General features: G+C 39.1%; 99 protein-coding genes, 2 pseudogenes and 1 riboswitch (1 of these 102 running past the window's edge). Of the genes and pseudogenes, 85 read left to right on the forward strand and 16 right to left on the reverse strand.

The genetic code is table 11. From position 1 onward, the window contains the following. Positions 1-92 precede the first annotated feature (92 nt). The 4 genes from AB7942_RS13760 (at position 93) to AB7942_RS13775 (ending at position 3,652) form a co-directional block, all read left to right on the forward strand. Positions 93-1,025 carry an ABC transporter permease gene (locus AB7942_RS13760; RefSeq protein WP_369447280.1) on the forward strand — a complete coding sequence of 311 codons (933 nt, stop codon included), beginning with the start codon at positions 93-95 and terminating at the stop codon, positions 1,023-1,025. A gap of 5 nt (positions 1,026-1,030) precedes the next feature. Beyond that, positions 1,031-1,825 (forward strand): ABC transporter permease, encoded by a 795-nt coding sequence (locus tag AB7942_RS13765; protein WP_369447281.1) that lies wholly within the window; start codon positions 1,031-1,033, stop codon positions 1,823-1,825. After that, complete coding sequence (locus tag AB7942_RS13770; RefSeq protein ID WP_369447282.1) at positions 1,822-2,871, forward strand: ABC transporter ATP-binding protein; 1,050 nt, start codon at positions 1,822-1,824, stop codon at positions 2,869-2,871. Before AB7942_RS13765 ends, AB7942_RS13770 begins: the two co-directional genes overlap by 4 nt. A 544-nt stretch (positions 2,872-3,415) precedes the next feature. Beyond that, entirely contained in the window at positions 3,416-3,652 is a 237-nt protein-coding gene (locus tag AB7942_RS13775; RefSeq protein WP_335438759.1) for a hypothetical protein, read from the forward strand. 101 nt (positions 3,653-3,753) lie between these two features. Here the strand turns inward: AB7942_RS13775 and AB7942_RS13780 are convergent, their stop codons facing one another. Further along, entirely contained in the window at positions 3,754-4,044 is a 291-nt protein-coding gene (locus AB7942_RS13780) for a c-type cytochrome (protein WP_369447283.1), read from the reverse strand. 216 nt (positions 4,045-4,260) lie between these two features. On the opposite strand from AB7942_RS13780, the gene AB7942_RS13785 reads away from it, so the two are divergent. The 4 genes and pseudogenes from AB7942_RS13785 to AB7942_RS13800 form a co-directional block, all read left to right on the forward strand. Beyond that, on the forward strand, positions 4,261-5,049 hold the full coding sequence (locus tag AB7942_RS13785; RefSeq protein WP_369447284.1) for a GNAT family N-acetyltransferase: 789 nt from the start codon (positions 4,261-4,263) through the stop codon (positions 5,047-5,049). 140 nt (positions 5,050-5,189) lie between these two features. Beyond that, positions 5,190-5,927: a GNAT family N-acetyltransferase gene (locus tag AB7942_RS13790; RefSeq protein ID WP_369447285.1), complete on the forward strand. Its 738-nt coding sequence runs from the start codon at positions 5,190-5,192 to the stop codon at positions 5,925-5,927. 44 nt (positions 5,928-5,971) lie between these two features. Then, complete coding sequence (gene corA, locus AB7942_RS13795) at positions 5,972-6,919, forward strand: magnesium/cobalt transporter CorA (RefSeq protein WP_369447286.1); 948 nt, start codon at positions 5,972-5,974, stop codon at positions 6,917-6,919. A 197-nt stretch (positions 6,920-7,116) separates the two neighbouring features. After that, positions 7,117-7,220, forward strand: a riboswitch (purine riboswitch). A 301-nt stretch (positions 7,221-7,521) separates the two neighbouring features. Further along, positions 7,522-8,280 (forward strand): annotated as a pseudogene (locus tag AB7942_RS13800) (5'-methylthioadenosine/S-adenosylhomocysteine nucleosidase); the annotation flags it as partial. Positions 8,281-8,621: 341 nt separating this feature from the next. Here AB7942_RS13800 and AB7942_RS13805 read toward each other — a convergent pair. Further along, positions 8,622-8,879 (reverse strand): aspartyl-phosphate phosphatase Spo0E family protein, encoded by a 258-nt coding sequence (locus tag AB7942_RS13805; protein WP_098934748.1) that lies wholly within the window; start codon positions 8,877-8,879, stop codon positions 8,622-8,624. Between the two features lie 343 nt (positions 8,880-9,222). Here AB7942_RS13805 and solA point away from each other — a divergent pair, with 343 nt between their 5' ends. From solA to AB7942_RS13825, 4 genes are all read left to right on the forward strand, one after another. After that, a complete protein-coding gene (gene solA, locus AB7942_RS13810) occupies positions 9,223-10,371 on the forward strand; it encodes an N-methyl-L-tryptophan oxidase (protein WP_369447288.1) in 1,149 nt (382 codons plus the stop codon). Positions 10,372-10,879: 508 nt separating this feature from the next. Beyond that, positions 10,880-12,259, forward strand: coding sequence for an MFS transporter (locus AB7942_RS13815; protein WP_369447289.1), 1,380 nt, complete (start codon positions 10,880-10,882; stop codon positions 12,257-12,259). 29 nt (positions 12,260-12,288) lie between these two features. Beyond that, positions 12,289-13,845: a histidine ammonia-lyase gene (hutH, locus tag AB7942_RS13820; protein WP_369447290.1), complete on the forward strand. Its 1,557-nt coding sequence runs from the start codon at positions 12,289-12,291 to the stop codon at positions 13,843-13,845. An 80-nt stretch (positions 13,846-13,925) separates the two neighbouring features. After that, complete coding sequence (locus AB7942_RS13825) at positions 13,926-15,116, forward strand: helix-turn-helix domain-containing protein (RefSeq protein WP_369447291.1); 1,191 nt, start codon at positions 13,926-13,928, stop codon at positions 15,114-15,116. Positions 15,117-15,257: 141 nt separating this feature from the next. On the opposite strand, the gene AB7942_RS13830 is transcribed toward AB7942_RS13825, so the two are convergent. After that, positions 15,258-16,580 carry a (Fe-S)-binding protein gene (locus AB7942_RS13830; protein WP_369447292.1) on the reverse strand — a complete coding sequence of 441 codons (1,323 nt, stop codon included), beginning with the start codon at positions 16,578-16,580 and terminating at the stop codon, positions 15,258-15,260. Continuing rightward, positions 16,577-17,989 (reverse strand): glycolate oxidase subunit GlcD, encoded by a 1,413-nt coding sequence (glcD, locus tag AB7942_RS13835; protein ID WP_369447293.1) that lies wholly within the window; start codon positions 17,987-17,989, stop codon positions 16,577-16,579. Before glcD ends, AB7942_RS13830 begins: the two co-directional genes overlap by 4 nt. Positions 17,990-18,179: 190 nt before the next feature. On the opposite strand from glcD, the gene AB7942_RS13840 reads away from it, so the two are divergent. The 6 genes from AB7942_RS13840 (at position 18,180) to AB7942_RS13865 (ending at position 24,325) form a co-directional block, all read left to right on the forward strand. Beyond that, positions 18,180-19,043 (forward strand): Cof-type HAD-IIB family hydrolase, encoded by an 864-nt coding sequence (locus AB7942_RS13840; protein WP_369447294.1) that lies wholly within the window; start codon positions 18,180-18,182, stop codon positions 19,041-19,043. 151 nt (positions 19,044-19,194) lie between these two features. Then, the gene (gene murQ / locus AB7942_RS13845; RefSeq protein WP_369447295.1) at positions 19,195-20,103 is read left to right on the forward strand and encodes an N-acetylmuramic acid 6-phosphate etherase; all 909 of its coding nucleotides are present in this window, start codon (positions 19,195-19,197) and stop codon (positions 20,101-20,103) included. Positions 20,104-20,127: 24 nt separating this feature from the next. After that, a complete protein-coding gene (locus tag AB7942_RS13850; RefSeq protein WP_369447296.1) occupies positions 20,128-20,982 on the forward strand; it encodes a MurR/RpiR family transcriptional regulator in 855 nt (284 codons plus the stop codon). Between the two features lie 109 nt (positions 20,983-21,091). Continuing rightward, positions 21,092-22,453: a PTS transporter subunit EIIC gene (locus AB7942_RS13855; protein WP_214730586.1), complete on the forward strand. Its 1,362-nt coding sequence runs from the start codon at positions 21,092-21,094 to the stop codon at positions 22,451-22,453. Then, positions 22,450-23,457, forward strand: a complete 1,008-nt coding sequence (locus AB7942_RS13860) for a MupG family TIM beta-alpha barrel fold protein (protein ID WP_369447297.1) — start codon at positions 22,450-22,452, stop codon at positions 23,455-23,457. The genes AB7942_RS13855 and AB7942_RS13860 overlap by 4 nt, the downstream gene beginning before the upstream one ends. Before the next feature lie 112 nt (positions 23,458-23,569). Then, positions 23,570-24,325 carry an IclR family transcriptional regulator gene (locus tag AB7942_RS13865; RefSeq protein ID WP_369447298.1) on the forward strand — a complete coding sequence of 252 codons (756 nt, stop codon included), beginning with the start codon at positions 23,570-23,572 and terminating at the stop codon, positions 24,323-24,325. 100 nt (positions 24,326-24,425) lie between these two features. Here the strand turns inward: AB7942_RS13865 and AB7942_RS13870 are convergent, their stop codons facing one another. Beyond that, the gene (locus AB7942_RS13870; RefSeq protein WP_369447299.1) at positions 24,426-25,415 is read right to left on the reverse strand and encodes a 5-oxoprolinase subunit C family protein; all 990 of its coding nucleotides are present in this window, start codon (positions 25,413-25,415) and stop codon (positions 24,426-24,428) included. Next, a complete protein-coding gene (gene pxpB, locus AB7942_RS13875; RefSeq protein ID WP_369447300.1) occupies positions 25,412-26,146 on the reverse strand; it encodes a 5-oxoprolinase subunit PxpB in 735 nt (244 codons plus the stop codon). Before pxpB ends, AB7942_RS13870 begins: the two co-directional genes overlap by 4 nt. Positions 26,147-26,414: 268 nt before the next feature. Here pxpB and AB7942_RS13880 point away from each other — a divergent pair, with 268 nt between their 5' ends. The 4 genes from AB7942_RS13880 (at position 26,415) to AB7942_RS13895 (ending at position 30,306) form a co-directional block, all read left to right on the forward strand. Next, complete coding sequence (locus tag AB7942_RS13880) at positions 26,415-27,185, forward strand: LamB/YcsF family protein (RefSeq protein ID WP_088089806.1); 771 nt, start codon at positions 26,415-26,417, stop codon at positions 27,183-27,185. A 1-nt stretch (position 27,186) separates the two neighbouring features. Beyond that, positions 27,187-28,425 carry an NRAMP family divalent metal transporter gene (locus AB7942_RS13885; RefSeq protein ID WP_088089805.1) on the forward strand — a complete coding sequence of 413 codons (1,239 nt, stop codon included), beginning with the start codon at positions 27,187-27,189 and terminating at the stop codon, positions 28,423-28,425. Positions 28,426-28,458: 33 nt separating this feature from the next. Beyond that, complete coding sequence (locus tag AB7942_RS13890) at positions 28,459-29,250, forward strand: putative hydro-lyase (protein WP_369447301.1); 792 nt, start codon at positions 28,459-28,461, stop codon at positions 29,248-29,250. Positions 29,251-29,409: 159 nt separating this feature from the next. Beyond that, positions 29,410-30,306, forward strand: coding sequence for a DMT family transporter (locus AB7942_RS13895; protein ID WP_369447436.1), 897 nt, complete (start codon positions 29,410-29,412; stop codon positions 30,304-30,306). A gap of 66 nt (positions 30,307-30,372) precedes the next feature. Here the strand turns inward: AB7942_RS13895 and AB7942_RS13900 are convergent, their stop codons facing one another. Further along, a complete protein-coding gene (locus AB7942_RS13900) occupies positions 30,373-31,266 on the reverse strand; it encodes a helix-turn-helix domain-containing protein (protein ID WP_369447302.1) in 894 nt (297 codons plus the stop codon). Between the two features lie 119 nt (positions 31,267-31,385). Here AB7942_RS13900 and AB7942_RS13905 point away from each other — a divergent pair, with 119 nt between their 5' ends. From AB7942_RS13905 to AB7942_RS13940, 8 genes are all read left to right on the forward strand, one after another. Beyond that, the gene (locus tag AB7942_RS13905; RefSeq protein ID WP_369447303.1) at positions 31,386-32,159 is read left to right on the forward strand and encodes a phytanoyl-CoA dioxygenase family protein; all 774 of its coding nucleotides are present in this window, start codon (positions 31,386-31,388) and stop codon (positions 32,157-32,159) included. Between the two features lie 650 nt (positions 32,160-32,809). Then, complete coding sequence (locus AB7942_RS13910) at positions 32,810-33,280, forward strand: PTS sugar transporter subunit IIA (RefSeq protein WP_369447304.1); 471 nt, start codon at positions 32,810-32,812, stop codon at positions 33,278-33,280. An 18-nt stretch (positions 33,281-33,298) separates the two neighbouring features. Then, positions 33,299-33,607, forward strand: coding sequence for a PTS fructose transporter subunit IIB (locus AB7942_RS13915; RefSeq protein ID WP_335437795.1), 309 nt, complete (start codon positions 33,299-33,301; stop codon positions 33,605-33,607). A gap of 19 nt (positions 33,608-33,626) precedes the next feature. Further along, the gene (locus tag AB7942_RS13920) at positions 33,627-34,649 is read left to right on the forward strand and encodes a PTS fructose transporter subunit IIC (RefSeq protein ID WP_369447305.1); all 1,023 of its coding nucleotides are present in this window, start codon (positions 33,627-33,629) and stop codon (positions 34,647-34,649) included. A gap of 88 nt (positions 34,650-34,737) precedes the next feature. Then, on the forward strand, positions 34,738-37,374 hold the full coding sequence (locus AB7942_RS13925; RefSeq protein ID WP_369447306.1) for a glycoside hydrolase family 38 N-terminal domain-containing protein: 2,637 nt from the start codon (positions 34,738-34,740) through the stop codon (positions 37,372-37,374). An 89-nt stretch (positions 37,375-37,463) separates the two neighbouring features. After that, on the forward strand, positions 37,464-38,855 hold the full coding sequence (locus AB7942_RS13930) for a C69 family dipeptidase (RefSeq protein WP_369447307.1): 1,392 nt from the start codon (positions 37,464-37,466) through the stop codon (positions 38,853-38,855). A gap of 33 nt (positions 38,856-38,888) precedes the next feature. After that, complete coding sequence (locus AB7942_RS13935; protein ID WP_369447308.1) at positions 38,889-40,853, forward strand: BglG family transcription antiterminator; 1,965 nt, start codon at positions 38,889-38,891, stop codon at positions 40,851-40,853. Positions 40,854-40,873: 20 nt separating this feature from the next. Continuing rightward, a complete protein-coding gene (locus AB7942_RS13940; protein WP_369447309.1) occupies positions 40,874-41,995 on the forward strand; it encodes a glycerate kinase in 1,122 nt (373 codons plus the stop codon). Positions 41,996-42,199: 204 nt separating this feature from the next. On the opposite strand, the gene AB7942_RS13945 is transcribed toward AB7942_RS13940, so the two are convergent. Next, positions 42,200-42,589 (reverse strand): VOC family protein, encoded by a 390-nt coding sequence (locus AB7942_RS13945; protein WP_369447310.1) that lies wholly within the window; start codon positions 42,587-42,589, stop codon positions 42,200-42,202. On the opposite strand from AB7942_RS13945, the gene AB7942_RS13950 reads away from it, so the two are divergent. Next, positions 42,588-43,286 (forward strand): N-acetylglucosamine-6-phosphate deacetylase, encoded by a 699-nt coding sequence (locus AB7942_RS13950; protein ID WP_369447437.1) that lies wholly within the window; start codon positions 42,588-42,590, stop codon positions 43,284-43,286. The two genes, AB7942_RS13945 and AB7942_RS13950, sit on opposite strands and share 2 nt — an antisense overlap. Before the next feature lie 113 nt (positions 43,287-43,399). On the opposite strand, the gene AB7942_RS13955 is transcribed toward AB7942_RS13950, so the two are convergent. Beyond that, the gene (locus tag AB7942_RS13955; RefSeq protein ID WP_369447311.1) at positions 43,400-45,181 is read right to left on the reverse strand and encodes a glycoside hydrolase family protein; all 1,782 of its coding nucleotides are present in this window, start codon (positions 45,179-45,181) and stop codon (positions 43,400-43,402) included. A 242-nt stretch (positions 45,182-45,423) separates the two neighbouring features. On the opposite strand from AB7942_RS13955, the gene AB7942_RS13960 reads away from it, so the two are divergent. Together AB7942_RS13960 and AB7942_RS13965 are read left to right on the forward strand one after the other, a co-directional pair. Next, positions 45,424-46,425, forward strand: coding sequence for a LacI family DNA-binding transcriptional regulator (locus AB7942_RS13960; RefSeq protein ID WP_369447312.1), 1,002 nt, complete (start codon positions 45,424-45,426; stop codon positions 46,423-46,425). Positions 46,426-46,466: 41 nt separating this feature from the next. Beyond that, positions 46,467-46,928 carry a P-loop nucleotide/nucleoside kinase family protein gene (locus AB7942_RS13965; RefSeq protein WP_369447313.1) on the forward strand — a complete coding sequence of 154 codons (462 nt, stop codon included), beginning with the start codon at positions 46,467-46,469 and terminating at the stop codon, positions 46,926-46,928. Between the two features lie 136 nt (positions 46,929-47,064). On the opposite strand, the gene AB7942_RS13970 is transcribed toward AB7942_RS13965, so the two are convergent. The 4 genes from AB7942_RS13970 to AB7942_RS13985 all read right to left on the reverse strand — a co-directional run bounded on the left by AB7942_RS13970 (position 47,065) and on the right by AB7942_RS13985 (position 51,366). Then, positions 47,065-47,970, reverse strand: coding sequence for an aminoglycoside phosphotransferase family protein (locus AB7942_RS13970; protein ID WP_369447314.1), 906 nt, complete (start codon positions 47,968-47,970; stop codon positions 47,065-47,067). A gap of 44 nt (positions 47,971-48,014) precedes the next feature. Further along, entirely contained in the window at positions 48,015-49,748 is a 1,734-nt protein-coding gene (locus tag AB7942_RS13975; protein WP_369447315.1) for a phospho-sugar mutase, read from the reverse strand. 68 nt (positions 49,749-49,816) lie between these two features. Further along, positions 49,817-50,338, reverse strand: a complete 522-nt coding sequence (locus tag AB7942_RS13980; RefSeq protein ID WP_483310874.1) for an AAA family ATPase — start codon at positions 50,336-50,338, stop codon at positions 49,817-49,819. Further along, a complete protein-coding gene (locus tag AB7942_RS13985; RefSeq protein WP_369447317.1) occupies positions 50,335-51,366 on the reverse strand; it encodes a LacI family DNA-binding transcriptional regulator in 1,032 nt (343 codons plus the stop codon). Before AB7942_RS13985 ends, AB7942_RS13980 begins: the two co-directional genes overlap by 4 nt. Before the next feature lie 466 nt (positions 51,367-51,832). On the opposite strand from AB7942_RS13985, the gene AB7942_RS13990 reads away from it, so the two are divergent. From AB7942_RS13990 to AB7942_RS14145, 32 genes are all read left to right on the forward strand, one after another. Further along, positions 51,833-53,149 (forward strand): extracellular solute-binding protein, encoded by a 1,317-nt coding sequence (locus AB7942_RS13990; RefSeq protein WP_335439239.1) that lies wholly within the window; start codon positions 51,833-51,835, stop codon positions 53,147-53,149. Then, positions 53,149-54,027 (forward strand): carbohydrate ABC transporter permease, encoded by an 879-nt coding sequence (locus AB7942_RS13995; protein ID WP_369447318.1) that lies wholly within the window; start codon positions 53,149-53,151, stop codon positions 54,025-54,027. The genes AB7942_RS13990 and AB7942_RS13995 overlap by 1 nt, the downstream gene beginning before the upstream one ends. Continuing rightward, entirely contained in the window at positions 54,014-54,844 is an 831-nt protein-coding gene (locus AB7942_RS14000; RefSeq protein ID WP_088089797.1) for a carbohydrate ABC transporter permease, read from the forward strand. Before AB7942_RS13995 ends, AB7942_RS14000 begins: the two co-directional genes overlap by 14 nt. Before the next feature lie 24 nt (positions 54,845-54,868). Beyond that, positions 54,869-56,473, forward strand: coding sequence for a glycoside hydrolase family 13 protein (locus tag AB7942_RS14005; RefSeq protein ID WP_369447438.1), 1,605 nt, complete (start codon positions 54,869-54,871; stop codon positions 56,471-56,473). Continuing rightward, on the forward strand, positions 56,451-57,395 hold the full coding sequence (locus AB7942_RS14010; RefSeq protein ID WP_369447319.1) for an MTP-1 family protein: 945 nt from the start codon (positions 56,451-56,453) through the stop codon (positions 57,393-57,395). Before AB7942_RS14005 ends, AB7942_RS14010 begins: the two co-directional genes overlap by 23 nt. Positions 57,396-57,426: 31 nt before the next feature. Continuing rightward, complete coding sequence (locus AB7942_RS14015) at positions 57,427-58,491, forward strand: BtaManbiosPhlase (RefSeq protein WP_369447320.1); 1,065 nt, start codon at positions 57,427-57,429, stop codon at positions 58,489-58,491. Positions 58,492-58,615: 124 nt separating this feature from the next. After that, positions 58,616-61,138, forward strand: coding sequence for a beta-mannosidase (locus AB7942_RS14020; protein WP_369447321.1), 2,523 nt, complete (start codon positions 58,616-58,618; stop codon positions 61,136-61,138). Continuing rightward, the gene (locus AB7942_RS14025; RefSeq protein WP_369447322.1) at positions 61,135-62,127 is read left to right on the forward strand and encodes a zinc-dependent alcohol dehydrogenase family protein; all 993 of its coding nucleotides are present in this window, start codon (positions 61,135-61,137) and stop codon (positions 62,125-62,127) included. Before AB7942_RS14020 ends, AB7942_RS14025 begins: the two co-directional genes overlap by 4 nt. A gap of 55 nt (positions 62,128-62,182) precedes the next feature. Then, positions 62,183-63,412, forward strand: coding sequence for an MFS transporter (locus tag AB7942_RS14030; protein WP_369447323.1), 1,230 nt, complete (start codon positions 62,183-62,185; stop codon positions 63,410-63,412). A 26-nt stretch (positions 63,413-63,438) separates the two neighbouring features. Beyond that, positions 63,439-64,305, forward strand: a complete 867-nt coding sequence (locus AB7942_RS14035; RefSeq protein ID WP_369447324.1) for an ROK family protein — start codon at positions 63,439-63,441, stop codon at positions 64,303-64,305. Between the two features lie 20 nt (positions 64,306-64,325). After that, positions 64,326-65,273, forward strand: coding sequence for a mannose-6-phosphate isomerase, class I (gene manA, locus AB7942_RS14040; RefSeq protein WP_369447439.1), 948 nt, complete (start codon positions 64,326-64,328; stop codon positions 65,271-65,273). A 236-nt stretch (positions 65,274-65,509) separates the two neighbouring features. Beyond that, on the forward strand, positions 65,510-66,667 hold the full coding sequence (locus AB7942_RS14045) for a GntR family transcriptional regulator (protein WP_369447325.1): 1,158 nt from the start codon (positions 65,510-65,512) through the stop codon (positions 66,665-66,667). A 453-nt stretch (positions 66,668-67,120) separates the two neighbouring features. Next, a complete protein-coding gene (locus tag AB7942_RS14050; protein WP_369447326.1) occupies positions 67,121-68,206 on the forward strand; it encodes a Gfo/Idh/MocA family protein in 1,086 nt (361 codons plus the stop codon). A 19-nt stretch (positions 68,207-68,225) separates the two neighbouring features. Next, positions 68,226-69,242 carry a Gfo/Idh/MocA family protein gene (locus AB7942_RS14055; protein WP_369447327.1) on the forward strand — a complete coding sequence of 339 codons (1,017 nt, stop codon included), beginning with the start codon at positions 68,226-68,228 and terminating at the stop codon, positions 69,240-69,242. Between the two features lie 80 nt (positions 69,243-69,322). Next, the gene (locus tag AB7942_RS14060; protein ID WP_369447328.1) at positions 69,323-70,090 is read left to right on the forward strand and encodes a sugar phosphate isomerase/epimerase family protein; all 768 of its coding nucleotides are present in this window, start codon (positions 69,323-69,325) and stop codon (positions 70,088-70,090) included. Between the two features lie 218 nt (positions 70,091-70,308). Beyond that, positions 70,309-71,460 carry a GntR family transcriptional regulator gene (locus AB7942_RS14065; RefSeq protein WP_369447329.1) on the forward strand — a complete coding sequence of 384 codons (1,152 nt, stop codon included), beginning with the start codon at positions 70,309-70,311 and terminating at the stop codon, positions 71,458-71,460. Positions 71,461-71,747: 287 nt separating this feature from the next. Further along, positions 71,748-73,046 (forward strand): ABC transporter substrate-binding protein, encoded by a 1,299-nt coding sequence (locus AB7942_RS14070; RefSeq protein WP_369447330.1) that lies wholly within the window; start codon positions 71,748-71,750, stop codon positions 73,044-73,046. 87 nt (positions 73,047-73,133) lie between these two features. Next, positions 73,134-74,099: a carbohydrate ABC transporter permease gene (locus AB7942_RS14075; RefSeq protein WP_335438394.1), complete on the forward strand. Its 966-nt coding sequence runs from the start codon at positions 73,134-73,136 to the stop codon at positions 74,097-74,099. A 16-nt stretch (positions 74,100-74,115) separates the two neighbouring features. Continuing rightward, entirely contained in the window at positions 74,116-74,949 is an 834-nt protein-coding gene (locus tag AB7942_RS14080; protein WP_088089784.1) for a carbohydrate ABC transporter permease, read from the forward strand. Between the two features lie 39 nt (positions 74,950-74,988). Beyond that, entirely contained in the window at positions 74,989-75,867 is an 879-nt protein-coding gene (locus AB7942_RS14085; RefSeq protein WP_088089783.1) for a sugar phosphate isomerase/epimerase family protein, read from the forward strand. A 24-nt stretch (positions 75,868-75,891) separates the two neighbouring features. Beyond that, a complete protein-coding gene (locus AB7942_RS14090) occupies positions 75,892-77,001 on the forward strand; it encodes a Gfo/Idh/MocA family protein (RefSeq protein WP_369447331.1) in 1,110 nt (369 codons plus the stop codon). 79 nt (positions 77,002-77,080) lie between these two features. Then, positions 77,081-78,055: a Gfo/Idh/MocA family protein gene (locus AB7942_RS14095; protein ID WP_369447332.1), complete on the forward strand. Its 975-nt coding sequence runs from the start codon at positions 77,081-77,083 to the stop codon at positions 78,053-78,055. 121 nt (positions 78,056-78,176) lie between these two features. Further along, positions 78,177-79,049, forward strand: a complete 873-nt coding sequence (locus AB7942_RS14100) for an aminoglycoside 6-adenylyltransferase (protein WP_369447333.1) — start codon at positions 78,177-78,179, stop codon at positions 79,047-79,049. A 246-nt stretch (positions 79,050-79,295) separates the two neighbouring features. Continuing rightward, positions 79,296-79,748 carry a GNAT family N-acetyltransferase gene (locus AB7942_RS14105; RefSeq protein ID WP_369447334.1) on the forward strand — a complete coding sequence of 151 codons (453 nt, stop codon included), beginning with the start codon at positions 79,296-79,298 and terminating at the stop codon, positions 79,746-79,748. Between the two features lie 641 nt (positions 79,749-80,389). After that, the gene (locus AB7942_RS14110) at positions 80,390-81,418 is read left to right on the forward strand and encodes a LacI family DNA-binding transcriptional regulator (RefSeq protein WP_369447335.1); all 1,029 of its coding nucleotides are present in this window, start codon (positions 80,390-80,392) and stop codon (positions 81,416-81,418) included. Positions 81,419-81,528: 110 nt separating this feature from the next. Next, complete coding sequence (locus tag AB7942_RS14115; RefSeq protein WP_369447336.1) at positions 81,529-82,854, forward strand: sugar ABC transporter substrate-binding protein; 1,326 nt, start codon at positions 81,529-81,531, stop codon at positions 82,852-82,854. A gap of 65 nt (positions 82,855-82,919) precedes the next feature. Next, positions 82,920-83,843: a carbohydrate ABC transporter permease gene (locus AB7942_RS14120; protein ID WP_335437731.1), complete on the forward strand. Its 924-nt coding sequence runs from the start codon at positions 82,920-82,922 to the stop codon at positions 83,841-83,843. Positions 83,844-83,848: 5 nt separating this feature from the next. Further along, positions 83,849-84,700: a carbohydrate ABC transporter permease gene (locus tag AB7942_RS14125; RefSeq protein WP_088089775.1), complete on the forward strand. Its 852-nt coding sequence runs from the start codon at positions 83,849-83,851 to the stop codon at positions 84,698-84,700. A 50-nt stretch (positions 84,701-84,750) separates the two neighbouring features. Beyond that, positions 84,751-86,034, forward strand: a complete 1,284-nt coding sequence (locus AB7942_RS14130) for a CehA/McbA family metallohydrolase (protein ID WP_369447337.1) — start codon at positions 84,751-84,753, stop codon at positions 86,032-86,034. Positions 86,035-86,082: 48 nt separating this feature from the next. After that, a complete protein-coding gene (locus AB7942_RS14135) occupies positions 86,083-87,054 on the forward strand; it encodes an aldo/keto reductase (protein ID WP_369447338.1) in 972 nt (323 codons plus the stop codon). Position 87,055: 1 nt separating this feature from the next. Next, positions 87,056-87,820, forward strand: coding sequence for a sugar phosphate isomerase/epimerase family protein (locus AB7942_RS14140; RefSeq protein WP_369447339.1), 765 nt, complete (start codon positions 87,056-87,058; stop codon positions 87,818-87,820). 28 nt (positions 87,821-87,848) lie between these two features. After that, complete coding sequence (locus AB7942_RS14145; RefSeq protein WP_369447340.1) at positions 87,849-89,957, forward strand: DUF5054 domain-containing protein; 2,109 nt, start codon at positions 87,849-87,851, stop codon at positions 89,955-89,957. A gap of 99 nt (positions 89,958-90,056) precedes the next feature. Here AB7942_RS14145 and AB7942_RS14150 read toward each other — a convergent pair whose 3' ends face one another. Both AB7942_RS14150 and AB7942_RS14155 read right to left on the reverse strand, forming a co-directional pair. Continuing rightward, on the reverse strand, positions 90,057-90,644 hold the full coding sequence (locus tag AB7942_RS14150; RefSeq protein WP_369447341.1) for a YesL family protein: 588 nt from the start codon (positions 90,642-90,644) through the stop codon (positions 90,057-90,059). A 27-nt stretch (positions 90,645-90,671) separates the two neighbouring features. After that, entirely contained in the window at positions 90,672-91,403 is a 732-nt protein-coding gene (locus AB7942_RS14155; RefSeq protein WP_369447342.1) for a GntR family transcriptional regulator, read from the reverse strand. Between the two features lie 408 nt (positions 91,404-91,811). Here AB7942_RS14155 and AB7942_RS14160 point away from each other — a divergent pair, with 408 nt between their 5' ends. The 20 genes and pseudogenes from AB7942_RS14160 (at position 91,812) to arsC (ending at position 114,595) form a co-directional block, all read left to right on the forward strand. Next, a complete protein-coding gene (locus AB7942_RS14160) occupies positions 91,812-92,756 on the forward strand; it encodes a carbohydrate kinase family protein (RefSeq protein WP_369447343.1) in 945 nt (314 codons plus the stop codon). Further along, positions 92,753-94,153, forward strand: coding sequence for a family 4 glycosyl hydrolase (locus AB7942_RS14165; protein ID WP_369447344.1), 1,401 nt, complete (start codon positions 92,753-92,755; stop codon positions 94,151-94,153). The genes AB7942_RS14160 and AB7942_RS14165 overlap by 4 nt, the downstream gene beginning before the upstream one ends. A gap of 101 nt (positions 94,154-94,254) precedes the next feature. Then, complete coding sequence (locus AB7942_RS14170) at positions 94,255-95,553, forward strand: ABC transporter substrate-binding protein (RefSeq protein WP_369447345.1); 1,299 nt, start codon at positions 94,255-94,257, stop codon at positions 95,551-95,553. 78 nt (positions 95,554-95,631) lie between these two features. Further along, positions 95,632-96,501, forward strand: coding sequence for a carbohydrate ABC transporter permease (locus AB7942_RS14175; protein ID WP_369447346.1), 870 nt, complete (start codon positions 95,632-95,634; stop codon positions 96,499-96,501). Between the two features lie 20 nt (positions 96,502-96,521). Beyond that, complete coding sequence (locus AB7942_RS14180) at positions 96,522-97,358, forward strand: carbohydrate ABC transporter permease (protein ID WP_369447347.1); 837 nt, start codon at positions 96,522-96,524, stop codon at positions 97,356-97,358. 105 nt (positions 97,359-97,463) lie between these two features. Then, the gene (locus tag AB7942_RS14185; protein WP_369447348.1) at positions 97,464-98,204 is read left to right on the forward strand and encodes a 6-phosphogluconolactonase; all 741 of its coding nucleotides are present in this window, start codon (positions 97,464-97,466) and stop codon (positions 98,202-98,204) included. Between the two features lie 216 nt (positions 98,205-98,420). After that, a complete protein-coding gene (locus tag AB7942_RS14190; RefSeq protein ID WP_369447349.1) occupies positions 98,421-101,138 on the forward strand; it encodes a sugar-binding protein in 2,718 nt (905 codons plus the stop codon). A 531-nt stretch (positions 101,139-101,669) separates the two neighbouring features. Then, positions 101,670-102,551, forward strand: a complete 882-nt coding sequence (locus tag AB7942_RS14195) for a helix-turn-helix domain-containing protein (protein ID WP_369447350.1) — start codon at positions 101,670-101,672, stop codon at positions 102,549-102,551. 242 nt (positions 102,552-102,793) lie between these two features. Beyond that, entirely contained in the window at positions 102,794-103,807 is a 1,014-nt protein-coding gene (locus AB7942_RS14200) for a LacI family DNA-binding transcriptional regulator (RefSeq protein ID WP_369447351.1), read from the forward strand. Positions 103,808-103,984: 177 nt separating this feature from the next. Then, positions 103,985-105,007: an inositol 2-dehydrogenase gene (gene iolG / locus AB7942_RS14205; protein WP_335437740.1), complete on the forward strand. Its 1,023-nt coding sequence runs from the start codon at positions 103,985-103,987 to the stop codon at positions 105,005-105,007. Between the two features lie 33 nt (positions 105,008-105,040). Beyond that, complete coding sequence (gene iolC / locus AB7942_RS14210) at positions 105,041-106,042, forward strand: 5-dehydro-2-deoxygluconokinase (protein ID WP_369447352.1); 1,002 nt, start codon at positions 105,041-105,043, stop codon at positions 106,040-106,042. A gap of 43 nt (positions 106,043-106,085) precedes the next feature. Then, positions 106,086-107,549: a CoA-acylating methylmalonate-semialdehyde dehydrogenase gene (locus tag AB7942_RS14215; RefSeq protein WP_369447353.1), complete on the forward strand. Its 1,464-nt coding sequence runs from the start codon at positions 106,086-106,088 to the stop codon at positions 107,547-107,549. Positions 107,550-107,790: 241 nt separating this feature from the next. Beyond that, positions 107,791-109,710 (forward strand): 3D-(3,5/4)-trihydroxycyclohexane-1,2-dione acylhydrolase (decyclizing), encoded by a 1,920-nt coding sequence (iolD, locus tag AB7942_RS14220; RefSeq protein ID WP_369447354.1) that lies wholly within the window; start codon positions 107,791-107,793, stop codon positions 109,708-109,710. Between the two features lie 14 nt (positions 109,711-109,724). Beyond that, positions 109,725-110,621, forward strand: a complete 897-nt coding sequence (gene iolE / locus AB7942_RS14225) for a myo-inosose-2 dehydratase (RefSeq protein WP_369447355.1) — start codon at positions 109,725-109,727, stop codon at positions 110,619-110,621. A 12-nt stretch (positions 110,622-110,633) separates the two neighbouring features. Then, positions 110,634-111,491, forward strand: a complete 858-nt coding sequence (locus tag AB7942_RS14230; RefSeq protein WP_369447356.1) for a class II fructose-bisphosphate aldolase — start codon at positions 110,634-110,636, stop codon at positions 111,489-111,491. Continuing rightward, positions 111,484-112,272: a 5-deoxy-glucuronate isomerase gene (locus AB7942_RS14235; protein ID WP_369447357.1), complete on the forward strand. Its 789-nt coding sequence runs from the start codon at positions 111,484-111,486 to the stop codon at positions 112,270-112,272. Before AB7942_RS14230 ends, AB7942_RS14235 begins: the two co-directional genes overlap by 8 nt. A gap of 464 nt (positions 112,273-112,736) precedes the next feature. Further along, a pseudogene (locus tag AB7942_RS14240) lies at positions 112,737-112,871 on the forward strand (EAL domain-containing protein); the annotation flags it as partial. A gap of 270 nt (positions 112,872-113,141) precedes the next feature. Further along, the gene (locus AB7942_RS14245; RefSeq protein WP_214717927.1) at positions 113,142-113,489 is read left to right on the forward strand and encodes an ArsR/SmtB family transcription factor; all 348 of its coding nucleotides are present in this window, start codon (positions 113,142-113,144) and stop codon (positions 113,487-113,489) included. 31 nt (positions 113,490-113,520) lie between these two features. Further along, positions 113,521-114,162 carry an aquaporin gene (locus AB7942_RS14250; RefSeq protein ID WP_335713463.1) on the forward strand — a complete coding sequence of 214 codons (642 nt, stop codon included), beginning with the start codon at positions 113,521-113,523 and terminating at the stop codon, positions 114,160-114,162. A 13-nt stretch (positions 114,163-114,175) separates the two neighbouring features. After that, positions 114,176-114,595: an arsenate reductase (thioredoxin) gene (gene arsC / locus AB7942_RS14255; RefSeq protein WP_369447358.1), complete on the forward strand. Its 420-nt coding sequence runs from the start codon at positions 114,176-114,178 to the stop codon at positions 114,593-114,595. A gap of 200 nt (positions 114,596-114,795) precedes the next feature. On the opposite strand, the gene AB7942_RS14260 is transcribed toward arsC, so the two are convergent. Continuing rightward, positions 114,796-115,343, reverse strand: partial view of a cation diffusion facilitator family transporter gene (locus tag AB7942_RS14260; RefSeq protein WP_335712333.1) — the 3' portion only. 322 nt of this gene lie beyond the right edge of the window; only the last 548 of its 870 coding nucleotides appear in the window; its start codon lies off the right edge, out of view; it ends in the stop codon at positions 114,796-114,798.

Consider the following 115,343-nt stretch of genomic DNA (forward strand, 5'->3'; position numbering starts at 1 on the left):
TTCGAACCGCCGTATACCGAACGGTACGTACGGTGGTGTGAGAGGTCGGGGGTTAATCACCCCCTCCTACTCGATTAAACAGGAGGGAAATAATGAAAGTTACATATAGTAAAGTAACAGTAGTAACGAAAGAGAAAAAAAGATTCTCACTCTCAAAGATCCTATTATTCTCCGTCTTTATTCCAACAATTACTTGGCTGATTTTATTTTTAGTACTGCCGTATATAAATTTATTTATCTACAGCTTTTGGCAGGCAGGTCCAATTAATGTGGTTAAGGAATTCTCATCAGCTAATTATACGAAGTTTTTCACAGCGGTTTCTGGGGCAAATGCTCCTTCATCGATATTAATTGATACCATTATATTAGCAGGAACTGTTACAGTTTTTACCCTTTTATTAAGCTATCCTCTAGCGTACTATATCAATTTCCACGTAACAAAGTACAAACAATTTATCTATATGTTAGTCATCATCCCGCTATGGATCAGCTACATCGTTAGGGCTTATTCATGGAAAATCATTTTAGGCACGAACGGAATTTTAAATTCATCTTTAATGTATTTACACATCATTGACAAGCCGCTGGAGTTTTTTTTGTATAGTAAAGTTTCAGTTATTATTGGCATGGTACACATTTATACACCGTTTGTATTAATGCCGATTTATACGGTTCTCGAACAGATCCCTCGCAATTTAGTTGAGTCTTCCAAGGATTTAGGGGCAAACCGCTTCCAAACGTTCTTTAAAGTCGTATTTCCATTGTCCTTGCCAGGTGTGATTGCAGGGGCTACTTTTGCTTTTGTCCTATCAATGGGAGATTTCTTAGCACCTTCATTGCTCGGCGGACCTGATAGCAATACGATGATTGCTAATTTAGTTCAACTGCAGTTTGGTACTTCAAATAACTGGCCTTATGGATCAGCAATAGGTGTTATTATATTTATTTTTGTATTAATCGTCCTGGATCTAACAGGCAGAGCAGAAAAGAAGTTCTCCGCACTAGATTCAAAGGAAGAGAGGTAACTAGAATGCTGAAGAAGTTTTCATTTATTAATAGTTCGCTGTTTATTATGGCAATGGCTGTCTTAGTATTTCTGTATTTACCTCTTATCGTCGTAACCATCTATTCATTTAATCCGGATAGTGTAAACAGTTTTCCTATGCGTGGTTTTTCTTTGAAATGGTATCATGTCATGGCAGAAAATGAAGTACTGATTGAATCACTGAAAAATTCCGTAGTGGTCGCGCTGATGAGCACCTTTTTTGCCATCTGTTTAGGGGTACCTGGGGCGTTCTTAGTTGATCGCTTTAACTTTCCAGGAAAGAAGTTATTTGAAAGAATCGTCCTGCTTCCGTTAATGCTGCCCGGTATTTTAACTGGGGTTGCTTTGCTTAATTTTTTTCAAGAGTTGGGGATTGGCCAATCAATGACTGCTGTAGTCATCGGGCATACCACTTTTTTGATTGCCGTAATCATGACCCAGGTGTACGCCCGATTAAAACGGCTTGACCGTAATCTTGAACAAGCCTCCTATGATTTGGGAGCTTCGAGAATCCAAACCTTTTTTTATGTTATTTTACCACTAATTTCGACATCCTTGATTGGTGCTTCCATGCTTTCCTTTACTCTATCGTTGGATGAAATACCTGTTACATTCTTTTTAAATGGGGTGTTTTCGACACTGCCGCTCCAAATCTGGGGAATGACCCGGAATGGTATTACTCCTGAAGTAAATGCGATTTCCACAGTCGTATTTGTATCTTCAATCGTTTTAATTATTATATCGACTATATTAACAAAAGAGGAAGGGCGTCGGGTATGAGAGAGAGTATCGTTCAATTAAAGGCTATTAACAAATTTTATGGAAAAAATCATATTGTTAAGGATTTAACTTTAGACGTCCACAAAGAAGAGTTTCTAACTTTATTGGGGCCAAGTGGATGCGGCAAAACAACAACACTTCGTATGATCGGTGGATTTGAAGCCCCAGATGCTGGGGAAGTCTACTTAAATGGTATTGATGTTTCTAAATATCCACCCTATAAACGTAATGTAAATACGGTTTTTCAAAATTATGCTTTATTTCCCCATATGACAGTCAGCCAAAACGTTGGGTATGGTCTGAAAATGAAAGGCATCCCAAAAGATGACAGAGAAAGCCGGGTTAATAAAATTCTAAAACTGGTGCAAATGGAGAACTTTTCGGCAAGAAAGCCAAGGGAAATGTCTGGCGGCCAGCAACAGCGTATCGCAGTGGCGAGAGCGATTGTAAACAATCCTTCTGTTTTGTTACTTGATGAGCCGCTTGGAGCATTAGATTTGAAATTACGTAAAGAAATGCAGTTGGAATTGAAGCATCTACAGCAGTCCTTAGGAATTACTTTTATATATGTAACCCATGACCAGGAAGAAGCCTTAACCATGAGTGATCGTATTGCGGTCATGTATGATGGAAGCATTGCTCAATTAGATACCCCTGAAGAAATCTATTATCATCCGAAAACGGCTTTTGTTGCTGATTTTATTGGTGAAACTAATATGTTGAAAGGTAAAGTATCTAATATAAAAGGTGATCAGGCGATTATTGATTTATTTGGCCATAAATTTCCTGTTGATCATAAACAAGAGTTTACCCTGGAAGGGGAAGTTAATGTATCGATCCGTCCAGAAACCTTGGTCGTTTCTGAAGATGAAGCTCTTTTAAGAGGTACGGTGAAAGAAATGATTTTTGTAGGTTCCAATCGTAAAGTTGTATTAGAGTTAAGCGGAGGGCAAGAACTTACCTTAACGATACAAGAGGGCACTTCGTATTTCCCTGGTCAGGAGGTTGGGGTTGCGTGGAGGCGTCAACCAGTGGTCCTTTGTTGATCGATTACGAAATTTTGATAAATTGATAGAAAAGTGGAATTTCGTTAGTTGAAAAAAGCTTCTAGTGTGGACTAGAAGCTTTTTGCTTTTTACATATCCAACTTAGGGCTTATTGTTTTCCGGCTGAGAACAAGCTTGGAATAAACAACAAGTGATTCAGGGCAAGTTCAAGATTAGGGTTGATAATTCACAAATATTGTCTAGTTGTACAAAACACATGAATTTTCGCACAAAACCATTTGAAAATGGCACAAAACCCACTGAAAAATGCACAAAACTCACCTAAAAATAAACAAATCACAAATTCTTGATGAAAAGATCCATTCCAGCCTTACATAGAGTCTTAATTACAACCCAAAAAACCCAAAATCAGGAGGTTTAGCGGGACTAGCTCCCAGTTTGTTAATATAAAAGCGGTGAAGTGTGAAAGGGAGACAAGGGGGAATTGAGCTTTGTCTCCTTTTTATTTCGATCACTTATATTGATAGTTACGACCAGAAATTGTATAATATTTACAATAACAACTTGAGTAGGAAGTGGTCGGATGAAATTAAAGAGCTTTATAGTTACTTTTGGTTCATTTGTATTGACTGTAGGACTGCTTTACCTAGTTGGACATATGTTTACTATTCCTTCGTTAATGTTCCATCACGAATATACAAATAACGCAAATGGTTTCTTTATTACAACTGGTTCGTTGACTCCGCTTGTTATCGGGTTGATTATTAGCTTTTTGGCAGAAAAAATTTATATTTTCAAGTCCCGTCAAAAACTTGGTTAATCATGCCAAGTTTTTTTGTATGTCATTTTAAGTAATATTTATCCAAGAAACGAAAAAAGATTAGGATTCCTCCTAATCTAATCTTCGCATCGATATAGTATTTACTGTTCCATCAACCATTTCGTGACAATCTCTGATTTTTCTTTATCTAATAGATTGCCTGGCATTTTCTTCGTACCTTCGTTGATGATTTTCAGGACTTCAGCTTCTGTATACTTACTTTTCATATTTGCCACAGTCGGGCCGACAGCCCCTTGTAATTTTTCGCCATGACAAGCTGCACAACTTTCGTTATAGATCGATTCTCCATCCATGGCCGTACTAGATTTATCGGATGAACAGCCGGTTAAAACTAACAGCGTTAACGCCAAAGCAACCCATAGTCGATTCACGATGTCTCCTCCAAACACAATATAATAGTAGAAATGTTCCTTATATCTATCTTAATTGAGTTTAGAGGTGAAAAATCGGCTCAATTTTGAACAAATGAGAAATGTTTCATGATAAGGTTGTCGGAAGAGGTCTTGATATGGACAATTTACAAGATGGTCATTAGTTTAGATAGAGTTGAAGTTGATAAAATTGGAAAAACAAAAGGGGAGAATAAAATGGACATACTACATAAGATTCTGGAGCTTGATTTTGCGTACCTTGATACCTTTACAAATCGGATGGATACTTCGTGGGGATCTGTTTTTTACAATGAAGACCAACCGGCCTATTATGATGCCAATCATGCCCATATAATTCAGGTTCCGGAAAATCCCGAGGCTGTGATTGAGGAAGTTCTGCACTTTTATACGGATAGAAATTTAGCACCGAGATTTTACATCTATGATTTTGAGAAACAAGCAAGATTTATTGAAGCGCTGCAAGCTTATCAATTTCAGATTGAATCACTGGTTAGTCCGGTGCAGCTTTGGAATCAAGAGATTAACGAACATAAACGTAATGACAAAGTTACAATTGAGAGGGTAACAGCAGATAATTTTCATGAAGCATTAGAGATTGAGTGCAGTATTAAGGAACTGGGTGGAAGGGAAGTAAGAGAGAAGTCTTTTCCAGAAGAGTTTAAACACCCTTCATTTTCACATTATCTCTTAAGATATGACGGGGTTGCCTGTTCAACCGCTTGCTTATTTGAACATGAGGGCCAAGTTCGGCTTGAGAGTGTCGCGACCATTGAAGAATATCGCGGAAAGGGACTCATTGGGGAACTTATCTACTTTTTGCAAGAGGAAGTAAAGAATCTAGGAGTGGAGAATTTCTGGGTTTTTCCGATCAATGAGAGAGTTGAAAAGGTTTACTTGAAATATGGATTCCAAACGATAGCCAGACTAACTACTGGCCATGCATTTTTATCTGGAAAGAGTATTAAGGAAATACAGGGAAGCTAATGGTTCAAAAGTTTCCCTCTAGATTTACCAGTGCCTTTGGTCACCACTCGAAATTTATCGAAAAGTCATAAGTTTTTAGTGTCAGCGGAAATGAACTTAGGGAAGAACCTTTTAGAAATAAAAATTCGGAGGATATAAAAATGTTAATAGACAAAATCATAGATTTCGAAAATAATTTTGCAGAGATTCAATCTACAGTAATCGAAAAAACTTATGGGAAAATCTTTTATGATAAAAATAATCCTTTATCGTATGATAGTAATCATGCATTCATTTACGAAGATTCTGACTATGAAGTCGCTATTAAAGAAATTGTACAATTTTATCAATCAATCGACATAACACCACGAGTGTATACATTCTCAAGACAAACAAGTGCAGTTGGTCAATATTTAGAAAGTAAAGGATTTAAGAAATCATTAGATGAAATTTGTTTCTTTGTCCAAAAAAACAAAAAAATAATAGATATTCCTCAGGCCCTTCAAATTAATAGGTTAAACCAAATAGATGAAACAATAAATGAATTACTCAGCTCTGATAAAGAACAAGGTGAGTGGGGTTATAAATCTCTGTTAAAGTCGATAGATAACGAAAATTTTTATTTGTTTGGTGGATACGTTGATGAAGAATTGGTTTGTATAGCTTCCTTGTACAGCAAGAATGATATTTCTAGGGTAAATGATGTATTTACTAAAAAAGATAAAAGAGGAACGGGTTATGGCAGCCAATTAATTAACTTTATTACTGATTTTAATGATCAGACACTAAAAACAATAAGTTATTTATATGCTCACAATCCTAATGCAATAAAAGTATATAAAAAAGCTGGATATGAGGAAATAAATGCAATTATTAGGGGTTGTTACTGGTTAGAATAATACTCGTGCCTGCGAATTGAGAAAATAAAGAGTGAGGTTTATGAATGATTTTTACCTATGCTATTACACAAGATAATCAGTTGATAAAAGATGTAAAGTTGGAGGATCTAAGGTCAGATCGGTTCAAATTTTATTGGGTGGATTTTGAGGAACCAACTAATGCGGAAACGAAGTTGTTAAGTGAATTTTTCCACTTTCATCCCTTGGCGATTGAGGATTGTCTGCATTTTATCCAGCGCCCCAATATGAATTATTATGATGGCGTCCTTTTCTTTGTTTTACATTCAGTAAGTAAAACAATAAGGTGTGAGGAGATAGATGTTTTTGTAGGAGAAAACTATGTCGTGTCCTTTCATAAGGAGAAGGATGAGGCGATAGATATGGTTAAGCAAAAATTATTTGCAAGTAAGGAAATGGAAAAGGTTGGACCGTTATTTGTTCTACATAGCATTATTGATGAATTAGTGGATTGCTATTTTCCAATTTTGCATCAAATTGAAGACAAACTAAATGAATATGAAGAGAAGGAAGCCAGCAGCAAAAAAATCATCGAAGAGGTTTATGAGATTCGCAGAGATCTGATTCGGTTGCGAAAAACGATCATTCCGATGAGAGATTTGTTATACCGGATGATAAACTCGAAGCGGATTCAGGAAACAAAGCAAATTCACCATTATTTTTCCGATATATATGATCACTTGATGAAGTTAACGGATATGGTTGCGTCTAATCAAGATGTTACTTCTGATATGAGGGAGAATTACATGTCCATTCAATCCAATCGAATGAACTCCATAATGATGACACTTACCGTTATAACAACCATTTTTATGCCACTTACATTTATTGTGGGCGTGTACGGAATGAATTTTGATCATATGCCAGAGTTACATTGGCAATACGGCTATTTTTTCACTCTAGGGGTCATGGCGATCATTGTAATTGTAATGATATTTTGGTTTTACAAAAAGGGCTGGTTATTAAAAAAGTAACAAACAACCAATATTTAGCAATTCAGAAAGAGTAAGGTGTATGGTTACATATTAATCGTCACTGATGATACTTCATATGATATATTCCAGATTTTTTGAACTAATTCCACCTAAACACGAACATTAAGTAGTTCTAATGGATTAATATTCACCTTTTTATTGATTATCTATTTTATATTTGCTATATTATCATAGTAATCATCTTACATATCATTACTCGTATATACTCGGTAATATGGTCTGAGTGTTTCTACCTGGTTCCCAATGAAAGAACTAGACTACGAGTTAAAGTATTTGGCTGTACGGCTTTTTTTGCCATTGCCATGTTATCATTTAGCCTATTTTTCTATTTTTGCTAAATGATCTATACTTTGACTCTTGTAGGTCTAGAAGGTAGAAATCATTCTACATTTTCTAGACCTTTTTTATTGGCCAAATTTTTCGAGTTCAACACACATCAAGAGAAAAGGGAGAGGTTTTTTATGACAAACAAAATCTTAAAGAAATACGCTCCATTAGCAGCTATTGCTCTACTGTTCTTATTGTTGCTTGCATTACGTAATTCAGCTTTTCTAAATGAAACAGAGGTAGAGGGTGCTGGGAGGCCAATACTTATTCAAGGTCCAATGCCAATAGAGGCTGAAAAATTTGCACAAAAGTTAGAAAAAGTTAAAGTGGAAAAATCAGGGACTTTCGTCTTTTACAAAGGAAAGCTGGACAATTATCCTGTAATCGTTGCTAAAACAGGTAAGGGAATGGAAAATACAGCAGCCGCTACAGCAGTAGCGATTGAAAAATATAACCCGATCGCTATCATCAACCAGGGTACATCTGGCGGACATGATCCGAAATTACATGTATTTGATATTGTTTTAGGAAAAAGTACGACAAATATCGGTTCCTTAAAAACAGAAAGTAAGAATGAAAACGAGGGAATGGATCCCACTCAATGGATCCCGATGGACTTAATGGCTTCTGAAGGAAGCGGGTCAGATCCTAATGCCGAAAAAATTCGTTACTACGAGGGCGATAAGGATTTACTTGCAGCTGCTAATGCGGTAAAAGATACCTACACTAAGGGTAAAGTTGTCGAGGGTACGATCGGTTCAGCAGACGTTTGGAATAATGAAGTTGATCGAATTAAATGGTTCCATACGAATTACGGTACATCTGTAGAAGAAATGGAAGGTGCCGCAGCAGCACAAATGGCCAAAGCTTATGATGTACCATTCTTGGGTATTCGAGTACTATCAAATAATAAAACAAATGGTGATAAATACAACCCGGATACGGCAGCAGCCAATCAAGAATATGTTTATGAAGTAGTTAAAAAATACATTTCTACTATTCAAAGCAAATAATATCGTAAAACTAAACAAACACCCTTGTCCAAGTAGACAAGGGTGTTTGCTTTATGTGAACATTAGCCACTTTAATATCTATTAATCCCTGTATTTTATAATTCATCTAATCTTCCATTTGTGGTGATACATCATAAACTATCCCAGTAGTATTTATCCAATAAAAGATTAGGAATTCCACCTAATTGCCCTTGAAAGGGTAAAACTAAAAAGCCCTTGATTAAAAAAAGACAAAAAAGAGAGAGAATGCCATGGGTGCATTCTCTCTAAATTATTGACGAATTCAAACACATTAGAAATGGTTCTCAAAGGACTTAAGTTGAGGTATACGACTATTGCAATTAAATAAAAAAAGATCCGTAAGGAATAGATAAAATCCTTTGTACGTGTTTTGTAAGTATTGAGAAAAGGTCAAGGTAAGGATTTAGGGGTTTAGAATATTTATCTTCCAATAATATCCTATTATAATCGTTAAGCAGTTTGTCTAGTTCTTGGCTGCAATAGATGGTTTCTTCATTTTGAAGTCCTTTTGTCATTCCTAATTTAATCATTTCGTTTTTTTTCTCTTTAATAGCAGCTTCACATTGTTTTAGTCTCATAGCCCGATTACTCCTTATAAAATTTCTGTAAAGTTAGATTCTAATGGAGTTGAAATGAATTATAGCATTTTATTAACTGATATGGATTAGATTCGATAAAACAAGATAAAAGGAGACAAAAATAGACGAGGCTTGTAGATTTTCGACAACATGGCCTGTTGAATTCACTCATATTGTAGTCCCTTAAAGAGTTGAAGGACTTTAAGACTAAAATTTGCAGGAGTGTTCCAACAACTAATAGGTAGATAGTAAGCTCTTCTGGAGATTAAAAAGACCGAGTTTCTTCTATTAAGAAAGAAATTTCTGATATTATTATTTCATACTTAATAAAGTGAATGGAAGGATGCGTGATCGTTTGATGGACCACTATGATGTGATTATTGTAGGCGCAGGGTCTATGGGCATGGCTGCAGGGTATTATTTATCGAAGCTTGGAAAAAGGACATTATTACTAGATTCTAATGATCCCCCCCATAGCTTGGGCAGCCATCATGGGGATACTAGAATCATTCGCCATGCCTATGGAGAAGGAAGGAAATATGTTCCGCTTGCACTCCGAGCTCAAGCATTATGGCGAGAATTAGAACAAGAATCAGGAATGGATTTGTTTTCACCTACAGGAGTATTGTGTGTCGGTGCAGAGGGCTCTTTATTTATCGAGGAAGTTGTCAAAAGTGCAAAAGAATTTTCTTTACCACTTGAAATACTATCAAGTGATGAGATAAATGTTCGGTGGCCAGGCTTCAATTTACCAGAAGGATCGGTTGGATGTTTAGAAAAAAATTCAGGAGTGTTATTTAGTGAAGAATGTATTCGAGCCTATCGCCGACTTGGCTTAGCGAATGGGATGACATTGGTGCCATTTACAAAAGTGGAGAAAATTGAAAAGTTTGGTGAAGGTGCCATTGTACAAACAAATAGCGAGCAATATGTTGCTGATTATGTGGTTGTCTGTTCGGGAGCTTGGACAGGAAAAATCCTCGAGGGAACAGGATTAGACATTCCTCTTCAGCCGACACGGAAAACAGTCTCATGGTTTGAATGTGATGATTTTCTTTATGATTCCAGTCGATTTCCGGCTTTCACGATTGATTTATTAGATGAACATTATTATGGCTTTCCAAATATCAATGGAAGTGGGTTAAAAATCGGAAGACATGATGGTGGCGAAAAGGTAGATCCTGATTTTTTCAATCGGGAATACGGTGTCAATTCTTCAGATGAGGATGAGGCTCGAAACTTTATTAAAAAGTATCTACCAAAAGCCAATGGTCCCCTGATTAAAGGTAAAACATGTCTTTATACACTAACTCCTGATGAGCATTTTATTATTGACCGTCACCCTATACTTTCAAATGTCATTATAGCGGCTGGTTTTTCAGGACATGGCTTTAAATTTGCTAGCGTCATAGGAGAAATAATAGGTAATCTAGTTACTGAAGGTAAAACAAATTATGATATCTCCATGTTTTCACTTCATCGATTTTCATGAAAGTAGCAGTAAATAAAATAGCAGTCGATTGAATAGGTAATCATCACCTATCCGATTATTCTTTAAAAGAAGGCTGTGTCAAAGGTCATTGTTGATTTTAAAGCCTACGTTGATTGGAGAGGAAGGCACGAAGACTCCTGCGGGAGGACGGGGCAGGGGAGACCCCGCAGGCGCTTAGCGCCGAGGAGGCTCCCCGGACCGCCCGCGGAAAGCGAAGTGCCTGGAGCGGAAATCAACAGCCCAGTTTAACAGAGCCAAAAGAAAAAGTACGGTTGATAAAGAGGGAGACCTTAAGAAAGGTTCCCTCCTTTTTTATGCACAGATAATTACTTTACAATAGCAACATTGTGCTAATAGTTCGAATGATTATCTAGAGCCTTCTGTATTTCAAAACATTATAATTTAGTTAGATAAAGTGTAAACGCTTTAATAAAATGAAAGGTAATTAAGTTATTTTTTTTAAAAATATTTATCTGAAAAATTAAAAAACAGTGAAAGGGAGTTTTTTATGAGCAATCAAAAATATTTAATGGATGATGCCCCGCTTAATAAATTTCATCTTCGTATTACTGCACTTACTTTCGGTTCTAATTTTTCAGATGGTTTTGCTTTAGGGATTATTGGAATGGCACTTTCATTATTAGGACCAGAAATGAAACTTGGACCAATATGGGAGGGATTAATCGGAAGCTCGGCTTTAATTGGTCTCTTTTTTGGGAGCCTATTTCTAGGTGGGTTATCTGATCGCATTGGCAGACAAAAAATCTACTTAGCTAACTTTCTGATTATTACGATTGCCTCTGCTTTACAGTTTTTTGTCAATGATCCATGGACGTTATTCATTTTACGCTTATTGATCGGGGTTGCATTAGGAGGAGACTACGCTGTGGGCTCGACGTTACTAGCTGAGTTTGCCCCTAGAAAGTATAGAGGATTATTGCTTTCTTCTTTAAATGTACTATGGACAGTCGGTTATGTCGTTTCAAATCTAGTAGGTTTCTATTTACAAAAATCAGGACCGGATTCTTGGCGATGGATGCTTGTTAGTGCTGCGATTCCCGCTTTTATTGTGTTAATCTTGCGTTTGGGAACTCCAGAATCGCCACTCTGGTTAATTAAAATGGGGCGTGTGGAAGAGGCTCGTGCCATCGTTAGAAAATATATTGGAGCCAATGCCATCATCGATGAAACGATTAAAGAAAATACCAAAACAGCTTTCCGTACGGTCGATCTTTTCAGTAAACATCTTTGGAAACGGACAACCTTTGGATCTTTATTTTATTTATGTCAGGTTGTTCCGTATTTCGCCATCTATACTTTTCTGCCTACTATATTAAGTAAAATGGGATTTGAAGAAACGTTTAGTATTGATATGCAACTGAACATTTTCCTGTTAGTTGGATCGATCGTTGGAGTTTGGTGTACGGAAAAGCTTTCGCGAAGAAACTTCACGATTTCTACCTTTATCATTCTTACCATTTCTTTATTTTTGTTAAGTGTATTGCCTAAGGATTCGCAAACGTTAGCGATCATTATCTTTGCTACCTTTACTTTTATTATGTCTGCGGCATCAAACCTTACATTAGTGTATCCTGCAGAACTTTTCCCTACAGAAATTCGTGGCACAGGTGTCGGCGTAACTACTGCTGTCAGCCGAATTGGTTCTGCCATTGGAACCTTCCTGTTACCAGTTAGTGTTAGTTCATGGGGGATGGGACCATCGATGATTGCGATGAGTGGTATACTGTTGATTGGAACAATTGTATCGATCGCATGGGCACCAGAAACAAAGTATCTATCGATAAGTGATGTTAATAAGCCAGAAACTGAAACGGGGAACTCTCCAATCATAGATTCTTCGCTTTCAAGCAAAAGAAATTTATCATAAGCATTATTTTGGATAAAGAGGTGTTTTAGATGATCAAGAATGAATACTTACACCCAAAGGATATAAAAGAGGTTATTCTTGGAGATCATGAGCTTTCGATTCATGAGGTGATCGCTGTTGCTAGATATTCAGCAATAGTTTCATTTACAGAAACGTATTGTAACAGGGTAAAAGCATCACGAGGATTAATAGAAAAGTTTTTACAAGAAGAGCGCGCGATTTATGGAGTGACAACCGGATTTGGCAGTAATGTAACAGAAGTGATTTCGAAGAACGATGCAGAAATACTACAACGAAATATTGTTCGATCACATGCGGTTTCTGTCGGAGAGCCACTGGAAAGAGAAGTGGTTAGAGCGATTCAGCTAATGATCCTAAACCATTTAGGGCATGGATTTTCAGGAGTTAGTTTAGAGGTTTTAGAACTTATGGCCGGATTATTAAATCATGATATATTACCGATTGTTCCCGGTGATGGTTCAGTGGCCTATCTTTCTCCTGAAGCCCACATCGCTTTAGTATTAATGGGTGAAGGAAAAGCGTGGTATAACGGTGAACTCCTATCAGGTTGTGATGCGTTAGAGAAAGCAGGATTAAAGCCAGTTATATTAGGTTGTAAAGAGGGACTAGCCCTTATAAATGGTACAACTTCCGTTACAGCGTTTGCAGCTCTCGCCTTATACAATGCAATTCAAGCTGTGAAGACCGCAGATATTTCGGGAGCTATGTCGTTTGAGTCGTTAAAAGGAACCATAAAAGCTTTTGATCCTCGCCTCCATTCCGTAAAAAAACATGAGGAACAGAGTAAAACAGCTCGAAATTTAGTGAGAATTCTGAGTGGTAGTGAAATTGTTGATCAGTACAAAGATTATCGATTACAAGATGCTCTAAGTCTACGCTGTATTCCACAAGTCCATGGTGCCGTAAAGAAGGTATTGAAAAATACTTTGGATAACTTAATGAATGAAATGAAGTCGACCTGTGATAATCCAATTATCTGGCCTGAAGGTGATGATGGAATTGCTCTTATGGGAGGAAACTTCGATGGCTCCTTCATTGGAATGGATGCAGATTCCATGTGTATCGCGATGGCTAACTTAGGGAAGATAGCTGAACGTCGGATTGATCGATTAGTGAATTATCATGTAAGTGAACTACCAAACTTCTTAGTTGCTAATCCCGGTTTGAATAATGGCTATATGATTCCCCAATATACGGCTGCAGGATTATTAAATGAAATCAGAGTTCTTTCTCATCCAGCTACCATTGATAATGTCCCTACTTCTGCGAATCAAGAAGATGTGGTGAGTTTTGCTTATTTTGCTGCTAAGAAAGCCTATCAAATTTCAAAGAAACTTCAATATATTTTAGCGATTGAACTGATGCTTGCCACGCAGGCTTTAGATTTCTATGAAACATTGAATCCATCACCAGTAACAGGAAAAGTCCATCAGTTTATACGAGAGAAAGTACCAACTGTACAAGAGGACCGATTTTTTCATCCTGATATAGAGATTATTTACCAGCAAATCCAAGAAGGAGAAATCGTCACACTTGTCGAAAAGTTGATTGGAGAAATAGAATAGTAATTGTTTAAGGAGGAAGCCACAGGAAGCTTCTTCTTTTTCTTTAACTTAGAAAGACAGGATGAACGAGGGGAATGATTATGAAGCAAGATCCAATCAGAGCTGCTTTTTCGCATCTTCTACTCTCTGGAACGCTTGTTCATGAAGGGACATTTGCAGAGTTACAACAAAAATTCGGGATTTCTATTCATCCACATTTAGTTATGATTATTTCAATCGATCGATATCCAGATATAGCAAGCGCAAGCGGGAATTCTTTGGAGTGGAGAAAAAAAGTTGGCCAGCAGCTAGTGGAAAAAATTGAGGAAACCGTACGTATTCCTTTTCTTTGGAATTGGATTGAAGAGGGAGTTCTAGCTCTTCTTTTAGAATTGGAGGAACAGGATTCAGTAAATGAGTTTAATAGAAAAATGGTTCATATGGCAAAAGAAATCCAACTTGCTACTAATTCTATTGACCTGTCAGTATCCATAGGGATTGGTAGATATTATCAGGATCCATATGCGCTTTACCAATCGTTTTTAGAAGCAAGGAAATCGATGTCCGGCCGCTTTTTTCAAGGGAATCAATTAATCTTTCATTGTGAAATGAAACGAAATAACGATGAGCCAGTAATCAATCCGTTTAATGAAGAAAAGGCAGAGCTGCTGGCACTTGTTAAAATTGGGGATATAGAAGGGACCATTCAAAATTTGAAACGCCTCCTGGAAAAATTAGCTGTGGCTAGTCAATTTAATGAGGATATTTTCAAAACAGAAGTAGTGTCCATCGTCTTATTATTGTCTAAACGGGTGATAGATTCAGGTGCAAATGCAATAACCATCCATTCAAATAATACTAATTTTATTCAAAACTTGTATCATATTATTCGTTACGATAAATCTGTCAATCAGGTTTGTGAATATGCGGTTTGGCTTACCGAGCAATCAGTAAACACGAATTTAAATGAAGTAAGTCCTGTAATTCAACAAGCTATTGGTTATATTAAAGAACACCATCAGAAGAGTATTTCGTTGATTGAAATAGCACAATATTGCTGCTTAAGCCGGCATCATTTTAGTCATTTGTTTAAAAAAGAAGTAGGGATTAGTTTGATTGATTATTTAAATCGAATGAGAATTGACATGTCTTTGTCGTATTTAGAAATGACTGATTTACCAATAAGTGAGATTGCTGCCAAAATAGGTTTCCATGATGCCAATTATTTTAGCCGCATGTTTAAAAAGTATATGCAGTTTAGTCCTTCAGATTATCGATTAACAAGAAATTGAATGGTACTATTATTTTATCGCCAAACAGTATAAAGGCAGAACAGCTTCTCAAAAGCGGTTCTGCCTTTTCTATTTTATATCAAATCGAGGTATTGAATTATGAAGTACAGTTACTTGAAAATCCTTTTTAATGGAGCAGACTTAATTCATCGCTTCAACTAATAAGTCCACGATATGGACCGCCCGCATTGTAGAGGATAAGCCTTCCCGTTCAATCCCAAGCTGCATCTGTAATAAGCAACCTGGATTTGCGGTGACAATCGTCGTTGCGTGTGTCGCTTTGGCCTCAATCATTTTTGCATCAAGCATTACCATCGACATCTCTGATTCAACAATATTATAAATCCCGGCTGAACCGCAGCAGCGATCGGCATCTTTCATTTCTTTATATTGTGCCCCTTGGATTGCTTGAAGGAGTCTTCTAGGTGCAGAGGCTGTTTTCATGCCATTTCTTAGGTGGCAAGAATCCTGGTAGGTGATCACCTGCGCAGGAAGTTCTAATGTTACCTTTTTATGAAAATCGACGGCTACTAATATTTCGGAAATATCCTTTATCTTTTCCTTAAAGTCTCTGGCGCGGTCTTTCCAAGCAGGTTCATCTTTCAGTAAATGATCATAATCGACTAAGAAGGCGCCGCACCCGCCTGCATTGGTAATGATGAAATCAACTTGAAGATCCTCAAAGGCCCTAATATTTCGTTTGGCTAGGTCTTTTGCTGTTTCTTTTTCACCACTATGGCCATGGAGCGCTCCGCAGCATGCTTGATTTTGCGGAATCACGACTTCACAGCCGGCTTTTTGCAGCAGCTTCATGGTGGCATCGTTTGACTTCAGAAACATCGTGTCCATTAAACAGCCGCTGAAAAAAGCAACTCTGTGTACCTTTTCAGCCATTGCAGGCAAATAAGTGGGCCGATTTTTCATCTCTTTCATCGTTGGCACTTCAGGCAATACTTTTTCCATTGCCGCTAATTGGTTTGGTAAAAGTCCTAAAAAGCCGATTTTTCGGGCAATCGTTTGAATGCCGGAGCGCTGATAAAATCCGATTAAACCGACCACCCCGCGCATCCGGTTCTGGTGCGGGAACAGCCCTTGAAACACGGTTTTCCTGACAACCTGCGCTGGCAGAGAGTGCTTTTTGTTTTGATGGATAATGTCCCTTGCCTCTTCGAGTAAATGGCCATAATTCACGCCGGATGGACAGACCGGTTCACAGGCGCGGCAGCCAAGACAGAGTTCAAGCGAGCGCTCAAAATCCTCATCCGGCTCAATCAGCCCATCCACAACAGCCTTCATGAGTGCGATCCGGCCTCTTGGAGAATGAGATTCTTTGTAGCCTGATTCAATATAGGTCGGACAGGTTGGCAGACAAAAGCCGCAGCGCATACAGTTGAGCAGTTCATCTTCGTTCATCCGCGCTTTAAATTGTTCTTGAATCGTTTGTTTTTCTTTCACGGTTGTCATCTTGTAATCACCACGCGTTTCTTGCTGTCTTTGGCAAAAACCTTCCCAGGATTCATGATGTTATTTGGGTCAAACGCTAGTTTAATAGATTTCATTGCTGCAATTCCTTCTTCTTTTAATTTCCATTCAAGGTAGGGGGCTTTCATCGCGCCGACGCCATGTTCCCCGGTAATCGTTCCGCCCAAATCAATCGCTTTTTCAAAAATTTCCTCAAAGGCTTTTTCGACCCGTTCCATTTCTTCATGATTTCTTGCATCTGTTGCACAGGTTGGATGGAGGTTTCCATCTCCGGCGTGGCCAAACGTACAAATGGTCAGCTGGTATTTTTCAGTTATCTCATTGATCGCCTGCACCATATTGGCAATTTCTGATCTAGGAACCGTTGCGTCCTCGAGTATCGTCGTCGGTTTTAAGCGTGCAATCGCAGAAAGAGCCGCCCGTCGTGCAGTTCTTAGTGCATCAGCTTCTTCCTCAGAAGCGGCGACTTGAATCGAAATCGCTTTTTCCTTCTTACAAATTTCAGCCATTTTTAGTAAATCACGCTCTACCACTTCGGGCGGGCCGTCTTGCTCGATTAGAAGAACGGCCTTTACATCGGTAGGCAGTCCGATTTGAGCAAATTCCTCGACCACCTTTAAGGTTGGCTGGTCAAGAAACTCTAGTGTCGTGGGAATGATTTTATTAGCAATGATTTTTGAAACAGAGTTTGCGGCAGCGGTTAGATCTTGGTAAAGGGCCAGCATCGTTTGTTTCGTCTCTGGCATCGGAATCAATTTGAGTGTGGCCTCGGTAATGACCACTAAAGTGCCTTCAGATCCAACAAACAGCCGGGTTAAGTCATAGCCAGCAACATCCTTTGCCAGCTTTCCACCGGTCCTGATGATGTCGCCATTTGGCATAACGACTTCAAGGGCGATGACATAATCGCGTGTCACCCCGTATTTAAGCCCGCGCAACCCACCGGAGTTCTCATTGATATTTCCGCCAATCGTCGAAATCTTCATCGAGCTTGGATCGGGCGGATAGAACAGCCCTGTTTCTTCTACCTTATTAATCATATCAAGGGTAATGACACCAGGTTGAACGGTGACGGTTAAATTTTCCTCGTCAATTTCGAGGATTTGGTTCATATGCTTAAAAAGCAGGACAATCCCGCCCTCGGTTGGGCATGTCCCAGCACAAAGGTTGGTCCCGGAACCGCGCGGAACAATCGGAACCTTATGCTCATTACATACCTTTAGGACTTGAGAAACTTCTGCTGTATTCCTCGGGCTGATGACCGCATCAGGCATCGACTGGAAGTTCGGTGTGGCATCATATGAGTATACTAAGCGTTCGACTTGGGAATCATCAAAGTTTTCCTTGGTTACAATGGAAATTAGTTTTTCTTTTACTGTATTCGAGAGCATTTGGTTTCCCCGTTTCATTGTTTTGTCTATTTTAATGTTTCTTATAGTATAGGTGATTCTTGTTTGGAAATCAGAATATTATATAAATTGTCGTCCTACAAAAGTGGTGTCAGGCACCACTACAATTTGAAATTAAATTTCAGTAATATTATATTAAAAATAAAATAAAATTACAAAGGGGAATTAATAGGTGAAATATCGACTATTAGCAACGGACTTGGACGGCACGTTATTAAATGATCAAAAAGAGATTGATGTGGAAACGATCGAGGCGATTCATGAATACCGCCAACGAGGGGGGAAAGTCGTAATTTGCAGCGGGCGTTCCCCGCTTTCAACCCAATGGATTGCACGTACGATTGGACTTGAGGGTGAGCCGATCATTGCTTACAATGGGTCGATTCTAATCGATGAAAATGGTGAGGTCAGCGAGCAATCAGTTTTTCAATACGAGCCGCTTTTGAGCTTTTGGGAATTATGTGAGGCGGAGGGTATCTATGCCCACTTTTACGAGGGGGATATACTCCTGGTCCCACAGGTGAATAAATGGAACGAGAACTGGATTGAAAATAACATCCCTACCCTTGAAAAATCAGGGGGGGAGCGTCAGCATTGTCAAAGTTTTCGAGAAAAATGCCAGGTGAAAGTGGTTGAGGACTTTTACCGATACGTAAAGGAACAGAAGCCGAACATTACAAAAATTGCTGTCTTTGATGATGGGAACAAGATGGCTCATTTTACGAAACGTCTGAAGGAACAGAGCTTCGATATGGAAATTAGCAGCAGTTTTAACTTTGTTAATTTAGAAATTACCCCCACTGGTGTGACAAAGGCGTCTGCCCTTATGAAACTGACCGAGCAGCTGAAGATTCCACTCTCTCAAACGGCTGCGATTGGTGATAATTACAATGACGCCCTCATGCTTTCGGTTGCTGGCCTTGGAATTGCGATGGGAAATGCGCCCGAAAAGGTGAGACAATTAGCGGATCAGGTGACTGGTACTAATAATGAAGTTGGTGTTGCTAAGGCGATCCGCCGCTATTTGCTGGAATAATGTCCAAATAAACAATTCAGTACAATAGTGTTTTAAAATAACATTTCACTATTTTAATAAAAATCTTGAAATGATATTTTAAAAGTAATATAATAAATGTACGGGTAACCGTTTTCACCTCAGAAAAGACTTACAGGAGGATAACAATAAAATGGCAGAAAATCTTGAATTATTAACGACAGAATCGCGAAATGAACAGTCCATGCAGATAGATACAGCAAGTCCAATCGATATATTACGAATCATGAATGAGCAAGATCAACTGGTCGCACTAGCGGTCAAGGATGTGTTACCAGATGTGGAGGCAGCGGTTCAATTTGTGTTTGAATCCTTTAAAAACGGCGGGCGCCTCATTTATTTAGGTGCAGGCACGAGCGGAAGATTAGGAGTTCTAGATGCAGTCGAATGTCCGCCTACCTTCAGCACGGACCCTGAAATGGTCCAAGGGATTATGGCAGGTGGAGAAGGCGCCTTTTTGAAAGCAGTCGAAGGAGCAGAGGATCAGCCAGATCTTGGTGTAACCGATTTGAAGGAATTGGGTCTGACAAAAGATGATACCGTGATTGGGATTGCGGCCAGCGGGCGGACACCTTATGTCATAGGGGCACTTCGCTATGCACGAAGCATTGGAGCGAAAACGGTTGCTCTTTCGTGCAATAAAAATGCGGCGATTAGTAAGGAAGCCGACCAAAGCATCGAAGTAATTGTCGGTCCAGAGGTACTAACTGGTTCAACTCGCTTGAAATCAGGAACCGCCCATAAAATGATTTTGAACATGATTTCAACTTCTTCAATGATTCTTTTAGGAAAAGCCTATGAGAATTTAATGGTAGATGTTCATGTCAGCAACCAAAAATTGAAGGAACGAGCGATCGGCATCATCCGTAAAATTACTGGGGTTTCCTATGAACAGGCTTTGGAAACACTAGAGGCATCAGATCTACAAGTTAAAACAGCGATCGTCATGATTAAAACGAATACTACGAAACAAGAAGCAGAACGATTATTAACAGAAGCGAATGGCTATGTAAAAAAAGCAATCCAAAACGTGGCAGAGTAATTATTTAAAAAGGTGGTCTTTGGTGTGGCAGCAGGCGGTTTAAAAATGATTCAAAATATGCTGGAACAGCTTCCGGCTTCCGAGCGGAAAATTGCTGAATTTATTCTTGATAATCCTCAAGTGATTTTAAATAGTACCGTTCATGACATCGGATTGCAGGCTAATACAAGTGGTGCTGCTGTGATTCGGCTGTGTAAGTCCTTGGGCTTAAACGGTTTTCAAGATTTAAAAGTACGAATTGCTGGGGATCTTGTGAAACCAGTTGAACAAGGGTACCGTGACATCGAGCCTGGTGAATCTTTTTTCTCTATCGCTCAGAAGACAACAAGTAATAGTATCCAAAGCATCCGCGACTCGGAAGAGATAATCAATTATGATGAGTTGGAACGTGCTGTGCACACCTTGTCGACTGCTCAAAATGTTCATTTTTTTGGAATTGGGGCTTCAAATATTATCGCTAGGGACGCACAGCAAAAGCTCCTTAGGGTTCATAAAAACGCAACCGCTTTTTCGGATACACATCTTGTTGCTACATTGATTGCCAATGCCAATAAGGATGATCTGGTGTTTTGCATCTCCCACTCAGGAGAGACACCTGAGGTGATTAAAGTTATGGCACTCGCAAAAGAGCGCGGCGTTAAAACAATTAGTTTAACGAAATATGGGCAATCATCGGTCTCTGCTTTGGCAGATATTAAGTTGTTTACCGCCTATTCAGGAGAGGCTCCGTTTCGAAGTGCAGCCACTTCATCACGCCTTGCGCAGTTATATATCATGGATATTTTGTTTTTATCGATGGCAACCGTTCAATATGAGGATACGATTCATTCCATTGATAAAACAAGAGAAGCGATCCGGTTTATTAAAGAAGGGAAATAGTCCTTTCAGGAGGTGATGTGAACACCATTCCATCTCTTATCGTCCTGTATTACTGACTTGGAATAAGAAGTTCACTTTTGAAAAAACAACAGAGAGAAGGGGAATTAGCATGGCTGGAGAGAATAAAATTTTAGCAGAAAAGATTCTTGAACAATTAGGCGGCCCAGCGAATATTGAAAATTATACTCATTGTATGACAAGACTTCGTGTGACACCGAAGGATGATTCGATTGTTAACCAAGCTGCCATTAAGAAAATAGACGGTGTCATGGGAGTGGTAGAAGAAGAAACACTCCAAATTATCTTAGGCCCAGGAAAAGTAAACAGGGTGACAGAAGAGTTTGGCAGATTGATAGATGCTGCTGGCGGAATCGATTTGAAAGAAAAGGCAGCCAGCAAAAAGGCTGAAATTAACAAAAAGAATGCCACACCATTTAAGCTATTTTTACGAAAAATCTCAAGTATTTTCATTCCATTAATCCCAGCACTTGTCGCTTCCGGATTGATTACAGGGATCACCAAAGCGATCGTCCAAGCGGGATGGTTAGCAGCAGATTCCCAACTGGCAACTATCTTGTCCGTAATTGGAAGCGGTTTATTTGGTTACCTTGGCATTTTAGTTGGTACCAATGCAGCGAAAGAATTCGGTGGTTCACCCGCACTTGGGGCGATTGCCGGTATATTAATCATTAACCCAGCTGTTGCAGGAATCAAATTGTTTGATACCGCCTTACTTCCTGGGCGCGGCGGTTTAATTGGAGTTTTATTTGCCGCCATCTTTATTGCCCTTGTCGAAAAACGAGTTCGTCGTTATGTTCCACAATCGCTTGACCTGTTTATCACGCCAACGGTTGCTTTATTGCTTACTGGTATTGTAACTTATCTTGTTTTTATGCCGCTTGGTGGTTTCGTTTCAGATGCGATTACAAAAGGATTAACTTCGCTGCTTGATGTGGGTGGTGTCGTGGCTGGTTTTGTGCTTGGTGCAACCTTCCTGCCGCTCGTTGTCACTGGTTTACATCAAGGCTTAACACCAATTCACTTGGAGTTAATTAATACGCTTGGAAATGACCCGCTTCTGCCAATCTTGGCTATGGGTGGTGCCGCACAAGTCGGCGCTGCGTTTGCGATTTACTTTAAAACGAAGAAAAAACGCTTAAAAAGAGCAATTGGCGGGGGGCTGCCTGCAGGAATTCTTGGAATTGGCGAACCGCTTATTTTCGGTGTGACCTTACCATTAGGCCGTCCATTCTTAACTGCCTGCTTAGGTGCGGGTGTTGGCGGTGCGTTCCAGGCCGTCTTCCATGTAGCAACGATTGCTGTAGGGGTTTCTGGTTTACCGCTTGCTTTCCTAGTTGTTTCTGGCCAAGTCCTGCTTTACCTGCTAGGTGTGTTAATTTCTTATGCTGCTGGTTTCTTGTTCACCTATTTATTCGGCTTCAATGATGACATGGCCGGTGAGTTTGATTGATCGGTATTAGTTTCTATTTAAATGACCCTTTAGCAGAAGAGCGGATTGCGCTCGCAGGAAAAATGGGTGTGAGGCGGGCGTTTACGTCGCTTCACATCCCTGAAGAGTCAGGCGATTTAGTGGCCCGCGCGAAATCGTTGCTTAAAGCAGCAAAAGAAGCTGGATTAGAGGTTTATGCGGATGTATCGGCACGAACACCTGCCCATTTAGGATTAGAAAGCTTATCTGCGTTAAAATCCTTAGGAGTAATCGGTTTGCGGTTGGATGACTTTTTTGAAAATGATACGATTTTGACCCTGGCTAAGGAATTCAAACTTGCTCTCAATGCCAGTATTTTGTTTGAGAAAGATGTGCGTGCTCTCCTTGAGGGCGGCTTAGAGGCTGGTCAGCTGCTGGCTTGGCATAATTTCTATCCAAGGCGTGAAACGGGCTTATCTGAATCGTTCTTTGAATCACAGAATGAACTTTTTAGACGGTATGGTATTCCAGTAAGTGCGTATATTCCAGGAGATGGTGAGAAACGCGGCCCTCTGTTTGAAGGGCTGCCCACCTTGGAAGCGCATCGTGAAGTCGATCCGTATCTAGCGGCACTGGAGTTGTTCCAGGCGGGTGTCGATGATGTGTATATCGGCGATCCGGAGGTAAGTGAGGACCTTCTTCAGCGATTAATTGAGTTTGACTGCCATCACCGGGTTTCTGTCAGAATCGAAGGATTTGAAACAGGAGAGTTCCGGCTCCGCCCTGATTTTTCCCGTGACGTACTTCGGTTCATGGATACGAGAAGTTCAGGCACGGTCGTTGCTGAGAATACGGTAGCACGGCCGGTTGGGACGATTACGAGAGACAATGACCACTATGGACGATATCGCGGAGAGGTCCAAATCACGCTTCATGACCTTCCGTCCGATGAGCGAGTTAATGTGGTTGGAAGGGTAGTGGAGGCGGATTTACCTTTGCTTTCCTTCCTGCAACCGGGTCACATCGTAAAACTAATTCGAGTTTGATTAAAACCAAGGGAGTTCCCTTGGTTTTTTTCTGTTTGAATGTATGAATTTATCGTGTAGAATTATTTTTATATATACTGTGGAATGGTGTTTGAGAAGGAGATTACAATTAATGAACAACAAAAACAAAACAGTTGTCCGTTCGATGGATGTATTAAATCTATTTATAGAGCATACCGAATTATCATTTCAAGAAATTATTAATCTATCAGGGATTCCAAAAACTTCAGTCTATCGAATGCTCGCGTCGTTAGAAGAAATGGGGTTCGTGGAAAAAGGAAGTGATTCGAAATACAGACTTGGACTTTTGTTTCTCAAATTTGGCCATCTCGTTTTGTCAAGGATTGATCTACGTCAGATTGCCTATCCCTTTATGAATGAATTACATAATGATATTAAGGAAGCCATTAACCTGATTGTTAGAGAAGGGGATGAAGCCATCTATATCGAGAAAATTGACACCAAACAAAAGGTTCGTCTGTATACTGCGATTGGAAGGAAAAGTCCTCTATATGCTGGGGCCTGTTCACGTGCGATCTTGTCCTTTTTACCTAATTCGGAGGTGCAGGAATATCTCGAATCCACTGAGCTCAAATCGTTTGCACAAGGGACGATTACGGACAAAGAGCGAATTTATGAGGCGATAAACCAAGCGAGAATCGATGGATATACCATCAGCCATTCTGAATTAGAAAACCATACATCTGCCATTGCCGCACCGATTTATAATCATAAAGGTGAAGTGATAGCGGGCATAAGTATCGCTGGGATTGAAGCAAATTATCAAGGTGAGAACATTGAGAACTATGCGAAGAAAGTGAAAAAAGTTGCAGAAGAAATATCCATGCGTTTAGGCTATATAAAATAAATAGAACGGGGCGGCCTTTGCATCAACACTGTTTGATGCAGAGGCCGCCCCGTTCCTGCGATTTGAAGCTATATTTTCATCTGCACCTGTACTCTCACTCCTAAAGTGCCTTAAAGCGAATGCCTAACGCTAATTTACGGAGCTTCTGCTCTTGCATGATTAGTTCAAATTCTGCTTGTTCAAGCGAAACTTCCTTGAACTCAATGTCACAGTTGGGTTGCATCTGTGCCAAACAAGGCAGATCGACGGAGATGACTTGACCGATTTTGGAATATCCTCCAGTCGTTTGTCGATCTACCATTAAAATTATCGGCTGTCCGTTTGAAGGTACTTGAATGGTCCCGTATGTAACCCCTTCTGATAGCAGCTCAAACTTCTCTGATAAGTGGAGGGATTTACCTTCCAATCGATAGCCCATCCGATCCGCCTGAGTGGTTAAGGTATAGCGGTTTGAAAAAAACGTTTGTTGACTAGCTGTATCGAAACGCTCGAACTCAGCCCCTCGTAAAACCCTAATCATTTGTGTTTTATTGAATGATATAAATTCTGTATAGTTGACTGACCATGGAAAATGAGTAGTCATTTGTTCGAGCTGATGAACGAATGCCCGACTGATTCTATTGAAGGTTCCGCTCTCAAACACATCCCCTTTTTGTAATGCTCTGCCGTGAAACCCTCCAATCGCCGCGCGAAGATAAGTGCTTTTACTTCCCATCACTTCGGGAACATCGATTCCGCCTGCGAATGAAACGTAGGCCCTACAGCCATTAATGGCGGATTTAAATTTTAAAATAGAGCCTTTGCGAATCAGGACCGGTCGCCACATCGGTGCAACATTTCCATCAATCGAAGGCTGCAAATCACCGCCTGTAATCGCTACTAACTCATCCGTTTCAAATTCGAGAGTTGTCCCAAACAGTGTAATTTCAAGTGCGCCTTCTCCTTCGTTATTTCCAACGAGTAAGTTTGCCACTCTAAGAGAAATAGGATCCATGGCTCCACTTACGAGTACCCCAAATTTTTGTGAACCGAATCTCCCTAAATCTTGAATCGTAGTCAATAATCCAGGATGAAGCACTTTAATGCTCATTGTTTCATCTCCTTATAGGCAACATACTCTTCATAAGTAATCGGTACATATCGGATTCTATCTCCAGACTGTAACATCGTTGGCGGTGAAAGTTCGGGAAGGAACAAATCAAGCGGGGTACGACCGATAATTTGCCATCCTCCTGGTGTTTCCAGCGGGTAGATGCCTGTTTGTTTTCCTGCAATTCCAACAGATCCCGGCGCGATGGCTAGGCGGGGTGAATCTTTACGCGGTGTGGCAATTCTTTCGTCCATCCCCCCCATAAACGGAAACCCTGGCGCAAAGCCAATCATATAGACTAAGTAATCATTTGACGAATGAATTTGAATTACTTTTTCAACAGAAAGTCCATGATACATTGCTACGTACTCTAAATCTGGACCAAATTCTCCTCCGTACAAAACTGGGATTGTTATCAGCCGTTGTTCGGGTTTTTCACTCGTTCCTAAGTTATCCAGTAACGCCAAAATGAAAGTGCTTACTTTTTTATAAGGACTTGTTGCTTCTTGATCTGGGTTGGACAAATAGACGGCAACAGGATTGTAATAAATGGTCAAGCTATTATAAGACGGTACAGATTCAATGAATCCTGTAAACGGCTTTTTTTCTAATAAGTTAGATAGATTTTTCACTTTTTCATGGATGGCGGGGCTCATTCCATCGCCTAACTGAATCACAAGAGCAGAATCCCCTAAAGGCCTTATGTAAACATTATTTTTTTGATGGGCCATTATAATCAGCTCCTCTATGTTTCGAATTTCGGTAACTAGGTTCTGTTAAACGGATACTACCAATATTATAGTTTATACAAATTTAAATACAAGTCTATAAATATGGAATATTATGATATTTATAATTTTCATATAATTATATTCAATTGAAAATATTTATGCTAGAATTGGTTTAAGTTTCAAAACTAAAGTTCCGAATATCGGAACAAAATAAAGATGAAAGCGCTTTTTGCACGGTAGACGAGTGATCGAGATGGAGGGGAGAAACATGTTTCAAGTGGATTTGAATTGTGATTTAGGGGAGAGTTTTGGCCGGTACAAGCTTGGGGAGCAGGAAGAAATTTTGAAATACGTTACATCTGCAAATATAGCTTGCGGTTTTCATAGCGGAGATCCAAGTGTGATGAGAGAAACGGTGAAGATGGCCATTGCCAATGGGGTCAAAATTGGAGCACATCCTAGTTTGCCAGATTTAAACGGATTCGGGCGAAGGGAAATGGCTATAACACCTCAAGAAGGATATGACATGGTCGTCTACCAAATTGGGGCATTGCAAGGGTTTTTAATGACGTTCAATGAAAAAATGCAGCATGTAAAACCCCATGGTGCATTGTACAATATGGCTGCCAAGGATCGAAAACTTGCCGAAGCCATTGCACAAGCGGTTTATGACGTATCCCCGTCATTAATATTATTCGGCCTTGCCGGCAGTGAATTGACAAAAGCCGGAGAGAAGATTGGTCTACGAACGGCACATGAGGTATTTGCAGATCGTACGTATCAAGCGGACGGGTCTTTGACTTCTCGCTCACAAATGGATGCGATGATTACAGATCAAGAACAGTCTGTCGCGCAAATTGTGAAAATGGTGACAGAAGGAAAAGTAGTATCTCAGCAAAAAACAGAAGTTTCGCTACGTGCAGATACCATTTGTATTCACGGAGATGGTGCACATGCACTAGCCTTTGCCAAATATATTAATGAAACGTTAAAAAAGAACCATATTACTGTAACAGCAATCTGCAACTTGGAGGTTTAGCATGGAAAATCCTAAATTTGATTCTACACAAAAAGCTGACAACGTTTCGGGGAAAAAGAAGGTAAGTAGAAGTGTCTTACTCGGTGCCGCCTTTTTAATGGCGACTTCATCGATTGGACCTGGATTTTTGACACAAACCACTGTATTTACACAGCAATTGGCTGCAAGCTTTGCCTTTGTTATTTTAATTTCATTATTATTAGACATCTTTTCACAAATGAACATTTGGAGAATTATTGCCGTTTCCGGTTTGCGTGGACAAGAAATTGCCAACAAAGTGTTCCCTGGACTCGGATTTGTATTGGCCATACTTATCGTCATAGGCGGTTTGGCGTTTAATATCGGAAACGTAGCTGGCGCTGGATTGGGTCTTAATGCCATGCTTGGGTGGGATCCAATTACAGGTGCAGTGATTAGTGCACTGTTAGCGATTTTTATTTTTGTCGTTAAAGAAGCAGGTAAAGCAATGGACAAATTCGCGCAAATCGCAGGGTTAGTTATGATCCTCCTCATGCTGTACGTTGCATTTACGACAGCACCGCCGGTTGGAGAGGCGATTGTGAATACGTTTATGCCGGAAAAGATTAGCATGTTCGCGATCGTTACGCTTGTTGGAGGTACGGTAGGAGGGTATATTACGTTTGCAGGCGGACACCGTCTATTAGACGCGGGTATCAAAGGTGTGGAAGCATTGCCAGCAGTTACAAAAAGCTCTGTTACAGGGATTCTCGTTACGGGTATTATGCGTGTGGCATTATTCTTGGCTGTGCTTGGGGTTGTAACAAAAGGACTTGCGATTGATCCAGCGAATCCGCCTGCTTCGGTGTTCCAACTTGCTGCAGGTGACGTCGGTTATCGTATGTTTGGTGTGATTATGTGGGCTGCGGCGGTAACATCTGTTGTAGGGGCGGCGTATACGTCGGTTTCATTTATTCGTACGTTCCATCCAACCATTGAGAAGTACCAAAATTGGGTCATTATTGCATTTATTGTTATTTCAACAGCGACATTTGCAATTGTTGGAAGACCAGTAACGATCTTGATTATCGTTGGAGCATTGAATGCCCTTATTTTGCCACTAGGTTTAGGTACATTATTAGTTGCCGCATACAAGAAAAGTATCGTTGGTGAGTACAAGCATCCGCTATGGTTGACGATTCCGGGTGGTTTTGTTGTTGTGATCATGGGCTATTTGAGTGTAGTGACATTGATCGAACAATTACCTTTGATTTTTAAGTAATTTTATAAGATTGCCATTTTAGGAGGGGACACTATGGGGAACTATAAAACATTGGAGCCGGAAAAAATAAGGGAGTTGATTCGGAAGCAAGAGATTACAGGACCAACTGCAGGAATGTCAAAAGGGTATACACAAGCAAACTTGGTGGTCTTAAAAAAAGAGCATGCCTTTGACTTTTTGCTGTTTTGTCAACGGAATCCGAAGCCATGTCCTTTATTGGACGTGACGGAGCCTGGCTCATTTGTTCCTGCTCTGATTGCAAAAGGTGCAGATATCCGTAAAGACATCCCGAAATATCGTATATACAGAGATGGTGTTTTTACAGAGGAAGTCGCAGATATTACCGAGTATTGGGAAGACGACATGGTGGGCTTCTTGCTAGGGTGCAGTTTTACATTTGAAACACCACTCCTTGAGAGCGGTATTCCGGTCAGACATATCGAGGAAAACTGTAACGTTCCGATGTACAAAACGAATATTAAGTGTGAAAAAGCAGGTCTTTTTGAGGGGCCGACCGTCGTTAGTATGCGGCCAATGACACCGCAGGATGCCATCCGTGCCGTTCAGATTACGTCCCGTTTTCCGGCAGTACACGGTGCGCCAATCCATATCGGAAATCCAAGCGAAATAGGCATCATGGATCTTTCAAGACCTGATTTTGGAGATGCTGTGTCCTTGAAACCAGGGGAGATTCCGGTATTTTGGGCATGTGGTGTAACTCCTCAAGCCGTTGCGATGGAAAGTGAGCCTTCCATCATGATTACTCATGCACCAGGATGTATGTTCATTAGTGATATAAAAGATGAAGCTTTCAGTGTGCTTTGAACGTATCTATTGAAAATAGGCTAAACATTTCGTAGTCTTATAGAAGATACTGCGATAAGCAGAGTCTGTAAAGTATTTTAGAGAGGCGATGCATCCTGCGTCGTCTCTTTGAACTTTGCGGGGACGAGTTCGACCTGCTTGTTTGTCGTTGAAAAGGGGATGGAGAATATGTCTACAAAATCGAAGGCTGCGCTTTTCGTGCTCATTTTGATCTGGGGCGCAAGCTGGCCAATCAATAAATTAGCAGTACCCTATTCACCGCCATTGCTTTATGCAGGAATGCGTTCGATTTTAGGCGGAATCCTGTTGACACTAATTATTTGGAAGACGCGGAAGGCGATCAATTGGTGGAATAACTGGCAGAAGTACTTTATCGCCGCTTTCTTTAACTCCATCCTTTTTTTCGGGCTTCAGACGTTAGGATTGCTTTATTTACCGGGTGGATTATTTTCAGTTCTTGTCTATTTTCAGCCGATTTTACTTGGCCTTTTCGCTTGGCTGTTCCTTGGTGAATATTTATCGCCAATTCAAATCTTTGGTTTGTTGGTTGGATTTGTTGGGATAGCTGTCGTTAGTGTGGATGGTTTGACTGTCCATATCTCAGCAATTGGAGTTATACTCGGGTTACTAACTGCGGTAAGCTGGGCGACAGGCACTATTTATGTAAAGAAAGTGAGCAAAGAAGTGGATCCCTTTTGGATGGTGGCGATTCAATGTGTGATTGGAGGCATTTTCCTCATAGGTACCGGAACGGTGTTTGAAAGCTGGTCTGCAATCGAATGGAATCGATATTACATATTGGGGCTCTGCTTTGGTGCGACCATTGGCATCCCATATGCATACATCCTTTACTACAAGCTTGTCAGTGCAGGTGAGGCAAGCAAAGTTGGTTCCTATACGTTTCTCATACCTATTGTTGCTGTTCTCCTCGGAGTGCTTTTTTTGGGAGAAACGGTGACCTATACACTGATTGTCGGAATGCTATTAGTTGCCACAAGCATTCATTTTGTGAATTTTAAGTATAAACCCACTTACAAAAGGATGAGTAATAAATAAAATCATCGCCTTAATTAAATATTCCTTAATAAGCCCACTTGATTTCGTGGGCTTATTTTAATTAGACTATATTTTCTTTTTCAAATAATCATTGCGATACTTAGCAGGTGAAACGTTCATCATCGTAGTAAATACGCGTGTAAAGTAATGCACTGAGCCAAAGCCGGTAACAACGGCTATCTCTTTAATAGGAATGCTTGTCATTTCAAGCAGGCGGGCCGCCTCTTTTACCCTTTCCTTGCGAATATAATTGGAGAAACTTTCACATAGTTCATTGGAAAAGAGCCTTGATAAATGACGACTAGAAATGTGAAGATAGTTGGCGACATCTTCTAGCTTCAATGGTTCTGATAAATTATCACGAATAAACAGCTTTGCTTGATATAAATGGGTGGGAGAACGATTCGAAAACATTTTTTCTGGACTTCGACTTCTCTGATTTGCTTCGGAAAACATAGTGCTAAAGGACAGGATGAGCGTGTGTGCCATATTAGTAATGAAGTTAAAATCGTTGGTACCGCCGTTTGACATATAATCTACCAATGCCCTCCATATTAAGGAAGTTGGGGAATCAGCAGCAGCACTGATACAAATCTTATTTGTTTTCGCCAGTAGATTATACATGCGAATGGCATCAGCCTTTGATTGTTCATGTAAAATCTCGAAAGCAACAAATACAAGAAAAAGTCCTGTTTCGCTTAAAATTTGGTGTTGAATGTTCGGACGGGATAAAAATACTGTACCTTTCTTTAACGGATATTGTACATCCAGGTCTTTATACTGTCCTTCTCCATTTAGTACATAACAAACTTCAAAAAATGAATGTCTATGGACCGGATTGTTAAAATGCTCCGGGTTCACTCCCCAATAATGCACCTTAAAGGAAATTTCTTCTCCAATCGGCCGCATAGCATATTGATTCAACATTCCTTCACTGAGTTTACATGATTGGACGACCAAAAATATCCCTCCGATGTCTTCAAAAGACAAAAAAACAGCCTCTTCTGATAAAGACTGGAATTCATTAATTTCTTAAAATTATAACAATTATACTATTAATCTTAAAGGAGGAAATTATCATGATTACATTAAAGGATGCTGATTTTTACAAAGAAAATGGATACTTGCTTGTTAAAGGGGTTTTTTCTAAAGGGGAAGTAGAGCAAATAAAAACGGCGGTTGAACGCATTATTCAACGTGCAGCAAATACAAAACATGATCGAAATCATGCATGGCAAGGGGAGCACATCCCGCCAAAAGAGTTAAAAAAACTTGTTTTAAAAGGGTTTCATGACGTTCATTATCATGACGCATCTTTCTCTAGGGCCGTTATCCATCCCAATATGGTGTCTATATTGCAAAAGCTGATCGGACCGAATGTGCAATTACATCACTCCAAAATGCTGGTGAAGCCACCTGAAAAGGGAGCAGCTTTTCCAATGCATCAGGATCATCCGTATTTTCCACATGAAAGTCATACCATGTTGGCTGCTAGTGTTCATCTTGATGATGCAGACTTGGAAAACGGATGCCTGAGGGTGATACCAAAATCTCATCAAGGAGGACCACTTCCTCATGTAGGCAGTCACTACTTAAATCATAAGGAATATCCGATTTCCATAGGGACTCCCTGCCCTGCCGAAGCAGGGGATGTACTGTTTTTTAATTATTTAACGGTACACGGTTCTGATTGTAATCGCAGTAACCGACCGCGCAGAAACGTATTATTTCAGTATCGTGATCCTTCCGATAAACCGTCCGCCGATGTTCACGTGAACTGGGGGCAAGGCTTAATGGTCTGTGGAGAAAATCCAACATTCCGTGATTATCATGCTAATTTTGCCTTAAAATAGTGAATTGAGAGGTAACAGTTACAAATAGGGTAGGTCTACGTGACCGAAAAGAGTCAGGAGAAGAGAAGCGGGTAACCTAGAAGGTCTCTACTTGACTGAAAAGAATCAAGATTGAAAGTTTCTGGAGTTTGGTGCAGATGGATCCGAAGAGGCTGATTTTTCATTTAAGAATGATGTTTAAGCTGCAGGTGTCGGACCCTTTTTGGCTATAGTTTAGTATGGATGTGAAAGAGGTGGCAGAAAGCCGCCTCTTTATTTTTATATGAAATTAAAAAATTATTTATTGTGGATAACTTGAAATAGTTCTCTGAATCCAGCCCCAGCGCCCAGCTGCTAGTGGACTTCGCTCTCCTCCCTACGATAAGTCGAGCACGAATGCGCTAACGCTCTCTGTGTTTCCTTTATCTCAGTTGGAGCGCTCCAGTCCATACGCAGCTAAACGGGCGCTTGCTCCTTTTGTTCTAGTTTAAGAAACTATAAAATCTCTAGCTTGTAACCGTTTCCTAATAGATAAGGAAATTTATTAATTTTTATTTTTGTTTAAAAATATATAAAATTCAAGTTGTAGAAGATAACGTTATCTGATGTAAGGGTTTGCAGAATGAATAGATCTGGATTAGAAAAATTACAACAAGATTGAAGGTGAAGAATTGAAAATCGAATCATTGATAAATGAAGGCTTGATTGAGTTAAATTTGGATGCAACCACCCAGAGAGAAGTGATTTCTCAATTAACTTCATTATTACGAGAACAGGATAGAATTGAATCAGAGTCTGCATTTATCCAAGGCGTACTGGATAGAGAAGCAGAATTTTCAACGGGTTTTGGCAATGGGTTTGCCATCCCGCATTGTAAAAGCGATACAGTAAAAACCGCGAGTATCATTATTGGAAAAACAACAAATGAAATTGAATGGAATTCCTTAGATGATAAACCGGTTACTTTTATTATCATGCTAGCCATACCAGCAACAGAAGGCGGCACAACTCATCTCCAAATATTAGCAGCACTGTCAGGCAAATTAATGGACGATGAGTTCCGAGAACAGTTAATGAAGGCTGTAAAACGCGAACAAATTCTAGAATTATTAGATGAATTAATTACTCAAAAAACAAACTAAGAAAAGGTGGAATTTATCATGAAAATTATCGCAATTACAGCTTGCCCGGCAGGCGTAGCACACACAAATATGGCAGCAGCAGCATTAGAAATGACAGCAAAAAAGATGGGTCATCAAATTAAGGTTGAAAAGCAAGGCGCAATGGGAATCGAAAATTCTATCTCAGCGAAAGAAGTGGCAGATGCAAATGTCTTGATTTTAGCCGTTGATACAGCGATTGCAAAATCTGAGCGTTTTAATGAAATTCCTACTGTAAAGGTTCCAGTTGCAGAAGCTGTAAAAAACCCACAAGGCCTTATCAATAAAGCTCTTGAGCTAGTAAAGTAATAAGGGGGAGAAATCAAATATGAAAAAGTTTCTTGAAGAGGCTAAAACACATTTAATGACTGGTGTTTCATATATGTTACCGTTCGTTGTAGCTGGAGGACTGCTCCTAACTATCGGCTTACTCTTAGGAGGCGGTGAACAAGAAACAGGTTTTGCCAAACAAACGGTTAAAGCAGGGGTATTAATTTTCTCCTTAATGGTTCCCGTAATGGCAGGTTACATGTCTTATTCGATTGCAGACCGCCCGGGTATTGCTCCAGGTATGGTTGGTGGTTTGATTGCGCATGAAATCGGTGCAGGATTTTTAGGTGGTATTGTCGCCGGTTTCCTTGCAGGTTATATTGTTAATTTTATTAAGAAGCTTCCGATGCACCCTTATATAGCTGCTCTTAAACCAATTATTGTTATTCCATTATTAGGTGTTGGAATTGTTTCTTTGTTAATGTATATCATTGGTCAGCCAATTGCCTTAGCATCTAAAGGGTTAGAAGCGTGGTTAACATCAATGAGCGGTGGAAATTTAGCCTTACTTGGATTGATTATTGGTGCGATGATGGCGTTTGATATGGGAGGACCGATTAATAAAGTAGCATTTGCCTTCTGTGTCGGAATGTTAAATGAAGGTGTATATGGTCCCATGGCTGCATGTTGGATTGGGATTATGACCCCGCCAATCGGACTTGCCCTTGCGACAAGAATTGCTCCTAAGAAATTTACTGCGGGAGAAAGACAAAGTGCACTTCCTACTACAATCATGGGAGCGACAGGGATTACCGAAGGTGCGATTCCGTTTGCCGTAGGTGCTCCGCTTCAAGTCATTCCATCGATTGTGGTTGGGTCAGCAGTCGGCGGCGCATTAGCCATGGCTCTTGGTGCAGCTGCTCCTGTTCCGAGTGGAGGAGTATTCGTTATTCCGTTCTTTATTAAACCATTTATGTTCTTACTTGCCTTTGCTGCAGGGATCATTACAACCGCATTAATGACGGTATTATTAAAGAAGAATGTGGAAGAAGACGTAACATACACTCAAGAAGCAGTATAAAGATAATAGAATGAATGAGAATGAGGGGACTTTTATAGGACCCTCATCTTCTATATAGAGTAAAAAAATTGGTCTGGAGGCTTTTACTATGAATTTTCATGTCATATCTCATACACATTGGGATCGAGAGTGGCACCAAACCTATCAACAATATCGGGTAAAGTTAATCCGCTTTATGGATGAATTAATTGAACTCTTAGAAACAAGTCCTGCTTACTCTTCCTTTTTACTAGACGGACAAACAATTGTATTAGAGGATTATTTAGAAATTAAACCGAAGAATCGGGACAGATTAAAGCAGCTGATCCAAGAAGGGCGAATCGTGATTGGTCCTTGGTATATTCAGCCGGACGAGTTTACTCCAAGTGGTGAATCTCTTGTTCGAAATTTGTTAATTGGCCAGCAAATTGGTAATGAATTTGGTCCATCGATGCAAATTGGATATTTGCCTGATTCCTTTGGTCAAGCTGCGCAAATCCCCCAAGTGTTAAAGGGTTTTGGGATTAATCATGCATTGTTCTGGCGCGGGATTACTAATGAAGAAACTGAAAAAACGGATTTCTGGTGGGTGGGTCCAGATGGTTCTAAAGTACTCACAACGCATCTTCCATTAGGCTATGGAAATGGCCGCATGCTTTCTACAAGTTTAGACAAGAATTTAGAAATCATCCAAGAAAATCACACAAGCTTAAAAGAGATGTCAGCGACACAAAATATGTTATTAATGTGTGGATTCGATCAAAGAAGTGCCAATAAAGACCTGCCTGAAATTATTGATGAGTTAAATAAGCATTACGCAGAACAAGGAAGTGACTTCCAAGTAAGACTTAGTCGTCTGCAGGATTATTTCGAAGGAGTTTCGCGTGAATCGGAAAAACTGGAGAACCTTTCTGGTGAATTTAGAAAGGGCAAAAATATGCGCGTGCATGTGAGTATCGCGTCTACGCGGTTAGATTTGAAAAAGAAAAATTTTGAAGTCCAAACCTTATTTGAAAAATATGTAGAGCCTTTAAACTCACTTTCGTTCTTAGCGGGACATCATTATGATAATGATGTCATCAATAAAGGGTGGAAATACATGTTACAAAATCACGCTCATGATTCCATTTGTAATGTTTGTACCGATGACACGCATCAAGAAATGGATATGAGATATGAATTTGCTAAGCAAATTGGAGAGACCGTTCAGAAAACAGCCGTAGAAGATTTACTTGGTAAAATCAAGTTCGATGAGATCAAGGGGATCCCTTTGGTCGTCGTTAATACTCTTGGCCAAAGAAGGAAGAATATCGCTGAAGCAACATTGCATTTAACTACTAAAGAATTCACGATTGTTGATGCTAATGGCAACGAGGTACCTTATCAAGTGATGGAAACAAAAGAAGAAAATTTAAACGATAAACAAATTGAAATTGGTATAAAAAATGAGGATCAGTTTGTTTTTACGACAAAGATAAAATTTGCAGCAGCAGTGGATGGCCTCGGATATACCACTTATTACGTAAAAGAAAAAGCGCCAATCTCTAATACGTTTGCTGATGTCTATCAAAATGGAACCTTTGAAAATGAGTTTGTTGATGTAACGATTGAAAAAAATGGTTCATTAACGATAAAAGAACGGAAAACGGGTGCTATTTTTGAAGGATTAAATGTTTATGAAGAAGGCGGGAATGCTGGTGATGAATATGACTTCTCCCCACCTAGGGAAGATCAGATCATTACCACAAAAGAAGCAACACCTGAAATATCTGTTGTTCATAATGGACCTGTCTTTGCAACCGTTAAGATCACTTATCGATTGGAATTCCCTGAAGATACAGATGTTAATCGTCGATCAAGTGACATGAAAGCTTCAATGATTGAGTCTTATATAACGGTGAATCGCTTTGAAGATCGGGTGGATATTAAAACGGTGATCGATAATACCGTTAAAAACCACCGAATTCGTGCATTATTTGATACAGGGATTCAAACGAATACACATATCGCTGACCAACAATTTGGCACGATTCGTCGTGATAACTACTTAGAGCAGGTTGAATACTGGGAGCAAGAAAATTGGGAAGAAAAATATTACCCAATTTATCCGCAGCAGAAATTTGTGGATGTTTCCGATTCTCAAAAAGGTATTTCCATTCTCAATAAAGGCTTACCACAATACGAGATCCTGCATGGGGGAACACCAACAATTGCACTATCATTAATAGCTGGAACCGATTATATGGGCAAACAAGATTTAGTGGATCGCCCTGGAAGACGTTCAGGTCTTCATGTGGAAACTCCAGATAGCCTGCTGCTTGGCAAGCACGAAATGGAATATTCCATTGTTGCTCACTATGGTAATGAAATAGAAGGCGGCATTGGGATGAAAGCCAATGAATTTACTACACCATTAGTGACGGTCCCTGTTGCCGTTAAGTCTAGCGAGGGTTCGCTCAATGACAACTGTATGTATATCCGTCTTGATGGAGAAAAACTGGCCATTAGTGCAGTGAAAAAATGTGAAAATGATAATAGTCTTTTAATAAGAATTTTTAATATAACCAATCAACCGATTCATTCTGCCAATGTGGAAATCAATCAAGAACTTTTCAAAGCTATTACACTAGTAGATATGAATGAGAATCCTATCTCTGGACAAGATGAGCGGATCTTGTTTACTAATAATGAAATTCAATTAAAAGATATTCGTTCGAACGAAATCTTAAGCTTTAAATTATCTTAGAAATGAGAGGAGATACCCAAGGAGTAGAGTGATAAGGTCATCTCTCTTTAAGGGTGTCTCTTTCTTTTAATGACCGGAGGGGTTACGAAATGTGTGATAATTTAGTTGTATTGCCGGATTTCACCAGTCAATCTCGGATGCTTATGGCGAAAAACAGCGATCGACCTGCTTATGAAAGTCAGCCACTCGTGTATAATCAGCAACAAGCCTATGAAATGGACGAAAAGTTATTATTAGCTTATGTCGAGATTCCTCAAGTGGAGAAAACATGGTTAACCATTGGGTCATCACCGTTTTGGTGCTGGGGCTATGAACAGGGCATCAATGAATATGGTGTTGCCATCGGTAATGAGGCTATTTTTACAAAAGATTTAAAAGAAAGTTCAGCAAATCCTGAAAAACAAAAAGGGATTTTAGGCATGGAGCTTGTTCGCCTTGGATTAGAAAGAGGTAAAACAGCACAAGAAGCGTTAGAAGTGATTACGAAGTTAATTGAAGAGTATGGACAATGGGGCAGTGCGGTCGTGGGCGAGGAGAAGCCTTACAATAATTCGTTCATCATTGCTGATTCCACAGAGGCGTGGGTTCTAGAAACTGTAGACCATCATTGGGCGGCAAAGAAAATTCAAAATAAATTCCATTCGATTTCGAACGAAATGAGTATTCGTGGGGAGTGGGATTTAACTAGTGAGGGCTTTGTGGAAAAGGCGATCGAATCTGGCTGGGCAAGTGGCGAGGATGATTTTGATGCAGCCTTTGCTTATACTGATCACACGAATTCACTACAGGTCTCGCATATCCGAGTACAGCGTACGAAGCAGCTGCTTGGTGAGAAAGTGGGGCAGATTGATGTTCCTTGGCTGAAACGAATCCTACGAGATCATTATGAAGATACCTTTTTAGAGGAGCCATTTTTTAATGCTGCCCTACCAGATTTTCAAACGATTTGTATGCACTCGTCACCTGCCAATTTTACTTGGGGAATAACCGCCTCCTCAACGATTTTTGAGCTTCCAAAGGATGAGTGGCATTTCCCGCTAATCTGGTGGTCACCTGCTACCCCATGTACCGGGCTCTATCTGCCCATTTTCATGTGTGAGCAGGAGTTTCCAGCGCTGCTCTCTCAGGCTGGAACGGTGAGAGTGAAGTCGGCTGACCCCGCCGAATCACAGCATGATCAATCGGCGAACGGGTCGTATTGGTGGGTATTCCGGGATTTGCTTGATGAATTAAAAGGGAATGAAAATGGAACGTTATTTAATAACAATAAGGAAATTGCTAGAAAAACTTTTGATCAGTTAGAACAGAAATGGTTACTCCTAATCCGTGACCTAGAAGAAGTGGCAGCCGTACTGAATAAGGCAGGGAAACGAAAGGAAGCCATTGCCCTCGTTACGTCCTTTTCTAATGAATGTATAAAAGAAGCGATGGAAGCGATTGAAGAAATCCGAAAGCAAACCAACGCTGCCGTTTTATCATAAAAAGTTCTTACGTGTTTAGCAGGAGGGTAAGAGATGTTTGTTGTTAACAGCCGTCTTAAGTCATTGATAAAAGAATTGCTCTCACATAAGGAACCTGTGACAAGTGAATATTTGGCTAAGGTAATCGGTGTCACGTCCCGAACGATCAGAAATGATGTAAAAACATTAAATCTTGAATTGAAGAAAATCGGTGTCCAAATTGAAGCGAATAGGGGTGTGGGGTACTTTATTGATCCAACTCTGGGACAGTCGGTTACTGAGTTAATTCAAGAGGTGTTTATGCTTCAAGAAGAGGAACAAGGCCATGCACCTGTACTTCCGGAGGAACGAGTCTTATATATTTTAAAAAGTATTATTATGGTGGATGGTTTCATCGCTACCGAGCAACTTGCGAATGAATTATTTGTGAGTAAATCCACCGTTGATAATGACCTGAAACAAGTAGAGAAGCTTTTAGAAAAATACGACTTAACCTTATATAAGAAGCAAAACTACGGAATTAAACTAATCGGTAACGAAATGAATATTCGTTTTTGCTTGTCTGAAAGTTTAGCGAATATGAGAAATGAACAAGTTCAGCTTGAAAATGAAATTACTTCTGATATAAATGTGGAACTCATTAAGATCATTACCAAAGAACATATAGATGAGCTGCCATTTCGAATGGCTGACCTTCCACTTAATAATCTAGTGATGCATATTGCGATTGCCATCCAGAGAATAAAAAGAGGTAAAAACATTGAAGTTGGAACAATTGAGCTTGCACAAATTGAAAATCAGGTTGAATACACGGTAGCTAAAAGAATGGTTGATTCTCTCGAAGATAAATTTGCAATCAAAATACCTAACGGTGAAGTTGCTTATATCGCGATTCATTTGCTGGGAGCCAAACATTTTGAAGATAAGAATTTACAAGAAGCTGACTTTGTTGAGTTAATTGGGGAGAGTCATCATCAATTAGTAGTTGAAATTCTGTCTGAAATTAATAGGGTGTACCGCATTGATTTACGGGAAGACCGCGAGCTCATTTATGGATTAGGGCTTCATCTGCGGTCTGCGATGAACCGGTTGAAATATCGCATGAACTTGAGAAATCCTTTGTTAAAGGAAATAAAGAATAATTATCCGTTTTCCTTTGAATTAGGGATCCTTGCTGCTGAAATCATTCAGAATAACAGCCATCTCCTTGTAAATGAAGATGAAATGGGATATATTGCGATTCATTTAGAAGCAGCTGTGGAGCGAATGAAGACCAAAAAGCGGCGTGAAGTAAGACGAGTAGCCATCGTCTGTGCTTCTGGATTAGGCACGGCTAAACTATTAGCAGCCAGTATAGAGAGTAAGTTCCCAGGAATCAATATTGTTGGTACCTATCCATCCTATTCTATTAAGAATATCAAAAAAGAAGCAGCCGACTTAATCCTAAGTACGATTCCGGTGAATGAAGAAAGTCCGATTCCGATTCTTCATATTAACACGATGTTAACGGAAAAAGACGTTGACAAGGTTAAAGAACATATTTCAAACAAGTATTTAAATGAGGATAAAAATAAATCCTTAATAAAGCTGCAAAATCTCTTTAGTGACGATTTATTTTTCACCGAGATTGATAAGAAAAGTCCAAGTGAAATCATAAAATCATTAACATCCATTCTAAATATTAAAGGGTACGTAGATGATTCTTTTCAATCATCTGTACTTGAGCGAGAAGAAATCTCACCCACATCAATCGGTAATCTAGTGGCTATTCCTCACCCTTTAAAACCTAATACGCTAGGATCCTGTATCGCGATTGGGATTCTAAAGAAACCAGTAAAATGGGGGGAGCATTCGGTTCAATTAGTCCTATTACTGGCCTTGAATGAAAAGGATAAAGAAGAATTTAGCCACCTTTTTAATCATATCTGGCAGTTGGTTCAAAATAAAAAATTAGTAGACGAGCTTTGCTCAAAAGAGAATTTTTCTGATTTTATCAATCAATTTTACTCCCTTAAATAAAGTTAAAAGGAATGAAACCTATGAAAGTAGTTATCGCACCAGATTCTTTTAAAGAAAGCTTATCGGCTACAGAAGTTGCCAATGCCATTGAAGAGGGCTTCCGTAAAATCTTTCCTCATGCTGATTTCGTCAAGGTTCCTATGGCTGATGGGGGAGAAGGTCTAGTCCAATCCTTGGTTGATTCATTAGATGGACGGTTGATCCATCAGGATGTAACTGGCCCACTAGGTAAAAATGTGAAGGGTTTCTTTGGATTAATCCATAACGATAAAACGGCTGTTATTGAAATGGCTGCAGCATCTGGATTGCATTTGGTTTCCCGGGAGGATAGAAATCCTCTACACACTACCACCTATGGGGTGGGGGAGTTAATATTGTCCGCACTAGATTACGATGTTGAGAAAATTATTTTGGGAATCGGGGGAAGTGCTACCAACGATGGTGGAGCAGGGATGGCCCAGGCTTTAGGAGTTAAATTACTTGATGTTGACGGTCGTGATATTGGCGAAGGAGGAGGAGCATTAGCTCATTTGCACTCTATTAATATAGAAGGTTTAGATACACGGTTGTCTGAAGTGTCTTTCGAGGTTGCTTGCGATGTTGAAAATCCTTTACTTGGTGCTTCTGGTGCCTCTGCTGTATTTGGTCCGCAAAAAGGAGCTACAGAAGAAATGGTGGTAATTCTTGACCAGAATCTGGCTCAATTTGCAAGAGTTATAGAAAGAGATTTAGGGAAGCATGTTAGTGACGTTCTTGGGGCAGGGGCTGCAGGAGGCTTGGGTGCAGGCTTACTAGCTTTTCTTCCTTGCGAGTTGAAAAAGGGAATACAGATCGTGGTAGAGGCTACCCGTTTGGAAGACCATATTCGAGATGCGTCCCTTGTTATAACTGGAGAAGGGAAAATCGATAATCAAACCATCTATGGAAAAACACCGATTGGTGTGGCTAAGGTAGCCAAAAAACATGCCGTTCGTGTGATCGGGGTAGCTGGTTCACTCGGGGCTGGTTATGAAGCGGTTCACGATTGCGGCATAGATGCCGTTTTCAGCATTGTGCCAGGAGTGACCTCACTTGAACAGGCCCTTAAACATGCCTATCCTAATATTGTTAATACGGCAAGAAATATAGCAAGTATTATGTAAAAGGGGGCCGGGACTATAAATCCAGCTTTCAATCTATTTATGGGTGGATATCCTTCATTCCAATGATAAACCTGCGGTCCACTAATAAAGCGTAAAGATTCCGTGATAAGGGTCTTTACGCTTTTTTTATTACTTTATTACCATGAATAAGGGTTTCACCTTAAAAAGCTCTGTGTATATTCCCTCCTACTAGGTTATACCCCGCTAAGATTTCACACGTTCTACAAGTTGAAGAAGTTCGCGGTCTGGTCCATAGAACAAAATCATACGTCCGCCTTCCAGTGTCGGCTTTGGTTCCCCGGATGTGAAATGAATTCCTATTTCCTTGAAATGGTGGATGGCCAGGGCGATATCTTCGACCGTAAATGCAAGATGATTCACGATTCCACACGCTGCATACTCTCCGACAGGATTAATATCACGGATCGGCTCAATTTCCATATCGGGCTGTGACTCAAGATATAAAAACGCTAGCTCCCTATTTGGATTGTCTCCACGAAGGCGAATATTAAACCCAAGGATTTTTGTATAAAACTCGATAGACCGGTCCATATCCGAAACAATAATGGCCGTATGTTCCATTTTGGAAATCATGTTTTTTTCCCCTTTTCACTTGAATAATATGATCCACTCAATTGCTCCTGAAAAGGAAAATGCAGTAGAGGCGATTGGTTATTTATCTAGAAAAGGGATTCACGTATCAATTGGGCACACGAATGCAGACTATGATACCACCAATCGAGCTATTCAACATGGGGCAAAGATTGCTGTTCATACTTTTAACGGGATGAGAGGTTTTAATCATCGTGATCCAGGGTGTTTAGGTGCCGTTTTAACAAATGATCAATGTCAGTGTGAATGTATTGCAGATTTACATCATGTTCATCCAGGGGCAATCAAGTTGCTATATAAGGCCAAAGGAAAAGATCAAATTATATTAATCAGCGACTCCATGGCAGCTGCTGATTTACCAGATGGTGATTATACACTTGGGACATTATCAGTAAAAGTAGAAAATAAAATTGCTAGGACAGTGGAAACTGGCTCTTTGGCCGGCCGTACGATAAATTTAATGGAATGTCTTAAAAATGTAAAAGGTGTCCTTGGTACCCCTCTAGAAGGGATTTTGCCAATGGTAAGCTTAAACCAAGCTAAACTGTTAGGAATTGACCATGAAGCCGGCAGTTTAGAAATTGGAAAAAAGGGAAATATCGTCCTAATCGATGATCGATTGAACGTGAAAGCAACGTTTATAAATGGGGAAATGATTTACGTTAATGATGATAAATAATTGAGTTGTTAAAAAACATTTTTCTACGATGTAAGGCAAATTATCTAGTAAAACTAAGCAAACACCCTTGTCCAAGAAGTAGACAAGGGTGTTTGCTTTTAGTAGAATTTAGGTTATTTATTTTTTTGCAGGAACTTTAATTCATTCTTCCCTTTTACTAAATTCCGTTCCAGTTTATAGGTTTCCCCATTTTCCTTGGCGAAAGTTGCGTATTCCTCAACTGGTTGAAGCGCTAGATTATCTACCAATAACGCTTCACTGCTGTTGGATTTTAGCGTAAGAGTAACCTTATGTTTGTTTGTATCAAGTTTGATTGGCTCAGTTAATTTCACTAGCGTTAAATAATCAGAGTCTGGAGAGTCGGATACTGGGACGGTACGGATCAGACGATCATCCACGCGAACTTCCAAATTTATTGCTTCTTGAGAATGTTTTCTCTCTAGAGCTGCGTACAGGAGGTATTCTCCTTTTTTGTTAGGTTCAACTTCTAATTTGATACTATCATTCTTAGATAATTTCACTACTTTTCCGCTGTAAAGTGCATCACCTGTCCATGGACTAGTGGGAGTGATGATTTCGGGAGTTCCTTCTTGTGCTGTGAACCCTTCTGCTTCATAAACTTCAGTCGTGTGCCTTTCGGTTGTTTTCACATGAAGCATACTCTTCGCCTGTGGTATCACTTGTACAGCCTGGATAGCCAGTAGAGCTTCAATCGTTGATTCTGCACCGGAGTTCATGTTCACTTTTCCAGTCACGCCGTTTATTCCGTCGTAACCTCTTCCGGTATTTGAATCGTACATCGCAAAGTTTGCATCATTGTTGCCAGTTAACCAGGAAGCTGTGATACCAGCATACTGAGCGTATTTTTTCTGATGGGTCGCTTTATACAATTCAGCAAATGCTTGAGTGAGCATATTGACTCCATAAGCAATTTGTTCATCTTTTGTTGCAGTAGGTGCCATTTCTTTAATCATTCCGGTCACAAGGAGATGGCTGAACCATTGGTCCGCTTCTTGTTGAGCAGATTCAATCCAATCTTTTTTCTTCAATACGGCTCCGGCTTTGGCAAGAGCGAAAGATTGACCGCTGCCCCATGCATGCCAGAGAGTAGGCGATCCTTCCCAATCTAAATGAGCGCCAAAAGGATACTGATCGGCTGAACCGAATTGATATTCTTCGAGTCCTCGTCCGACTTTGAGCATGGAATCCTTGATTACGGGAAGGGGCTTGACGCTATAAAATTCTGCTAAACCTAGTAAACTGTTAGACATTGCATCAAATCCACCGATCCAGGCAGGGATTTTGTAGCCATGGATCTCCGTGTATTCACCATAATTTTTGTTTACTTTTCTCTGAAGGGCATCATTTGCTAGTAAAATGCTATTCTCCAATTCTTTCGCATAAGCAGGGTCTGCTTTCGAGAAGACTTTATATCCATGGCCTAGTGCCCACATCCCTCGGGCAGCCCACCAGTCAAAAGACTTTTTGCTAGTAGGGCCGTCGGTATTGATGGAAAAATCACGATTAATAAAGTTATAAAATTCTCCGTCTGCTGCTTGCATATACATGACAAAGTTTAATGCTTTTTTTGCATTGTCCAGCGATTCCTTATTGCCAGTTTGTTCATAATGATTTAAATAAACTATCGCTGCCCGGGCTACATCGTCAACGCAGGCAATTCCTTCTCCTGATGCATCAACCCAGTTATAATCAGGATATTCCGAATAAATATGGGTAATTAACATGTCCTTCCTATCGATGGTAACTTCTTCATTCAAAAAATCAAGGTGATCAAGATTAACCTCAACCTTTTCGGTTTCCATGGCTTTAGCTCCTGTTGGAACAGACAAGCTAAATACTAGAAGTACAGCTAGAATCATTTGTAATAATTTCATAATATCCTCCTTAGTGATAATTGTTTGTAAGCGGTATCAAGATGTCGGTTTATTTTATCGCCTGTCACGTGATTATTCAAATTACTTTAATGTTTTGTCAATTAAATGAGTCGAAAGTAATGTTAATAATTTGTGAGTTTATTACTCCTATTAAAGGGATATTATTAAAAATAACTATACTTGACAATTACTTGACAAAATTTGTACCATATAAAAAAGCGTATCAAAATGGGAGGGTTACAATGAAGAAACCCACGATGCAACTAATTGCTGATCAGCTTGGAATTTCAAAGAACTCTGTGTCTCTGGCATTAACGGGACGGGCAGGTGTAAGTGAAGAATTACGGGAGAAGGTATTGGACACAGCACTGGAAATTGGATATCCGATGGAAAAGCTGAAAACGAAAACCTCTATGAAGTCTGCTCGCATGATCGGATTAATTGCTAGAGAGGAAATATTTGCTGAGAACACCTTTTTTGGTGTGATTAATTTACATATTGAAAAGGAAATCAAAAGCAGAGAAGGCCATTTATTGCTTCATGCAGTGGATAAGGAAAGTGAAGAAAACTTGATATTGCCTTCCTTTGTAACTGAAAAAAAGGTAGATGGACTCCTGATACTATCTCATCTTCGAAAGGAGTTCATTCAAGCGATCATTCAATCGGGTATTCCAGTTGTTTTGGTCGATCATCATGATCCTAATCTGAAGGTGGATTCTGTTTTGACGGATAATAGAAAGGGAGCTTTTCTAGCTACTAAACAATTGATAACTAAAGGAGCGAGGTCGGTTGGCTTTATCGGAGAAATAGCAAAGTCACCGAGCTACCGTGAAAGATTTGAAGGCTTTCGTGATGCGATGGAGGAAGAGGGGCTTTCTGTTGAAAGTCAATGGATAAAACACCATGTAAATGAGCAGGAGTCTTTGGTAAATGCCTATATCCAGTCATTACACTTGTTGCCAGATGCCTGGTTTTGCGCAAATGATCACATCGGTTTTTTGATTACTCGAAGCTTGGATAAACTTGGGGTTCACGTACCTGAGCAATGTTCTGTCTGTGGGTTTGACGATTCTATTTATGCAACACTTTCTTTACCTCAGCTTTCGACGATTGCGATAAACAAAGAGTATTTTGCAAATCGCTCGGTGGTACAGCTCTATCGACGAATCGAAAATATGGAAAAACCGTTTGAGAAGATATTGCTTACTACCGAATTGGTAGAAAGGAACACGACTAAACTATAAAACGGATAGTGAAAAATGGACATTGGAATGGGGGGTGGACTGTGACGACACTGCATTTAATGGTTGGTCTTCCGTGTAGTGGCAAAACCACACTATCAAGGAAGCTTGAAAAGCAATATTCTGCACTAAGACTAACTCCAGATGAATGGCATATTCGCTTATTTGGACACGATATGGATGATAAGGAACACGATGCTAGGCACGACTTAGTGGAAAGTCTTCTTTGGGATGTTGCTGCTAGAGTGTTAGTTCTGGGAGTTGATGTGATTTTAGACTTTGGATTTTGGGGTCGCAGCGAGCGAGATGATTTTCGCGCGAGAGCAGCAGAGTTAGGGATTGACTTTAAACTTCATTTTTTAGATGTGCCTGAAGAGGTTCTTTTAGAGCGATTGGCGGGAAGGAATGCTAAACTTCCTCCAGGTACTTTTCGGTTACTTGAGGAAAGCCTTAAAGAGTACATGCTCCTTTTTGAGTCTCCTACACAAGAAGAGCTTGAATCATAATTGAATGTTTAATTTTTGGAAAAATATGACTGGAAGCGGAATTTTTGGGGATTCACGGTAATCTTGTCTGATTACCGTGAATCCCCATTATTGTCTTTTATAAAAAGCAAAAACTTTTCAGTAAAGTAACTTCAAATCATAAGCCTTTCTTGTAATCGGCGAGAACTTCATCAATTAAGCGGCGGGCGACACCGGCGAACACAGGGTTGCTGCTTTGGTAGTAAGGAAGGGCAGTCAGTCCTACTGACAATGCCCAGCCGCGCCCTCGTGCCCAGGTTGCGTCATCAACTGAATGCTCTGCACGCAACATTTCCCGGCTTTCGACGGAAAGCAAATTCCACGCGAACATCCAGTCATTTGCGGGATCTCCCACACCAAGGCCCCCGAAGTCAATGACGGCACTGAGTCGCCCTTGTTCGACAAGCAGATTCCCGGCAAGAAGATCTCCATGGATCCAGACGGGCGGTCCGTCCCACGCTGGTGTCTGGAGAGCTGCTTCCCACGCTAGGGTTGCTGCTTCGGTATCAATCGTGTTGTGCAGATTTGCCATTGCTTCGCGGACACCGTCGTCTCGCATTGCCAGTGGCAGGCCGCGTCCAAAGTTGTGATGCCCTGGGGGCGGACCGCCTTCGGGATTGATCCGCTGCAGGGCGGTAACGAATTGAGCCAGTTCGGTCGCCGCTTGGTATGGATTGTCAATGTGCCCCATAATCGCATTCTCACCCTTGATCCATCGATACACGGACCAGCGCCATGGATAACCCTCTGCGGGCATTCCAAACGCGAGCGGTGTTGGGATGGTAAGCGGCAGGTGCGGGGCAAGGAACGGCAGCCACCGTTGCTCCTTCTCCACCTGCATGATGGCCCAATCACCAAGGGGTAATCGTACGAACATATCCTCACCGAGCCGATAGATGGCGTTTTCCGTTCCAGTGGAGTTGAACGGCTCAAGGGAAAGGTTTGTCCATTGCGGAAATTGCCCGGAAATCAACCGTTTCACCAGAGATAGGTTGATTTCTGGTGCACTATTTGAATTGGTCATAATGGACCTCCTTTTGAAAATGCTGGATAAAAAGTTACTTTAATCTAAGCTAGAATCTGATTTACTTTATTCATGACAGCTTTTTGGATTGCGGACAGCTTTTCTTTGCTTGCTGCCATTGATTCACCTTTGACCGCAAAGTAAAATTTAGCTTTTGGTTCTGTTCCAGATGGACGAAGGCAGAACCATGAACCATCCGCCATATGATATTTCAAGACATTGGAGCGTGGTAAGTCTATCTTGCTTTCGGCACCATTCACAAACTTCGTTGAAGTGGAATAATCTTCGATTGCTGCTACTTTCTTTCCAACAACTTCAACTAACTTCTCACTTCTAAATGTATCCATTAATCTGGCAATCTGTTCTGCTCCATCTTTCCCCTTTAAGGTAATGGATTGAAGAGATTCTTGATAAAAACCATACTTTTCGAAGATGGATAATAGACCTTCATACATAGTCATGCCTTTGGATTTATAGAAAGCTGCAACTTCTGCAGCAAAAACGGCCGACTGAACGGCATCCTTGTCACGGACAAAATCGCCAATCAAATAACCATAGCTTTCTTCGTAACCTAACAGGAAGGTATGCTGCCCTGTTTGTTCAAATTCGTTTATCTTTTCTCCAATAAACTTAAATCCTGTTAGGGTATCCATGGCTTTTACACCATAATGTTCAGCAATCGCCCGGCCGATTTCAGAAGTAACGATCGTTTTGATGACCACGCCATTTTTAGGCAGGATCCCTTCTGCTTTTTTCTGAGATAACAGGTACTCAAGCATTAACGCACCCATTTGGTTTCCGGTTAAAACGACATACTCATTATCACTATTTTTAACGGCTACCCCTAATCGGTCGGCATCGGGGTCAGTTGCCATCAGGATATCAGCATCTATTTGTTCACCATATTGAATAGCCAATGCAAAGGCCGCATGTTCTTCGGGATTAGGGGATTTAACCGTTGAAAAATCAGCATCTGGCTTTTCCTGTTCCTTAACAACGGTAACATTTTCAAACCCAAATGCCTGCAATCCAGCGCGAACTGGTTTATTCCCAGTACCATGTAAGGGAGAATAAACGATTTTAAAGTCTTTTGCCACTTCTCGAACCAATTCAGGGTTTAATTGAAGTGTTTTTAATTGCTCTACATAAGCATGATCTATCTGTTCACCAATGTAAGTTAATAAACCACTTGCAAGTAATTGATGTTCTTCCGCGACTTCCACTTTTAATTCATTTTCAACAGCATTCACATAATGAATAATGGTGTCGGCTGCTTCGGGTGGAATCTGGCCGCCGTCTTCACCATACACTTTAAAGCCATTGTATTCTGGGGGATTATGACTAGCAGTAATGACCACCCCAGAAAAAGCATTTAAATATCGAAGCGCAAATGACAAAACAGGTGTTGGACGCAGCTCTTCAAAGATATATGTCTTAATCCCAAACTTTCCAACTGTTTTCGCCACCTCTAAGGCAAACTCCGGAGATTTATGGCGGGAATCGTAAGCAATAACAACACCACGTTGTTTCGCCACTTCCCCTTGTTGTGCAATATAACGTCCAAGACCCTCCGCTGCCCTCCGGATAGTATACGTATTTAAACGATTAATACCAGGGCCAAGTTCTCCACGCATTCCGCCAGTACCAAATTCAAGGTGTTTATAAAAATGCTCTTCTACTAAACTATTATTAGTTTGGATTTCTATTAACTTCTCTTTTAAATCTTCTTCTAAACCGATAAAGGAAAACCATTTTTCTGCCTCTTTTGCCCAAGCCATTGCCATCTCTCCCTGTTCTTTACTGCTGGATTCTGTGTTTTTTAAATCTATATAATAAGGTAAAAACCTTATTTTGAAATATCTAAATCAAAATCAGAAGAATTCATAATATCCTTTAATATTTCAGCCGGGTTTTTATGAGTGGTGTCGTAAAGATGGATCTTATTTGCTGGTGAATTCTCAAGTTGATTTAGCAAAAATAAGGAGCGGTCAAATAAAAATTGATCACCACGCTTATTCAAACGTTCTATTAAAATGTCCTCATCAGCTTGCAAAACTACATACTTAATTTTTAGATTCAGATAAGCAAAATGCCTACAGAACCATTCTAATTCATCTTCCACTACTATATCGATAATCACATTGTAATCATGCTGGATCAATGTTTGCGTAACCGAAAGAATGTTTTTCCACATGATTGCTAAATTTTCTTCCCAAGGCGGTGCTGAGTCTTCCTTATACATCGAGAGGAAGTCATCGCCTTTAATAAGGGCACTTTTCTTTACTGTTTGTGCTAGTTCTTTTGCAAGAGTAGATTTACCCACTCCGCAAGGTCCAGAAATAATATAAATGGTTTTCAAATGAATCACTCCGATGATTGTTGTTTTTTCTGAGCAGTGGACTCTCTTATGATTAATTTGGTAGGTAACAGGATCTCCTGGATCGGTTCATCTTTGTTTTCCATTCTCCAACAAAGCCGTTCGACTGCCTTTTTACCAAAATAATTTAAATCGATATCCATTGTCGTAATCCCAGGAGTGGCAATTTGTGATAATTGTCCATTGTCAAAACTGCATACAGAGACATCTTCAGGTACCTTGAAGCCTCTTTGTTGTAAAACGGATGTCACTAGAAATCCGTGGCCATCGTTCACGCAAAACCATGCGGAAGGCTGGTCAACAAGGTTATCGATGAATAAATTGATTTCATTTAAATTTTCCTGTGCGTTTGTAAACATGAATGCTTCCTTAGGTTGTATCCTATATCTTCTTAAAGCAAGTAAGTATCCTTCTAATCTCTCTTGATAGCTTGGAGAAATATCAACGTCACCGACAAAGGCTATGTCCTGATGTCCAAGTTGAATGAGATGCTCGACAGCCGTAAATGCTCCAAAGCGATTGTTTGTCAGAATTGAATCGGACTGTAAGGAAGGTTCGTGATGATCAATTAAAACCGTAGGGATACCAGTACTAATAATTTTCGCGGTGTAGTCTGTACTAATATGAGATAAGATTATAACTCCATCAATTTCATGATTTGTTAATAAAGAAGGAAGCGTTAAATTATCGATTGAAATGCTATCAATTGGTTCAATAAATAAATTCATCCCACGTGCTCGCAGTTCTTTTTCAATACTTAAGTAAATTTCACCAAAAAAGCTTTTGAGGGAAAAAGCATAATCAGAAGCAATTAGAGCGATGTTTTTTAGTGTCTTTTTTTCAACTTGCTTTTGATTCCTACTATTAGAATAGGAATAACCTAGTTCATCCGCAGTATTTTGTACAAGCCTTCGGGTTTCTTCGCTAACTCCCGGCTTTCCAGATAATGCTTGGGAAACGGAGTTTTTCGAGATATTTAACCGATCCGCTATATCCTGCATGGTCACTTTTTTTTCCATTTCTTTGTTCTCCCTTTATGTATATCATAATAATTAATTGTAATTGTTTGTAATTATATTGTAACGTTACAAGAGAAAAATTACAATAGTCGTGTATATGACAATCATTGTAAGTTATTCACTTTTTACTTTACAATCTAATGATTAATAGTTGACATTATGAAAATAAGGTGCAATAATTGCATTTGTAAGGTGATTAATAACGTTACTAAATAATTATTATATTGTTTTGTAATTATATTATTGCATGTTGAGAAATGAGGGGTTTCGGTTAATACCATAATTTTTGACTTGGATTACAAATAGTATACTTTTTTTTGAAAGCTATTGGTAGCGCTGTCAGATGAGGAAATGACGCCATTGGAACCAACGTAATAATTTGTATTGTTTACTAATTGATTAGGGCATTACTACTTTTATAAGAGATTGGATTAGATATTAGTCATTGGAGGAATAGAAGATGAAAATGAAAAAAGTAGCATCAATCTTATTTGCAGCTTCTCTTACTGTTTCTGGTCTTGCTGCCTGCTCTACAGGTAACAAAGAGCAAGAAACAGGAAAAAAAGATGGAGTAACGACGATCGAATTCTGGGCTGCGCCAAACCCAACACAACAAGTGTATTGGAAGGAAGTAGCAGCAGAGTTTACAAAGGAAAATCCTAAAATCAAAGTTAATGTTAGTCCGATGAAGGAAAGCCCAACATCTGAAGCAAGTATTCAATCTGCAATCGCTGGTAAAAGTGCACCGACTATGTCTGAAAATATTAATCGTGGTTTTGCCGCCCAATTATCTGACAGTAAAGCACTTGTTCCATTAGATGAGTTAGATGGATGGGACGAAGTTAAGAAAAACCGTAACATGGAAAATACGATGAAGAGCTGGGAATTCGCTGACGGCCACCAATATGTATTACCAATTTACTCCAATGCGATGTTATTTGGTTGGAGATTGGACATTTTAAAAGAACTTGGCTATAACGAGCCGCCAAAAACATATAGCGAAATGTTAGATGTGGCGAAGAAATTAAAGGAAAAATATCCAAAGAAATATCTATGGGCAAAAGCAGACCTTGCCGACCCAACAGCTTGGAAAAGATGGTTCGACTTCTTCATGTTGTATGATGCTGCATCAAACGGTAACAAGTTTGTTGAAGGAACGAAATTCACTGCTGATAAAAAAGCTGGCGAACAGGTACTTGGCTTAATGGATGATCTACGTAAAGCAGATGCATTATTAACAAGACAGTCAAAAGATCCGTTTGAAAGTGGTTTAGGAATCTTTGTCGATGTTGGTCCTTGGACTATTCCTTACTGGGCAGAAAAATTCCCGGATATGAAATTCAACGAAACTTATACTTTAGCAGCACCACCTGTACCAGATGGTATGGATACTGCCAATGTTAAAACGTTTGCTGATACAAAAGGTCTAGTTGTTTACGCTTCTGCAACAAAAGAAGAACAAAAAGCAGCGATGGAATTCATCAAGTGGGTATATTCGAACCCTGAAAATGATGCGAAATGGCTTGAAAAGACAAGCTTACCACCTGCTCGTGATGATTTAACATCAAATGATGCGTTTAAAGCGTTCTTTGACAAAAACCCAGCATTACAACCATATGCAGCTGCCGTTCCAAATGGTGTCCCTCCAATGGATAACGCGAAATACAATGATATCCAAACATTAATTGGTCAACATGCTTTTAATCCAGTGGTCAAAGGTGAGAAAGATCCGAAAACTGCCTGGAAGGATATGCAAGAAGCAATTGAGGGGGCTCTTAAATAATGAGCACTAAGCAAGGAAGGATGGGCTGGCTATTTGCCAGTCCTTATCTTATATATGCGGTTGTTTTCTTTCTGATTCCACTAGTGTGGTCGCTGTTTTTATCCTTAACCGATTGGAATCTAATTTCGCCAACTTTTAGTTTCGTTGGATTTGATAATTATATGGAGGCTTTCAAGAGCCCGGGTGTCCAAAGTGCATTTTTTGTAAGCTTTAAATTTATGGCTTTATTTGTACCATTAGTTGTTGCATCTTCGATTATCGTGGCCTTAATCGTTCAAGGACTACCTAAATTTAAAGGGCTATTTTTAATTGGTTTTTTCCTGCCTTATTTAGCATCTGGGGTTGTATCATCATTTATAGTTAAAGGGATTTTATCGTACAACAGTCCGGTAAATGAATTCTTGCGAGACTCCCTTGGATTAGATATTAATTGGCTTGGAAGCCCGTTTGCAGCACTCTTTGTGGTTGCAATGATTATCGCTTGGAAATTCACCGGGTACTACGCCCTTATTTTAACATCAGGTTTTGAGAGCATTAGTAAGGAAGTATACGAAGCGGCGATGATTGATGGGGTAACTCCTTGGCAGCGTTTCTGGAAAATTACTTTCCCGCTCCTTTACCCTGCTTTATTCACTGTATTAATTTTATCAATCGGTGTTACGTTTGGTATTTTCACAGAGGTTTACCAATTAACAGGCGGTGGACCAAATTTTGCAACCAATACATGGCAAATGGAGATTTTTACAAGAGCGTTCTCAAATCTTCAAGCAGGCTATGCTTCAGCGATTGCAATTATTGCTTCGGTAGTAACGTTTGTTTCAATTTTAATCATTCGAAAACTCTTAGAAATGTGGGGGAAACGAAATGGGTGGAGCTAAGAAAAATGGATTATGGTTTCGTTACCTAATTGCCGTTGTTCTCTTACTGATTATGATCTTTCCGTATATTTATATGGTACTAAATTCTTTTGCTGATTGGGACCAAGTAGATAAGAAGCTAATTCCAACAGAGTACAGCTTGAAGTCGTATCAATGGCTGCTCGGTGGAGGAGAAGCAGTCATCCCGAGGCCATGGCTTAATGCGTTTATTAACAGTTTTATTGTATCAGGTGCTTCAACCTTTTTAATGATGGTAACTGGGGTAATGGTTGCTTATGCATTAGCGAAAATGCCCTTTAAAGGAAGAGACACAGTTAATAACGTTATTTTATTTCAAATGTTTTTCCCAGCGATTATTTTGTTAATTCCGACGTTCCTTGTGATTCAACGACTCGGAATGTATGACTCTTATTGGGGAATGATTTTGCCGAAAGCGATGAGTTTGTGGGCGGTGTTTATGTATACGAACTTCTTTAAGGCGATACCAGATACATTTATTGAAGCGGCAAAATTAGATGGTGCGAGTGAATTGCAAATTATGTTTAAAGTCGTGCTGCCGATGTCGAAATCGATTACGACTGTTATCTTCTTATTCTTGTTTATGGAAAGATGGACTGAGTTGTTATGGGATATGTTAGTGGCGAAGAGCGATAATATGCTCACGCTGAACGTCCTTTTATCACAAATGTTCGGTCCATACGGCGGCTATCCAGGCCCGATGTACGCAGCATCTGTGTTGTTAACACTTCCGATCATTATTATTTTCTTGCTGTTCGCGAAAAAATTCCAAGAAGGTATGCAATTTACACTTAAGTAATAGAATTGGAGTTCTAACACTATGGTGAAATGGTGGAAACAATCGACTTTTTATGAAATCTATATGCCAAGCTTTAAAGATGGAAACGGTGATGGAATCGGCGATTTTGTTGGAATCACATCAAAACTCGACTATTTAAAGGAATTAGGGATTGACGGTCTATGGCTCACTCCCTTTTATCCCTCACCTAAAGTCGATAACGGCTATGACATTTCTGACTATTATGGGATTGATCCGGATTATGGAACGATGGCGGATTTTGAAACGTTTATTCAAGAAGCACATCAACGTGGGATCAAGGTAATAGCAGATTTAGTACTCAATCACACTTCTTCTGAACATCTATGGTTCCAAGAATCAAAGTCATCAAAGGAGCATCCGAAACGTGATTGGTATATCTGGAGAGATGAGCCGAACAATTGGGAGTCTTTCTTTGGCGGTCCAGCATGGGAATACGATGCTAGGACGAACCAATATTATTACCATGCCTTTGCGAAGGAACAGGTTGATTTAAATTGGGCCAATCCTGAAGTGAAACATGCCATGTTTGATGTGATGAAATTTTGGCTTGAAAAGGGAGTCGACGGTTTCCGGTTAGATGTCATCAATTTCCTAAAGGTAAACGATTCATTTCAGGACAATCCATATGATGAGGAACAAATCCATTTATATGATAAGGACCAGGAGGGTGTTTTAACCGTTATTGAGGAGATTGCGGAGTTTGTTCATCAATATCCTGATAAATTCCTTGTTGGTGAGGTAGGTTCCGAGGACTTGAACATTCTAAAACAATATTCGGGCCTTAACAAATTAGATGTTGTCTTTAATTTTAATATCGGGAGTATTGGTGAGTTTGATGCGGATAAGCTCTTTTTGCAATTAGTTGAAACAGAGCAAACGTATGATTCATCTCAAATTCCAACATTATTCTTTTCGAGTCATGATATGTCGCGGTATATTTCAAGATTTGGCGCCGATGAGGATCGGGCCAAGCTGATTGCTTCTTTGATGCTGACGGCGAAGGGTGTTCCGTTCATCTATTTTGGTGATGAAATCGGGATGAGAGATTGGATTACAGACGACCTATCGAAAATGAAAGATGTTCAAGGAATCATGGGCTATACGCTCGCACTACAAGCGGGTAAGTCACATGAGGAAGCCCTAGTTGTTGCAAATGAAAAATCTCGCGACAAGTCACGTACCCCGATGCAATGGAATTCACATTCCAATGCCGGCTTTTCAGAGGGGCTGCCGTGGATTGCTGTTCCGAAGGATGCAGACAAAGTTACTGTTGAAAACCAGATTAGTGATCCGGAATCGATGCTTTCTTTTTATAAAAAATTGCTGAAGCTGAGAAAGGAACATTCATCACTACAGTGCGGAGATTATAAATTTTTGCGGAATGAAGATGGAATGATCTATTTCGTCAGAACGGATTCATTTGAAAATATATTAGTAGTTTTGAATTTCACAGATCAACCAAAAACGCTTGAAGTAGCAGCTGATATGAAGTTGTTACTTTCGACGAAGAGAACGACGTTGGATGGCGAAAACGTCATAAGAATTTTAGCGAATGAAGCAATGATCTTAAAGGGGGAAATAGGAAATGGCCTTGTTAAGGAAAGGTAATGCTCAAACTTGTGAACAGCTTTTAGAGGAATATACTTCGAAAACACAACCAACCAATCCTGAAAAAATTGTATTCTCAGGCATTGGTGAAAATGATGTCTATAATATTAGTGCGCCGTTTGAAGATGAAGGGGAGCTTGTAATTGCCGGACGAGTGGAGTCACGTGACAGTGAACATTCCAATGTATACTTCTTTGTCGAGAGAAACGGTGATTGGGTTCCAAGAGAAAAGGCACCCGTTCTTGAATTACAAGATCCTTTTTTTACTCGAATTGCTGGAGAGCTAGTATTGGGGGGCGTTCAAATTTTCCCTCATCCAACCAATGAAGGACAATTTGGCTGGAGAACTGTTTTTTATAAAGGTCAATCGATTGCAAGCTTACAAGAATTTGCAAAAGGTCCAGACGGGATGAAAGACCTTCGATTAGTAGAGCTAAAGGATGGCAGCATAGGGGTATTAACGAGACCTCAGGGTGAAAAAGGCGGAAGAGGAAAAATTGGCTGGACTCGAATTTCTTCATTAGAAGAATTGACAATTGATGTGGTTAACGAAGCACCGTTACTACAAGGGCAGTTCATTGATGAAGAATGGGGCGGAGCGAACGAGCCGCACCTTTTATCAAATGGTCTTGTTGGAGTATTGGGACATGTTGCCTACTTTGATGATGAAGGAAACCGCCATTATTACCCAATGGTGTTTGCGATTGACCCGGAAACGGGCGTATTCTCTGACATGGAGCTAATCGCAACAAGAAGTCAGTTCCTACCTGGTCCAACGAAGCGCCCAGACTTAGTGGATGTCGTGTTTAGCGGCGGGTTAGTTCGAAAACAAGATGGAACGGCTGATGTTTATGCAGGAATTAGTGATGCGGAAGCTCAAAAAATTACCATCGTCGATCCGTTTTTACAATACGAGCAATAAATCCGATAAAACTATAGAGGGAGTAAATAATATGAATGTATATAGATATGAAGAGAACCCATTAGTCACTCCAGCAGATGTGAAACCACATCGAGCTGATTTTGAAGTTATTGGTGCATTTAATGCAGGGATTGCCACCTATAACGATGAAATTATTATGCTTCTTCGTGTAGCAGAGCGCCCAATCAGTGAAGACGCTAATATTGTGAAAGCACCTATTTATAATCCAACAGCAAACGAACTTGAAATTATAGAATTCCGTTTAGATGATCCTACTTATGATTTCTCTGATCCACGTGTGATTCGGAAAAGCGGGGATAAACATTCATGGGACTATTTAACATCTATCGCATACTTACGAATTGCAAGAAGCAAAGATGGTGGTCATCATTTCACGATTGATGAGAATCCGTTAGTTTACCCATCTAATGAGTTAGAAACATTTGGGATCGAGGATCCGAGGATTACTAAAATTGAAGATACCTATTATATCTATTTTAGTGCGGTTTCACCTGTAGGTGTGGGAGAATCGATGGTTTCCACAAAGGACTTCGTAACAATTGAACATCATGGAATGATTTTTGCACCGGAAAATAAAGATGTGTTAATTTTCCCTGAAAAAATTAATGGAAAATATTATGCGATCCATCGACCTGTTCCGAAAAGTGTAGGGGAACCAGAAATGTGGATTGCTGAATCAACGAACCTCCTGCATTGGGGTAATCACAAGCATTTACTCGGTTTACGGGAAGGCATGTGGGATAGCGCACGTATGGGCGGAGGAGCGGTTCCGTTTAAAACGGAAAAAGGCTGGCTGGAGCTTTACCATGGTGCAACTGATGATCACCGCTATTGTATGGGAGCAGTATTACTGGATTTAGAAAATCCAGCGAAGGTCATTGCTCGTTCAAATCAACCGATTCTAGAACCTGAAGCAGATTATGAGGTAGAAGGTTTCTTTGGAAATGTAGTCTTTTCATGTGGAGCTGTCGTTGAAGGTGATGTAGTTAAAATGTTCTACGGCGTTGCTGATACATCAATGGCTTGTGCGGAATTAAGCTTAAAAGAAATCTTGGATTCATTGACTTATCTATAATTTGAAAAAATAAGTGCCAAAATCGCGAGACTGATTTTGGCCTTTTTACTATGTTTTAACCTTATATAAGCTTCGAGTAAAACTGATATATCGTAAGCATTTTTACAATGGCAGGTGACGTACTATGAAAATAAATGATAACTGGAAAATAAAACATTTTGATGTAAGAGCTGCACGTGATCTTGAGGTCGCTGCTCCTGAATATATTGATTACTTCTGGATGACAGCATCAGTACCTGGTGATGTTCATTCAACATTGATTGACCGAAAGTTAATTGAAGATCCTTTTTACGGACACAATGATTTAAAGTGTCAGTGGGTGGAGGAAAAGGTGTGGTGGTATCGTAATACTTTTGAGTTCAATGATGAAATTAGTAAAGACCACCGCTATGAGTTGATTTTTGAAGGTTTGGACACATTTGCTACCGTTTATTTAAATGGTGTAGAGCTTGGTTCAACGGAGAATATGTATATCAGTCACAGCTTCGAGGTTGCTCGTGAGCTTAAGCAAGGGAAAAATGTTTTGGCGGTAAAATTTGATCCAGTCCATGTTCACGTGAAAGACAAGGTTCAGTATTATTGGTCAGGATTTAGCAAGAAACGAATCTGGACGAGGAAAGCACAAAGCCATTATGGCTGGGACTGGGGTCCGCGCTTAGTGGCTGCTGGGATTTGGAAGGAAGTTCATTTAGAGAAAAGAACTTTTTCCAAAATAGACTCGGTATTTGCTAAAACGAAATCAATTTCACCTGACAAAGCAATTATTGAGGTCGAAGTGGATATAGCTTCATTTAGAAAAGATAAAGATTGTGTGGTCGATGTTACCCTTTCCGATGGGGCAGAAAGTTACTCAACTAAAGGAAAAGTGGACAGCAAACAAGCAACCGTTGTATTGGAAGTGGAAAATCCAAAGCTATGGTGGACACATGATATTGGCACGCCTCATCTTTATCAACTAAAGGTTGAACTGCTTGCGGATGGTGTGAAAGTGGATGATCACCAAGAAGACTTCGGGATTAGAACGATTGAAGTAATGCGTAAGGATGAAGAAGGAAGCCATTGTTTTACCTTTGTTTTAAATGGTGAAAAGGTGTTTGCTAAAGGTGCCAATTGGATTCCGATTGATAGCTTCATTGGAGCTGTTCCAGATTCCCGTTACAAGCACTTAATCAAGATGTCGAAAGATGCAAATATGAACATGCTCCGTGTATGGGGCGGCGGTATCTATGAAAAAGAGGTTTTTTATGACGAGTGTAATCGGCTTGGCATTTTGGTCTGGCAGGATTTCATGTTTTCCTGTGCGCTGTATCCTGATTACAATAAGAACTTTATGGCGAACGTCAAAGAGGAAATCATTCATGTCGTCAAACGGCTGCGTAATCATCCTTGCTTGGCACTTTGGTGTGGAAACAATGAGAATGATTGGCTCTATGAAGCGTTGTATTCATCAGGTGAAATCACTCATCCTTTTTACGGTGAAAAAATCTATCATGAATTAATGCCGGAATTACTTGAAGAACTCGATCCAACACGTCTATTTTGGCCAAGCTCGCCATTTGGTGGGAATGATCATAATTCAAGAGAGCAGGGCGACACGCATAATTGGCAAGTTTGGCACGGGAATATTGAGCCGAGGACATTTGGGGAACCACAGACAGTGAATTACAGTGTCGAAGGGCTGTCATTTAAAAATTTTAAAAATGATACCACACTCTTTGCCAGTGAATTTGGCATGCATGCGTCTTCCAATCGCTATACATTAGAACGAAATATCCCTAAGGATCAATTTTACTGGGGAAGCGAAGAAATGGCTTACCGGAATAAAGATATCCATCATCCAAAAGGAATTTTGCTAATGGAAGGATATACAGGAGCTCCCAAGGATTTAGATGAATACATTGCCTATTCGATGTTAACGCAAGCAGAAGGTTTGAAGTATGGAATCGAACATTACAGACGTAATAAACCACATACAAGCGGTGCGTTATTTTGGCAGTTAAATGACTGCTGGCCGGGTACAAGCTGGTCAGTTATCGATTATTATTTATTGCCAAAGGCTTCCTATCATTATGCAAGAAAGTTCTATAGTCCGGTTCTGTTAACAATTGATCATGAGCCTGGAAAAGAGTTGAAGGTTTGGGTTGTAAATGACCGGTTAGAAGCTTATCAGGATGAAATAGAACTTGCTATATATCAAATGAATGGCGAAAAGGTTTTTTCAAAAAAATGGACAGTTTCGGTGCCAGCCAATGTTTCGCAGCAAGTGGACGTTGTTTTAGAACAGAATGCTCTTAGTGGATTGCAGCCAGAAGAGGCTGTCATCGTGATCCGTTCAAAAAGTAATAAAACCGAGGAAAACTTCTATTATTTCCGCGATCAAAAGGACTTGAGATTTGGGAAGTCGGAACTAACCGTTTCCATTGACCAAGCGAGAAATGAATTGACCATTTCAACCAATCTACTCGCGCGAATGGTAACGATTGAAATGGATATCGAGCAGCTTGTAATCGAGGATAATTTCTTTGATTTACTGCCAAATGAAAGCAGAACGATTAAGGTCGGACAGGCTGAGGGGAAAGGTATTCCTTGGGAGACGTTGAGAGTGAAGGCCATTAATAGTGTGAAAACAGAGGGGGTATTCGAATGAAAGCGGCGGTTTTGAAAGGAACAAAGCAAATAGAGGTAATGGAATGGAACTATCGTTCACCATCACCAAAAGAGGTCATTGTTAAGGTAAAGAGCTGTGGAATTTGCGGTACGGATCAGCATATTTATCATGGTCATCCAGGTTCAGCTGAAGTCCAGCCCCCAATTGTTCTCGGTCATGAATTGGCAGGGGAAGTAGTGGAAGTAGGTGCAGAAGTATCAATCCTCCAAAAAGGGGATCGAGTTTCGATTGATCCGAATATCTATTGCAGTACATGTGAGTATTGCCGCAGCAACCGGGCTCATTTATGTAATCATCTTCAGGCGGTAGGTGTAACAAGGGATGGCGGCATGGGTGAGTATTGTGTTGTGCCGGATGCCAATTGTTACAAGCTCCCAGACCAAATGACTTTTGAAGAGGCTGCGCTTGTCGAACCTTTAGGCTGTGTTTTACATGGATTTAGGAAGGTTGAGTTGTCACCCTTAAGTAAGGTACTTATTATTGGCGGCGGTTTTATTGGACAATTGTTTTTACAATTGGTCAAACAGCAAAATGTTGATTCTATCATTGTGAGTGAACCTGAGGAGAACAAAAGAGAGCTTCTTTATAAGCTGGGTGCTGATGACGTGGTCCATCCAATAAATGCTTCTAAGCTAGAAGCAGATGTTGTGATTGAATGTGTGGGCAGAGCGGATAGTATGGAATTGGCGGTTAAATCAGCAGCAAAAGGCGGCCAAGTGTTACTTTTTGGGGTGGCAGCGCCAGAAACTGTTATTTCTGTTTCGCCATTTGAAATTTTTTCAAAAGAACTTACCATTAAGGGTTCGTTCGTGAACCCATTTACCCATGAAGAAGCTATTTCACTTATTGCCAAAAGAGTGGTGGATGTCGAGTCGCTGATCTCTCATCGTTTTACTGTCGAAGAGCTGCCAGAAGCAATGGCTAACTTTCCTATTCTTAAAGTGTCAAAAGCGATTATTAACCACTAGTTGCAGGAGTTATCGGCCCTTCTAGGCCAACACTGCTGCAAAAGGAGATCAAAGAATGTTTCAAATTTTTAAGTCTTTTTCTACGGAATTAAAGTTCTATTTACTGATGAATGCCTTATTTTCCTTTGGCGGGGTATTGTCAGGTGTTTTTCAAAGTGTTTTCTTATGGAAACTGGATAAAACCTTTTCACTGCTAGCTTATTATAGTTTGTATTGGTCCATCGCGATCATCTTTTGTTTTGGACTTTGTGGCTGGCTCGCAAGGAAAACGAGTCCGATGATTACGATGCGTTTAGGATTTGTTTTTTATCTGATTACCTATTTGATTATGCTTATTTTTCATGACACATTAAGTGATCATATCATGTTGTTAGGATTTTCAACTGGGTTGGCAATGAGCCTGTATTATGTTGGCATGCATTTGGCCGTATTAGACTTAACAACCAATGATAATCGGGATCAATTTTTATATGTTCAAGGAATTCTATTTACCATAGGAGGTGTAATCGGCCCGCTTCTCTCAGGTGTCATCATCTCGCAATTAGAAGGGATGCTGGGGTATTATGTCGTTTTTATTGGAACCTGTGTATTCTTTTTTATATCCTTTTTAACCTCTCTAAAAGTGAAGGGACACCCGATTACAGCAAAAAGTTATTTTTGGGATGTCATCAAGAATCCATCACAGGAATGGAAGAAGATGTATAAGGTAATGTTTGCTGATGGGATTGTATCAGGCGTGTACGGGACCTTTTTGATTACGATGATTACCTTCAAAGTAGCTGGTGGAGAATTAAGTTTAGGAGTTTATAATATGGCTGCTGAGCTTGTTGCCATTGCTACATTCTATCTGCTCGCTAAGTTCTCTAATCCGAAATATCGTCTCGCCATTTATGCGATCGGTTCGGTCAGTATATTTTTGAGTTCTGTTTTGTTATCGGTCCTTCCTGTCCTTATTTCGTTGATTATTTTTGGAATTGTCTCTCCATTAGCACAAAATATGATTACCACCTCGATGAGTGCCATGATTTATGAAGCAATTGAGAAGGACCCCGAGTACAAGGAAAAGCGCTTGGACTATATCATTATCCGAGAAATTCCACTCGGTGTTGGTAGAATCATCGGAGTATTTTTGTTTTTAGCGATGAGAAAATACTTTGATTTTGACCTGCTTTTACCTGTCTCGTTTAGTCTTTTTCCGATTATATATGTCCTCATGATTCCATTCCTATATTTTATTTGGAGAAAATCAACAAAGGAATCTGTTCTTAGTTCTAATGAAATGTAGAAATTCTTATTTGGAGGAATTTATGTATGTTGGGTGCAATTGAAGCTGGAGGAACAAAGTTTGTTTGTGCAGTTGGCGATGAAAAGGGGAATATCATAGACCGTATTCAGATTCCAACCACAGTACCGGCAGAAACGATGCCAAAGGTGATTGAATTTTTCAAGCAATATCCCGTAAAAGCAATTGGTGTGGGTTCGTTCGGTCCAATTGATGTGAATCGGGAAAGTGATACTTACGGATATATTACATCAACTCCTAAAACACCTTGGAAAGATTATCCTTTTGTACAAGTATTAAAAGACGCTTTTTCTGTTCCAATTGGATTCAATACCGATGTTAATGCTGCAGCCTTAGGAGAAGTAACCTTTGGTGCAGCTAAAGGTTTGGACAGCTGCTTGTACATTACAGTTGGTACTGGAATTGGGGCAGGTGCAATTGTTCAAGGGAAGCTTCTTCAAGGATTTTCACACCCTGAAATGGGGCATATTCTTGTAAGACGGCATCCAAATGACGAGTTTCAAGGGAAGTGCCCCTATCACCACGATTGCTTAGAAGGTCTAGCTGCTGGTCCTGCCATTGAAGAGCGCTGGGGAGCAAAAGGAGATCAACTTGTTGATCGAATGGAAGTTTGGGACCTAGAAGGCTACTATATTGCCCAAGCCCTGATGCAATATGTATTGATTCTCTCGCCGAAAAAAATCATCCTAGGCGGGGGAGTTATGAATCAAAAACAGGTGTTTACTTCTGTTTATAAGTATTTAAAGGAATTTATTAATGAGTATGTGGCTTTGCCGGATCTTACTGAATATATTGTCGGTCCTGGTTTAGGTGACAATGCGGGTATTACAGGATCGCTCATGCTTGCTCATCAAGCATATCAAGAGGAAAATTAAAGATACTTTTGGAGGTAATAATAGTGCAACCATTATTTTTAAGACCAGTTTTTAAAGAGCGAATTTGGGGCGGGACCGCCTTACAAACTGAATTTGGGTACGAGATTCCAAATAATCAAACAGGGGAATGCTGGGCAATTTCCGCTCATCCGAATGGACCTTCGATTATTGAGAATGGACCGTATGCTGGAATGTCATTGGACTTGCTATGGGGGAAACATCCAGAGCTTTTTGGAAACCCGAAGGAAGAGGTTTTTCCACTTTTAACGAAAATATTGGATGCGAACATGGATTTATCCGTTCAGGTCCATCCTGAGGATTCTTATGCGAAGGTTTATGAAAATGGGGATCTTGGTAAAACCGAATGCTGGTATATCCTCGATTGTAAAGAAGGCGCCGACATGATCTTCGGCCATAATGCGAAAACAAAAGAAGAATTCGTCGAGCAAATTAATGATGGGAAATGGAACGAGCTGCTGCGCAGAGTCAAAATCAAGCCAGGCGACTTTTTCTACGTTCCAAGCGGAACCATCCATGCTTTATGTGAAGGAACGCTAGTTTTAGAAACGCAGCAAAGCTCTGACACAACTTACCGAGTGTATGATTATGATCGTCGAGATGCGGAAGGGAATTTGCGTGAGCTTCATTTAGAAAAAGCGATTGATGTGACAACTGTGCCTCATCAAGATGCTGGGGTTGCTCCTAAAGTTGAGGAGCGGGGGAATGTAACCATCACCACGTTTGTGGAGTCTGAGTTTTTCTCCGTTTACAAATGGGATGTTAATGGGCAAGCTGCTTTTTCATTTGATGATCGATATTTGCTTCTAAGTGTGATCAAAGGTGAGGGGACACTTGTTCACAATGGTGAGACATATACGCTAACAAAAGGAACACATTTCATCATTCCCGTGGGAATACGAGGATTTGAAGTAGACGGGGATTGTGAGTTAATTGTATCTCATCCATAAGTAGTAAATTATGAATTGAAATGGTGAAATGTGAATAATAAAGCGTAAAGGTCTGAGTTTACCTACCGAAATGAGACCCATTTAGAACACCATTTAAGCTACCTTCAATCCAAATTCTTTTGGTGTGAGGTAGCCTATTTTTTCTTGTATTCTGTTTTTTCCTTATTTTGTGTTTGTAATAATGTGCAATAGTTGTTATATTTTATATAACAACTATATTACAAGGCGATGATTACGTGAATACTCCCTTATACGAAAAAATATATACGTATATATTAGAAAAGATCCAGGACGGCGACTTAAATAAAGGAAATCGTGTACCATCTGAAAAGGAATTAGCTGAAAAATTTAATGTAAGTCGTATTACGTCAAAGAAAGCTTTAGACATTTTAGCTGAAAAGAAGATAATTGAACGAATTAGGGGGAAGGGTTCTTTTGTTACGACTGTACCTCCTGTTCCAGATGAACTGAATCATAATTTAAAAGATGTATTTATCCCCACAAGTGAAGAGGACGAAATGCGGTTAGTAGGGTTGATACTTCCTGATTTTTCTGAATATTTTGGATTGAATTTTGTGAAAACAGTGGAAAAAGTTTGTTCAAAACTAAATATTCACTTATTAATTAAACGAACTTATGGATTAATTGAAGAAGAAGAGAAGACAATCACTTCGATGCTTCAACTTGGAGTGGATGGTTTAATCATGATTCCTGTAAACGGTGAACACTATAACAATGCTCTTTTGAAAATAGTTCTAAGTGATTTTCCGTTTGTTTTAGCGGATCGTTTTTTGAAAGGGATACCTGCAAGTTCGGTAAGTACAGACAATACTCTTGCTAGCCAACAACTTACAGATTATTTGATTTCCTTAGGACACGAGAAGATTGCTATTATTTCACCTCCACCAGAAGGAATCTCTGCGATAGAGGAAAGGATTAACGGGTTTCATATCGCATTTTCACGTCAAGGACTGAAATTAAACCCTGATTACATGCTGACTAATTTAATGAGTAGTCTCCCTTTGAATGTTCATAGCGAACAGTTAAAACAAATAAAAGAAGAAGATCTTGATAAAATTAAAAGATTCATTTTGCAGCATCCTGAATTAACCGCATTTGTCGTTTGTGAATATGATCTAGTACTACTACTTTCATTAATTCTAAAGGATTTGGGCAAGAAAATACCAGAGGATTATTCCGTTGTGTGTTTTGATAATCCATATACTAACTTGGAGCCGAAGTTTACTTATATCAAGCAAAATGAGGAAATCATGGCTGAAAAAGCAGTCGATTTATTATTAGCTAAATTAAATGGAGAAAGTGTCCCGCAACATATCTATATTGAATTCGATCTCGTTAAAGGAGCCTCGACTAGCTCAATTCAGTACAAGTAAATAGTAGTACCTATATAAATATAAAGTTAAATAAGCTTGCGTCCTTTTTTCTAAGGCTAGCATGCTTTTTTGATTTACAAACAGAAATTTTTTGAGTATTCAGTCATTTAATTGACATATGTTATCGAGCGATATAATATATTAAATATATCATTTGTTTACCTGATATATTTGTTTAACTTAATTTGATAAGGGGGAACTAAGTTATTATAACAATGTAATTCGTATTTTTTGAAAGCGTTTTATTTATAAACTGAAGGTTTTCATGATGTAGTAGTTTATATCACAAAAGTTTATGCGAATGGTGTATTTGAGGGGAGCATGTTGGTGGACATACCTCTTTTTTGATTGATATCACAAACTATTTATCCTGGAAATTTAATGAAACAATTGTGATGCTTTAGCAACTGTTAAAGAAATAACCTCTTAAATAAAAGAAATGGAGGCTAAAAATTGTTAGAAACGATTAAAGTAGGAATTATTGGCAGTGGTGGAATTGCAGCTGCCCATGCACGAGCTTATTTACAAATGCCGGAGGTGGAAATCGTCGCGGTTGCTGATGTCATTCCCGGTAAGGCGGAGCAATTCATTCAAAACTTAAATATTCAAAATGCAAAAGCATTTGTCAATCATCAACATCTTTTAGAACTGGATATAGACGGGGTTAGCATATGTACACCAAATGTCGCACATCACCGTACAAGTATTGACTCACTTTTTGCAGATAAGCACGTCCTTGTGGAGAAGCCAATGGCAGTAACACTTGAACAAGCGGTTGAAATGGTTCAAGCGGCCAAGAAAACAGATAAAATCCTGTCCGTTGGTTTTCAACCGAGGTATGATCCCAACATGCAAGCCGTTAAGGAAATTGTTCAATCAGGTCAGTTAGGTGATGTGTATTATGTTCAAACCGGCGGCGGAAGAAGAAGAGGGATGCCGGGCGGTACGTTTATCAACAAAAGCTTGTCAGGGGCAGGGGCAATGGCAGATATCGGCTGCTACTCGCTTGATTTGGCGCTTAACACGCTTGGTTACCCGAAACCACTGACTGTTTCGGCATACACGTCGAACTATTTTGGAACAAATCCGAAATATCATCGAGAAGCAGATAAGTTTGAGGTGGAAGATTTTGGTGTAGCATTAGTTCGTTTGGAAGGTGGAAAAGTCCTTAACTTCAAAATATCATGGGCGATGCATATGGACTCACTCGGTCCAACGATCTTTCTTGGAACAGATGCTGGTTTGAAAATAACACCTTCTGGAAGCGGGCCGTGGAGTGGGGTCTGGGATGGAGGAATCGGTTCCATTACAATGTTCCACGATGTTCTCGGGCATCACATTGACAGTACCATTCCAGTAAAAGCACATCAAATTAATATTTTCTATGAAAAGGTACGTGATTTTATTGTTGCAATAAAACAAGGAAATCCTGCTCCGATTCCAGGAGAACAAATTTTAATCAATCAAGCGATTATTGACGGTGTTTTCCGCTCATCTGAATTAGGACGAGAAGTCGATATCGAAATTCCGAAAATATAATAAAGGAGGTTATTCTTTGATGAACGTCGCCTTGTTAAGTAAATGGCATGTACATGCGGATGATTATGCTCGTCAAGCGAAGAACAATGAAAACATAACGATTAAAGTAGTTTGGGATGAAATTGCTGAACGCGGAAATAAGTGGGCCAAAGAACTTGGAGTCCCTTTTGAAAAAGATTTAATAAAGGTGTTAGAGGATCCCGAAATAGATGCTGTAATTGTAGATACTCCTACAAATCTTCATAAGGAAATTATTACACTTGCTGCTAAACATAAAAAACATATTTTCACAGAAAAAGTGTTAGCGTTTACAGTTCGGGATTGTGAAGAAATTTTTACTGTTATAAAGGAAAACGAAGTTAAGTTAATGGTCTCTTTACCTCGACTAACGGAAAATTATTATTTGTATGCTCAAGATGTACTTGATAAAGGATTGCTTGGAAAACTTACTTCTATTCGTTGTCGACTTGCACATAATGGTGCTGTGCCTTTTGAAGGAAATCCAAATGGGTGGCTGCCAAATCACTTTTTTAATAAAGAGGAGTGTGGCGGCGGTGCCTTAATTGATCTCGGCGCACACCCGATTTATTTAACCAATCGTTTAGCGGGATCTGCAAAGGCTGTGACAGCAAGATTACAAAAAACGTTAGGATATGACGTAGATGATAATGCAGTTGTCATTGTTGAATATGAATCAGGTGTTCTTGGGACACTTGAAACTGGTTTTCTATCGAATGGCTCTCCTTTTCAACTTGAGTTATATGGAACAGAGGGGACTTTGCTAATTGAGGATCAAAATATTCGCTTGAAAAGCAAACAATTAGGAGAAGGTTGGAATGTTCCTGAGCAATTACCTGAGGCATTATCAATGCCGCTTAATCAATGGGTATCTGATATTCTTGTAAATGCTAAACCAACCCTTGATGAAAATGATTTTCTTAACTTAACAATCATAAATCAAGCTGCTAGTTTATCAAATGAACAAGGCCGCAGAATTGAAATAGCTGAATTAACTGCTGAGAGTGTAGAAGTTTAATTCGAAATCAACCCCATAAAATTGGAGCGGTGATGTTAAATAAAGCCGCTCTTATTCAAAGAAATTTAGGAGGGATATTTTTGAGTATTATTGGCCTGCAATTGTTTTCAGTATGGAAAGATGCCGAAAAGGACTTTTTGGGAACGGTCCAAAAAGTCGCTGACCTTGGATATGGAGCCATTCAATTTGCAGGTTTTTTTCAAACACCTGCTCAAGAAGTGAAACAGTTAATGGACGCAAATGGAATGAAAACCGCTGGTGCGCATGTGGGAATCAATCAACTCTTAGGTGAGGAATTATTAAAAACGATTAACTATCATCACACACTTGATAACAATTTACTTATATGTCCGGCTCTTCCAATAGAAATGAGATTGTCAGAAGATGATTATATGAAGGCGGCTGAAACATTGAATCATATTGGTGAAACGTGCAAAAGCTCTGGCTTTCAGTTTGGTTATCACAACCATGATTTTGAGTTTGAAAGATTTGGAGAAAAAACAGGATTTGATCTACTTTTTGAAAATACTAATCCAGAACACGTAAAAATTGAACTTGATTGCTATTGGGCAGCCTTTGCTAACCAGGATCCTTTTGTCATCATTGAAAAATATAAAGACCGTGTTGTGTCATTGCATATGAAAGATTTGAAGATTGTAAATGGTAATAAGATGGGAACGGAAATTGGCAATGGTCAATTGGATTTTGAAACATTGATTAAAACAGGAACTCAATTTAATATAGAGTGGTTTACAGTTGAGCAAGAAGAGTTTGATCGTGATCCATATGAAAGTCTGGCTATTAATGTAAAGAAACTAAATGAAATAATAAATAAGAGCGGAGTGTAAAGTGACATCTACTCCAAGTCAATGTATCAGCAATTAAAATGAGTATATAAAATTACGGTTTGTAAGCTCGTGTTTCTAAATAAAGAAATTACGGGCTTTTTTAATGTATAGAACTTTATAACTAGTGCGCATAAGGTAATTTCTTGTATTAATAGGTATAAAGATGTTATATAATGTATTATTAATATAACAAATATACTAAAAAGGTGAAAAAAATAATGAATACTCCATTATACGAAAAAATATATGTCTCGATCATTAATCAGATCCAACAAGGTCTTCTAAAGCAAGGCGATCGAGTTCCATCTGAAAAAGACTTGGCTGAAGAATTTAATGTAAGTAGAATTACGTCAAAAAAGGCGTTAGACTTACTTGCGCAAAACAAAATTATTGAGCGGATAAGGGGGAAAGGTTCTTTCGTAGCGGAGCTTCAATCAGAGAAAATGGAAATGTCAACTCATTCCTCTAGGCTAAATTTCACAGATAGTAAATTGGTGGGATTAATAATACCTGACTTTGATGATGCCTTTGGATTAAATATCGTTAAAACAATTGAGGAAAAGTGTTTACAAAATAATTGCAACTTGATTATCAGGCGTACAGGTGGTCAGATCAAGGAAGAAGAGAACGCAATAAAAAATCTTGTAAACAATGGAGTAGACGGTCTCATTATTTTTCCTGTACATGGGGAACACTACAATGTTGAATTGATAAAGTTAGTTTTAACTGATTTCCCTTTAGTTTTAATAGATCGTTACTTAAAAGGTATTCCAGCAAGCTCAGTTTGTACAGATAATCGATCAGCAAGTGAAATGTTAACTAATTATTTGTTTTCTTTAGGTCATAAGGATGTCGCCTTTTTATCCCCTTCTCCAAATGGTACTTCAACGATCGAGGAAAGAGTTCGAGGGTTTAACCAAGCATATTCAAAACAGGGAATCAAATTAAACCCGGACTTCCTATTAACTAATCTTAATTGTAGCCTCCCGCAAAAATTCTATAGTGATAAATCAAGCGATTTAATGAATACCGATTATCAAACTATTAAACGTTTTATTCATGAAAATCATGATATTACGGCCTTTATTGTTTGTGAATATACTTTGGCTCTCTTATTGAATAAGGTAATAAATGATCTAGGTAAAAAAGTTCCTGAAGATTATTCGCTTGTATGTTTTGATTATCCAGAGAATCATTTAGATCAAGCCACCTTTACACATATCCGTCAACACGAGCATGAGATGGGAAGCAAGGCAGTTCAATTATTAATGAAGCGCTTAAAAGGCGAGAAATTCCTAGAGCAAACAATGATAGATTTCACGTTTGTCGAGGGAAAATCGACAAAAGTCAAAAATAAATTAAAAACATGATGAAACATCCCTCTGTATTGGGTTGTTTTTTTTTTTTTTTTTTTTATTCCGAAAATTCAAAAATCATATTGACATATATAATATATGTTAGTAATCTATTGATATATCATTTGAAGATAACAATCAATAGATGTTATCAATAATGATATATTAGCTCTAATGTTTATTTTTTTTTATCCAACAATGAAAACGCTTTATTTTTGGTACATCGATGAATTTACATAACAGTTAAGGGAAAGGAGTCTTTTTATTAAACAGCATTCTATAAAAAAAGTAGGGGGATTAAGATGAAGCAAAACAATAAAAGGATTGGATTACTAGCATTTGTTTTCGTTTTAACATTATCTATGTTTCTCACTGGATGCTCATCAAAATCGAGTACTTCAGAAAAAGCAAATGGAGATCAAACAACCGTTACATTTTGGCATCCTATGACAGATGTTACTGGGGAAGCAGTTGATGCTGTCGTAAAGGCCTTTGAGAAAAAGAATCCCGACATCAAAATAAAGGCTGTTTACACTGCAAATCAAGGTGAAGGAAAAAATGAAAAACTACTAACTGCAGTTTCGGGAGGAAATCCACCAGATGTTGCTTACTTTGACCGATTTGAAATTGGCTCTTGGGCAGCACAAGGTTCATTAGAGGATTTGACAGATTTAGCTGAAGGAAGTGGAGTTAAAAAAGAAACATATTATCCGTTTGCATGGGATGAAGCAAGTTACGAAGGAAAATTATACGGAATGCCAACAACAACTGATTCACGTCTTGTTTACTTCAATATAGACCAGTTCAAAGAAGCAGGCTTGGATCCAGAAAATCCACCAAAAACAATTGCAGAATTAGAAGCTGCATCTAAAAAATTAACGATCAAAGATGGGAAAAAATTCAAGAGAATTGGCTTTATTCCTTGGTTTGGTCAGGGTTGGTTTTACGGCTGGGGCTGGGCATTTGGAGGAGATTTCTATAATCCAGAAACAAAAACAGCGACAGCAAATGATCCAAAGAACATCGAGGCGCTACAATGGATGGCAGATTTTGCAAAGAAGTATAACGTCGAGGACATCGCTGGATTCACTGATTCTCAAGGTGAAGGTGCAATGGATCCTTTCTTAACTGGACAGTTAAGTATGAAAGTAAGTGGACCATGGGAAGTTTCTGCCATTAAAAAATTCAAACCAGATTTGAAATATGGTGTTTTCCCAATGCCAACTCCTACTGGAGAGAATCATACAACATGGTCAGGTGGTTGGTCTACTGTTATGCCTAAGGGTGCGAAAAATAAAGAAGCTGCATGGAAATTTATGGAGTTCTTTAGTGGTGCAGAAGGGCAAAAAATCTTTAGTGGAATTGCTCGAGACTTCTCAGTAATCGATTCTGTAAATGAAGAACTAGGATATAAAAATGATCCGATCTTAAAGGAATTTGTCAATATTTTACCTGTTTCTCATCATAGACCAGTTATGACACAAGGGTCATTGTATTGGAACGAACTAGCAAGTGCTGTTGAAAATGCGACACGAGGAAATGGAACACCGAAAGAATTGTTAGATAAGGTCACTGACAAAGTGAATAAAGAGCTAAAATGACGAAAAAGGGAGGAGGTTTTGTTTTCCTCCTCCCTCTATTTTTATCAAGGCGCTTGCTCTTAAATTATAAGGAAGGGGAGGATTAAAGTGAAAGGTAATGCGCAACTGGTTGAACGAATCAAGTCTCCAAAAACACCGACTGACAATCAATTAAATATTGTTCCCAAAAAGAAAGTATCTAATTGGGGGAAATACAAATACGGACTCTTATTTGCATCTCCATGGATTATCGGATTAATCGTTTTTTATGCAATCCCATTATTCTCTTCCATTTATTTTAGCTTTACAACATACAGTATCCTTCAGCCAGGAGAATTTATCGGATTAAAAAATTATGCGGAATTAATGAACGATACTTTATTCTGGAAATCTGTGTATAACACGGTTTACTTTGCAGTCTACTATGTACCTTTAAGTATCATCTTTGGTGTTGCACTTGCAATGATGTTAAACATGAAAGTGAAAGGTATGGCTGTTTATAGAACGATTTTTTTCTTACCAACACTTGTTCCACATGTGGCACTTGCCGTTTTGTGGATGTGGCTGCTAAATCCTGGGTTCGGTCTTGTAAACGGCTTTCTAAATACAATTGGAATTGATGGACCAGCGTGGCTCGGAAGTGAAACATGGTCCAAACCATCTCTCATTATGATGTCATTATGGGGAATCGGTCAGGCTGTCGTTATTTATCTGGCAGGTCTTGGTGATATCTCTGAAGACTATTATGACGCTGCAGAAGTGGATGGAGCAAATTGGTTTCAAAAAACATTTCATATTACTCTTCCTCTATTAACACCAGTTATCTTTTTTAATCTTGTAATGGGGATTATCGGTGCTTTCCAGCAATTCACTTTACCATATACGTTAACACAAGGACAGGGGACACCTGCAAATTCGTTAACTTTTTATGTTATGTATTTATACGATAATGGTTTTAAATTCTTTAAAATGGGTTATGCCTCTGCAATTGCTTGGATTTTATTTGTGATTATTATGGCATTAACTGCAATCGTATTTCTTACATCTAAACGTTGGGTCCATTATCAAGAATAATAAGGAGGTAGAAACAATGGATGGAACAATCAAAAAGAAATTTTCCCGTTATTCAGCACATATCGTCCTAATTGTCGCATCATTTATCTTTATGATTCCATTTATCTGGATGGTATCCACATCATTAAAGCCATTGACACAAGTGTTTACATTTCCACCAGAATGGATTCCAAAGCCAGTTAAGTGGAGCAATTACATCGATGCTATGTCCTACATACCTTTTTTCACTTATTTAAAAAATACAGTGATCATTACAATTTTAAGTACTGTTGGGGCAGTTGTTTCATGCCCGCTTGTTGCTTATAGCTTCGCTAAACTCAAGTGGCCTGGTAGAAATATTCTTTTTATCATTACGATTGGAGTTATGATGATTCCAGGTCAAGTGACAATGATCCCGTTATTTTTATTGTTTGAAAAATTAGGCATGGTTGGAACACCACTTCCATTAGTCATTCCTGCATTTTTCGGTGTTCCTTTTTACATCTTCCTATTAAGACAATTTTTCATGGGATTACCTGATAGTTTAAGAGAAGCTGCAAAGATTGATGGGGCTGGAGAATTTAGAATTTATTGGCAGATTATGCTGCCGCTGGCAAAACCTGCAGTTTTAGCAGTTGGCCTGTTTCAGTTTATGGCAAGCTGGACAGACTTTTTAGGTCCATTACTTTATTTAACAGATTCAATACAGTATACACTTTCACTAGGGTTGCAGCAGTTCCAAAGCCAAAAGGGCTCAGAATGGGGACTCATGATGGCTGTTTCAACAATGATGACCCTTCCTGTTATTATCCTTTTCTTCTTTTTACAAAAAACATTTATTCGAGGTATTACATTTACTGGGATTAAATAGATTTCTAGTAATGAACTAAAATAGTAGGAGGTTTTTAATTTGAATAAAAAAATAGGTATGAGAATATCACCAAAAATTGGTGCAGGGGGAATAGAGTCTGTTGCAAGCTGGGCTTCTAGTATTGGGTTAGACGTAATAGACGTACCATATTATAACCAAGAAGTTAAAATAGCTTTGGATAAGGAAGGACTTGAAGTCGGCTCCATAGATGGTGTGGGTGCGGTTGGTCAAACAAAACTATTAAGTGTGAATGAAAATAGTCGATCAGAGGCCGTGGAGGCTCTTAATAATCAGATGACCGAAGTCTCTCAGCTTGGTGGTAAAGTGATGTTCATGTGTCTTGTTCCAGATGATATTACAATGCCACGCCAGAATGCATTTGAGATTTGGAAAGAGACGTTTCCTAGTATTGTAAAGCATGCTGAACAACAGAACATCTATATTGCATTAGAAGGATGGCCTGGACCAGCACCATATTATCCAACGTTAGGCTGTACACCTGAAATGCTTAGAGCCATGTTCAATGTTATTCCTTCTAAACATTTTGGGATTAATTATGATCCATCCCATTTAGTTAGACTAGGTATCGACCATTTAAGAGTTTTGAGTGAATTTGGAGAAAGAATCAATTACTGTCATGGGAAAGATACTGAAATTTTACATGATGAGTTATATGAATGCGGTGTCATCCAGGCTACTTTTGGTTCTAGGTATGATTTTTCAGAAGGTTCATGGCGTTACACAATTCCTGGACAAGGCGATGTAGACTGGGGAAAAGTTGCAGTACGTTTAGAAAAAATTGGATACACTGGTCCAATCAGCATTGAACTAGAAGATCATCGCTATTGGGGTTCTTTAGAGGCAGAACGTCAAGGGATCATAAAAGCAAAAGAACATCTTGAAATTTATTTCAAATAATACAATGGTATAGGAGGAAAAAATATGACTAGAAATGTGAAAGTAGCAATTATTGGTTGTGGTGGTATTGCAAATGGGAAACATTTGCCAAGTTTAGCAAAGTTAAAAAACGTTGAATTGGTTGCATTTTGTGATGTGCTTGTTGAAAGAGCTGAAAAAGCAGCAGCTGAGTACGGAGCCCCCAATGCAAAAATTTATGAAGATTATCAAGAGTTACTTCTGGATAAGTCGATCGAGGTGGTGCACGTACTAACTCCGAATGATTCCCACGCTGAAATTTCTGTAGCAGCCCTTGATTCAGGCAAACATGTAATGTGTGAAAAACCAATGGCGAAGTCATCAGAGGAAGCACGTCTAATGTTGGAGGCTGCTAAACGTTCTGGTAAAAAACTGACGATTGGGTATAACAATCGTTTCCGTCCGGATAGCCAACATTTACATAAGGTATGTGAACGAGGAGATCTTGGGGAGGTTTATTATGCGAAAGCACATGCCATTCGTCGTCGCGCTGTACCTACTTGGGGAGTTTTTCTTGATGAAGAAAAGCAAGGCGGGGGTCCATTAATTGATATTGGTACACATGCTCTTGATTTAACATTGTGGATGATGAACAACTATAAGCCGAAATCTGTTATGGGAACAACTTACCATAAATTAAGTCAGAAGAAAGATGCAGCTAATGCTTGGGGACCGTGGGATCCTGAAAAGTTTACAGTTGAAGATTCTGCATTTGGTTTTATCACAATGGAGAATGGTGCAACAATCGTTTTAGAATCGAGTTGGGCATTGAACTCTTTAGATGTTGATGAAGCAAAATGTTCACTGAGTGGAACAGAAGGCGGAGCCGATATGAAGGATGGCCTAAGAATTAATGGGGAAAGCTTCGGTAAACTCTATACGACGAATGTTGAACTAGGTGCAGGTGGAGTAGCATTTTACGATGGAAATTCAGAAACAGACGCTGATCTTGAAGCCCGCCTATGGATTGATAATATCATCAATGACACAGAACCTGTCGTAAAGCCAGAACAAGCATTTGTTGTTACTCAAATCTTAGAAGCAATCTATGAATCCGCAAAAAATGGAAAAGCAGTTTATTTTGAAGATCAATCTAGTCTTGTTTCTAATAAGTAAACTACCATTATTACCAACATGTATTCAGTTTAGGTTAGTTTCAAATGTCAGACATCCTTTTTTGAGGGAAGGGATATAAATGGAAAGTGTTAAATTCGGTTTAATTGGTACAGGTGGTATATCTCATTTACATGTTAAACAGTTGAGGGAATTAGAAAACGCTAGGATTGTAGCGGTTGCCGACCCGAATACTGGTAATAGAGATACATTGATTAAGAGTTTTAACCTTGAAAATATTGCACAGTTTGATAATCATCATGACATGCTAGAGAACATTACAATGGATGCGGTGCTTATTTGTTCACCACATACCCTTCATTTTAAACATGTGGTAGATGCAATTAACCATAATTGTCATGTTCTGATTGAAAAACCAATGGCTTGTTCGCTAGAAGAAGCAGAACATCTTATAGAATTAGCAAAAAAGGCAAACAGAGTTTTACAAGTATCATACCAAAGACATTTTGAACCAGCTTTTCTATATATCCGTGATGCAATTTCAAGCGGCATAATCGGAAATCTCACATCGGTAACAGCTTCTCTATATCAGGATTGGAAACATTTAACCACTGGTACATGGCGGCAAATTCCATCGTTATCTGGTGGAGGGATGCTTATGGATTCTGGAAGTCATATTATAGACGTACTTTTATGGACCACAGGATTAAAACCGATCGAAGTTGAATCAAAAATGGAGCAGCATCATACTCCAGTAGAACAGGATTCATTTACATCGATTCGTTTTGAAAATAATGTTGTTGCAGGCCTAAATATTGTTGGGAATGCCCCATGCTGGCATGAAACATATGTTTTTTGTGGAGAAAATGGAGCGATTTTTTATGACAACGGTAAGATTGTTCTTCGTCTGAATGGTAAAGAACCCGTCATACCTGAGCTTCATCAACAAACGACTAATTCGGATAAAAGTTTTATCGATGCGATTCTTGGTCATCACAATGTAATGGTACCTGGAGATTTCGCAAAAGAAGTGGTAAAACTGACGGAGAGAATTTATAAATCGGCAGGATATAAGACGATTACATCTATTAAATGATTGACATTGAATTAAATAAAGCATCTACCTAGTAATATTAATTTAATTAGGTAGGTGCTTTTTCGGTATTTAATGATTTCTTGAATAATTCATTCATGTAAATGATCAGGGGAGGAAAGAAATGCGGACAGAACAGGAAATGATAAAATTAATTTTAAAAATAGCAGAAAAAGATGAACGAATTCGTGCTGTGGGAATGAATGGTTCACGAACAAATCCGAATGTTCCAAAAGATATGTTTCAGGATTTTGATATTGTTTATCTCGTAACCGAAATGGATTCCTTTTTACGAAACCACAATTGGATAGAGGTTTTTGGTGAACGAATCATTATGCAAACACCTGAAACTATGTCAATGTTTTCACCAACATTGGGAAGGCGGTTCTCCTATTTGATGCAGTTTACAGATGGAAATCGTATTGACCTAACGCTAATTCCCTTAAATGAAAAAGACAAGTATTGTATAGAGGATAAGTTAACTATTATTTTAATGGATAAGGATAATTGCCTTCCTGCAATCCCTTCTCCGACCGATGAGGACTATTGGGTAAAACGACCATCTGCTGAATTCTATGCTGATTGTTGTAATGAATTTTGGTGGGTCTCCACATATGTAGCAAAGGGTTTGTGGAGAAAGGAAATTCTTTATGCACAAGAACATCTTAATAAATGCGTCAGACCGATGCTAATTAAAATGCTAGAATGGCAGGTAGGTATTCAAACGGACTTTTCAATTAGTATAGGTAAATGCGAGAAGTATTTGGAGAGATTTCTCTCAGAAAAGAGTTGGAAGGAACTTCTTTCTACCTTTTCCGATGGAAGTTATGAAAGTGTATGGAGAGCATTATTTACAATGGCTAATTTGTTTCGTAGTACAGCAAAAGATGTTGCAGATAGTTTAAATTATGAATACCCCTATGAACAAGATAAATGTGTTACGGAGTATCTAAAGCATATTGAAAGCTTATCACCAAATGCCAATGAAATCTATTGATCTATTTCAACTAACAGAGTGCTTTAGTTCAATAAAGTAAGGGTGATACGACAGCCTTTTTCTTATTAGTCTAAAGGGTCGGTTATATGGAATAACGAAAAGAAAAATTCGAGAGGTGATACCAGATTGTTAGATAAATCAATCCCTTATTTCAATGTGATTATGAAAAGAGGTTCAGGCGCTCCAGTCTCTTGTTTTTCTTTGCCAAAAGGGTACTCATTTGTATGGTTTTCGGAGGGTAAAGAAATGAAATGGGCTGAAATTGAAACCTCAGTTGGTGAGTTTACTAGTATAGATGAAGCTATGAAATACTTTCAAGAGAATTATTTACCTTTTTTGGATGAACTGAAAAGACGCTTGCTTTTTGTTCAGAATGAAAGGGGAGAGGAAGTAGGGACTATTACAAGTTGGTGGAATATGACTGGAACCAAACGGGTACCATCAATACATTGGTTTGCTGTGAAAGAAGAATACCAAGGTTCTGGACTTGGAAAAGCATTGGTTTCTGAGTCTCTAAAAAAACTAATATTACTTGAAGGAGATAAAGATGTGTTCCTTCATACACAGACATGGAGTTATAAGGCCATTGGGCTTTACCTGAAGTCAGGTTTTGAAATATTAAGTAGTGGAAGCTTTTCTCACTATAAAAATGAATATTTTTTAGCAATGCCCCATCTAAGAAAGTTATTAAAGATTTAGCTTTATTTAACAAACTGGCAATTTTTTAGTTAATAATCCTAATTTCACATGCATGACACTAAGAGATATGTCATTTTCATACAGGCCCAGCTTTATACAGCCATGTAGTAGAGTTTACTAGTGGGATAAACCATGAACGATTAACCATGAAACAAACAGTTACTACAGAAGAAGTTAGTTGGTTGTTTTTTTTTTTTTTTTTTTTTTACTTTTATCCCCATTTTTAACGCTCGCATTTCAATCGGTTAAACGCATGAAATCGTACAAAAGTCATGATTATTAATAGAAAGGTATCAGTAAATTTTACTAATTTCTAGATATATTAAAGAAAATATATTCAGAATATTGTTTTCTTTTAGAAATGTATATATAATGAAAGCGTAAACAATTATTAAACCGGTTTAATGATTTCGTCGTCTTTTATCAAAGATGTACCTAATTATTTTAGAGGTTCCGGTGGGAAAGAACAGTGAATTGTGGTTTTGTACATAAAATAATTAAACCGCTTTAATTAAATAACGGTCTAAACAGTAAATATCTAAAAAAGTGTTTAGAGAGATTCTTATATTTCTTCTAGATATTATTATTTTTTTATGATTTATTAAACCGGTTTAATAATCTCTAGTATGAAGGAGAAAACAATGGTAACTATTGCTGATGTGGCAAAAAAAGCTGGGGTTTCCAAGGGGACTGTTTCCAGTGTGTTTAGTAAAAAAAGGCCAATAAGTACAGAAGTAACGGAACGGGTATTGAGTGTAGCGAAAGAGCTTAACTACTTCCCCAATCATGCTGCTAGAAGTCTAGCGATGAAGAAAAACATGATTATTGGACTGAAGATGCCAACGATTGATACCGAACTAAGCAGCTTTGATCTAAAAGTGATTAATGGCGTCGTCAAAAAGTGTACAGAATGTGGATATCGAGTTCTTCTGGATCGGGTGTATGAGAATGAAAATTCAGCGATTTTTTCAAGAGATCCAGTAGATGGAATTATTTTATTAAATCCGAAAGATGAAGACCCGAGAATTGTTCACTATAAGAAAATGAGTCTGCCTTATGTACTGATTGGCAGACCGAACAAAGAGGATGTCGATACGAAATTTGTAGACAACAACAATATTGAAACTGTCAAAGAAGTTGGGGAGTTTTTAATCGGAAATGGCCATCAAGACATTCTCTTTCTCAATGCTTCCTTTGGCATGACGGTAGCGGATGATCGAAAAGAAGGCTTAAAGCGGGCATATGAAAACTTTAGTTTACCTTTTAATGAAGAGAATGTGTTCTATAATGACCAGAATAGATATAAAAATGCTTCAGACTATGGTTTTTATAGTTTGCTAGAAACATATAAAGAAAAAAAATACTCAGCTATCATCGCTGATACTGACCGTGTTGCGTTAGGAGTGCTCCGTGCAGCAAGGGAACTAGGGATAGAAATACCCAATGACCTTTCATTGGTGGCATTAAGTAACAATGAAACACTAGCATTAGAGACAACCCCGAAACTTACGAGTATCGAATTGTTTCCAGAGAAGCTAGGGGAAGAAGCAGCCGAAATCTTGATCAATGTGTTAAAGGAGCAATTGGCTCCGAGGCAAAAAATGATACCTGCAGAACTGGTCATACGAGATTCCTGTAAGAATCTCATCCAATCCGCTAGTAGATTCTAATGGAAACTATTTTTCAAGGGGGTGAGTTACCACTTGTGAATCGTTTGAAAAGCAACTTAGATCAGACAATATGTAAGGATTTACGCAGTAAAATTATTAGGGGGATTAATATGAAGAAATTTTTATTCGCCATTTTAGCAGTGCTCCTTGTTTTGTCAGGATGTCAGTCAAAAACGGGAAGTTCCGAAAATAAGTCAAACGAAAAAATTGACGTTAAACCACCAAGCCGAGATTTAGTTAAAGAAGGTTTACCAGCTTTTAACGAAAAAGTTGCATCGTTGCCGAAGACAGATTTAGAAATTTGGCTTGCTGCCGATTATGCAAATGAAAAGCCAATACAAGATGCAATTAATGAATTCAAGTCCGTATACCCGAATATCTCTGTTAAAACAGTTGGGATTGAATGGGGCGAGATGACGAATAAAGTAAAGTTGGCCGTTTCCAGTGGCGCTGTACCTGATATGGCACACAATCATGCCTTTGCCTTTGGTGCACAAGGATTAGCAGAGCCTGTAGACGATTTATGGAATGAATGGGGCGAAGAAGATCAGTTCCTGCCTGGCGGGATTGAGGATATCACGTGGAAAGGTACTAAATATGGTGTTCCACTTGATATCAATACCCTCATTTATTTATATAACAAAAAGACTTTTGAGGAAAACGGAATTAAGGCACCGCCAACGACCTTTGATGAATTAACGGAAATCTCTAAGAAACTGACGAATAAAAAGAAAGGCCAATTTGGCTTTGTCACAAATGCAAGCGGATGGTCATTCTTTGGAAACGTTGTCGCAGAAGGTTCGAATATTTTAACCTTTGATGGCGATAAAGCCAAAGCTAACTTAAATGATCCAATCGTTGTGGATACCATGAAAAAATATACCGATTTAGCGTTAGTTCATAAAGCATCACCAGTACCGCCTCCACAAGAACGTCAATCTGACCATCCTGTTGCGATGTTTGGAACAGGCAGAGCGGCATCGTTTATTTCAGGTCCTTGGGATATTGCCCGCATTCAAAACGAGTTTCCTGATGCTTATAAAAACCTAGCCACTGCGGTGATTCCTGCTTCAGCGAAAGGTTCCGTATTGGGTGGAGGAAGCTTATTTGTTCCAAAGGGTTCCAAAAACAAAGTTGCCTCTTTTGAGTTGATGAAATGGTTTATCTCAGACAAATACTCCATCCGCTTAGCAAAAGAAATGGGACGTCACCCGGTAAAAGCACACCAGTATAACGATGAATTTTTCAAGGATCCATTACTGAAGCCATATATCGAAACTTTGAAATATGCGCAGCCTTATAAACTAGAAGCATACCCAGAAGCCAATGATGCTTGGGGTAAAGCGCTTCGCTCCGTATTTGATGGTGCAGATGTACAAAAGACATTGGATCAAGCACAAGAGGTCACCGAAAGAGCCATTAAGAACGCAAAATAAAACAAGTGAAATGAAAGGGTATGTGGGGATGAATACATACCCTTTCTCTCTAGGGAGTGAAATAGATGAAGTCAGAAACGGTCCCTTCTATGAATGTAGAAATAAGAAAGAAGAAAAGGGAGTTACATAAGTTTAAAGATATTTTAGGGTCTTATTTATTTGTATTACCAGCGCTTAGTCTTCTGTTTGTCTTCTCCATTGTTCCGATCATTTATTTAATCTGGCTCAGCTTTACTGATTATAGTTTGCCTAATCCAGCGGAGTTCATCGGGTTAGATAATTTCTCGAGAATGTTGGAGGATACATTATTTTTAAAAAGTATTTTCAACACGTTAGTCTATACGTTTGGATCAATTGTATTAGGAATCTCAGCTGCATTAGCGATAGCTGTCCTGTTAAACAGACAGCTAAAAGGATTACGTTTCTTTAAGGTGTTTTATTTTTTACCGACGATCACTTCTGAGGTTATTACCGCGATGATCTTTTTGTGGGTATTTGATAATAATTTAGGGATCCTCAATTATTTATTAAAGACATTTGGAATGGAGACACCACCCGCCTGGTTACTTCAGCCAACTACTGCCATGCTCATTCTAATATTTATTGGAGCCTGGAGAGGTGCGGCCTATAATACGCCAATTTTTCTTGCAGCCCTTCAATCGGTTCCACAATCGTATTATGAGGCCGCAAGATTAGATGGGGCAAATGCGTGGAAACAGTTTTTTCATATTTCCTTACCGTCGATTACTCATATGTTGGTCTATAGTATGGTCATGTCAGTGATTGGCTCTTTTCAGGTAGTTGCTGTGGTTGATATTCTAACAAATGGCGGACCTTTGGATAGTACAATGGTCGTCATTAAACATATCTGGCAGCAATCCTTCGAATTTAACTATGTTGGATACGGGGCAGCATTGTCTTTAGTATTATTCCCGTGCCTATTATTAATCACTTGGCTACAGCTGAAGCTATCTTCTGGAAAGGAATAAACAATATGAAAAAATCTAAATACATGAAGAATACCATTTTATATGGCTTGTTGTTTTTTGTATTAATTATCTTTCTGGGTCCGTATATCTGGATGTTTATGACCGCTGTTAAAACACAGGGAGATGTATTAGTTTGGCCGCCCAAAATCATCCCCTCTGAATTTCATTGGGAGAATTTCTTGAAAATTTGGCAGGAAACGAATCTGCCCCGAGCCTTTTTTAATAGTTTTATCGTGGCATTGATTGCCACTGTTATTAATGTTTTTCTTAGCTCATTAGCTGCATTCGCGTTTGCGAGATTAACTTTTCCAGGCAGAAATAAGTTGTTTATACTGGTTTTGGCTACGATGATGATTCCTTCAGGCTTAATGGTCGTACCTTTATTTTTTATGATGAAAAATATGCCGTTCTCAGGTCCAAGTGGCTGGCTGGATTCCTATCCAGCGTTAATCCTCCCATTTGCTGTCACTGGCTTTGCGATTTTTTTGCTAAGACAAAACTTTTTAGCTGTTCCGAAGGAGTTAGATGAACAAGCAAAAATCGATGGGTGTAATAAGTTTCAAATCTTTTGGAAAATTATTCTTCCGTTAAATAAGCCGGGCTTAGCGTTAGTGGCTATTTTCAGTTTTCTAAGTCATTGGAATGAGTATTTATGGCCGTTAACAGTCGCGAGATCGCAAGAAATGTATACGATTCAAATTGCATTAAAAGCATTTCAAACACAATATAATATCGATTGGCCCTTAATCATGGCAGGAGCGACTACAGCTGCTCTACCAATGATTATCCTGTATTTTATCCTTCAGCCTCTCTTTGAACAAGGTTTAGGCGGGTTGGGGTCAACTGGTAAAGAGTAGAAAAAAGGTTCTATTTTACAAAGGAATAATATCCATGGAGGAGGTTAATCATGGGGATTGTCCAAGAGTGTTCAAAATCAGAAACCGTATCAAGATTTATCTCACATGATGAAGAAAGTTTATATATCGAGGTTCCATTCACGGTTCCTGCTGGTACGGAACAAATCAAGGTGAAAATGGAAGTCATTCAAGTAGGAGCAGCTTCTAGCATTATTGATTTAGGGGTGAAGGATCCAAAAAGGATTCGCGGCTGGAGCGGTGGTGAGCGGACGGAATTTTTTATTCATCAAGCAAAAGCGACTCCTGGATATTTACACGGTGAATTGGAAGCGGGGGAATGGGCTGTCATCCTAGGAGCCTACAAAGTAGCAACGAAGGGTTGTACAGTTAATTTGACGATTGAGTACTCGCCGGAAGAACTCCGCTGGTTAAGGGGTGACCTTCACACTCATAGTGTCCATAGTGATGGAACCTTCACGCTAAGAGAAAAAGCAAACATTGCCGAAAGCGAGGGTCTTGATTTTTTAGGGTTGACCGACCATAACGCTTCTAGTCAAAATGAAGCTTATCCTCGTGATGTCAACACTCTGTTTATCCCTGGGATGGAGCTTACTACAAACAAAGGCCATCTCAACCTTTTTGGTGTACACGATCCGATTCGTGATTTTAGAGTAAATACCATGGAAGAATTACATAGCCGGCTAAAAGAGGCTCGTGAAAATGGTGCCTATATATCCTTAAACCATCCGTATTGCCGAAATACTGGCTGGAGATGGGACTGGGATTTTGACTATGATTGGGTTGAAGTTTGGAACGGACCATGGCGTGAGGAAAACCAAGATGCCGTTGATTGGTGGCAAGAGCAATTGGTTTTAGGGAAAAGACTTGTTGCCGTTGGAGGCAGTGACGCTCACCGCCCTCATCTGCATGTCGTGCACGGAATGCCGACAACCTGGGTGTATAGCAAGTCGCTAACGAGTTCCGATATATTAAAATCCATTGAAAAAGGGCATGTTGTCCTTAGCTATTTACCGCAAGGGCCATTTATTAACTTAACATGCGGAAATAGCATGGTGGGTGATGTGTGTGAAGAAAAGAATCAAAATGTAGAGATAAAAGTAGAGGATATTCAATTTAGTGATGTTGTAAAAGTTATTTCGAATCATGGAATTGAACAAGAAGTGATGGTGGAGGAAGGTCAGAACCAAGTGGAATTATCATGGTCTGTAGGTAAGCGCTTATTTTACAGAGTCGAAGTATGGCGTTATTCACCTGAAGTCAAAATGAGACAACTGGCAGCATTAAGTAATCCCATTTATTTTTTGAATGAGTAGTTTCTTTATAACCCAATAGATTAATAGCATGGAAATGAGGGATTCATTATGAACTACATAACACTTAAAGGCATAGTTGAAAATAAATCAATTGAAAAAAAGTGCTCCCGCTTAATCATGGGAACGGCTCACTTCTATCAATTTAATGATAAAGAGCGGGCTTTTACAATTATGGATGAGTATGTGCGAGCCGGGGGGAATATGTTTGACTCCGCGCATCAATATATTAATAGTGAAGTTGTTTTAGGTGAATGGGCTGAATCAAGAGGAATTCGTGAAGATATTTACATACTTACGAAAGGAGCACATCCTGATGATGGCGAGGCAGGGCCACGTGTGAATCGGGACTCTATTACAAAGGATGTTATCGAAAGCTTAGCAAGGTTAAGATCAAATTATATCGATTTTTATGCACTCCACCGAGATGATCCAAGCGTTGAAGTGGGTCCTATCATGGAAGTATTAAATGAGCATATTGCAGCAGGCAGACTCCATGCGATAGGGGCCTCGAATTGGTCTCATACACGAATCCAAGCGGCGAACGATTATGCAGCTAAACACGGTTTAATTGGTTTTACTTTTAATAGCCCAAATCTTAGTTTAGCTCAATGCAATAGACCGCGATGGCCTGGATGTGTCTCTGTAAATGAAGAGATTTCAAACTGGCATAAGGGAACGCAAATGCCATTACTATCATGGTCGTCACAAGCGGGTGGTTTCTTTAGTGGTCGATTCACACCTGAAAATAGAGAAAATGAGGAAATGGTTCAAGTCTATTATAGTGAGGAAAACTGGGAGCGTTTCAATCGTGCCGAAAAGCTTGCAGAAGAAAAGGGAGCAAGTGCCATTGAGATCGCACTCGCCTTTGTGCTGAACCAACCCTATCCAACAGGGGCAATTATTGGTCCGGAGAAAGTAGAAGAATTACTGTCCTCCATCAAGGGGTCAGAAATTCACTTAACCGCTAAGGAAATGGACTATCTCAATTTGATTGAAACCAAAATAGGAGGAGCGAAATAGCGTGAAACATAAATTTGCTGTCCAATTATATACATTACGGAATGAAATAAGCAAGGATTTTCCTGGCGTGTTACGTGAGATAAAGAAAATGGGCTGGGAAGCTGTTCAAATCGATGGACTGCATGAATATTCTGCGGAAGAAATTGCAGAGGTTTTAAAAGAGACTGGCTTAAAAACAGCTGGAATGCATATTAGCCTTGATCGAATGAATGATGAGTTAGAAAGTGTATTAAAAGAAGCTGACTTGTTTGGGACTACCGACTTTTTTTGCCATTACCTTGAAGAGAATATGCAAAATGTCGATGGTTATCTGAAAGCAAAGCAAGTTCTGCTTGAAGTTGCTAGAAAGGTAGCACCTAGAGGTTTTCGGGTTGGTTACCACAACCATGATTTTGAATTTAAAACAAAGATCGATGATCAATTTGCTCTTGATTACATTTTAGGAAAACAGGAAGGGTTGTCACTCTTTCCAGAAGTAGATACCTACTGGGTGAAAATGGCTGGAATCGATCCGCTTTCCTATATCAAAAAATTTCCTAATCGGATCCCGATCCTTCATCTAAAGGATATGACCAATGATGAAAGAAAATATTTTGCAGAAGTTGGAACTGGATCGATTGATTTTGAACCCATTTTAGCATGGGGTGAACAAAATGGGGTTGAATTCTATGCGGTCGAACAAGACTTCTGTCCTGGGAATCCATTGGATAGCTTAGAACTTAGCCTAACGAATCTCATAAAAATGTCGGAAAAAGTAAACGCATAGAGTCTTACATAAGGTGGCGAATAGTAACATGAAAGAGATTGAAGTGGTTCATGTCATCTTTAAAACACATCTGGATATCGGCTTTACCGATTTAGCAGAAAATGTGACTGAACAATATATTAAATCATACATACCCAAGGCCATTGAACTAGCAGACAGCCTTGAGAAAGAAGATTCTTCAGTAGGTTTTGTATGGACGACGGGCTCATGGCTTATTCAGGAGTATTTGAAACAAGCAAATAATGAAGAGAAACGAAAAATGGAAGCTGCGATTCAAAAAGGATCTATCACATGGCATGGACTTCCATTTACAACACATACGGAATTAATGGATGCTGAGCTATTTCAATATGGCCTATCGATTGCGAAACGATTAGATTCTCAATATGGAAAAGAGACTTCCACTGCAAAAATGACGGACGTACCTGGTCATACAAAAGCCGTGATTCCTTATTTAGCAAGTAATGGAATTAAATATTTGCATATAGGAGTGAACCCAGCCTCAAAAGTTCCTTCCGTTCCATCGATATTTGTATGGAAGGGGCAAGATGGCTCTGAAATTATCGTAAACTATGCAGACAATTATGGGGATGTTCTTAAACTGGATGGTTTAAATGAGGTAATGGTGTTTGCGCATACCGGTGATAATTGCGGGCCACCATCAATTGAGGATATAAAGGCAGAGTTTGCTAGTTTACAGGAAAGATTTCCTAACGCTGCCATAAAAGCATCTACTATGGATGCATTTGCTGCAAAGATACAGGACTTTAAACACAATCTTCCTGTAGTCCATGAAGAAATTGGTGATTCCTGGATACATGGAGTGGCTACAGATCCTAAGAAGGTAGCTCAATATCGAGAATTACTTAGACTCCGAAATAAGTGGGTTTCTGAAGGTAAATTAGAAGTAAATAGTGAAGAGTATACACAGTTTTCTGATTGGTTGCTTTTAGTTCCAGAACATACTTGGGGATTAGATGAGAAAAAGCACCTCAATGATTATAAAAATTATTCAAAGCAAGATTTTCAAAATGCTAGAGAAAGAAATGAGATTGCTGAAGATTCGGTTCCAGATAAATATAGTTATATAGGTTCATTTGCCATGGATGAGTTTGACCGATTATCAGAGCAAGTTTTTTCTGAATCATGGAAAAGTGGAACCTATCAACTATTCGAAAATTCCTGGAAGGAACAGCGTGGATATATTCAAAAAGCTGTTGCTGCCTTATCTGCTAATCTCCAAAAGGAAGTTTTTGCTGCATTCGAATCATTAGAGGCACAAAAGCGGGAGGCAGGTAGTGAGACATTAGAAACGAACAAGTCTTATTCTCTTGGAGTGTTTACCGTACAATTTGCAGAGGATGGCTCCATATCTAGTTTAGTTGACGGAAACGGAAAAGAGTGGACGAACGGACAAAAACGGATTGGTGTTTTTGTTTACGAGTCATTTGGAGTTGAAAATTATTATCGATGGTTCGAGGAATATGTTGAGAACACTAGTCAAACCTATCGATGGTCTGATGCGGACCAAGGAAAACCGGGGATTGAACTCGTTATTCCAAGACCGAAACATGGAATCTATCAACCTTCCATCCTTTCATTAAGTAAAATCGAAACAGAAGCAAGTGATGATGTAATCGTCCATTTAAGCATGCCGAAACATGCAGTAGAATCACTTGGTACTCCAAAAGAGGTTACGATAGAATACAAGTTTTCTAAGCACAATGAACAAATAGATATTGAGCTTCATTGGTTCGATAAGGAAGCAAACCGCCTACCAGAAGCAATGTGGTTTTCGTTTGCCTTGCAAGTTGATAATCCAAACATCTGGAAACTGGATAAGCTAGGTGAACAAATATCTCCACTAGAAGTTGTGAAAAACGGCAATCGAAACCTGCATTCTGTCGATTCAGGTCTATATTATAATGGGGCAGAAGGAGAAGCGGTGATCGAGACAAAAGATTCTCCACTAGTCTCACCAGGTGAAAAAAGACTGCTACAGTTTGACAATACTTTTGCTTCATTAGAAGGTGGATTTCACTTTAACCTTTACAACAATATTTGGGGAACAAACTTCCCGATGTGGTATGAAGAAAACGGGAAAAGTAGATTTACGTTGAAATTGAAATCGCATTAGTTATAAAAGTGTAAAGGCCCAAGGTATGGGCCTTTACACTTTTTATCTGGGTGAAGAATTTTCTATAACCTTATTCCAGTCGATTAACTTTAATAAAATTTAGTCAGATATTCTAATCGTTCGAAAACAAAGTAAAAAGAGTAAATAAGCTGTGACGCTAAACGCAAAAGTTAGAACGATCGGTAGGAAATAGGTAATGGCTGCCATTAAACATACAATCAGAATTACAATTAAAGTTGACGGAAAGCACGTTAAGGATAGTAGGAAGGAATTCTTCCATAAGGTTGGTATGGAGATATTAAAATGCACCATTATTGTGACCATATAAATTGACATAATAACAAGCAAGATACCTATGGTAATTAAAATAGATAAAATAACCGTTCGAAACATGCCGTTAAAATTATCAAGAATACTAAGATTGGCATATGCAATTCCTAAGTAAAATAACCAAGCAAGCTCAAGAACCATGCTTTGCTTAAAATTTTCTTTGAATTTTTGAAAGAAGAGTCGAAAAATACTCGTTTCCTTTTTAGTCACCCATTCTCTAAAAACACCGAACATAGCAGCTGTAGAAGGGATAATAGTGATGATTGGTAAACATGCAACAATCCAAAGTAGATTTAAAAAAAAGAGATTTGATATACGTTCAGTAATAGTAAAAAACTTCCCATACTGCACCTTCATAAATATCCTCCCATTCACTGAAACTAATTACTTGATTTGATAATAGCGTTCAGTCACAAATTTTGCAAAATCCCCTCGAACAATAGTGGATGAATATTCGATTGGGACCATTTCAGTTGTATAAGTTAGGGACTCTGATTGGAAAGAGGGGGTGTTCTCAGGAATCCCTAATAAATTACTAATTTGTACCGTTGGGATTACAGGCTCTATCGATTCAATAGATTTTAAGAATTTCAAACCATATTTCGTTTGAAGCAATTCGAATAGAGAGCCTGAACAATCATCATGAATTAAGTTAGGTGCAACTTTCCATGGTACATAAGAAGTGGAATACTGATAAGGTTTTTGCTCAGCAAACCGCAAACGAACCAGCTTAAAGACCGGGTCATTCGGCTGAATATCTAAAGAATTTGCAAGAAATAAAGTCGCAGGTATCGTTTCGATACTTAACACTTCGGAATGAGCTTGAAGTCCCATACTCTTCATTTGCTCTGAAAAACTTTTAATCGTTAGAGTAATAGTTTCTTGAATTTTTGGTTGTGCAACGAAGGTTCCTTTTCCTTGCAATTTGTAGATTCGACCTTCTTGTTCAAGTTGTTGAAGAGCAAGACGAATAGTTGTTCGGCTAACTTCAAATTCCAAACAAAGATCGGACTCACTTGGTAGTTTCCCTCCAACTTGATATATTTCTCGATCGATCCGCTCCAGAATTTTCTCTTTTACAGAATAATACAATGCAGTTCCTGTTTTGTTTTTCATATATTTCACTCGCCCTTAAAATTCTTCTCTGTTGTAATCATGTTATAACAAGTTGACGAAAAAAGAAAGTTGAGATTTTTTTGACTAGTTTTACTGAGTGGTGGAAACCGTTTTATACAGTGGTATTATTTGTATTTAAGTATAATTTAGAAAATTAATGAAATTCATATTGACGTTCCTTTGCACATGTACTAACATGGAATTGTAGTAACAACATAACAAGTTGAACCATTAATTCATATAAAAATGCTACAACTCAAAAAAATTTTTTTAAATTTGAAACCGTTTTCACTCGGGGGTAACAAGTCTTTATAGCTCCCAATAATTTTGAACAAATCATGAAACAATGTAAGTGAGTACAGTTGTAGTAACGACATTACGAGTAAAACACCACGAAAGGAGAGTCACATGGAAAAATATGATGTATTAGTTCAAGGAGTAGTGTCCACAGATGTAATATTTTCATCCATACCAAAAATGCCGAATCCAGGAGAGGAAGTTTATTGCGGTGCATTTGAGTTCACATGCGGTGCAGCCTATACTACTGCAGTTGCTTTTGCAAGATTAGGCCTGAAAGTAGCGATTATTTCCCCTATTGGGAATGACGTGTTAAGTCAGTTTGTTTTAACCAGCCTTGAATCAGAAGGTGTATCTACCCAACTAATGAAAAAATTGAATCAACCTCTTCGAACGCTATCCGTTGCCATCAACTATGGTGGAGATCGTTCATTTCTTTCTTATCAAGATGATACAAAGGATTTCAACTTCGAAGAGTACACGAATTCTATTATAGAGAATGTGGATGCTTCCATCCTACACTTGGGAGCAGGGCCTCAGTCATTATCCTCCATTCAATTAGCAAAAGAAAAAGGAATGAAAGTATCGGTTGACATCGGATGGGACGAGCATTGGTTAAAGGACCCAAAATTAATAGAAATGATAAAGCATAGTGACTTTTTCACACCAAATCTAAAGGAAGCTTTTTATATGACCAGCAAAACTTCTGCCGAAGATGCACTACATACCTTTCAAAAGTGGTGTAAAGACACTTTGATCATAATCAAACTTGGACCTGAAGGAGCTTTGGTGGGTATAAAAGGGAAAGATGTTGTAGTTCCTGGATTCAAGAAGAATCCTATTGATACAACTGGAGCAGGCGATGTGTTTGCTGCAGGTGTATTAACCGGACTTTTAAAAGGATATGAATTAGAGGACGCTGTTCGTTTAGGTAATTTTTGTGGTGCATGCTCAGTAGAAGGTTTAGGCGGAGCGACTAAAAGTCCGTATTGGACCCAAGTAGAAGCAGAGTTTTTAAATACCAACAAACAAAATGAAACGGAGGAATTGGTATGAAGTTAACAGTTCTTGGAGGAGCTGGAATGAGAACTCCTCAATTAATCCAGGGGTTATTTAAACATCCTGACCTACATTTAAGCGAAGTTACACTATTTGATAATGATGAAAATCGACTTTTGGTGATGGGAGAACTTTCAAAATATCTTGTAGAACAACACCAAGCTTCGTTTAAACTGACTTTTACTTCGGACATCAGAGAGGCTGTCAGAGGTGCTGAGTTTATCTATTCTGCTATTCGGGTCGGTCAAGAAGAGTCTCGAGTTCTTGATGAACGTGTATCTCTAAAACATGGAGTAATCGGTCAAGAAACAACGGGACCTGGCGGATTTGCAATGGCATTGCGTACTATTCCAGTTATGATTGAGTATACCAAAATCATTCATGAAGTTGCTCCGCAAGCATGGCTCTTGAATTTCACGAATCCATCAGGGCTTCTTGCTCAAGCCCTCAATACATATGGTCATCATGATAAAGTCATTGGAATTTGTGATGCTCATGCGGGCATTAAAAATGCATTAGGGAAGTTTCTTGGAGTACCTCATACAAGACTACAAGCTACTTACTTTGGTTTAAATCATTTAGGATGGGTGCCTTCGGTGATCGTGGGCGGCGAAGATAAGCTTCCTGAAATTCTAGAAAACTATGAGTCTCTTTCACGTACTTCTCATATTTTTAGCTTTTTTGATCCAGATTTAATACGAAACATCGGAATGCTTCCAAATGAATATCTATATTATTTTTATTATACAGATCAGGCTGTAAAAAATATCAACGAGTCAAATGAAACTCGTGGGGAACAAATTGTTAAACTAGGAAGACCTCTTTTAGAGCGGTTGTATGATCATGTGAAATCAGGGGACGTTGCAAAAGCTTGGGCAGACTACAAGCAAACAATGGAAGAGCGAAACAACACATATATGTCACGTGAAACTTCTGGTAATGTTCATAATGTGTATGAGAAAGAAGAAAAAATTGAAATCACATATGAAGAGGAAGGTTACGAAGGTCTTGCTTTAAATATTATCAAGAGTATTAAATATAATAAGCAGCAAGTATTAACATTGAACATACCAAATAACGGTACAATAGCTGGGCTTCATCATGATGATGTGGTTGAGGTTCCTTGTTTAGTGAACGAAAATGGCTATTTTCCATTATCTGTTGGCGAAGTACCAGATGTAGCGATGTCGTTAATAAAGCCTGTTAAAACATATGAGAGATTAGCGGTAGAGGCAGCAGTTACCGGTGATTATGACACAGCGCTAAAAGCATTAACTGTGCATCCTTTAGTTCCTTCATATACCGTGGCAAAAGCGATATTGGATGAATATTTAGAGGTTCACAAACAATATCTCCCACAATTTAATAGTGAGAAGCAGGAATTAATCAATTAAAAGACTTCCTCTAATTAAAGCATAGAAAAGATTAGTATGATGGTTTTTATTTCACTTTAATTTCCTTGAAAAATAATAATAATATCAAAGGGGAGAAACACATGAATAGATCTTTAAAAAGATTTGGATTGCTACTTTTAGGTCTTATGCTAATTGTCATGTCAGCATGTTCAAAAAATAGTTCAAACAACGAAAGCACTAATGGTGAAATTGTTATTAAATTTCCTCATTATTATGTGGGGACAGATCCAAATGCTCAATGGTTTAACAAAGTAGTAGAAAAATTTAATACCGATCACAAAGGTAAAATTAAAGTTGTGACTGAAGAAATCGCAGGAGAGCAAAACTACGTTGACAAAATGAAGCTTCTTTTGCAGTCGGGTGATATGCCTGATATTGGAATGTCGCCACTAGGACTACTTGATCTTGCCTACAAAGCAGGAAAAGCGGTTGATTTAACACCTTACTTACAAGCAGATTCGGAATTTAAAAGTCAGTTCGATCCAAAGTCGTTGGAAGTGAATACATTCGACGGAAAAGTGTATGGTTTTCCTACATTTAGAGGAATGATGGAATACTACTATAATAAAGAACTATTTGAAAAAGCAGGGATTACAAAACCAGCTCAAACATGGGATGAATTGTTCAGTCAATTTGACACATTAAAAAAAGCAGGAATCACGCCAGTATCAATGGATACAGCAGAGACAGGTTGGCTTACTTCTCTTTGGTTTAATGCCATGATCGGGAGTCACAGTCCAGAGGGATTGGAATTTATGAACACATATTTCCCAAAAGACTTTAATAAACCATACGTGGTTGATTCTCTAGAAAAAATTCAAACAATGTTAAAAAAATATACGACTAAAGATGCGGTCGGAGCAAAATATGATACGGCTGCCATGCACTTTTTAAATGGTGAGACAGCAATGATTGCAAACGGTCCATGGATGATCGGCGATTTCAGTGATACGAAAAAAGCAAAAAAAGGATTAGATAAGCATATTGGTGTTGCACTATTCCCTGAAAACACTGTATTTAACTCACCTGAAAAAGGATATTTTGTTTTATCGAAAGATAAAAAACATGCAGATGCTGCTGTAGAATTCTTAAAATTTCTTGTAAGTCCAGAGCATCAAAAGGAATTGCTTTTACTTAAAGGAGAGCTTCCGGATTCTCCTAAAGTAGAAATTACAGACGATGTAAAACAGAAGTTTCCGATTTTAGCAGATTTCTTAACTCAAACTGAAAGTGCGAAAAATGAAATCCTGTATTACCAAAAAACTTGGCATAACAATGTTCAAAACGAAGTAAGTAACATTTATCCAGCCTTGGCAAATGGACAACTTACACCGAAAGAAGCAGCTCAAAAATTAACAGAAGCCGCTCAAAAAAATTGATACACTAAATAGGCTTTATCATGAATCGAAGGACAAAATGTCCTTCGATTCAACTTACATGATACTAGGAGGTGCAGCATGAAACGCAATCGACTTTGGTATGCTATTTTTCTAACACCCGCTGTTATCATATTTCTTCTTGTGTTTGGATATCCGGTTGTTAATGTGATCTTCACATCTTTTTTCGATTATAAAATAAATCAGCCGATGAAATTTATCGGTATTGATAACTACATTGCACTGCTTTCAGATCAATCTTTTCTGATTGCGTTCAAAAATACGATTATTTGGGTGGCGCTGCAGGGTTCATTTCATGTGGCATTAGGTGTGTTGGTTGCTTTGGTCCTATCACATAAACCGTTAGGCTGGAAGTTCGTTCGAACATCCTATATGATTCCAATCATCATATCCTCAGCCGCGAGAGCCATGTTGTTACTATATGTATTTAATCCCCAAATGGGTATGATCAATTCCTTCTTAAAAATGATTGGTTTTGAAGACTTTTCACTGAATTGGTATTTCGATCCATCTACATCGTTTTGGACTGTAACAAGCGGTTGGTTATTTTTTTCTGCTCTTATCACCATTATTGTTATGGCTGAAATTGCAACCATTCCCCAATCACTCTATGAAGCAGCAAAAATCGATGGTGCAACAAGGTTTCAAACGGATCTGTTTGTCGTCTTGCCTTTATTACGAAATGTAATAGGGATAAGTGTTATTCTTGCGACAACAAGTATGTTAAAAGAATTTGAATTAATTTTCTTAACGACAAATGGAGGTCCCAATGATTCAAATTTAAATTTACCACTTTATTTATATAAAGAAGCAATGATGTTAAACAACTATGGGTATGCAAATGCGATTGGAACATTGTTGATTTTCCTAGGCTTGTTCATTATTCTTGTCGCAACTCGAATATTTAAATTTGGACAATCGGATGTCTAGGTGTGAAGGAGAGATGAAATTTGCGAGATAACACCAAACAAATAATTTGGAAATCACTGACCTATATCTTCTTGGCTGCCATTACGTTTATCTCGATTCTGCCAATTTTTTGGGTCTTAATATCTTCTTTTAAAACAACACAGGAAATAACTTCTACACCATTATCTCTTCCAACATCACTTAGTTTTGATGGATATATCACTGCCATAAAGGTTTCACCGATTTTTCAATACTACGGAAATAGCATTGTTGTTTCTATAGCATCAACTATATTCAATTTAATCTTTATGGGTATGGCGGCCTATGTTTTTGCAAGAGTAAAATCAAAGGTTATTAATTTCTTGCTTGCAGTTATGAGTATCACATTGTTTATACCAATTACATCTATGATGCAATCAATTTACAGTGTGGTGGAGTTTATTGGACTATACGATACAAAAACTGGATTGGTTTTGGTGTATACAGCAATTGGAATTCCCATTACACTTTTTGTTCTTCGAAGCTTTTTCCTTACCATTCCTAATGAAATTGAGGAATCTGCTTACATTGATGGGGCTAGTTTTCTTCGTACGTTTTACTCAATTGTGGTCCCTATAGCAAGGCCTGGTTTTGCAACAGCGGCTATTATACAATTTATCAATTGTTGGAACGAATTTTTGTTTGCCTTAACACTTACCTCTAGCAATGAAAATAGAACAGTTCCATTGGTGTTGAATTATTTTACCTCTATGTTCAGTTACGATTATACTGCGTTATTTGCCGCTCTTACGATGATTACCATCCCAAGCATTTTGATGTTTGTTCTTCTTCAAGAGCAAGTGGTGAGCGGATTAAGTTCAGGATCAGTCAAAGGGTAACATGTTGTTAAAAATGTTTAATCTATAATGTCTTCCTTGACCATTACTAGAAGGAAAGGGAAGACGCCGCTCTGGCCTAACACCGAAACGAGAGGAGAAATTTTTTTGAATGAAATTAGCAATATTCACTATCAAGTATTAAATGATTATGATGAAATGTCCCGACAGGCTGCCGAAAAAATTATCGAACAAGTGAATACCAAGCCTGCTTCTCTGGTCTGTTTAGCGGCAGGAGGCACACCTACAGGGACACTGAAGTATTTGGTCGAAGCCGCGAGGAACAAAGAAATTGATTTTTCGCAGTGCCATTTTGTTGGGTTGGATGAATTCGTAGGACTTTCCTGGGAAGATGAAGGAAGCTGCTATCGTTATATAAATGAACACTTTTTCACACCTCTGGCGATTTTCCATGACCGAATTCATTTTTTTAAAGCAGATAGTGATGACCTTCAAAAAGAATGTGAGAAAAATGACAGTTTCATACAAAAGCATGATGGGATTGACGTTCTGCTTTTAGGAGTTGGTGTCAATGGCCATCTTGCCTTAAACGAACCTTATGTGAACAGGGAGCTTAATTCCCACGTTATCAACCTAGATGAAACAACAAAGAGAGTGGGACAAAAATATTTCAGTCAGGAAGCTAAGCTTGAAAAAGGCATTACAATTGGCTTAAAGCAAATGCTCGAAGCAGAGACCACCATCGTCATCGCAAATGGCGAAGTGAAAAAAGAGGCAATCTCTGCATTTTTAAAAGGGGAAGCCGATGAAAAATACCCGGTTTCGGTTCTAAACCTGCATGAAAACTGCTATGTATTTGTCGACAAGGAAGCACATCCTGTTTCATAACGATTTCAGCCCGGATTCTTATCCTGGCTTTTTTCTTGTTCATTTTTTGAAAAGTAATAATTTAGTGCTTCTTACTCATTTTTTTCTAAAATTATATATCTGAATTTTTAGTAAAAATATCTAAAGAACTATTACGGATTTTTTATTATAACTATAATGTAGGTTATTTAAAGATGTGAAAGTTTTTTAAAGTAAAAATTGAAGGGAGAAAAAAGTATGAAGAAAAAGTTTTCAACAATTGCTAGATCATTAACTTTAACGATGATGTGCAGTCTTATTCCATTAGGTTCTAGTTTGGCAAAAACTGAAGAAAAACCGGTCGATTTAGATATGTTGTTCATCGGAGCGCATCCTGATGATGAAGCTGGAGGTTTGTCTACATACGGACAGTGGATCGAACAATATAACTATAAGATGGGTGTAATGACAGTTACACGCGGAGAAGGCGGAGGAAATGCAGTTGGGCCTGAAGAAGGTTCTGATTTAGGTATTTTAAGAGAAAAAGAGGAAAGAGATGCTGTATCTATTGCAGGAATCAATCATGTATTCAATCTAGATAAAGTTGATTTTTATTACAATGTCAGCGCACCCTTAACAGAAAAAGTGTGGGGCCATGATTCCACACTTGAGAAAGTTGTGCGTACCATTCGAATGACAAAACCTGAAATTCTCTTCACAATGAATCCATCACCAACACCAGGAAATCATGGTCATCATCAATATGCTGCAAGAATGGCAGTAGAAGCATTTTACGCTGCTGCAGATCCTACTCAGTTTCCAGAACAAATTTCAAAAGAAGGATTGAAACCTTGGAAAGCAAAGAAAATCGTATATCGTGGTGCGAACGGTGTAGGAGCTAACATTGGGGAAACATGTGAAACAACTTTCGTTCCTACTGAACCAACTGATAAAGTGTATAGCATTTGGAGTGGAAGAAAATCAGTAAAGCAAAACAAGACATGGGCACAGCTTGAACGTGAAGCTCAAAGAATTTATGAGTCTCAAGGCTGGAAGGTATTTGCTGATGTCCCAAATGATCCTAATCAATTAGGCTGTGATCGTTTTACAGAGTTTGATAGCCGTGTACCGATTACAGAAGATAACCAACAATCGACTTCGTTACTTGAAGGTGCTCTTCTAACAAGTGAACAAGGTCTTCCTCTTGGAACAGAATTATCTGTTACAACTTCAAATTACAAAATTGTGCCTGGCGAAACGTTTAAGGTAAATATTGAAGTAACCAACAACAGTGAAAAGAGTTTAAAAGATGCAAATCTAACACTTGAGTTACCTGTTGGTTTGGAAGCAGAGATGAAAGATCAAGTGTCTATTAAGGAGCTTAAAAAAGGTGAAACGAAAAAGTTTAGTTTTAACGTAAAAGCTTCAACAAATATGGAAATGAAAAGATATCGTCTTAACGCTAAATTAGCTGTTGGAGAAAAACAAGGCTTTTCAAGCAGAGTAATTGAAGGGGTATCGGCAGTAGAGGCGAAACTCCAGCCATTAGCACATGTAAAACAGTTCCAAGAATGGACGGAAAAAAATCACGTACAGCATTTAGAGAATTTAATTAAACCTGTGTTTTCAATGGGATTGGGTGAAACGAAGGATATTCAAGTTAATGTAACCAATAACAGTAACAATGTTCAAAATGGAGAAGTATCCATTCAGCTGCCGGAAGGCTTCCAAACACTTCAGCCTTCAATATCCATTGACTCTCTGAAACCAGACGAAACAAAAGCAATACAGTTTTCGGTTAGCAATACAAATCCATCATTAAAAACTTCTAATGATGGAGGTACAAATGGTGATTACGACTTTACGATTACGACCAAAACAACTGATAAATCTGTGGTTCAAACTGCAGCCATTAATTTAGTTCCTGTCACTGATATCCAACAAGCAGTAACTCAACCAACGATTGATGGTGAGGAACACGAAGGTGAATATCATGATCATGATATAGATTTAAGTCGTGTATGGGAAGGGTCAGCGCCTACTTCTTCTATGGACGCCTCCGGTCATGCCAAAGTAAGTTGGAGCAAAGATGCCTTATATTTTTATGTAAATGTTCAAGATGATTTGTTAGGTACTGTCTTAAATGAGGCTGATGCAAAACGTCATTGGAGAACTGATTCCGTAGAAATTACAATCGACCCGCAAGGAAATTCAGAAAATACGTCTTCTACCTTTAAAGTCGGTATTTTCCCAACAACGACTGAACATAAGCCTGCGGCATACCGTGATGCTGATAACAATCAGGGTCCAATCGAATTGACTGCTCCAGGAATGGAAATCGCATCAAAAATTAACGAAGAGAATTATAATGGGTATACGATGGAAGTAAAGATTCCTTTCTCTGTATTGCCTGCGGCTGTTGATCCTGAAAAGTTTGCCTTTAATATTTTTATTTATGATTCAGATACAAAGGACAAAACAGGACAAACACGCCTAGGTTGGTCAACATGGGGTGGTGTACAGGGAGATCCGTATCGTTGGGGCCATGGAAAGTTAAAAGACTACCAACCGGATGGGAACTTACCGCAACAATCAAAAGAACCGATTATTCCAATGGATGTTGCGAAAAGTAGTTTATCGCCACAATCTATCTTACAGTCTTCTTTAAGTGGCATTCCACTTGCCAGCGGACAGGCTGCTGAGAAAGATAGCATAAAGATTGTTGAAAAACCGGAAGTGGGTATTAGCACGGTAAATGTAAAACTTAAAGCTCAAAAACCTGGTACAGCAAACGTGTTTCTATGGTCAAATAAACAAATCTTAGACAAGAAAACAATAGATTTTAAATTTAATCAACAATCTGAAGCCAAATTGCAATATCCGTCTGACAAATTACCTGAAACTGCCTATGTGCTTATTTCTTATGAAACAGAAGACGGTAAAACAGAAAGTATATCCTATCCGATAGGAAAATAAATTGTAACGAATTCCCTTGGCCAATTATTAATAGCCAGGGGTATTTTTTATATCATAAAATTTTACTTGTTATTTTATATGAAACAATATTAAATTTCTAAGAAAATCAGCGTAAAACGTAGACATAAACCGATGATCTAAAATCGAAGTATTTATTAATTAGTTCAAAATATATGAATAAATAGTTAAATATAATTAGAATTTTATTACATATTAAATTAAAATAGAGAAAATATAGAGTTGTTGAAATGAAGCTAACCATTTTAGGTGGTTCTAGTGCTAGATTACTGTTAATTGTAAGCGCTTTAATTCGGTGGAATGATAAATTCCACAATTCTAGACTAGTACTCTATGATACAGATGGGAAGAAGCTACAGTTAATAGGATCATTGATAAAGCATATTGTTTGGAAAAATTGAAAATCGGTATTTATTGTGGGGGACAATCCGTAATAGCAATTGGTGGGTATTTCGGGGCACCATCTGAAAGTCTTGTATTAGATTCCATTAGTGTGAAGTAAGGAGTGTAATTGTGTCAAACTATCCCAAAGCTTTGCAAACATTTGTAGATCCTTTCCTTTTTCAAATATTTGTGGACCATAATGAAGGTGATTGGAAAATGCCTTTTGAGTGGCATGATTCCTTAGAAATTTTTTATACCTTGAAGGGGAAAGGACATTACTTTATAGAGGATAAATTTTATACGTTTCAAGAAGGTGATATGTTTATTATCGGCAACAATGAATTACACAAAAGCCAACTAATTGACGGGGAGCCATTTGAGGCTTTAATTATCATGTTCCATCCTAAAATAGTTCGTATGCTACAAACAGATAATCATTATAATCCACTTACAATATTTAAGGAACGTCCACCTGGTTTTTCACACCAAATGAAGATGAATCAAGATGATCAGATCATTTTTGATATGATTTCGAAACAACTTCAAACAGAGTTTGAGTTAAACCGTGACGACTCGATGTGTAGTATCGTAAGTTTATTGAATTGGCTTCTTGTACTAATAAACAGACAATATGAGAAGGAAAAACAATTACCTTCTTTAAATCCTAAATACTCTTTTAAATTAAATAATACCATTTCAAAAGCTTTAGACTACGTGAACGAAAATTTTTATAAAGACCTTAAACTTTCTGATTTAGCAGAAAACCTTTTTGTCAGTCCATCTTATTTAAGTAGAGAATTCAAGCGTGTTACAGGATTTACTCTAATCGAATTTATCACATCAAAAAGAGTCAGACATGCAAAAAATTTGTTAACGCATTCGTATTTACAAATAACTGATATTGCAAGTCAAGTTGGCTATAACAATGTTACTCATTTTCACTTGGTATTTAAAAAGATAGTTGGAATGAGCCCAGGAGAATATCGGAAGTATGTTAGTAAAATTGATTAATAGTTTGGAGGATAATTTATTTAAATTGAATTTAAAAAAGTATTGAAATATCAATCGAAATTAAATATAATCGGAAATAAGGTAAGCGCTTTCCTTTTATGTGAGAAAGATGAAATTGATTATGCTTTTATTATAATGGAAGTTCTCCATCACGAAAATTTGTTAACATTAAGACCATAATTATATAATTGAGAAAAGCACTTCGTGTTATATGAATCTAAAGCACGAAGAGGAGTATAAAGATGAAACCAACCATTTATGATGTAGCTAAGGAAGCGAATGTGTCAATTGCAACAGTTTCCAAAGTAATAAATAATACGGGCCGAATCAGTGAGAAGACGAAAAACAAGGTCCTTGAAATCATGGAAGAACTCGAATATCAGCCGAGCAGTTTAGCTGCAGCGTTAACGGGAAAGAAAACTTTCACCATTGGAGTGCTCGTTCCCGATATCGCCAACCCTTTCTTTGCTGAAGTAGCCCGGGCGCTAGAAAACAATGCACGGGAAACGGGCTATGCGCTCATCTTGTGCAGTACAGATTATCAACGGGAACGCGAGAATGACTATTTGGAGCTCCTTATTAAAAAACAAGTTGACGGCATAATCATTGCAACGGAACCTAAAGATCTGAAGAAATTCAAAAACCTTCACAATCGGAATATTCCTTTCGTCATGTTTTCTTTTGACCATCTTGCATTAGAATCAAACGTTGTTACTACCGATGATGTAAAAGGGGGGTATCTTGCGGGCCGTTACTTATTGGAAAAAGGACATCAGAATATAGCCGTCATTACAGAAACAGAACGTGCAAGCGGTCAATTACGTTTAGAGGGGTTTAAGCAGTCGCTCGTTGATGAAGGAATTAACATTGATAACACTTTGGTTATCCAGGCAAAATCCAAAATTGAAGAAGCAAAAAAAGCGGCTCATCAAATATTGGAGTTGGATACCTTGCCGACAGCAGTGTTTGCGACAACAGATTTAATTGCTGTGGTCTTTATAAATGAAGCAAGGAAGGCGAAATTATCGATTCCGCATGATATATCGATTATTGGCTTTGATAACACGATCCATGCCGAAATAGCAGACCCTGGGTTAACGACCATTGCACAGCCTATTTCTGATTTGGCCAGTTATGCCATTCAGCAGCTGATGGAATCGATTGAAAAGCCAGGTATGCCTACTCACCGTATTATGCTTACCCCAACACTTGTAGAACGCGAGTCCGTAAAAGATATTAATAAATATAATTCATGAACCTTAAGCTGACCGAACTATCGGAAGCTTTTCATTATCACTTTTGGTTAAGCGCTTTACCATATTGACCTATATTCTTTTAAAAAACCGTAAGATTAAGTGTAGAAAGGGCAATATTTTAATAGAGAGAGCGCTTAACCATTTATGTTTGATTGTAAAAAAAGGGAGGATTCAGTAATGACATTGACTGTAGGAATAATCGGAGCTGGACGTATTGGGAAAATACATGTGGATAATTTGAGAGGCATTCCACGCCTTAGAGTAAAAAGTGTATCAGATGTTGCAATCGGACATCTTGAATCATGGGCAAAAGAGAGGCAAATAGAAGTTTTGACAACAAGTTACCTTGACATCCTAAATGATCCGGAAATTAATGCTGTATTTATTTGTTCACCTACCAATACACATGCAAACATTATTAAAGAAGCTGCAGCAGCAGGAAAACATATTTTTTGTGAAAAACCAGTCAGCTTTACTGTGGAAGAAACGGAAGAAGCACTTGCAGCTGTCGAAAAAGCAGGTGTAAAGCTTCAAGTTGGATTTAATCGCCGATTTGATCCCAACTTCCGTAAAATTCGTGAGCTCGTCCAAGATGGTAAAGTTGGCCAGCCACATATTTTACGCATCACATCCCGTGATCCGGAGCCACCAAGTGTTGATTACATAAAGTCGTCAGGCGGATTATTCATGGACATGACGATACACGATTTTGATATGGCCCGCTATATTATGGGCAGTGAGGTTGTGGAGGTATCTGCAACTGGGGCAGTACTTGTAAATCCAGCTATTGGTGAAGCTGGTGATATTGATACCGCTATTATTACGTTAAAGTTTGCCAATGGCGCTCTTGGTGTTATTGAAAACAGCCGCCGTGCTGCCTATGGATATGACCAGCGCTTAGAAGTGTTTGGTGACAAGGGAGCTGCACAAGCGGATAACAATCGTGCGAACACTGTGGAGCTTTCCACTGCAGAAAGTGTATCAAAAGAGAAACCACTGTACTTTTTCCTAGAACGCTACACACAAGCCTACACTAATGAGGTAACCGAGTTTGCTACTGCCATCCTTGAAAATAAACCAGTAAGCTGCAGCATTTTTGATGGCCTGCAGGCAGAGAGGATTGCCAATGCGGCTAAAAAGTCGCTTGCAATTGGAGCGCCAGTTCAGTTGCAACTGGTTGGTCAATCGGCAACTGTCTAGTATTAGGAAACTAAACGGAAGGATGGAAGTTATATGAACCCGCTCAGATTTAATCAAGTCCGACCCCTCGATCTTATTGCAGTGGGCCGGCTCTGCATTGACTTGAATGCCAATGAGACGAACCGTCCGATGGAGGAAACGCGAACGTTTACCAAGTATGTTGGCGGTTCACCTGCAAATATCGCGATTGGTTCAGCTAGGCTTGGCCAGAAGACTGGTTTTATCGGAAAAGTATCGGACGACCAAATGGGCCGTTTCATTACAAATTATTTAGAAAAGAATTCGATTGATACAACAGGTGTGAAGATTGACCGCACAGGAGCCGTAACGGGCCTTGCTTTTACAGAAATCAAAAGCCCAGTAGATTGCAGTATTTTGATGTACCGAGACAATGTAGCGGATTTGAAGCTGCACCCATCTGAAGTGGATGAAGAGTATATTAAACAGTCAAAGGCACTATTAATCTCTGGAACTGCGCTTGCAAAAAGTCCTTCTCGTGAGGCTGTATTTGTTGCATTAGAATATGCTGTGAAACACGGATTAACCGTATTCTTTGACCTTGATTATCGTCCGTATACATGGACGGATGAAGCAGAAACCGCTGTTTATTACAACCTGGCCGCTGAAAAATGTGATGTCATTATCGGGACGCGTGAAGAGTTCGACATGATGGAAAAACTGTTACATATTGAAGAATCAGATGACCAGAATACAGCCTCTCGTTGGTTTTCTTACCGGGCCGAACTTGTTGTGATTAAACATGGTGGTGCTGGGTCGATTGCGTATACGAAAGACGGCGCATCCCACCGAAGCGGTATTTTCCGGACAAACGTTTTGAAAACTTTCGGTGCAGGGGACTCCTACGCATCAGCATTCATATATGGACTCATGAATGGGCAAGACGTATCAGAAGCGATGAAAATGGGAAGCGCCTCAGCATCGATTGTCATTTCACGTCATAGCTGCTCAGATGCGATGCCATCACTGGAAGAACTTCTAAATCATATGGATACAGCAATTTATGAACTTGCTTAAAAGTGAGATTAATAGATTTTTAAATAGAAAGGATGATTCTCAGATGACAGTGACTACAGTAAAAACTTTAAAAAACTATATTGGCGGAGAATGGGTAGAGTCAACATCAGAAAAAACAGAGGTAGTTTATAATCCCGCAACGGGAGAAGAGCTTTCTATCGTACCACTTTCCACTAAAGAAGAAGTTGATCATGCTGTTCAGGCAGCAAATGAAGCATTTAAAACATGGTCTCAAGTTTCGGTTCCAAAACGTGCACGTATTCTTTTCAAATACCAGCAGCTTCTTGTGGACAACTGGGATGAATTGGCAAAGCTCGTTACAAAGGAAAATGGAAAAAGCTATTCAGAAGCCTATGGTGAAGTCCTTCGCGGTATTGAATGTGTGGAATTTGCTGCAGGTGCACCGACATTAATGATGGGTAAACAGCTTCCTGATATTGCAACCAATATCGAATCCGGTATGTACCGTTATCCGATTGGTGTTGTTGGCGGTATTACGCCGTTTAACTTTCCAATGATGGTTCCTTGCTGGATGTTCCCGCTAGCGATTGCTTGTGGAAATACATTCGTATTAAAGCCATCAGAGCGAACACCGATTCTTGCAGCCCGTCTTGCAGAATTGTTTGAAGAGGCAGGGCTTCAAAAAGGTGTATTGAATATCGTAAATGGTGCACATGATGTGGTAAATGGCCTTCTTGAACATAAGCTTGTTAAAGCGATTTCGTTCGTCGGTTCACAGCCGGTTGCAGAATATGTATACAAAACGGGTACAGCTAATTTAAAACGTGTTCAGGCACTTGCTGGTGCAAAAAATCACTCGATCGTATTAAAAGATGCCAATCTGGATGTAGCAGCAAAAGAAATTACTAGTGCTGCTTTCGGTTCAGCAGGTGAGCGCTGTATGGCGGCTGCTGTTGTGACAGTCGAGGAGTCTATCGCTGATGAGTTGCTTGCGAAACTAAAGATGGCTGCCGATGAGATTGTAATCGGAAATGGACTTGACGAAGGAGTCTTCCTTGGACCGGTTATTCGTGAATCTCACAAAGAACGTACCCTTGGTTATATTGAATCAGGAGTTGAGCAAGGGGCAACACTTGTCCGTGACGGTCGTGAAGACGATGCAGTAAAAGGAGAAGGCTACTTTGTTGGGCCAACTATCTTCGATCACGTGACCCAAGAAATGAAAATCTGGCAGGATGAAGTTTTTGCGCCAGTACTATCCATTGTCCGCGTTCAAGGTTTGACAGAAGCAGTAGATTTTGCAAATGCATCGCCATTCGCAAATGGAGCCTGCATCTATACAGACAGCGCATCAGCTGTCCGTCAATTCCGTGAAACCATCGATGCAGGTATGCTTGGTGTTAATGTGGGTGTTCCGGCACCAATGGCGTTCTTCCCATTCTCGGGCTATAAGGATTCTTTTTACGGTGATCTGCATGCGAATGGAACAGATGGAGTTGAATTTTACACAAGAAAGAAAATGCTGACTGCTCGTTATGTAAAATAATTCGAGAAATAAAAGGGAAGTGGTGGGATGGAGACAGTCCGTGCTGCATCCCTTTTTTTATAGAATAAAAGAGTTCTAGCCTAGTGGATTTGTGTACTTGGCGGAATTAATGTGAAATTCCGCGGAATTCAATCAGATTTCAGCGGAATTATGTTGAAAGTCCGCGGGAATCACAACCAAACGCGCGGAAAAGTTCTTAGGTGAGGGAAGCCATATCGTTTTGATGAGAGGGGATTAAATAGTGGGTACGATTCGATTAACAACAGCACAGGCGCTTGTAAAATTTTTAAACGCTCAATATGTAGAGTTCGATGGGAAACAACAACGGTTTATTAAAGGCATTTTTACGATTTTTGGTCATGGAAATGTGCTAGGTTTGGGGCAAGCATTGGAAGAAAATCCTGGGGAGTTAGAAGTCTATCAAGGACGGAATGAACAGGGTATGGCGAATGCAGCGATGGCTTTTGCCAAGCAGAAACATCGTAAACAGATTATGGCCTGTACTGCTTCGGTCGGACCGGGATCAGCCAATATGGTGACGTCTGCAGCAACGGCAACCGCGAACAATATTCCTGTTCTTTTGCTTCCTGGTGATGTGTTTGCCTCCCGACAACCTGATCCAGTATTGCAGCAAATTGAACAGACTCATAATCTATCTATTTCCACGAATGATGCCTTCCGTGCAGTGAGTAAGTATTGGGATCGTGTCAATCGTCCAGAGCAGTTGATGTCTGCACTCTTGAACGCAATGCGTGTTTTAACCAATCCAGCCGATACTGGTGCGGTTACGATTGCACTGCCACAGGATGTACAGGGAGAAGCATGGGATTATCCAGAACGATTCTTTGATAAGCGAGTTCATCGAATCGAGCGTCGGCAGCCATCAACTGAAAGTATCCGTGATGCAGTAAAACTCATTCAAACAAAAAAGAAACCATTACTGATTTTAGGTGGAGGCGTGCGCTATTCAGAAGCCGCTGATAGTTTCTTACAATTTGCTGAAAAATTCCATATTCCCTTTGGAGAAACACAGGCTGGAAAAAGCGGTGTCGAAAGCACTCATCCACTAAACCTAGGCGGACTTGGTGTTACAGGTAATTCGGCAGCGAATTCCATTGCACAAGAAGCGGATTTAATCATTGCGGTAGGCACTCGCTTTACTGATTTTACAACAGCTTCTAAGCAATTGTTTGGTGAGGCTGAGATTCTGACCATCAATATTTCAGAATTCCATGCAGCGAAATTAGATGCGATGAAGGTGGTCGCTGATGCAAAGGCTGGGCTCGAAATGATTGGCTCCGCACTTGGAGACTACGTTTCCAGATATGAAAATGAAATCGCGGAAGCGAAGCGTGTCTGGGAGGAAGAATTGAATCGTCTTTATGGCATTACATATGGAGAAAACTTCATCCCGGAAATCGCAGGTCATTTGGATGAAAAGCTTTCTGAATATAAGGAAGTTCTTCGTTCCGAACTGACCCAGACGCGTGTGATTGGCAGGGTGAATGAGCTGCTTGATGACAATGCCGTGATTGTTGGGGCAGCGGGAAGTTTGCCAGGCGACCTGCAGCGGATGTGGGTATCGAAAACACGTAACACCTATCATATGGAATACGGCTATTCTTGCATGGGTTATGAGATTGCCGGCGCTTTAGGTACGAAGCTAGCGGAACCAGACAAGGAAGTGTATGCGATGACTGGGGATGGAAGTTATCTGATGCTACATACTGAACTGGTTACTAGTCTTCAAGAAGGTAAAAAAATTAATGTCATCCTGTTTGATAACTCTGGATTCGGCTGTATTAACAATCTGCAAATGGGAAATGGCATGGACAGCTTTGGTACAGAATTCCGTAAAAGGAATCAAGTAACAGGAAAATTGGACGGCCCGGTCATGGCAATTGATTATGCCAAGGTAGCAGAAGGTTACGGAGTAAAAACGTATTCTGTTCGGACAATGGAAGAACTTGAAGCAGCTGTGAATGATTCGAAAAAACAAACGGTCAGTACACTGATTGACATCAAAGTACTTCCTAAAACGATGACAAATGGCTATAACGCTTGGTGGAATATAGGTGTAGCGGAAGTTTCTAAAAAAGAAGGCATCCAAGCCGCCTATGAAAGAAACCAAACAAATTTAGAAAAAGCACGTGCTTATTAAGAGGGGGAATGAGGATGTTTAAGGGAAATCAAGTTAAGTTGGCGATTGCGCCAATCGGCTGGACAAACGATGATATGCCAGAGCTTGGCGGTGAAGTGACATTTGAGCAATGTATTAGTGAAATGGCGCTTGCGGGATTTTCCGGCAGCGAGGTCGGCAATAAATACCCGCGAAATCCAGAGGTTTTACAAAAAGCATTGTCAATTCGTGGATTAGAAATCGCGAGTGCTTGGTTTAGCAGCTTTTTAACCTCTAAACCATATGAGGAAACAACAAAGGCATTTATAAAACATCGAGACTTTTTACATGAAATGGGTGCGAAAGTCATTGTCGTTTCTGAACAAGGCAATAGTATTCAAGGTCAAATGGAGACAGCGCTATTTGATCATAAGCCTGTTTTTACAGAAGGAGAATGGAAGCTTTTAGTCGAAGGTTTACATCTTCTTGGCGACCTCGCAGCTGAAAAAGGGATGAAAATTGTCTATCACCATCACATGGGTACAGGTATCCAAACGACAGAAGAAATTGACCGCTTGATGTCGGAAACGGATCCTAAAAAAGTATCACTTCTATATGATACAGGCCATCTTGTTTTTTCCAGTGAAGATCATTTACACGTACTAAATAAACATATGAGTCGTATTCATCATGTTCATTTAAAAGACGTGCGAATAGATGTGGCTAATAAGATTCGTGAAGGGAAAATGAGCTTTCTACAAGCCGTTAAAGATGGAGTATTTACGGTGCCTGGAGACGGAGTCATTGACTTTAAACCAGTTTTTGAAGAATTAGATGCTGCTGGTTATAAAGGCTGGATTGTTGTAGAGGCTGAACAGGACCCTTCAGTTGCTAACCCATTTGAATATGCATTAAAAGCACGAAAATATATTCGTGAAACGAGTGGACTGTAAAGGAGAACGACCATGACATTAGTAAAGATGAAAGATATCTTGGCACACGCTGAGGAGAATCAATACGGTGTAGGTGCCTTCAGTGTAGCGAATATTGAAATGGTGATGGGAGCTATCCGAGCTGCGGAAGAACTTCGATCCCCGCTTATTTTACAAATTGCGGAAGTGCGTTTGAAGCATTCTCCACTGAATATCATTGGTCCGGCAATGGTCGCGGCGGCTAAGGCTGCAACCGTTCCGGTAGCAGTTCATTTTGATCATGGTTTGACAGAAGAAAAAATTCAAGAAGCACTGGAAATCGGCTTTTCTTCTATTATGTATGATGGCTCGCATCATCCTCTTGAAAAAAATATTGCCGAAACGAAGAAAATGGCTTCGATTGCGTGTGAATATGGAGCGACGGTAGAAGCGGAAATCGGCCAGGTCGGCGGTAGTGAAGACGGTTCCGTGGATCTTGAAGTTTTAATCACATCTACGGAGGAAGCAAAGCGATTCGCTGCAGAAACAGGAATCGACGCGCTGGCCATCGCAATCGGCAATGCACACGGTATGTATAAAGGAGAGCCAAATTTACGATTTGACCGGTTAGAAGAAATCAACGGTGAACTTGATATTCCGCTCGTTCTTCACGGCGGTTCAGGTATTTCAGGGAACGATTTCCGTACATGTATCCGCCATGGAATCCGGAAAATTAACGTGGCTACTGCAACTTTTAACACAGTCGTTGAAATGGTGAACGTACAAACTCCATTTAAGGATTATTTTTCTTATCATGATTCTGTGATAGAAGCAGCAGGAGAAAATGTGAAACGCCATATGGAAATGTTTCAAAGTGTTGGCCGTTTGAAGGGGGATAAAGCGCATGTATGAAAAGCTTGGGGAATTAAATCAGGGTTATACTAAGATCACTGATATGGAAAGTAAGCATCCTGATATGATGCAGGATATCGGCATTTATACTTTGGGTGAGGGAGATATCGAGGTCCTTTTAGATGGCAGCAAGGAGTCAGCCATTCTTCTTCTTGAGGGGGGTGTCCGCTTGGAGTGGAACGGGTACTCACAAGAAATCAAGCGTGATTGTGTTTTTGAAGAAGAACCTTGGTGTCTGCACGTTCCAAAAGGTATTGAAGTGACGGTTACGGCTGTTGCAAACAGTGAAGTACTTGTTCAAAAAACGGATAATGAAAAACTATTCGAAGCAAAATTGTATACTCCGGAGGATTGTGAGAGTACAGTTGCTGGTGAAGGAGTTTGGAACGGAACGGCTGAACGCGTCATTCGAACTATTTTTGATTACAATAATGCTCCTTATTCCAATCTTGTTATTGGAGAGGTTATTTCATACCCTGGTCGCTGGTCAAGTTATCCACCGCATCATCATGATCAACCAGAGGTTTATTACTATCGTTTTGATAAGCCACAGGGTTTTGGATGTGCAATGGTTGGGCCGGAAGCTTATCGTGTCGAACATAACAGCTATATCACCATTCCTGGTGAATTGGACCATCCGCAAGCAACAGCACCTGGTTATGCGATGTACTTCTGCTGGATGATTCGCCATCTCAAAAACAATCCATGGACAGACAGGATTATGGAGGAAGAGCATAAATGGCTGCTCGAGCCAGACTCGAAAATCTGGCCTGAGAAATGAGAATGTGACCACCTTTCCTAAAAGAATTTATCTTCTATGCAAGTAATCTAAAAGTCCATTTAAAGCCGACTATTTACAATCTGTAAATAGTCGGCTTATATTTATGCGGAAAAAAGTTGAGAAGGTGGTTTACTTCTTTGCTCTGTTTTTGACAAGCTTTTTTCAAGATAGATGAAGGGAAGGTTTATATAGAAGGACTTCTGGAAAATTTAATCAAACGCTTAATTAATAGAGGAAATTGTATGTATTGGTCAAAGATTGTATTTTTACGTCAGTATTGAAGTATATTAGCGAAAACAGTGAATATTTCCTCGACAATAATTTCACTTAAAATACCTAACCAATTTGAAGTAGACGGGAATTGTGAATGGCTCTTTTCTTAAACTTTGTTGCTATTGTAGCATAATCAAGAGCATTTACTAAGGTTACTAAGCTATTTTTGCTAATGTTCGTGCAGAAATCTTGGTTTGAATGTGGTAGCTGAAGGTGTCGAGGAAATGGAGCAATATCAATATTTATGCAGCATTGGCTGCCATAAAATACAAGGCTACTATTTTAGCAGACCCACTTCAGTCGATATGGTGGAGAAGTTTTTCTAAATGGGAGCAGAATCCTCTTTATTTTAGGCTATGTTGAAGGAATTTGTTGATGTTTTGGCAATGGGAAAAAATTATTATAATCTCTAAATAAAAGATTGATAGCTACGGTTATCAATCTTTTTATTTACACTAACTTTACAATTGTGTACTTGAATTCAATTATATCTTGTTCTAGTATATAAGCAGATAGTTATATATTACTTTGAATTAAATTACATGAATTTTAAATAAGCATATTATTATTTGCCTATATGCAGGGAGGTGTCCAAACTGTTGAAATCAATAGTTGAAATAGAACGAGCCGCCAACGTTTTAAAATTATTAGGGGATAAAACACGCTTGACCATTGTGACTATTTTAAAACAAAGAGAATGCTGTGTATGTGAATTTCTTGAAGTGTTTGATATGAGTCAGCCGTCTATTAGTCAGCATCTTCGAAAACTGAAGGATTTAGGGTTAGTTAAAGAGGATCGCAGAGGTCAGTGGATCTATTATTCCTTGAATTCACAAAGTGATTTATATGGACTTATAGAAGAAATTTTAGAGCATGTGCCAGTTCAGACAGAGAAAATCAAACAGATTGAAAAAAGCAATCCTACGCTTCGTTGTGGTTGTTAAGCAATTGAATCAACAAGGGGATTACAACAAAATGAAAAAAAAGTTAATCAGCGAATTTTTTGGAACTTATTTTCTTGTTTTTGCTGGAACGGGTGCAGTAGTAATAGATTCGATTACTAAAAGTTTAACTCATGTAGGTGTAGCCCTTACATTTGGGCTAGTCGTAATGGCACTAATTTTCACGTTTGGTCACCTATCTGGTGCGCACTTTAATCCAGCTGTTACCATTGGATTTTTAATTCATGGGGATATAAAGAAGAAAGAAGCACTTTATTATATTATTATTCAAATCATAGCAGGGATTGCAGCAAGTGCAACGTTGTGTTGTTTATTTGGAAACGTTGCAATGCTCGGTACCACCTTACCAAGAGGATCATGGTCACAATCGTTTATTTTGGAATTTATCCTTACTTTTTTCCTGATGATGGTTATCTTCGGTTCTGCGGTCCATGGTAAAGCGGTAAAATCCTTCGCAGGAATTGCCATTGGTGCAACGGTAGGATTGGAAGCTATGTTCGCAGGTCCAATTAGTGGTGCTTCAATGAATCCAGCAAGATCTATTGGTCCAGCCATCGTATCAGGTACAACACAACATCTATGGGTGTATATTGTCGCTACTATTTTAGGAGCAGTTTGTGCGGCAATGATTTATAAAATACTACACGAAAATTAAAGGAGAATACATCATGTCTAAAAAGAAACTTTACTTCTTATGCACAGGGAATTCTTGTCGAAGCCAAATGGCAGAAGGATGGGCTAAAAAACATTTAGGTGATGAGTGGGAAGTACGCAGTGCAGGGATTGAAGCACACGGATTGAACCCCAATGCTGTAAAAGCGATGAAAGAAACTGGAATCGATATTTCAAATCATACCTCTGATATTATCGACCCTGAGTATTTAAACAATGCTGATTTAGTTGTTACATTATGTGGTGATGCTGCTGATAAGTGTCCAATCACACCACCAAAAGTAAAACGAGTTCATTGGGGATTTGATGACCCAGCTAAAGCTAAAGGGACTGACGAAGAAAAATGGGCATTCTTCCAACGTGTCCGTGATGAAATCGGAGATCGCATTAAGAGTTTTGGTGAAACTGGCGAGTAAGAAAAATCAGCCAAGAGTATCTTGACTCTTGGCCTTCCTTACACTGTTTATATAAGCGATTACTTATATTCAAATTCTTTAGGAGGGTGTTTTTATAAGTAAAATATAAATAAAAACTTCATCTTGTTGCTGATTGATTTTATTTCAATAATAAGTTTGGAGAAAGGCTCCAAACTCATTATTACTTTTCTACATTTAATTTAATTAGGTTCAACGTGGACATGAACATCATAGACATTATGTTCTTTTATTAATTCATTTTCAACCTTAGTTGCAATATCATGGGCCCCGCGAATATCTAAATCGGAATTGACCAGAATCACAATGTCCACAACTACGTTATTCCCGTAATTCCGAGCTTTGATGTCTTTAACCCCTTTTACACCATAACAATCAATGATTGTTTCTTTATATGTTTCTATTTGTTTTTCGTCAAATCCATCGGTCAAATAATGGGAAGCATCTCTAAAAATCTCCCAACCTGTCTTACAGATGAGTAATCCAACAATTATAGCAGTAATTGGATCGAGCCAAGGAAGATTGAACTGGGCACCAACGATACCAATAAATGTACCTACACTGACCCATGCATCTGAAAGGTTATCCTTTGCTGCGGCCATAACAGATTGGCTATTGATCTCCCTTGATAATTTTTTATTATAACGATAAACAAAATACATAACCAAAGCACAAAAGAGTCCTGTCCAGGCCGATACCAAATCTGGAGATTCATTTTTTCCATTAAATA

The sequence above is a fragment of the Neobacillus sp. BF23-41 genome (assembly GCF_041106275.1).

Excerpts from the sequence above, each read along its gene's own strand:
- AB7942_RS14025 (WP_369447322.1), top strand. The coding sequence starts at position 61,135 with ATGAAAGCGGCGGTTTTGAAAGGAACAAAGCAAATAGAGGTAATGGAA.
- glcD (WP_369447293.1), bottom strand. The coding sequence starts at position 17,989 with ATGCTCTCGAATACAGTAAAAGAAAAACTAATTTCCATTGTAACCAAG.
- AB7942_RS13890 (WP_369447301.1), top strand. The coding sequence starts at position 28,459 with ATGGGGAACTATAAAACATTGGAGCCGGAAAAAATAAGGGAGTTGATT.
- iolE (WP_369447355.1), top strand. The coding sequence starts at position 109,725 with ATGTTTAAGGGAAATCAAGTTAAGTTGGCGATTGCGCCAATCGGCTGG.
- AB7942_RS14250 (WP_335713463.1), top strand. The coding sequence starts at position 113,521 with ATGAAAAAAAAGTTAATCAGCGAATTTTTTGGAACTTATTTTCTTGTT.
- AB7942_RS14215 (WP_369447353.1), top strand. The coding sequence starts at position 106,086 with ATGACAGTGACTACAGTAAAAACTTTAAAAAACTATATTGGCGGAGAA.
- murQ (WP_369447295.1), top strand. The coding sequence starts at position 19,195 with ATGGCAGAAAATCTTGAATTATTAACGACAGAATCGCGAAATGAACAG.
- AB7942_RS13870 (WP_369447299.1), bottom strand. The coding sequence starts at position 25,415 with ATGAGCATTAAAGTGCTTCATCCTGGATTATTGACTACGATTCAAGAT.
- AB7942_RS13785 (WP_369447284.1), top strand. The coding sequence starts at position 4,261 with ATGGACATACTACATAAGATTCTGGAGCTTGATTTTGCGTACCTTGAT.
- AB7942_RS13855 (WP_214730586.1), top strand. The coding sequence starts at position 21,092 with ATGGCTGGAGAGAATAAAATTTTAGCAGAAAAGATTCTTGAACAATTA.
- AB7942_RS13975 (WP_369447315.1), bottom strand. The coding sequence starts at position 49,748 with ATGGCTTGGGCAAAAGAGGCAGAAAAATGGTTTTCCTTTATCGGTTTA.
- AB7942_RS14230 (WP_369447356.1), top strand. The coding sequence starts at position 110,634 with ATGACATTAGTAAAGATGAAAGATATCTTGGCACACGCTGAGGAGAAT.
- AB7942_RS13995 (WP_369447318.1), top strand. The coding sequence starts at position 53,149 with ATGAGCACTAAGCAAGGAAGGATGGGCTGGCTATTTGCCAGTCCTTAT.
- AB7942_RS13960 (WP_369447312.1), top strand. The coding sequence starts at position 45,424 with ATGAAGAAACCCACGATGCAACTAATTGCTGATCAGCTTGGAATTTCA.
- AB7942_RS13790 (WP_369447285.1), top strand. The coding sequence starts at position 5,190 with ATGTTAATAGACAAAATCATAGATTTCGAAAATAATTTTGCAGAGATT.
- AB7942_RS13970 (WP_369447314.1), bottom strand. The coding sequence starts at position 47,970 with ATGACCAATTCAAATAGTGCACCAGAAATCAACCTATCTCTGGTGAAA.
- solA (WP_369447288.1), top strand. The coding sequence starts at position 9,223 with ATGCGTGATCGTTTGATGGACCACTATGATGTGATTATTGTAGGCGCA.
- AB7942_RS14000 (WP_088089797.1), top strand. The coding sequence starts at position 54,014 with ATGGGTGGAGCTAAGAAAAATGGATTATGGTTTCGTTACCTAATTGCC.
- AB7942_RS14030 (WP_369447323.1), top strand. The coding sequence starts at position 62,183 with ATGTTTCAAATTTTTAAGTCTTTTTCTACGGAATTAAAGTTCTATTTA.
- AB7942_RS13905 (WP_369447303.1), top strand. The coding sequence starts at position 31,386 with ATGATTACATTAAAGGATGCTGATTTTTACAAAGAAAATGGATACTTG.
- AB7942_RS13815 (WP_369447289.1), top strand. The coding sequence starts at position 10,880 with ATGAGCAATCAAAAATATTTAATGGATGATGCCCCGCTTAATAAATTT.
- AB7942_RS13945 (WP_369447310.1), bottom strand. The coding sequence starts at position 42,589 with ATGATTTCCAAAATGGAACATACGGCCATTATTGTTTCGGATATGGAC.
- AB7942_RS13770 (WP_369447282.1), top strand. The coding sequence starts at position 1,822 with ATGAGAGAGAGTATCGTTCAATTAAAGGCTATTAACAAATTTTATGGA.
- AB7942_RS13930 (WP_369447307.1), top strand. The coding sequence starts at position 37,464 with ATGTGTGATAATTTAGTTGTATTGCCGGATTTCACCAGTCAATCTCGG.
- AB7942_RS14035 (WP_369447324.1), top strand. The coding sequence starts at position 63,439 with ATGTTGGGTGCAATTGAAGCTGGAGGAACAAAGTTTGTTTGTGCAGTT.
- AB7942_RS14135 (WP_369447338.1), top strand. The coding sequence starts at position 86,083 with ATGAACTACATAACACTTAAAGGCATAGTTGAAAATAAATCAATTGAA.
- AB7942_RS14190 (WP_369447349.1), top strand. The coding sequence starts at position 98,421 with ATGAAGAAAAAGTTTTCAACAATTGCTAGATCATTAACTTTAACGATG.
- AB7942_RS14010 (WP_369447319.1), top strand. The coding sequence starts at position 56,451 with ATGGCCTTGTTAAGGAAAGGTAATGCTCAAACTTGTGAACAGCTTTTA.
- pxpB (WP_369447300.1), bottom strand. The coding sequence starts at position 26,146 with ATGGCCCATCAAAAAAATAATGTTTACATAAGGCCTTTAGGGGATTCT.
- AB7942_RS13985 (WP_369447317.1), bottom strand. The coding sequence starts at position 51,366 with ATGGAAAAAAAAGTGACCATGCAGGATATAGCGGATCGGTTAAATATC.
- AB7942_RS13865 (WP_369447298.1), top strand. The coding sequence starts at position 23,570 with ATGAACAACAAAAACAAAACAGTTGTCCGTTCGATGGATGTATTAAAT.
- AB7942_RS13950 (WP_369447437.1), top strand. The coding sequence starts at position 42,588 with ATGTTTTTTTCCCCTTTTCACTTGAATAATATGATCCACTCAATTGCT.
- AB7942_RS14020 (WP_369447321.1), top strand. The coding sequence starts at position 58,616 with ATGAAAATAAATGATAACTGGAAAATAAAACATTTTGATGTAAGAGCT.
- AB7942_RS14090 (WP_369447331.1), top strand. The coding sequence starts at position 75,892 with ATGACTAGAAATGTGAAAGTAGCAATTATTGGTTGTGGTGGTATTGCA.
- AB7942_RS14170 (WP_369447345.1), top strand. The coding sequence starts at position 94,255 with ATGAATAGATCTTTAAAAAGATTTGGATTGCTACTTTTAGGTCTTATG.
- hutH (WP_369447290.1), top strand. The coding sequence starts at position 12,289 with ATGATCAAGAATGAATACTTACACCCAAAGGATATAAAAGAGGTTATT.
- AB7942_RS13830 (WP_369447292.1), bottom strand. The coding sequence starts at position 16,580 with ATGACAACCGTGAAAGAAAAACAAACGATTCAAGAACAATTTAAAGCG.
- AB7942_RS14115 (WP_369447336.1), top strand. The coding sequence starts at position 81,529 with ATGAAGAAATTTTTATTCGCCATTTTAGCAGTGCTCCTTGTTTTGTCA.
- AB7942_RS13955 (WP_369447311.1), bottom strand. The coding sequence starts at position 45,181 with ATGAAATTATTACAAATGATTCTAGCTGTACTTCTAGTATTTAGCTTG.
- AB7942_RS13775 (WP_335438759.1), top strand. The coding sequence starts at position 3,416 with ATGAAATTAAAGAGCTTTATAGTTACTTTTGGTTCATTTGTATTGACT.
- AB7942_RS14070 (WP_369447330.1), top strand. The coding sequence starts at position 71,748 with ATGAAGCAAAACAATAAAAGGATTGGATTACTAGCATTTGTTTTCGTT.
- corA (WP_369447286.1), top strand. The coding sequence starts at position 5,972 with ATGATTTTTACCTATGCTATTACACAAGATAATCAGTTGATAAAAGAT.
- AB7942_RS14155 (WP_369447342.1), bottom strand. The coding sequence starts at position 91,403 with ATGAAAAACAAAACAGGAACTGCATTGTATTATTCTGTAAAAGAGAAA.
- AB7942_RS13880 (WP_088089806.1), top strand. The coding sequence starts at position 26,415 with ATGTTTCAAGTGGATTTGAATTGTGATTTAGGGGAGAGTTTTGGCCGG.
- AB7942_RS13885 (WP_088089805.1), top strand. The coding sequence starts at position 27,187 with ATGGAAAATCCTAAATTTGATTCTACACAAAAAGCTGACAACGTTTCG.
- AB7942_RS13765 (WP_369447281.1), top strand. The coding sequence starts at position 1,031 with ATGCTGAAGAAGTTTTCATTTATTAATAGTTCGCTGTTTATTATGGCA.
- AB7942_RS14095 (WP_369447332.1), top strand. The coding sequence starts at position 77,081 with ATGGAAAGTGTTAAATTCGGTTTAATTGGTACAGGTGGTATATCTCAT.
- AB7942_RS14105 (WP_369447334.1), top strand. The coding sequence starts at position 79,296 with ATGAAATGGGCTGAAATTGAAACCTCAGTTGGTGAGTTTACTAGTATA.
- AB7942_RS14110 (WP_369447335.1), top strand. The coding sequence starts at position 80,390 with ATGGTAACTATTGCTGATGTGGCAAAAAAAGCTGGGGTTTCCAAGGGG.
- AB7942_RS13895 (WP_369447436.1), top strand. The coding sequence starts at position 29,410 with ATGGAGAATATGTCTACAAAATCGAAGGCTGCGCTTTTCGTGCTCATT.
- AB7942_RS13925 (WP_369447306.1), top strand. The coding sequence starts at position 34,738 with ATGAATTTTCATGTCATATCTCATACACATTGGGATCGAGAGTGGCAC.
- iolC (WP_369447352.1), top strand. The coding sequence starts at position 105,041 with ATGAACCCGCTCAGATTTAATCAAGTCCGACCCCTCGATCTTATTGCA.
- AB7942_RS14055 (WP_369447327.1), top strand. The coding sequence starts at position 68,226 with ATGAACGTCGCCTTGTTAAGTAAATGGCATGTACATGCGGATGATTAT.
- AB7942_RS14150 (WP_369447341.1), bottom strand. The coding sequence starts at position 90,644 with ATGAAGGTGCAGTATGGGAAGTTTTTTACTATTACTGAACGTATATCA.
- AB7942_RS13920 (WP_369447305.1), top strand. The coding sequence starts at position 33,627 with ATGAAAAAGTTTCTTGAAGAGGCTAAAACACATTTAATGACTGGTGTT.
- AB7942_RS14235 (WP_369447357.1), top strand. The coding sequence starts at position 111,484 with ATGTATGAAAAGCTTGGGGAATTAAATCAGGGTTATACTAAGATCACT.
- AB7942_RS14065 (WP_369447329.1), top strand. The coding sequence starts at position 70,309 with ATGAATACTCCATTATACGAAAAAATATATGTCTCGATCATTAATCAG.
- AB7942_RS13915 (WP_335437795.1), top strand. The coding sequence starts at position 33,299 with ATGAAAATTATCGCAATTACAGCTTGCCCGGCAGGCGTAGCACACACA.
- AB7942_RS14165 (WP_369447344.1), top strand. The coding sequence starts at position 92,753 with ATGAAGTTAACAGTTCTTGGAGGAGCTGGAATGAGAACTCCTCAATTA.
- AB7942_RS13825 (WP_369447291.1), top strand. The coding sequence starts at position 13,926 with ATGAAGCAAGATCCAATCAGAGCTGCTTTTTCGCATCTTCTACTCTCT.
- AB7942_RS14125 (WP_088089775.1), top strand. The coding sequence starts at position 83,849 with ATGAAAAAATCTAAATACATGAAGAATACCATTTTATATGGCTTGTTG.
- AB7942_RS13990 (WP_335439239.1), top strand. The coding sequence starts at position 51,833 with ATGAAAAAAGTAGCATCAATCTTATTTGCAGCTTCTCTTACTGTTTCT.
- AB7942_RS14100 (WP_369447333.1), top strand. The coding sequence starts at position 78,177 with ATGCGGACAGAACAGGAAATGATAAAATTAATTTTAAAAATAGCAGAA.
- AB7942_RS14130 (WP_369447337.1), top strand. The coding sequence starts at position 84,751 with ATGGGGATTGTCCAAGAGTGTTCAAAATCAGAAACCGTATCAAGATTT.
- iolG (WP_335437740.1), top strand. The coding sequence starts at position 103,985 with ATGACATTGACTGTAGGAATAATCGGAGCTGGACGTATTGGGAAAATA.
- AB7942_RS14145 (WP_369447340.1), top strand. The coding sequence starts at position 87,849 with ATGAAAGAGATTGAAGTGGTTCATGTCATCTTTAAAACACATCTGGAT.
- AB7942_RS13805 (WP_098934748.1), bottom strand. The coding sequence starts at position 8,879 with ATGAGACTAAAACAATGTGAAGCTGCTATTAAAGAGAAAAAAAACGAA.
- AB7942_RS14200 (WP_369447351.1), top strand. The coding sequence starts at position 102,794 with ATGAAACCAACCATTTATGATGTAGCTAAGGAAGCGAATGTGTCAATT.
- AB7942_RS14175 (WP_369447346.1), top strand. The coding sequence starts at position 95,632 with ATGAAACGCAATCGACTTTGGTATGCTATTTTTCTAACACCCGCTGTT.
- AB7942_RS13935 (WP_369447308.1), top strand. The coding sequence starts at position 38,889 with ATGTTTGTTGTTAACAGCCGTCTTAAGTCATTGATAAAAGAATTGCTC.
- arsC (WP_369447358.1), top strand. The coding sequence starts at position 114,176 with ATGTCTAAAAAGAAACTTTACTTCTTATGCACAGGGAATTCTTGTCGA.
- AB7942_RS14080 (WP_088089784.1), top strand. The coding sequence starts at position 74,116 with ATGGATGGAACAATCAAAAAGAAATTTTCCCGTTATTCAGCACATATC.
- AB7942_RS14160 (WP_369447343.1), top strand. The coding sequence starts at position 91,812 with ATGGAAAAATATGATGTATTAGTTCAAGGAGTAGTGTCCACAGATGTA.
- AB7942_RS13940 (WP_369447309.1), top strand. The coding sequence starts at position 40,874 with ATGAAAGTAGTTATCGCACCAGATTCTTTTAAAGAAAGCTTATCGGCT.
- AB7942_RS13760 (WP_369447280.1), top strand. The coding sequence starts at position 93 with ATGAAAGTTACATATAGTAAAGTAACAGTAGTAACGAAAGAGAAAAAA.
- AB7942_RS14015 (WP_369447320.1), top strand. The coding sequence starts at position 57,427 with ATGAATGTATATAGATATGAAGAGAACCCATTAGTCACTCCAGCAGAT.
- AB7942_RS14120 (WP_335437731.1), top strand. The coding sequence starts at position 82,920 with ATGAAGTCAGAAACGGTCCCTTCTATGAATGTAGAAATAAGAAAGAAG.